The sequence below is a fragment of the Dongia sp. genome, assembly GCF_041910485.1.
GTDB lineage: Bacteria > Pseudomonadota > Alphaproteobacteria > Dongiales > Dongiaceae > Dongia.
The window spans coordinates 55,128-170,470 of record NZ_JAYRQR010000042.1 but is presented as its reverse complement, the minus strand read 5'-3'; the positions used below and the strand labels follow the sequence as shown (position 1 = coordinate 170,470).

Genomic DNA, 115,343 nt, shown 5'->3' with positions numbered 1-115,343 from the left:
GTTTCCGCCCCACCGGGGTCCAGCCGACCATTGTGCGCCAAGACACAGGCTTACCTGCACGCATGCACGTCTACGATGTTGAAGCGTGAGTAAGCTCGCCCGCTTAACGAACTCATCTGCTGGTGACAGCATCGCATAATGGTGACGCCCATATGGAAAAACGTCCCCGTCAAATCATTGACGAGCACCTCATCGAAATCTCGATGAAAGTCATTGCCGGGATAGCTACTAAGATCGATGAAACGCGCCAACCCTATCGGCATCCGGAGCCGTTCAAGACCGACGGCGTGACTGTTCAGATGTTCCTGTCCGACGACGCCCCCGATGGAGAAGCACCAATTTATACCGTGCGTTTTGACGCAATCGAATGGCGCGCATGGGTGCGCCATTCCGGCGGGAATCTAGTTTATGGGAACAGCGTGATTTATGAGCTTCAGGATTTAGGACCGGATGTGAATATTTGTCCGTTCACGTTCGGCACTGAGTGGGTTGTCGAATTTCGGCCCACGTCGCGGTCGATCTTATCTGCCTTCGAACACGCTACCTCTTGGCTGGAAAAGCACCATATTTCTCTGAGTGATGCTTTCGCTGCCCATGAGAGTGCTCGCTGGAAGCGAGGCATAATGGGATTCTTCCGGTAGGCCCGGAACCACAGCGAGCAAACTGTTTGCACCCCTTGCTGTCAGTCCCAGATCACGTCACGTCTTCCTTCAGCCGACCAAACTCCGTCGCAGTTTCCCCATCCTGGCCCTGCAAAAATGCGGACTTGGATCGATCTTATGCTGCTGCCATTTCGGCCTGTCGGCCGGAAAGTTTTATCCCGGCATTGCCATTGTATATCAATGCATTAATGCTGGTTCTGGGGCGTTTGCGCCATAATGGCGGTAAGTTGAGTCAGCATCTGATCTATGTAAACGAGTCTTCCTGGTACGAATCGGATGGAAGTGAGAACTCTGCTGGCGGGTACTGGAAGCCATCGAGACGATGGCGCAATCTGACTCTGTGGGGGCCATACGAGTTCAACAAGGTTCTCATTTCCGGCACGAGGCGGACGGCGGCCGATATCGGGAACCACAACTATCCAGGTGGCTGGATAGGTAGAATCCGTCCCGCGTCTTCTCCAAAGGACAAATGATCAGGTCTTCGACAACTTCTCGAAACGCTGTTTGAGTTTTGCTAGGATCGTATAGGTTGGGTCCGAGGATATCTTCTGCGGTATCATATCAACGGTTCCCGCATATTGAGCTTGCTTCGCAGCCCCCTTGGCGGACTTTCCGTCTGCGTCCACTACTTCGTGAATAAAAAGCTGGGCGATCGTCTGGCCTGGATAGAGTGTTAGTGGTGTCTCGCCCAGATTTCTGAGCTCAAGCGTTAAGCTGCCAGCAAAGCCAGGATGGATACCCACGGCCGTGGCGACAATCAGCCCAAGCCGACCCCAGGTTGATCGACCGACCACATACGCCATGAGATCCGGGGGGAAGCGTAAGTACTCCAGTGTTTGGGCAAGCATGAACTGATGAGGGTGAATAGTCAGGCTAGCCCCAAATGGGACGTACTCGCGCCTATAGAGAGAAGTGAAATCGGGATGCGCTCCGTTGCTCAGTTCGTCAATGGCGCCCGTGGAAGACGGCGAGACAAGGCAAAAGTCAAACCCCAGTCGCAAATCCACAGATGCCTGACCGATCTTCACCTGAGAATCGATATCGAGAAGGGGAGAAACGACTAGGCGTCTATCCAAATCCTTCTGCTCCAGTCGATCTCTAATTGCTTGGGTGGAGAGTTCGCTCATTTTGTCTCCTCCCAAATGCGACGGGCATCCGAAAGCTCCGTTGCTTTCAAGAGCAATTCATGGAGGCGTTCAAGCTTATTCGCGGTTTCATCTCCACTCTTGCCGACCGGAGCGGAAATCTTGTCTGTACGTGTAAGAAGGGCTGCCCATCCGACGTTCAAAATGGTGCTCAGGGAAGTTGGTTCTGGACCATTAGGTCCCGGAGATTCGATTGGCGGAATAAGATTGCAGAGGGCTTCAAGATGTGTCGAAAGATCGACCTGTAATTGAGTGGGTGAGTAAAGAAGATCCGGGCAATGAGCTATGATGTAGTCCCTTGCCGCATCGAAGATCGCTGGGCCAATTACTGCGATCGCTGGCGCCAACTCAGTGCAGATCGCGGCGGCTTCTCGGCCAAACAGAGGCACAATATCGGCATAAAGTTGATCAGGAGGAGGGCAAGATGGGACGCCTGGACTATTAATCGTCTCGGTGATCTCCATGCCTGTTTCGGCCTTGAAAACTGCGAGAAAAGACGGATTCTCCTTGCTCATCTCCCTGAAGATGAGGCTGCGCCTGATGTCAGTCGGAGGATGTGTGGGAGCAATCCCATACGATTTTCCAGATAGCTGAATGAAGCCACAGAAAGCGAAGAAGAAGCTGGGGCCGCTAAGTGCGTAGGCGACAGCATCAGCCCTGATTTCGTTTAGCCATCTATTATAGATTGCTTGAATTAACGAGCTCGCCTTAGCCGACCAATTGATACTTTCCTTTTGAACCCTGGCACCGAGCCGCTGGCCAAATTGCTGCAGATCATGCTGAAAGGGAGCTTCATCGAACTGGATGCGGCCTTGAATTGCATGACCGAGCTCGTGATTGACCACAGCGAAGTGGGGCAACATGCCCATAGCATGGCCAGGAACGGTGACACGGAGAATGGGCCAGTTGATTTCACCGATTGCCTTCTTGAGCGTGGGCGCCAGGTACGTAAGAGTTTGGTAGTTCTTGCCAGAGTCATCTGGGCCTAATTCATAGTTAGGCAGATGCTCTGATCGAAAGAAGATGTCGTTGGTTATGCCAAGCTTCTTAACGATGTGTTGGAACGGGCCAACAATCTGATGAGGGATCTGACTGGCGTCGGCCCCGGCAACCCACTGCATGAGCGTGTATGAGGCCTCGCCCAATCGCTCCGCCTCAGTGATTAGCTCTAACTCCTTGTCTGGAGTGAGCCCAGGTCTCATCGACTCCTGAAGATAGAGTCGGGCGGAATCGGCTATCCCTTCAACGTAGTTCAACCATTTCCGGGGGCCAGTATGATGACCAGGAAACGGCTGCGCACGAAGTCGAGCGACCTCAATGCTGAGTCTGGCAAGGAAGAATGAGCAGGATTCCCGAGCTGACCGTGGGTGCATCCACTATTAGTAGCTAAAATCCTTTATGGGCACCAGTGGTTCTGTTTGAGCAGCTTTGCGGAACTCAGCAAGCATTGCTTCGAGGACTTCTCGAATTCTACCCACCCGGTCGGGCGCGACTTGGCCGCCTGCCTGCAATTCTTTAAGTGAGCTATGAGCTTCGCTTAGACGGGCTGGAAGTTCAGCGCCTATCGGGTCAGCCAAATACTCCAGGAACAACGAATAGCGCTCAATGGCATCCGCATCGCCGGAAACCGCCAACATGTTCTGACCGGAAACAGTACTGGCGCCGCGGTCGGCATCCGAGAACATGGAAGTCAAGCAATCTAGAATGATTGCACGACGCGCAGCCTCCATCTCCTCACCATTCAAAACGGCGAGACCATTCTGGAGGACACTCCAAAGACCAGGATCGCGAAATGGAGCGATTTGCGTCCTCATTTGAACCTCCCCGCTGTACATAGAAAAACCCAGGTTCTTACTAGAAGAAGAAATCGACAAGACCTATTTGATGGTCGGTCTTGGTCGGCAGCCCCGCTCCGATGACCCGTTCTCACAACGAAAGAGCGAGGGAACAAAAATAGCAATACCACAATATATGGTAGGTTAGCAATCCGCCTCGGCAATATATCCGGTCTGCGACAATTTTTGCGGCTTCTAACTTATTTTACGTGCCATTGACAAGGTTTTGGCTGCCATGACGTACTTGGGAGCCCCTTGGAAAAAGAATTACCCATTTCAGCCCAATGTCGAAAACGAAACCCAGCGCCAACCCAATCCTGCATCCCAAGGACGCTCGCCTACTCCTGGAAATCGTTGAAATCGATCAGCGGGGCCGGGTGTTGTTTTTTGCTCGTTGGGGCGAAACAGCGACCTGGTTGAAAAACCTGGAAGTGCCAGTCGACAACGCTCTGGTCGTGCTGGAGGCCCCCGGTCGCCTTTCCATTAGAAGCTGGCTCCCGGACGGTCCGCGGGTGCTTGAGCGCTACCAGGAGCTTCTCAGTCAAGAAGGCGATCCGGAGCTCCTACGGCGAATCCTTGATCGCTATCAAAAGATCGTCATTCGGTCCGACCGGAGGCCTTACCTGGGGGACATTGCCCTTACACATCTTGGGCTCCCGATTCGGCGACAAGAGCCAACTGCGCTCTACGCGGCGATCTTCCCTGACAGGATTGATCTGCTAAGCGTCGCATATCGCAATCAGGAACTCCTCGTTGGAGACGCACAGCTCGACGACCTGCCATAGGCAGGACTTAGAGCGGGCCATCCTAGTTGCTCTTATTTGTTGCTTGGCTATGATTCGGTCTCAACCGAATCAGAGACTCGTCAGTGAAACTAATTGCACATTTTGGCAAGTTCCTTGCCGATGAGGTCAACCTCAACCCGGATCGGATTAAAACCCTGACCAACAGGGTGGAGACGATCGAGGAGTTTCTGCGGAATAGCGACTTCAAGCCCAAGATTAGGCGCTTCAGCGCGCAGGGCTCTTGGTCCCATGGCACAATCATTAAGCCGCCAGGAAAAGCAGGCTTCGATGCCGATCTGCTCATGTTTGTGGACCCAGTTCCGGGTTGGACAGCAAAGCAGTACATCCTCGAACTCAACAGGGTGTTTCTGGCTTCTGGCGTCTACAAGGAGATGTCGGGGTTAGGAAATCGCTGCGTCACTATCGACTACGCCAACGACTTTAGCCTCGATGTGGTGCCATCCGTCGTCAATCGGCCTGGAGGGGCACATCAGTTTGAGGTCTGTTGCCGCAGCGATGATGTCTTCGAGCCAACGGACTCCGAGAGGTTTACTCGATGGGTTCAGCAACAAGCGGAGACCGTTGGCGACGATCGGCTCAGAGAGTCCATTCGCCTTATCAAGTATCTGCGCGACATCAAACAAACGTTCAGTTGCAAGTCAGTCTTGCTGACTACCCTGATTGCCGAGCGGATCACGCCCCTCGATCGTCAGCAACCTCACCTATTTGCGGATACTCCTACCACCCTTCGGACCCTCATTCAGCGACTGGATGAGTATCTTCAGGCGCGCCCAGATCTGCATCCGGTCCGGAATCCTATCCTTCCTATCGAACACTTCACTCGGCATTGGGATAAGGACAAGTACGCAAACTTCCGCGACATGGTCCACAAGTATCGCCAGTGGATCGATGACGCTTTCCAGGAAGGAAACGAGGAAGAAAGCATTAGCAAGTGGCAGCGTGTTTTCGGTGACGAGTTTGCCAAGGGAAAGACGGCAATTACCGCTATAGTTCAGGCAGCCCTGGTTCCTATAAATTTCGCCAACCATGCGTTCCGCGATGCTGTTGACGCTGTTTCCAGCCTAGGCGCTTCGGCGCTCGATCATGTGCGCAATACCGTGCCATGGATGAAGCCAATCCCATGGCGAATTGCGGGTAACCAAGTAGTACCGACGATAAAGGCGACGATGCATACGTCGCGGCACGCTCAAGCCCAGCGCGCTCTCAATTCCAGGGATATTGTGCCGAAGGGCGTGGAACTGCGATTTGAAGCCTACGACCGTAATGGCATGACGTTTGCTGGTCAGAAATCATTCAACATCCAGTGGCAGGTCGTTAACACTGATCAGGAAGCGGCTAATGCCCATAAATCTGGTGGTGAGGGCGCGGGTCTGCGAGGCGGCTTTTATCCGTCGACATCCCGAGGGGTCCGCTGGGAGCCTACAGGATATCGCGGCGTCCATTGGATCACAGCCTTTGTTATTCGCAAGCGTGACAAAGTCTGCGTTGGGCAGAGCGAGCGCTTCCTTGTCGTAGTCGAGTAGGATTAATGTTGTCTCCGAAAACTCGCGCAATTGTCTGGGCCAGAGCTGCGGGACGCTGTCAGTTCCCCGGATGCAACAAACACCTTATCGGTGATCTTGTTAGCAACAATGAAGATGGGAACTTCGGGTTCATCGCTCACATCGTGGCGGAGAAACCGGGTGGGCCGCGAGGTGATTTAATCCGATCTCCAAAGCTCGTGGACGAGCCAACGAACCTGATGCTGCTGTGTCACATCCATCACAAGCTAATAGACGTGGACGAAGTGGATAACTATCCAGAACAGCGTTTGCTGGATATAAAAGCAGCTCACGAGCAGCGCATTGAAATAGTTTCGGGCATCACAGCGGATCGCGCTACGCACATTCTTCGCTATGGAGCGAGAATCGGTGATCATCAATCACCAGTCTCTAGCTCGAAGGTGATGAATGCTATCATTCCCCATCGCCATCCAGCCGACAGAGGTACAATCGGCATAGAGATCCTGGGCAATGCCCAAACCGACGCCGAAGACACCTTCTGGCCGAACGAAGTGGCGAACCTACGACGCCAGTTCGCAAATAAAGTTCATGCCGAGATCGAGGGGCGGAGGATCGATCATCTTTCGGTCTTCGGCTTGGCTCCCATGCCATTACTCGTGGAGTTGGGTTCCCTGCTTGGCGACATCACGCCTGCAGACGTTTATCAGCTTCATCGTGAGCCCAGCGGATGGCAATGGGCCGAAGATGGCCCTCGCATGTCGTTCAAGATAGAGGAACCGCGGAACAAGACCGGAGCTGTCGCTCTCAAGCTGGGTATAAGTGCCACGATCACTGATGATCGAATCTTCAATGTCTTGGGGAGAGAAGCGGCGATCTGGTCCGTTTCAGTTGAAAATCCCGGAAACGATGTCATGCGCTTCAAAGCTGACCTGCAAGAGTGGCGCCGCTTGCTACGTGGCCTTTTAGAGAGGATCAAGGCGAGTTCGCCGCCCGATTCCACAATTCACGTCTTCCCTGCGATACCAGTATCAACGGCGATCGAACTTGGGCGAGTTCGTATGCCGAAAGCCGATTTGCCGTTCCTAGTCTACGACCAAGTGAAAGATCGCGGTTTCGTTCCGAGGTTGGAAATCAAGTAGTTCATCATCCAAAAGCTTTCCGCGTCTATGAGGATTTCTTAGATGCAGTATATCCATCATGACCTAGGTCACGTCAGCGGCGGCAGCATCGTTGAAGTAAATCTCTCGGCGGCTGCTAACGTCCGTCTATTGGACGCTTCGAACTACAATAGCTACCGGGCGGGGCGCCGTCACGATTACCAGGGCGGCCTGGCTCGACAAACTCCTGTTCGCTTGCAAATCCCACATACCGGAACCTGGTATGTCGTTGTTGACATGCAAGGCCTCCGTGGATCGGTGAGATCTTCAGCGAGAGTGATCCCGGCACAAGCGCTTCGCCCGTTACCAGAGATCAATCAAGCGCCGCTACGCAGTGTGCCGAGCCTGGTACATGAGGTTGATGACAATCAACCTCCGCCTAGTGGAAATGAAACGGCCGCATCGACCTATGATGTCTTCATCTCTCATGCTTCAGAGGACAAAGAAGAAGTGGTTCGTCCACTAGCTGTCGCTCTTCAGGCGGCTGGGTTGGCAGTTTGGTACGATGACTTCGAACTCAGGATTGGTGATAGCTTGCGCCGCAAGATAGACCAGGGTATCGCGCATAGTCGCTTCGGCGTTGTGGTCCTGTCCCAGGCATTTTTCGGGAAGGGGTGGCCCGAATACGAGCTGGATGGCCTTGTAACAAGAACTGTATCAGGCGAACAGAACCTCCTCCCCATCTGGCACAAAGTAACCAAAAAGGAGGTCATTGGCTATTCGCCGTCACTTGCAGATAGGCTCGCTCGAAATACGGCAACGCATACCGTCGAAGAGATCGCTGGCGAAGTCGCTGACGTTATTCGAAATCCTCCTCGCTAAAGCTGTCAGATGGAAAAGTATCAAGTCGCAGTATCTTTCGCAGGAGAGCAGCGAGTCTATGTCGAACAGGTCGTCCGCTCCCTTCAGTCGTTTGGCATTCCGGTTTTCTATGATGGCGACAACCAGGTCCTGCTATGGGGCAAAGACGGCATTGAGTTCTTCCATCAGCTATTCTCCGCCGAAACCTCTTACGTCGTGATGTTCATCTCCAAGGAATATGTGGAGAAACCCTGGTGCCGTCACGAACGTCGGTCAGCGCTTAGCAGAGCTCTTGTGGAGAAGGCTGAGTACGTTCTGCCAGTTCGGTTCGATGACACTCCCGTGCCGGGGATGCCGTCGAGCGTCCAGTATCTCGATGCGAACAAGCTCACGCCTTATGCCTTGGCGACCCAGATAGTTCAAAAGCTGGGAATCAACCCATTCGCGACCAAAGCGTCAGCCGTTCCCCCGCCACATGTCACGTCGACCAGGGGAACGATCACGTTCGACTACTCGTCTTACAACGGCGTCTATGTCCTCGGAAAAGATCCGTATTTGTTTGAAACCGCCTGGAGCAAATCCAGCGACATCAGCATTATTGCGTACAATGACAAGCCGAGCATCCATGGTATCGCTATAGCGACAGGAATGGCCGAGATTGGCGAAATCTCAGATGCCACTCTCTTTGACTACACCTCAAGAACCCGACGGCCAAGTATAGGACAGATACTCGTCCTTAAAAACACACATGGCTTCTACGCCGCGATCAAAATCTTAGCGGTTTCGGATAATACTCGTGGCGCGGACAAAGATGAGATGTCCTTTGAGTATGTAATTCAAACGGACGGCAGTTCGTCGTTCACTAGCGCCCCTAATTTTAGGGCCGCTCGCACCTCCGAAGCCCCACCGGGAGCACAGTGATCCTGGCGGCCTAAGCCTCGCCATTATCAAACAACTGTCGTTTCTTGCAACGCATTGCCGTCAACTGGGGATTCAACCTCAGGAGAGCGCCATGCTGGAATGGATCGACAAACCCGATCATCGGTGGAAGATGAGCGAGCTAGAAAGCGGCGGACTTCTCGTAGGAATCGAAGGCCCTGACAATTCGCAAGCAGTCGTCATGTTGCTGGGCGATGTTGCTGATCACTTGGACCGACCAGTGCAGCTCGAAATCAAAGATGACGAGTCCTTCCTGCATTGGAAGTCAGGAAAGGTTCAGTGCGTCGGCTGCTTTAGCCACATGTTCAATCGTGCAGCCAAGAACACCGGGCGCGCCAATGTCAGATGGAGAGATCGCGACCAGGCGCCGATTCATGAAGGAATCATTGAGATTCGATAGAATTTTAAGCGATAGATTTCTGGACTAAACTGCTCCTCGACGTATTTTTTCCCGACGCAATTGTCGGGAGTGAGTATGCCAAATGGCGTCAGTATGGATCGTGCTTTCGATCCCAGCAGTGGTTCTACTAGATTTGCAAATCACGTGAGCCAAGCCGAACGCGGTTTTCTCTGCGTTGGATGCCGCGTTCCAGTTGTTCACGTCTCGTCGTTCGTCATGAATGGACAAGACATTGACCTCAAAACGCAAATCCCAGCCCGTTTCCGTCTAGCAAGTCATCAACTCCATCAGGTCGACTGCGAATTCACTGCGCGTGGCCAGATTCGATTGATCGTCGATGAGGCGATCGCGGTCGAAGATGCTGCGAATCCCTTCGATAAGATCGGGAACCAATATTCCTTCCGCCTGAATGTTCCAAAGGAAGAGTTCAAAGCAGGTGCTGCTGCGGAAGGCATGGCAGGGCGGCTTGGCCCCGTCGATTTCAAGGAGCGAATGGAGCGGATTTGGAGTGGTCACAGAATCGCTTCATACTGCAGGTCAGCGCTTGGTTTGGCAAAAATATGGCTGTTTGTCGAAAGCAGCGCAGTGCGAAAAGGGTGCAGAGCTAGCGTCAAGATCAACGTCGATAGCCAAGAAATTGATTGGGATGACTTCGCATTTTCGCCAACTCGCTTCGATGCCGCGTTCCATCGTCTTGAATCTGAAGCGATCAGACATCCCATCGTGCTCCTAGTAAATATCCGGGCGCCGTCTTCGAGTCAGCAAGCCAAAGGACTCCTCCCATGTGTGCCATCGAAGGCTGCCAGGTCCGGAAATGATGCCAGAATCTCTCCAACACTCGCGGTGGCTCAGAACCTACTTGGGGACTTCAGGGTAGGCGGCTGGTATTTGGTCGTCGGTGACTGGTACGCGAAGAAGGGCAAAACTCATTTTGAAGGCCCCAATGGACCTATCGAGTATCGAAATATCCAGGTGAATGTTCGCCAAAGAGCTCAATTCATTGAGGTCAATCTGGGACAAGCATTCAATGGAGAACAGGATGCCGCTTGATTCGACCACTATCAGCCCTGTGCAGACGGCGTCCATATCATTGCAACTACGCGTCAGCGCTATTACCCACCGGGGAACTACCCGCACAGAGAACCAAGATCGGGTCTGCGTGAATGGCTGGACTATGGCCAGTTCAATGGATGCTGCCTTTGAGACTGTCATTTGCCCAGATGAAAAATGTGTCGTCATGGTGGCCGACGGCATGGGCGGCCGAAATGGGGGAGAGATTGCAAGCCAGACCGCCATTCAGTTCCTGAGCGCAAGGGTGCCGGATGCCGCAAACCTCGCCGAACTCAATCAGGTTATCATTGACGCCAACAAGCACCTTTACGACCAGATGACCGGCGCTACAAAGGGCATGGGCACGACGATTGTTGGGCTCTGGTTCCACGAAGGAACTGCACGATATTTCAACGTTGGAGATTCTAGAGTCTATCGCTTTGATCAGAGCGGTATCTATCAACTATCCAAAGACGACACGATGGCAGCGTACCTTGGAGCCAAGAAGAGCAGCTCGGCGCTTCTTCAAGTTCTTGGTGGCTCCAATCCGGAACGCGAAATCGAACCACATATCGGAAGTCTTCTGCTGAAGGCAGAAACGGGATTCTTTCTCTGCAGTGATGGCATCAGCGATTTGATCGCGGACGATGAGATCCTCGATATGCTCCGGAACCACGGGAATGGCGCAGCCGATGAGTTGGCGAGCCTAGCTTTTGAACGAGGTGGTCATGATAACCTGACAGCCATCGTTGTCAGTGTGGACTGACGCAAACCGTCCATCGTATTCGTCTAAAATCGAAGGAAATCGTAACATTTAATTGATAACTGCTTGGCAAATTCCATGGATGGCATGGACAACAACTTCGATCCCAAGCAAACCAATAATGACAATGAAGCAGTACCCAATTCGCCCTGAAGCATTAGAGGGTGAGAGCATTCTCGGCTACCTTAAACGAACGGCGAAGATCCTTGGCTCTGAAAACGTGGGAAATTTGATCCCAGAATTTCGCACCCCTGACCGTATATGGAGATTGCCCTTTGCCTGGAGCTTGGATCAACTTGCCGAGGCCTTAGGAGACCAATGGGAGGTCCTTCAAGACGGATTGTTGGGCGCCGACAAACCTGGCCTGGCGCACTTTCGTGGACAAGTGATCCTTCGGGATTGGGTCCGAACTAGTAAGATGTGGATCTGCCCGGAATGCTTGGTGGAGAGCCCTTACCACAGGCATATCTGGTATTTAGGACCGCTGAGTGCTTGCCATATTCACGGCCGAACCCTGATCAATGCCTGCCCCTCCTGTCCCGGACATGAATTTCAGTGGTCGTTGTCTGGAATAGAGGCCTGTCCGCGTTGTCAGATGCCGTTGACCTCGATGCAGGGTCGTAGCGTGGATCAGCGAACGCTAGACGCGATGAAGGTGCTTCATCTGATTGCGACTGGCGGAACTCACCCGCCAGGGTCGGTCTTGTCCGGATTGTCGATGGGTGATCAGTTCAATCTGCTGTTAAACCTGGGTCGTGTCGTTGCTGCCGTCGAAGGTAAAGCAATGCGCCCTGGGGAAAAGAAGGCGACGGTATCCCAATCTAGCCTGATTGCCCGCGGTGTCGCTCTGCTGGATGACTGGCCGATGAAGTTTACCCACTACCTTGAGCTGCTGATGGAGAAAAATGCTCGGGAGGCCAGGGACTCGATCATGCGACTGCGTCCCGTCCAAACCATGATCGAGATGCGGCCGGACGAAGGTTGGCGGCAAATCATCAACGATGTGTTCCGGGAATTCTTGCCACCCAAGAAGCTCAAGAGGCCTGGAACTGGACGGCTACGGCACGCTCCCCGATCACTGTTTGCCTAGCGTGGAATGTGCTGAACTTAATGTCTCTAGGGGAAGAACGGACTGATCCAGTCTACATTCGTCCCAATAGTGACTTTTCCTTCGGCTATTCGGGAGAATAGTGACCTATCGTTCGGGCTATTAATGGAACACTCCTGAGCTAACCCATTGATATTCTGTCGAGCCATTCTCTTTCTTAGGAATGTTTCAGATGTTCCTGTCGCTCAGGAAGATCGATAGGCCGAAGAAGGGGCGCTTGACCTATGCACGGTCCTTGTTCGTCTAGATCGGGGCGGCTCGGAAGCCAAGTATCCGCTTGCGATGGCTTTGGTTGAGATCAGAAGCTCCCGGATCTGAAGGCGCCTTGCTAACACCCGCCCGATAGCAGCTCGTCCACAGATCGAAGACACGTCTCAGGCCCGCAAGAAAGGGCACTGAATTCATCCCACTGACATACTGGTGCAGCCTCGCTCCTTTCACTTAATTCCTGCGCTAGCTGTGATTCGCGCGACTTTGGACCAGCCGCCGTGACGAGTTGCGGAGATCGGCGCGGCACCAAGTTGACGTTGCGACATTGCGAGATCTTAGGTACATTTTCATACGCGACTTATGGTGGTATGAACGCTCACGAGAACTCTGAAAGATGTACTTTCAGGCATCCCTGGTCAGCGGACACGCGAATGGCCCGACGGTGAGCCTTTCGCAGATGCACTGAAGCATGGGACCATGTCGGTCGAGGTGTTTGCACCCCGAGGGTCCGACAATCAAACACCGCATGATCAGGATGAGCTTTACATCATCGTGACGGGTCGGGCGCGATTTGAATGCTCGGGTGAAGCCAAAGCCGTTTCGGCTGGAGAGGTTGTGTTTGTTCCAGCTTTCGCCGAGCACCGCTTCCATGACATGTCCCCAGATTTCGTTACGTGGGTGATCTTCTGGGGCCCCTCCGGGGGCGAGAAGTAGTCGTGCGAGTGCATTTTTAACCAGAGCTAAACTACACCTGGCTTGAGAGAAAGCATGTCGCAAGAGAGGCTGTCATCGCAGATCATCGGACAGATCGCAATCTCGATACTATTCGTAACTCTAGTCGGCATGGGCTTCACCCTGCTCACGCCGATATTGTCCACGAAGATAGAGGCGGCGCTCGCAGGGACCTTGATTCTGCCTATTCCCTTCCTCGGCATCCAAATTGATCTGACCGACGCACGATCAACGGTACTGGGAGTCAATCTGGCACTTGGTGGAATAGCGAACCTCGTTGCAATACCGCTTGTACCCCGTTTTGTGGCTCGCTTTGGAGCCAAGAGTGCTGCTGCCTTCTGCTCATTGGGCATGAGCGCCTGCATGGTCGGCTTTTCCATGTCAGATTTCTGGGCATGGTTCCCACTTAGATTCGCATTCCATAGCCTCAGTCTATCGGCTCTTGAAGGCCCATGACCTCATCACCAGCCCGGCCTTCATCGTCATGAAGGCCGCCGACAGCTTCCATGACCAGACCACGGCCCCGAACCAACTCTGGCAGACCGACTTCACCTATCTGAAGGTGATCGGCTGGGGCTGGTACTATCTCTCGACCGTGCTCGATGACTATTCCCGCTACATCATCGCCTGGAAGCTTTGCACCACCATGAAAGCCGAGGATGTCACCGACACCCTTAACCTGGCGCTCACCGCCTCGGGCTGTGACCGGGCCAGGGTCAAGCACCAGCCGCGGCTGCTGTCGGACAACCGATCGAGCTACATCTCGGCCGATCTCGCCACCTGGCTGGAACGCAAGGGCATGCAGCATACGCGCGGCGCACCTTATCACCCGCAGACCCAGGGCAAGATCGAGCGCTGGCACCAGACACTCAAGAACCGCATCCTGCTGGAGAACTATTACCTGCCGGGGGCGCTCGAAGCCCGGATCGACGCCTTCGTCGATCACTACAATCACCAGCGCTATCACGAGAGCATCAACAACCTGACACCCGCCGATGTCTACTTCGGCCGTGGCCAAGCCATCATTGAACAACGGGAAAGGATCAAACGCGACACCATCACCCAACGACGCTTGCAACACCTGAACGCCGCTGCTTAAACTCAATAACCGATGAGCGATATCCTCCGTTAAATCACGGCCTCTCGTGTCTCAAATATTCTGCCGACGGACACCTCCGTTGAGCCATTAGGAAGGGCTAAAATGCTGATTGCTGCACGCAAGCTAGCCGTTCGATCAGAAGGCCTTGAGCTCACACTTGAAGTTCGTTTGTTCAAGCCGGTTTCTGAGGATGGAGCATGGTCGTGCCAATACGAAATCGACTGGCCTGACGGTACGAAGAAGGGGCGAGCGGTGGGAGTCGACGGCATTCAAGCCATTCTCGTGACCCTGCAGAAGATAGGCATCTTGCTATACACGAGCAAATATCACGAGAACGCGCAGCTCGTGTGGCCAGCAGCTGAAAGTGGGTACGGGTTTCCAGTGCCAAGCAACACCCGAGATCTTCTGATGGGAGAGGATGTCGAAATGTGAGGGGAGTGCCATGGCCTATCCCGGTGCAGTCAGGCGTATCGGCTGGCGGCGAACGTATGTGGCCGAGAGAGATCGCAAGATAAAAGCAGTATCTCGTTGATCACTACAATCACCAGCGCTATCACGAGAGCATCAACAACCTGACGCCCGCGATGTCTACTGCGGCCGTGGCCAAGCCATCATTGAACAACGGGAAAGGATCAAACGCGACACCATCACCCAACGACGCCTGCAACACCTGAACGCCGCTGCTTAAACTCAATAACCGATGAGCGATATCCTCCGTTAAATCACGGCCTCTCGTGTCTCAAATATTCTGCCGACGGACAAGACAATAAGCTACCTGTTGTCGAAGAGGTGTTTACGCCTGACCTGCTTGACAGCAGCGAATACCAATGCCTCCAAGAAGGGCGGTGGCTGAGCGGGCGTTATGAGAAAAACATCCGAGTTGACCAGCCCAACTATGGAGCAGGTCAGACTCATGCACACGTGTACGGCCGCAATAAAAGTCAGGAAATCGGGGTAATCAATCTCGATGGCTCTTCAAGCCATGGCACAAGAATGCGACTGCACAAAGACGACATCAATGCACTCAAGAGCAGAGGATTTTCCGTTCCCGACGATGGTATCGTCGAATGGATCGCCTGCTCCGGGAGTCTTCGCCTTCTCGTGGAATAATCAGTTCGTATCGTTTGGACGGCTGAGATCATTATCTGCATTTTGAGGGCAGGCTCGATCGAGCGGCCATGTGGGGTATCGCAGAGTGCTCTTGCGTACTCAATCACTGGTCGTTGACGTTGTCCGGCTGACACTTTGGCCTATTCCCGCGAACGTTCGCCCTAATAGCGGCTTCTGCAGGGGACATTCGACGAAATAGCGACCCGCCGATCGGGGTGATTGTGAAACACTCGTGAGCTAAGCTATTGTTTCTGTGTCTGGCTATTCGTGTCCGTAGGGACGTTTAAGAGTGGGCAAACACGTCAAAATCGCATTGCCTGATTTCGCGGCTTTCTTCCGCGTGCATTCGCCTTTCTTCACGCGGCGCGCTCTTAGGAACATAGGCTGATTGCGCCGTCTTTCCGCTTAAGTGGTGTTTAAGACCATTTATCTAAAATCATCGCTGATTGAAGGCCGGGACGGAGTGTCCGGACGTCGAATGGGGATGAAGATCATGGGTCTTTGGAATCGCCTGTCTCTGGCGACCAAGCTGCTGCTCCCGATTTGTCTCGCTCTGATCGTGGGCCTTGGTCTGCTTGCCTATGTCGTGCGCGACAAGTCAGCGGCCGAGATGCAGGCGCTTTCGCTCGATCTCGGCCGCGCGACGGCCGGCGTGGCGGCCAAGGATGTGCAATTGCGCTTCAACACCGGTTTCGAAGTCGCCCGCGTGCTGGCGCAAGCGACGGTGTCCGCCAAGAAGGCTGCTGCCCCGCGCGCCGCTTTGGTCGAGGCCTGCGCGGCGGCGACGCGCGCCAATCCCGACGTGGTCGGTTCGTGGATTGAGATCACAGGCCAGGAATATGACGGCGACAATGCCGGTCATGTCGGCGAGCCGGGCATGACCAAGGACGGCCGCATCTCGATCTATGTGACGCACAGCGGCACCGACGTCGCGGTGCAGCCCTCGGCCGAAGGCGAAAACGAAGCGATCACCCAGGAATATTTCAAAGGTGCCTTCGAGTCCGGACGCGAGTATGTGAGCGCCCCCTACATTTATCCGGTCGATGGCGTCGACGTGCTGATGACGTCGATCACCACGCCCATCATCGTCGACGGCAAGACGATCGGCGTTGCCGGTGTCGATATCCCGCTCGACGATCTCAACAAGCAGCTCGCGGAGAACAAGCCGCTCGGCGATGGCGGTCTCTATCTGCTGTCGTCCGGCGGCCTGTGGGTGGCGCACCCGAAGGCCGACTTCATCGCCAAGCCGCTGGCCGATACCGAGCCGCACTTCAACGATTGGTTCGCCAAGGCCGTCGGGGGCGAGAAAGTCGAAGTGGTCGATTTTTCGCAATCGCTCGGCTCCGATGTCTATCGCCTGTTCACGCCGATTCAATTGGGAGAATCCGAAAAACCCTGGGTCGTCGTCACCAATCTCATCGCAACGACGATCGGAAAGCCGGCGGCGATCATCACCAACATCATTCTCATGGCGTCCGTCGCCGTGATCATCGTGCTCTCCATCGTCATGATGCTGTTGGTGCGGCGCGTCGCGGCACGGCCGGTCGGGCAATTGACCGGAATCGTCGAACAAATGGGCGCCGGCAACACGAATGTCACCGTCCCCGGCACCGGTCGCGGCGACGAACTTGGCGTCATGGCAAAGACCATCGAATTCTTCCGTCAGAAGCTCATCGAGATCGAGGAGCTGCGCCGCAAGACCGAGATGGCGGAACAGGAAGCGACAGCGGCCCGCCGGCGCGGCATGCTGGAACTGGCGGACACGTTCGAAGCGTCGGTCAAGGGTGTCGTTCAGGCCGTCTCCGCTTCGGCGGTGGAGCTTGAAGCCAATGCCCAATCCATGTCGAACGTCGCAGCTTCGGCCACGCAGCAGGTGCAGATGGTGGCGGCCGCCACCACCGAAGCCTCGTCGAGCGTCACCACGGTCGCGGCGGCGTCCGAGGAGCTTTCCGCCTCGATCTCGGAAATCAGCCGGCAGGTGAGCGATTCCTCGCGCGCCGCGGGCGATGCAGTGGGCGAGGTCGAACGCACCGGCGACACGATGAACGAGCTTGCGGCCGCCGCCGAGGAAATCGGCGGTATCGTGCGCCTCATCGGCGAGATCGCCAGCCAGACCAATCTGCTGGCCCTCAACGCGACCATCGAGGCGGCCCGCGCGGGCGATGCCGGCAAGGGCTTCGCCGTCGTGGCGTCGGAAGTGAAGAACCTCGCCAACCAGACCGGTCGCGCCGCCGAGGACATCACCGGCCGCATCGCCAAGATCCAGGCGACCAGCAATGCGGCGGTTCAGGCGATGACCAGCGTGCGCACGACCATCGCGCGGGTGAGCGAGATTTCGGCCGCCATCGCCGCCGCCGTCGAAGAACAGACCGCCGCCACCAAGGAAATCTCCGGCAATGCGACCCAGGCGGCGACGGGGACCGAGGAAGTGGCCCGCAACATCGAGGGCGTCTCGCGCACGGCCGATGATGCCGGCACCGCCGCCGCCCAGGTGCGCGAGGCATCGGGCGAGCTCGCCAAGCAGGCCGAGGCGCTGCGGCGCGAGGTCGATTCCTTCATCGCCCGCGTCCGCAGCGAGTAATCCCGCGACAAGACCAACGCAGGGCGGGAGCCGATTGAGGCTCCCGCACATGCGAACCGATCTCGCACCTGCGAATTATCATATAGTATGATAATATCCCTTCCCAAGATGGCGAGCCTATGCCATTGAATCGGCGACCGCCGATCTCAAAAAGGGGCCCGCATGAGGTCCCCAAATCGGCGGCTTCATTAGGGAGAGACGCCATGAAGATTGTGAAGTCGTTGCGGCAGATCCTCGCCGCGACCGTGTTTTCGACCATCGCCCTTTCCATGCAGGCGGCCTCGGCCGACAGCCTGGTCGTGGGCTTTTCGCAGATCGGTTCGGAATCCGGCTGGCGCGCCGCCGAAACCAAAGTCTCGAAGATCGAAGCGGAAAAGCGCGGGGTCGATCTCAAGATCGCCGACGCGCAGCAAAAGCAGGAAAACCAGATCAAGGCGATCCGTTCGTTCATCGCGCAAGGCGTCGATGCGATCTTCCTCGCCCCCGTCGTCGCCACCGGCTGGGACGCCGTGCTGGAAGAAGCGAAGGCCGCCGAAATTCCGGTCGTCCTTCTCGACCGCACCGTCGACACCAAGGATGATTCGCTCTACCTGACCGCCGTCACCTCCGACACCGTCTATGAAGGCAAGGTCGCCGGCGAATGGCTGGCCAAGGAAACGAACGGCAAATGCAACATCGTCGAATTGCAGGGGACGGTCGGCTCCAGCCCGGCCATCAACCGCAAGAAGGGCTTCGACGAGGCTATTGCCGCCCATCCCGACATGAAGATCATCCGCACCCAGTCGGGCGACTTCACCCGGGCCAAGGGCAAGGAAGTGATGGAAAGCTTCCTCAAGGCGGAAAATGGCGGCAAGAACATCTGCGCCGTCTATGCCCACAATGACGACATGATGATCGGTGCCATCCAGGCCATCAAGGAAGCGGGCCTGAAGCCGGGCAAGGACATCCTCACCATCTCGATCGATTCCGTGCCCGACATCTTCAAGGCGATGGCCGATGGCGAAGCCAATGCGACGGTCGAACTGACGCCGAACATGGCCGGTCCCGCCCTCGATGCCATCATCGCGTTCAAGAAGGACGGCACCATGCCGAAGAAATGGATCCAGACCGAATCGAAGCTCTATCTGCCGGATACGGCAGCGGCGGAGTATGAGAAGCGCAAGGATCTGTACTGATGTGAGCGCGGCGGCCGGCCATTGCGCCGGCCGCCGGTTCCTGTTGCGACCGGCCCTGCATGACCGACGTTTCTTCCAGCACGCTTCTCGATCTCAGCGGCGTTTCCAAGACCTTCCCCGGTGTGGTGGCACTGGACGGGGTGGATTTCACGCTGCGCGCGGGCGAAGTCCATGCCCTGCTGGGTGAAAACGGCGCCGGCAAATCGACCCTCATCAAGGTGCTGACCGGCATCCATCGGCGCGATGCCGGGACGATCCGTCTCGACGGCGTCGATATCGACGCCCGCAGTTCGGCCGAGGCGCAAGCCCTGGGTATCGGCACGGTCTATCAGGAGGTCAATCTCCTCCCCAATCTTTCGGTCGCCGAAAATCTCTATCTTGGCCGCCAGCCGACCCGCTTCGGTCTGGTCGACCGCCGCCGTTTGCAGCGGGCCGCGCGCGAACTCCTCACCGGCTATGGGCTCGACATCGATGTCGCGGCGGCATTGGGCGATTATTCGGTGGCCGTCCAGCAGCTCGTCGCCATCGCCCGCGCGGTCGATCTCTCGGCCCGCGTCCTCATCCTCGACGAACCGACGGCAAGTCTCGACCGGCAGGAGGTCGACATGCTCTTTGCTGCCGTGCGCGGCCTGAAGGCGCGCGGCATGGGCATCATTTTTGTCACGCATTTCCTCGACCAGGTCTATGAAATCTCGGACCGGATCACGGTGCTGCGCAACGGCCGGCTGGTCGGTGAAAGACTGACGCGCGATCTGCCGCGTCTTGAACTGGTGCGCATGATGCTGGGCAAGGAGCTGGCCGAGGCGGAGCATCTCAGGCCCCTCGGCCATGCCGACAGCGCGCCGCCCAAGGCCGTCTACCGCGCCTTCGGCAAGCAGCGATATCTGGCGCCATTCGATCTCGACATCCGCCCCGGCGAGGTCATCGGCATTGCCGGCCTGTTGGGGTCGGGCCGCACGGAAACAGCCAAGCTCATCTTCGGTATCGAAGCGGCGGATCAGGGTTCGGTCGAAGTGGACGGCAAGTCACTCCGTTTGCGCCAGCCGCGCGATGCCATTGCGGCGGGTTTCGGTTTCTGTCCCGAGGATCGCAAGATCGAAGGCATCGTCGGCGCGCTCTCGGTCCGCGAGAACATCATCCTGGCGCTGCAGGCGCGCCGTGGCTGGCTGAAGCCGCTCACGCATGCCGAACAGGAAAGGATCGCCGATCATTTCGTCCGGGCGCTCGACATCCGCACCACCGACATCGAAAAGCCCATTCAGCTTCTCTCCGGCGGCAACCAGCAGAAGGCGCTGCTCGCGCGCTGGCTGGCGACCGAACCCACGATCCTCATCCTCGACGAACCGACGCGCGGCATCGATGTGGGTGCCCACGCCGAAATCATCCGGCTCATCCGCGATCTGTGCGGCAAGGGCATGGCGCTCGTCGTCATCTCCTCCGAACTTGACGAGATCGTCGCCTACAGCGACCGCGTCGCCGTTCTGGTCGATCGCAGCCATGTCGGCATGCTGGAACGGGCCGAGGTCAGCGTCGCCAACATTCTGGCGCGGATCGCCCACGACAAAGTGGGGGTGGCACCATGAACGGTATCGCCCGGCATCTGCGCGCCGCCGCGCCGCAACTGGCGGCCCTTGCCATCGTGCTTCTGGCCGACTGGGCGGTCTTTCCCGACTTCTTCTCCATCCGGATCCAGGATGGGCGCCTCTTCGGCAGCCTTGTCGATGTCTTCAATCGTGGCGCGCCGGTGGCGCTTCTGGCCATCGGCATGACGCTGGTCATCGCCACCAAGGGCATCGATCTCTCCGTGGGGGCGATCATGGCCATTGCCGGTGCCGTCGCCGCGACTCTGGTCAATGCCGGTCATTCCGCCGAGATGGCGCTTCTTGCGGCCCTGGCGACGGGCCTTGCCTGCGGTATCTGGAACGGGTTGCTGGTGGCGCTGCTCGATATCCAGCCGATCATCGCGACGCTGATCCTGATGGTGGCGGGGCGCGGCATCGCCCAGCTCATCACCGAGGGGCAGATCGTCACCTTCGTCGATCCGGCGCTCATCGCGCTGGGGTCGGGCAGTTTTCTCGGCCTGCCGATGCCGGTCGTCATCACCTGCGTGGCGCTCGCTGTCACCGTGGCGCTGTTTCGCCTCACCGCCCTTGGCCTCCTGGTTGAAGCGGTGGGCATCAACCGCCGGGCCAGTGTCTATGCGGGCGTGCGCGCACCCTTCCTGCTGTTCGTTGCCTATGCCTGGTGCGGGCTTCTGGCGGCGATGGCGGGAATCATCGCCGCTGCCGACATCAAAGGCGCCGACGCCAACAATGCCGGCCTGTGGCTGGAACTCGATGCCATCCTGGCGGTGGTGATCGGCGGCACCTCGCTCTTCGGCGGCCGCTTCCGCCTCGTCATGTCCTTTGTCGGCGCGCTCATCATCCAGGCGATGAATACCGGTATCCTGCTGTCGGGCTTCAAGCCGGAATTCAACCTCATCGTCAAGGCGCTGGTGATTCTTGCCATCCTGATCATGCAATCGGGTGCCTTGGCTGGCGCCTTCGACCGGCTGAGCCTCATGAAGGTGCGGCGATGAACCGGCGTCATCTGCCCCTCATCGCGACGATCCTCGTCTTCCTGCTGGTCTATGCGCTCTGTACCGCGCAATACCCGAAGATGCTGTCGTTCCGGGTGGTCGGCAATCTGCTCACCGACAATGCCTTTCTCGGCATCGTCGCCGTTGGCATGACTTTCGTCATCATATCGGGCGGCATCGATCTGTCGGTGGGTGCCGTCATCGCTTTCGCCACCGTGTTCCTGGCCATCGCCATCGGCAGCTGGGGTATGCCGCCGCTGCTCGCCTTCGGACTCGTCATCCTCATTGCCGTCCTGTTCGGGGCGGCGATGGGGGCGGTGATTCATTTCCTGAAGACGCCGCCTTTCATCGTGACGTTGGCCGGCATGTTCCTGGCGCGCGGGGCCTGCTTCTTGCTGACGACCGATTCTATTCCCGTGGATCACGAAATTTATACGGCACTCAACAGCTTCTACGTGAAGCTGCCGCATGGCGGGCGTTTGTCATTCATTGCCATGATCATGCTGGGCGTGGTCGCGGCGGGCATCGTGCTGCTGCACTTCACGCGCTTCGGAGCAAATGTCTTCGCTTTGGGCGGAAACTCGCTGGCGGCGCAGATGATGGGCGTTCGCAGCGGCCGCAGCACGATTCTGGTCTATGCCCTGTCGGCCGGCCTCTCTGGTCTTGCGGGCATTGTCTTCTCGCTCTACACCTCGGCCGGCTATTCCCTGGCGGCCATCGGCGTCGAGCTCGACACGATCGCCGCCGTGGTCATCGGTGGCACCTTGCTGTCAGGCGGCCAGGGATTCGTGCTCGGTACCTTCGTCGGTGTGCTCATTCAGGGGCTGATCCAGACCTACATCACCTTCGATGGAACGCTCTCCAGCTGGTGGACCAAAATTGTGGTCGGCCTGCTCTTGTTCGCCTTCATCCTGCTGCATAGAATTCTGGTTTATCTGTCGGCACGCCGTGCTGCAGGTGCGAGGGGGAGCAAGTGATGATTGTGGCGCCGAACAAACACCGATCGATCCGCGCGAGTGCGACGCGGATGGGCGGTGCCCGCATGGGTCAGGAACAGATTGTGCGGGCGATGGGCACGGCGATTCTGCGCGGCGATTACCCGGAAGGTGGCTTGCTGCCCGCCGAAGGCGATCTGATGGCCCAGTTCGGTATATCGCGCACCGTGCTGCGCGAAGTGATGAAGACGTTGGCGGCCAAGGGGCTCGTGGTGTCGAAGACGCGCGTCGGCACAAAGGTGCGCGCGCAGGTCGATTGGAACATGTTCGATACCGATCTCCTTGGCTGGCGTCTCGATCTCGGCATGGACATCCGCTTTCTCAACAGCCTCTACGAGATCCGCTTGGCTGTGGAACCCGCCGCAACGGCGCTGGCGGCCTTGCGCCGGAGCGAGGAATCGCTTGCCCGCATGCGCGCTCTTATCGACGAGTTCCGCCAGCCCGGCCATACGCGCTTGAGCTTCGCTGAAATCGACCTGGCGCTGCATCTCGAAATCGCCGCTGCTTCCGGCAATCCCTTCATGCGCGCGATCGGCGCCATCATCGAAGCGGCGCTGATGGCAACCTTTGTCGACAGCGCCCCTGTGGCCGACCAAGATCGGCTGCACCATTCGACCGAGGATCATGCCGAGATCGTCGAAGCCATCGCTGCCGGCGATGCAACGCGTGCCGCCCAGGCGATGACCCAGGTCATCGAAGACGGGCGGCGCAACCGGACCAAGCTGCTGGGCCAAGCCCAGCCGGCGCATAACTGATTTTGCAAGCTTCAAGGAGTAGCATCTGATGCCATCCAGAGATCACACCACAGGGCAGGGACATTTGCCCCCCAGTTCAGGCGATGGCCGCAAGATGCGCTCCCGTGCCTGGTTCGACAATCCCGAGAATGCCGACATGACGGCGCTCTATCTCGAGCGCTATCTGAATTACGGCTTCACGCGTGAGGAACTGCAGTCGGGCAAGCCGATCATCGGCATTGCCCAGACCGGCTCCGACCTCTCGCCCTGCAACCGTCATCATCTGGTGCTGGCCGAGCGTTTGCGCGACGGCATCCGCACGGCGGGCGGCATTGCCATCGAATTTCCGGTGCATCCGATCCAGGAAACCGGCAAGCGGCCGACCGCTTCGCTCGACAGGAACCTTGCCTATCTCGGTCTCGTCGAAGTCCTCTATGGCTATCCGCTCGACGGTGTCGTGCTCACCATCGGCTGCGACAAGACGACACCGGCCTGTCTGATGGCCGCTGCCACCGTGAATCTGCCGGCGATCGCCCTCTCCGTCGGCCCCATGCTCAATGGCTGGTACAAGGGCGAACGCACCGGGTCGGGCACCATCGTCTGGAAGGCGCGCCAGTTGCTCGCCGCGGGCGAGATCGACTATCAGGGCTTCATCGAACTGGTGGCCTCGTCGGCCCCTTCGACCGGCTATTGCAACACGATGGGCACGGCGACGACGATGAACTCGCTCGCTGAAGCGCTCGGCATGCAGCTCCCGGGGTCGGCCGCCATTCCGGCCCCCTATCGCGAACGCCAGCAGATGGCTTACGAGACGGGGAAGCGGATCGTCGAAATGGTGCGCGAGGATCTGAAGCCCTCCGACATTCTCACCAAGAAGGCTTTCCGCAACGCCATCCGCGTCAATTCGGCGATCGGCGGCTCGACCAACGCCCCCATCCACATCAACGCCATCGCCAAGCATATGGGCGTCGAGGTGACGATGCAGGATTGGCAGGATCTGGGGCGCGATATTCCGCTGCTCGTCAACCTGCAGCCCGCCGGCGAATATCTGGGCGAGGATTATCACCATGCCGGCGGCGTGCCTGCCGTGGTGAAGCAGTTGATGAACGAAGGTCTCATCGACGAGGACGCGCTCACCGTCAACGGCCGGACCATCGGCGACAATTGCCGCAATGCCACCATCGAGGACGACAAGGTCATCAAGACCTTCAAGAATCCGATGGTCGACAAGGCCGGTTTCGTTGTCTTGAAGGGTAACATCTTTGACAGCGCTATCATGAAGATCAGCGTGATCTCGAAGGAATTCCGCGACCGCTATCTGTCCGACGCCAAGGACAAGAACGCCTTCGTCGGCACGGCCATCGTGTTCGACGGGCCGGAAGATTACCACCACCGCATCGACGATCCGGCTCTCGCCATCGACGCGCATTCGGTGCTGGTCATTCGCGGCGTGGGCCCCGTCGGCTATCCGGGTGCGGCCGAGGTCGTGAACATGCGCCCGCCCGCTTATCTCATCAAACAGGGCATCTCATCGCTGCCTTGCATCGGCGACGGGCGCCAGTCCGGCACGTCGGGCTCGCCCTCGATCCTCAATGCGGCGCCCGAAGCGGCGGTCGGCGGCGGTCTCGCCATCCTGAAGAGCGGCGACAAGATCCGCGTCGACCTCAATACGGGCGAGGTTAACATGCTGGTCGATCCGGCCGAACTGCAGGCGCGCCGCGAGGCGCTGAAGAAAGCGGGCGGCTACAAATACCCCGAGCATCAGACGCCGTGGCAGGAGATCCAGCGCGGGATCGTCGATCAGCTCAACGAAGGCATGGTGCTGAAACCGGCGGTGAAGTACCAGCGCATCGCCCAGGAAAAGGGCCTGCCGCGCGACAATCACTGAATGGGGAGTGAGGCCGACGCTTGTTTGAAGGCGTCGGCCAATGCCTTGGCGGCCACGGCCATATCTTCCATCCTCATGCCGGGCTTGTAGACGGATGTGCCGATGCCGAACCCATCGGCACCGGCCTTGAGATAGGCGCCAATATTCCCGGGACTGACCCCGCCCACGGGCAGCAGCAATGTCTGCGGCGGCAGCACCGCACGCCAGGCCTTGACCGCGGGCGGCGGCAGCAATTCGCCCGGAAACATCTTCAAGGCATCGGCGCCAGCCTCGAGTGCCGCGAAGGCCTCGGTCGGTGTTGCGACACCGGGTGCCGTCAGAAGGCCGCGTGCCTTGGCGGCCCGGATGACATCGGGTGCGCAATTGGGCGCCACCATCAGGCGGGCGCCCGCATCGGCGATCGCATTGACTTCATAGACCGTCAGTACCGTCCCGGCGCCAATCAGCAGCCGCTCGCCGCCGCGCTTTACCATGCGCCGCAGGGTTTCCAGTGCTTCGGGTGAATTGAGCGGCACCTCGATCACGCGCCAGCCGGCAGTCCCCAGCGTATCGACGGCGCCTTCCGCATCCTTCGGCGTAATGCCGCGCAGAATGGCGATGAGCGGCAAGGGGTTGAGCCAGGGGCGAAGGTCATTCATCTCAAATCTCCAAGCCCAGCGGCCCGTGCGATGGAGAACAAGGCCGGGGGCAGAATGTCATCGCTTTCCAGCCGTTCCAACGGGATACCGGCAATGCGGGCGGCGCGGTCATAGGTTTCGAGTAGCTTCGCCGAGCCGATCGCCGTCACCGTCTCATGGCCTTTGAGCCAGGAGAGCGCATCCTTCATCTCGGCACCGATCAGGAGCCCCGAAAGATAGCTCGGCGCCTCATCCGGGGTGAGGCGCCCGAACAGCGACAGGCTGCGCACGGTGAAGAGAAGATGCGTGATGCCGGGCGAATCGCCAGCAAAGGCAGCGGTGAAGCCGCGATCGAACGCATCGCCGTCGAACAAATCCGGCGCATCGGCGGGCGGCATCAGCTGGGCAAGGCTGCTGCCCTTGCGGAGTTGGGCGAACAACTCGCCGGTCATGTAGGTGCGGAAGTCGGTGAGCACCCCCGCCTCGAGCCGCGCCCATTTGGCGTGGGTCCCGGGCAGGAGGAAGATGCCGTCGCGCTTCCCCTGGGTGAGGAGGGCGCCCAGCATCTGGCATTCCTCACCGCGCATCACATCGGCGCCGGCCGCATCAAAACGGGCGATTCCGGGTACGATATAGGGCGTTTCCGGTAGGGAATCGGATGTCGTTTTCAGACCATTTCCGAGCTCGGCGAGGGAAACGGGGGCGTTGAGGTAGGGGACCTCGACCCAGCCCAGGCGGCTCCCCACCATCCCGCACATGATGATCGGCGCCCCCTCATCCATCCAGTCTCCCAGCAGGGTCTGGAGCGAGGCGGCGAATGCCCGGTCCTTGATCGCCAGCAGCCCCTGATCGTCGGCGCGTCTGGCGATGACACGGCCGGCGCCATCCAGCGCCCAGGCGCGCCGGTTGCTGGTGCCCCAATCGACGGCGATGCAGCGAATTGTCAAAGCGTCTTCACGCCGCCCAGCCGGAACTCGTCATTGGCACGGGCGCCGAGCGGGTTGCGCAAGGCGGCGCCGAAGACCGGTGCCTCGATCTCGAACACATCGCCGGCTTGCGTCACGATGCCATCGCCGACCGAGAGGGTGGCGGTGCCGAAGAAATGGATGTGGAGATCGCCGGGTCGGCGGAACTGGCGGTATTTGAAATGGTGGTATTCGAGATTGCCGATCGTGTGCGACATGTTCTTCTCGCCGCTGACGAAGGCTTTCTTCCACAGCAACTTGCCGTCGCGGAAGATGCGGCTTTCGCCCTCGACATGGTCGGGGAGATCGCCCACCAGCAGTTCCGGCCCGATGGCGCAGGCCCGGAGCTTGGAATGGGCGAGATAGAGGTAGTTCTGCCGTTCCATCACATGATCGGAATATTCATTGCCGATGGCAAAGCCGAGGCGCCAGGGCTCGCCATTGGGAGCGATGAGATAGATGCCGGCCACTTCCGGTTCCTCGCCGCCATCAAGCGCGAAGGCGGGAAGATCGAGCGCACCGCCGGGGCGCACGACGCAGTCACCGTCGCCCTTGTAGAACCATTCCGGTTGCACGCCGGGCTTGTCGCCGGTGGGCTTGCCGCCTTCCAGCCCCATCTTGAACATCTTCATGGAATCGGTGAGGGCCTCGACGTCGCCGGCGACCTTCTGGTGCATCTTGTCGCGCGTGTCGGCCGAGCCGAGATGGGTGAGGCCCGTCCCCGTCACCAGGCAATGCGCGGGATCGGGATGATCGACGGGGGCGAGTACGCTGTTGCTGGCGAGGAGCTCGGCATAGTCGAGCGCATCGCCGGACCCACGCCCCTCGATATCCTTGGCAAGGCTCTTCAAATTGCCGACCAGGGCCGATTGGGCGATGTCGAGGATACTGGCGGCACCCGGCACGGTGATCGCCTGCGCACCTTCGATGCGGGCAACGCCGCGCTGGCCGTTCTTGCTGAACTGGATAAGACGCATGATCTGACTTTCCTCAGGATTTCTTCTTGCAATAGACGTCGATGCAGACGGCGGCGAGGAGCACCAGCCCCTTGATGACCTGCTGCAGGTCGATGCCGATGCCGAGGATCGACATGCCGTTGTTCATGACGCCCATGATGAAGGCACCGATGACGGCGCCGATGATCTTGCCGACACCGCCCGAGGCCGAAGCGCCGCCGATGAAGACGGCGGCGATGACGTCGAGCTCAAAGCCGAGGCCGGCCTTGGGCGTCGCCGTGTTGAGGCGCGCGGCGAAGATGAGGCCCGCGAGACCGGCGAGGACACCCATATTGGTGAAGGTGAGGAAGGTGAGACGTTCGGTGCGGATGCCGGAAAGCCGCGCCGCCTTCTCGTTGCCGCCCAGCGCATAGATACGCCGGCCGATCGTCGTCGAGGAGGTGACGAAGGCATAGAGCACGATGAGGGCGAACATGACGATGAGCACGTTCGGCAGACCCTTATAGGAGGCGAGGAGATAGGAGAAGAGCACGAAGCCGGCGGCGACAAGGATGTTGCGGCCGATGAAGAACAGGGTCGGCTCTTCAGCTGTGCCGTGCTTCGACTGGTTCTGCCGGTCGCGGACGTTGAAATAGATCACCAAGGCCGTAACGATGATGCCGATCAGCAGCGAGGCGGTATTGAAGCCGTCTGGGGCGAAGCTCGGCAGGAAGCCGGAACTGAGCAGCTGGAATTCCTTGGGGAAGGGGCCGACCGACTGGCCGTGGAGGATATAGAGCGCCAGACCCTTGAAGACGAGCATGCCCGCGAGCGTCACGATGAAGGACGGGATCTTCAGATAGGCGATGAAATAGCCCTGACCCGCGCCGATCGCCCCCGCCAAGGCGAGACAGAGAATCGCGGTGATGAGGAAATGGACGTGGAACTGCACCATCAGCACGGCCGCGACGGCGCCGATGAAGCCCACAACCGATCCCACCGAGAGGTCGATATGGCCGGCGACGATCACCAGCAGCATGCCCAGCGCCATGATGACGATGTAGCTGTTCTGCAGGATGAGGTTGGTGAGGTTGACCGGCTTGAACAGGATGCCGCCGGTCGCGACCTGAAAGAACACCATGATCAGGATCAGCGACAGCAGCATGCCGTATTCGCGGATGTTGCTTTTGATGAAGCGCGACAGGCTGGTCGTCGCATGCATCTCGTCGGTGGCGCTTGCTTGGCTCATCTCAATCTTCCCATGACTTCATGATGGCGCGCATGATCTTCTCCTGCGACGCCTCCTTGGCCGGCATTTCGCCCACCATGCGACCTTCGTTCATCACATAGATACGGTCCGAGATGCCGAGGAGTTCCGGCATTTCCGAGGAAATGACGATGACGCCCTTGCCGGCATCGGCGAGGCTGTTGATGATCGAATAGATTTCGTATTTGGCGCCCACGTCGATGCCGCGGGTCGGCTCGTCGAGGATCAGGATTTCGGGCTCGGTGAAGAGCCATTTGCTCAGCACCACTTTCTGCTGGTTGCCGCCGGAGAGATTGACGGTCTGCTGGAAGACGCTGGAGCAGCGGATGTTGAGATCTTTCCTGAACTTGTTGGCGATGGCGAGTTCCTTGCCATCGTCGATGACGGCGTTCCTGGCAACGCCGTTGAGGTTGGCCAGCGTCACGTTGCGCTTGATGTCGTCGATGAGGACCAGGCCGTAATTCTTGCGGTCCTCTGTCACATAGGCGATGCCGTTATCCATCGCCTTCTGGATGGTGCTGACATCGACCGTCTTGCCGTGAAGCTTCACCTCGCCGCTGATATTCTGCCCGTAGGCCCTGCCGAAGATGCTCATGGCAAGCTCGGTGCGGCCGGCGCCCATCAGGCCGGCGATGCCCACGACTTCGCCCTTTTTCACATGGATGTCGACGCCCTTGATCTTTTCCTTGTCGGCGTGGACGGCGTCGAAGACGCGCCAGTTCTTCACCTCGAAGATCGGCTCGCCGATATTGGGGGTCCGTTTCGGATAGCGGTCTTTGAGCTCACGGCCGACCATCGCGCGGATGATGCGATCCTCGCTGATCGCCTCGTTCTGGCAATCCAGGTGATCGACCGTGGTGCCGTCACGCAGGACCGTGATGCGGTCGGCGACCTTCAGGATTTCGTTGAGCTTGTGGGAAATGAGAATTGAGGTGATGCCCTGGCGGCGGAATTCCATCAGCAGGTTGAGGAGGGCGTCGCTGTCACTTTCATTGAGGCTCGCCGTCGGCTCGTCGAGGATGAGGAGCTTCACTTCCTTCGACAGCGCCTTGGCGATTTCCACCAGCTGCTGCTTGCCGACACCCAGATTGGTGATGAGGGTGTTGGGGCTTTCCTTGAGGCCGACCTTTTCCAGCAGCGCCTTGGTGCGCGCGAAGGATTCGCCCCAATTGATGATGCCGTTCTTGGCGGGTTCGTTGCCGAGGAAGATGTTTTCGGCAATGGAGAGGAGCGGCACCAGCGCCAGCTCCTGATGGATGATGATGATGCCGAGCTTTTCGCTGTCGGCGATGTCGCGGAAGCGGCGCTCCTCGCCCTTGAAGTGGATCTCGCCGGAATAGCTGCCGTGCGGATAGACACCGGACAGCACCTTCATCAAGGTCGATTTGCCGGCCCCGTTCTCGCCGACGATGGCGTGGATCTCGCCTTCCCGCACCGTCAGGTTGACATTGTCGAGCGCGTTCACGCCGGGAAAGGTTTTGACGATCCCCCGCATTTCCAGAATGGGCATCGCGAGCGTGATATCCATGACGCATCCTCAAACTCGCCCCGGATGTCGATCAGATTGCAGGAAAGCGGCAATCCGGGGAACAAAAAAAGCCGGCCAAGATGCTGGTCGGCCTTCGCAATTTTCCGGGACAAAAGCCCGGCTTCTTATCCGAAAGCCAGATTCGCAGATATGGAACGGGCCCCGCGTCTCAGAAACGCGGGGCCCGTCTCGACCGGCGAACCGGTTATTGGGTGATCTGATCCTTGGTGTAATAGCCGCTGCCGACCAGGATTTCTTCCCAGTTCTTGGCATCGACCGCCACGGGCTTCAGCAGATAGGCCGGAACGACCTTGACGCCGTTGTCATAGGTCTTGGTGTCGTTGACTTCCGGTTCCTTGCCGCTGGCCATCGCGTCCACCATGTTCGCGGTCACTTTGGCAAGCTCGCGGGTGTCCTTGAAGATGGTCGAATATTGTTCGCCGGCGATGATCGACTTCACCGACGGAACCTCGGCATCCTGGCCGGAAACGAACGGCATCTTCATGTCGCCGCTGCCATAGCCCACACCCTTGAGCGAGGAGAGGATGCCGATCGAAAGGCCGTCATAGGGCGAGAGCACCGCATCGACGCGCTTGTCGGTGTAGTAGGCGGAGAGCAGGTTGTCCATGCGGGCCTGAGCGACCGCGCCGTCCCAGCGCAGCGTGCCGACCTTGTCCATGCCCATCTGCCCCGACTGCACGACCAGCTTGCCGCTGTCGATATAGGGCTGCAGGACCGACATGGCGCCGTTGTAGAAGAAGAAGGCGTTGTTGTCGTCCGGCGAACCGCCGAACAGTTCGATGTTGAACGGGCCCTTGCCGTCGTTCAGGCCCAGCGCGTCGGTCAGCGTCGTCGCCTGCAGCACGCCCACCTGGAAATTGTCGAAAGTGGCGTAGTAATCGACATTGGCGGATTCACGGATCAGGCGGTCATAGGCGATGACCTTGATGCCCGCATCGTGCGCCTTTTGCAGAATGTCGGAGAGCGTCGTGCCGTCGATCGCGGCGATGACCAGGACTTTGACGCCCTTGGTCACCATGTTCTCGATCTGGGCGAGCTGGTTGGGGATATCGTCATCGGCATATTGCAGATCGGTCGAATAGCCCTTTTCGGTGAACACTTTCACCATGTTGTCGCCGTCGGCGATCCAGCGCGCGGAGGATTTGGTCGGCATCGAGATGCCGATGAGGCCCTTGTCCTCGGCAAAGCTTTGCGTCGTCAGCGCAAAGAGGCCGAGCGCTGCTGCTGCCAGCATCGTCTTGAATGATTTCACTTGCTTCCTCCCAAAAAGGTTATCGATCGGTTTGCGTTGTGCGGCCGCGATCTCGGCCGGTTTCTCCGAAGAGACAGAGAAACGGTGAAAAGGTTCCGGGAGGTTTGGTGGCAGATGGGGCGGGCATCCGCATCGGGATTGCCGCCGATCATTCCCGCTCCTCCCAGAGCGATGTGCCGACGGTTTATTCCGCCGGTTATTATGCCTTGGCTTTTATCATACAAAATATCACGCTTCAATTGTCGTTTGTATGATAAATAGGGGCAACGGAACCGGTGACGAAAGCCTGAGGGGTTTTACCTCAGCGCTTGAGTTGCGCGTCCTGAAGAGGCAAAAAGCCCGATAAAATTTGGGGAGAAACGACCTGATGAAGGCGAAGAAGAGCGGGCACGGCCCAACTGCAGGTCGGCCTGAGAAAATGGTCGCGCCGCAACTGGGCGGCAAGGGCCGGTCGGTAGCCAAACCGACACGCGCCGTCCGCGGCAGTCTGCATCATTCGGTGGCGCAGGATATCGGCGCGCGGATCCTGAGCGGCGAATTCGCGCCGGGCACCTTGCTGCCCAATGAAGCGGAATGGTGCGCCACCTTCGGCGTCAGCCGCACCGCCGTGCGTGAGGCGATCAAGATGCTGATGGCCAAGGGCCTGATCCTGTCGCGCCCCAAGATCGGTTCGCGCGTGCAACCGCGCGCCGCCTGGAACCTGCTCGACCGCGATGTGCTGGCCTGGTATTGCGCGGCGGCCAACCCGACCCATTTCCTGGCGCACATGCAGCAGGTCCGCGAGATCCTGGAGCCCGAAACGGCGGCCCTGGCGGCAGCCAATCGGACGGATGCGCAGATGGAAGAGATCGAAGCGGCCTATGTCGCCATGAGTCAGGCGAAGACCCTCGCCGCCTGGAATGCGGCGGATGTGGAGTTCCATCAGGCGGTGCTGCTGGCCGCCGGCAATGAATTGCTGGTGCCGCTGGGGCTGGTGATCGAATCGGCGCTGGGCAACATGTTCAACTATACGGCCAGCCAGCGCGGCGATATCGGCCGCACCTTGCCCGGCCATGAGCGTATCCTGTCGGCGATCCGCGGGAAGAAGCCGAATGCGGCGCGGCTGGCGGCGCGGGACCTGCTGCGCGATACCGCCATCGTGGTGACGCAGGTGATCAGTGCAGATACGCGCCGGGCAGAAACGCGCCGGGCGGATACGCGACGGGTGGAAAAACCGCGCCGGCGCGCGCGGGGCTAGAACGCGATAGCGCACGGCATCAACAATCAGACCAAATCATTCAACACGAGACAACAGGTGTATTCATGGATCTTTCCAACCTTGCCCGCTACCCGTCCCTGAAGGACAAGGTGGTCTTTATCACCGGCGGCGGCACCGGCATCGGTGCCGCCATCGTCGAATCCTTCGTCGATCAGGGAAGCCGCGTCGCCTTCGTCGATATCGATGTCGCCGGCAGCAGCAAGCTGGTCGATGCGCTGCAGGCGCAATATGGCCGCAAGCCCTTGTTCATTCCCTGCGACCTCAAGGATATCGGTGCCCTGCGCGAAGCGGTGGGGCAGGTGACGCGCGAGCTTGGCGATGTCGACGTGCTGGTCAACAATGCCGCCAACGATACGCGCCACAAATGGCAGGACGTGACGCCGGAATATTGGGACGAGCGGCAGGCCATCAACATCCGGCCGATGTTCTTTGCCATCCAGGCCGTGGCGCCGCGCATGGTGGAGCGCCGCGCGGGCTCGATCATCAATCTGGGCTCGGTCAGCTGGAAGAACGCCAATGGCGGCATGCCTGCCTATACGACGGCGAAGTCGGCGGTCAACGGCCTGACGCGCGGTATGGCGCGCGACCTCGGCCAGCACCATATCCGCGTCAACACCGTCGTTCCCGGCTGGGTGATGACCGAGCGGCAGCTGAACCTGTGGGTCGATGCCAAGGGCGAGCGGGAGATGGACGAACGGCAATGCCTGGCCGGCCGCGTCAAGCCGATCGATATCGCCCGCATGGTGCTCTATCTCGGCTCGGACGATGCGAAGATGTGCAGTGCCCAGGAATTCGTGGTCGATGCCGGCTGGGCTTGAAGCGCGTGCGATCGATCAAGCCGGATAGCTGATCGACAGGATTTCCAACGTCTCCGGACCCGCTGGCGTGCGCAGGGTGACAAGGTCGCCGATGGCGGCCTTCATCAGCGCGCGCGCCACGGGCGAGACCCAACTGATATGGTTCTTTTCGGCATCGATCTCGTCGATGCCGACGATGGTCACCGTGACCTCGCTGTCATCCTCACGCGCATAGGTGACGGTGGCGCCGAAATAGACGCGGTCGCGCCGCGTCTGCTTGGCCGGGTCGACCGCCTCGGCCGCCGCCATGCGCTTGTCGAGGAAGCGCAGCCGCCGGTCGATCTCGCGCAGGCGGCGCTTGCCGTAGATATAGTCGCCATTCTCGGACCGGTCGCCATTGCCGGCCGCCCATTCCACGACGCGCACGATCTCGGGCCGTTCGACACGCCACAGATGGCGCCGCTCATCCTGCAGGCGCTGCAGGCCGGCCGGGGTGATGTAGTTCTTGGATCCTGCCGGGATCGGCTGGGTGTCCTCGTCCGCATCGCCGTCGTTCTGAAAGCTGAGATCGTCAGCCGCCGCCATTTACCTCTCCCTCGATCGATCCGGACGCCTGCCGGACCCTGTTGGGTCGGGGCCATTTCGCGGCGGATCGGCGCGGCTCGTCTAGCCCAAATGGACGGCGCACCCAAGGGGCGATCGGCAACTATTTTATTCCGCGCAGCCGCGGAAGCCGCCCCACGGCGGTGGAAGGACTACAGTCTTATTTCCTGACAGGGATTCAGACGCTTCATCTGGGATCGATACAAGGAAATGTGCGATCAGATACATTATCGTATGATGTGACATGGTCTGAAACATCCGATTTTTCCCTACCAAACGCAACTTTAGGTCGATCGGGAAAGTCACCCTAAAAGAATAGTAAAAAACACACACTATTTTATCAAAAGTGCGTCTATGCGCCCCGAGACTCCTATTCCGGCCATAGGCAAAATGCCGACGATTTATTTTCTGTACTCCGCCCGGAACAGGTCTAACCGCAACACGCGAAGATTATCTTGGGCGGCACTCACACGGCCTCGCGGCCGATCGGGTCATCTTGGGGAGCGACGTCATGGCCACCGACACCACCAACATCTCCGGCAATATCTCTGGCAGCAACACCGTCCATGAGGGCGATGTCGAGCAAGGGCACCCGACGCAATCGAACGGCGCGCCGGTCCAGGTGCAGGTGCCCCAGGGGCAGAATATCGTGCGCATCCAGGTGACGCCCGGCGAAACGGTCGAGTTGCCCTTCCCGACGGATGGGCTGGTGGCGCGCCTCGGCGACAATGGCAACCTCGCCGTGAAGGTTGGCGACGTCACCGTCATCCTCCTCGGCTATGCCGAAGCGGTCGGCCAGGGCGAGATCAGCATCGTCGGCAATGACGGCAAGCCGGTCGACGTCGCGGCCGTGCTCGCTGCGACCGATCCCAACATCGACATCCAGACCGCGGCGGGCCCCGGCGCCGGCGACCAGGGTGCCGGTCCCGACAACAATGGCGGCCTCTTCTCGCCTTTCGACCCGCTGGCCGGCATCGGCGGCCTCAATGCGGTGGGCGGCCTCGACCCCACCGCCCTCAACTACAATCTCATCCGCAACGAATATCGCGAGATCATCGAGAACGACGAGGTTGATACGGCCCCGCAGATCATCAGCATCAAGGCCGGCAACCCGCTCAACGAAGACGATCTGGGCGGCGGCGAAGGCAATGACTCGCTGCAGAGCTTCAAGGCGCTCGAGGATCATCCGGGGCACGTGCTCTATGATCTTGCCGACCATCTGGGCGGCCAGACCGGCGTCTATTGGTCCAATCCGCTCGAAAATGGCAACGATCCCTTTGACACGGGCGACCATGAAGACGGCTCGCAGAACGTGCCGAACCTTCCCGACAACAATGGCGGGATCGATCAGGACCGCGAACCGCTGACCACAACCGCCGTCGTCAGCGTCGATTTCTTCGGCGACGTTCCGGGTCATCTTTCCTTCGCCAACGGCGGGACGACGCCGATTGTCGATCAGCTTACCGCGCTCAATCTCACGTCGCATGGCTTCGCGCTGCAGTATGTCGTGCTGCCTGGCGCGCCCGACAGCGATCCGGATCCCTTGGTCGACAACAGCTATGGCGAAACGCTGGTCGCCTATATCGTGCGGGGCGAGGGCGACTACACCTATGCCCAGGTGGTCTTCACCATCGGCATCCGTGAGTTCGACGGCTCGGTCAATCCGGTCGATTTCGACGTCGATTTCACGATCTATGGCGTCATCGACAACGTTCCCGGCATCGCCGACGCCAATGGCGACATCAGCGATATCTTCGACATCAACGTGCCCTTCTTCGCCGTGGATTCGGACGGCTCGGTGACGGCGGCGCCGGACGGCGCGCTGGTCTTCCAGGACATCGACGATGTGCCCGCTCTCGGCTCGCTCAGCTACGAATGGACCTATCTCGGCGGTGAAGGTGAAGACGGGTCCTGGGCCTATATCCCGGTCAAGATGCACCCGACCGACACCGGCATCGTCCACGACGAAACCAACGGTGTGCAGGACGGTGTCGGCAACCAGGCGGGCGATCCGGATTCGTCGAGCGAAACGACGGCCGAAGACGATGTGCCGCTGAGCTACGATTACCCGTGGGGCAGCTATCCCAATTCCGGTGTCGAATCCGCCATGGATGCGGCCCACTGGTCGGGCCTGCAGCCGATCGGCGCCGCGCAGACCTATCTCAATGTGAGCTTCGGCGCCGACGGCAGGGCCGGCCAGTGGCAGCAAACCGAAGGCGGCTGGCAATTTGTCGGCAACAAGGAAGCCGGCGAGACCGTCTTCACCGGTGACGGTGCCGCCAATGCGACCGCGTACCAGCTCTATATCGGTTCGTCCGCTGCGCCGCTGACCGCGGGCGCCACCAATTGGACCGTGATGATCGACGGCGTCGAAGTGACCGTGCGCGCGATCCAGATCGACGCGAACACCGTCATCGGCGTTGCCGACAAGAACGATGTCGATGGCAATGGCGTGCCCGACATCGTGGGCGAAGGTTCGGAAGGCCTGGTCAGCGATGCGGTGCCGGACAGCACGGTTCCTGTCTTCGTGCTGCATCTCGATCCGCAATCGGGCGAGCTGACGATGGTTCAGCTGCATCAGATCAATCAGGGCGACCCGACCAATGCCGACGACATGACCCCGCCGCTGGTCATCTTCGGTGAGGGCGGCGCCTCGGGCGTCGTTCTCGAAGACAATTTCGATACGCTCGACGCGTGGCAGACCATCAGCGGCGGCAATGCGCATATCGTCGGCGATATCGGGACCACGGCCGGTCAGCCGGACCCGGACAATCAGGCGCTTCTCCTCGGCGCCGGCGAGGGTGGCGAAAACGGCGCCTCGGCCGACAGCATCGAGAGCTTCTTCGGCCTTGCCGCCGGCAAGATTGCCGCGGCGGCCAATGATGGCGACGCGACAAATGGCGCCGAAGTGCCGACCGACGGTACCGCCATCCGCCAGGTGGTGAATGTGACGGCGGGCGACACGCTGACCGTGGCATTCAATTTTCTGGAGAATGAATCAGACTCGGGTGAAGGCGGCGCTTCGAATCCGGATTGGCAGGATTTCGCCTTCATCGTCATCGGCGACCAGGTCTTCAAGCTGAGCGATGTCGCTTCGGCCGACAACGGCTCGAGCGCCGCCAACGGCTCCATTTCCTGGAGCGAGGAATCCGGCTACCTGACCTTCACCTTTACCTTCACGACAGATGGCCCGGTCCAGATCGGCTTCGCGGTCATGAACGAGGGTCACCAGTCGGTCGATCCGGGTCTGCTGATCGATCATCTGACCATCGTCCACCAGGACACCAGCGCGCAGCCGATCAACTTCCGCGCGACCGATTATGACGGCGACCATGTCGATGCGCCGCTCACCGTCCGCGTTCAGGATGACGGCCCGACCGTCACCTTCGCCGATATGCGGGCTGATACCTTCCTCCTCGACGAAACCCGCCGCCAGGGCGGCGACGGCATCGCCTCGGTCACCCACGATTTCGCCGACAATTTCAATTCGGGCAGCGGTTTCGATTTCGGCACTGACGGTCCGGGCAGCGTCGCCTATGCCCTGTCGCTCAACGGCAGCAATGTCGGGTCCGGTCTCTTCGCGGTCGATGCGAGCCTGCCGGACGGCAAGGGCGCCGAGATCATCCTAAACAAGGTCGGCGGCGATATCGTCGGCCAGATCGGCAGTGTCGAGTATTTCCGCATCAGCGTGGATGCCGACGGCAAGGTCACTTTCTCGCAGACGACCAATGTCTGGCATGGCACCAACCCGGACAATGACGACAGCCAGACTCTGAATCTGTCCTCGGCGGATATGATCAAGCTGGTCCAGACACTGACCGATGCCGATGGCGACAGCGCCAGCGGTGCGATCAACCTTGGCCAGGGCATCTTCTCGATCGAGGATGACGGGCCCAAGGTCATCAGTGTTTCGGAATTCCATTCGGATGTCCCGGTCGACCAATTCCTGCTCGACGAAGACAATGCCTCCCACGGCATCCAGGGCGGCCCCGGCGACGATGATGGCTGGGGTGCCGTCATGTACAAGGTCAACGCCGATTTCGGCGCCGACGGCAATGGCGGCTTCAAATTCACCGGCAACAATACGGTGACGATGGCCGACGGCACGCCGGTGGCGTTGAAGATAGCCTCCGGCGCCGACGTGCATATCGTCGTGCTGGGTGCGGACGTTCATGGTTACCCGGCCGGCACGATCGTCGGCTATTACGGCGCCAGCGCCGGCGACTGGACCAAGTGGGCCTTCACCGCGACGCTCGACGACCAGGGCGGCGGCGGTCAATTCAACTTGCTGCAGCCGCTTTACCACCCGCTGGTCAACGACCCGACCACCGAGCAGGTCGAGCTGTCCTATGAGGACAATCTCATCCTCAACTTCCAGGTCCGCGTCACCGACGGCGACGGCGACTATGTCGACACCAACTTGGTCTTCAATGTCGACGATGACAGCCCCGACGGCAGCCTGGCGCACATCACGCTCGCTGGCGACAACAAGCTGATCCATGACGAGACGCCCGGCATCGACGCCGGCTCGGACGATGTCGGCAGCGCCCCGGCCATCTTCGACCAGCTGAAGCTGGTCGATCCGGCGCTTGGCGCGCCGATCGGGCAAGCGCAAACCCAGATCAATCTCGACCTCAGTGGCGGCAGCCAGTACACCCCGAACGCCGCCTACGGCGCTGACGGTCCCGGCTATGCCCAGGTGTCGCTTGGCGATTCCAACGGTGCCAATTTCAATGGCGACGCCACGAATCTGTTCGATACGCAGACCGATGCCCAGATCTTCCTCTTTACCGAGGTCTTCGGTGTCAACGGCACGACCTATGAAATCGTGGTCGGCAAGCTCGGCAAGCTTGAGAACGGCGTCTGGGTCGCTGATGTCAATGGGACCATTGCCTTCGGTCTCAATCTCGACGGCAACGACCTGTCGCTGGTGCAATACCGGGCGCTCGACCACGGCAGCGACCAGCCCAATTCCTATCCGGATGAGGCGCTCAATCTGCTCGGCGCCAACGGCCAGGCCCTCGTCTATTTCGGCACGATGATCGTGGATGCCGACGGGGACAAGGTCTTCACCTATCAAGCGATCGACGGCCAGAACGGCAACCCGGCCATCGTCTTCGAGGATGACGGACCGGCGGTCAGCGCCGGCACGGGCCACATCTCCCTGGCGGTGGATGAAACCGTTACCGGTGAGGGCGGCTACGACGACGACGCCTTTGGCGAGAACGGCACATCGCAGGACGGCTCGGCCAATGAAGGCGACGAGCAAGCGGCGCTGCCGGCCTTCCTCAACGGTATCGGCGTGACGATCGGGGAGGCCAAGCAATCGGCCGCCTCGCTCTTCTCGATCAATTGGGGTGCCGACGGCCAGGGCTCGAAGAGCTTCAGCCTCAACGTCAATCCGGCCAACAGTGATTCCGGCTTCATCGACACGGCGACGGGGCACCATGTCCTGCTGTCGAAGGAAATCGTCAACGACAACGGCACGCCGCGCGAAGTGATCGTCGGCCGCGCCGATGACGGCGACCCGATGACGGTCGACCCGATTGTGCTGACTTTCTATATCGATCCGGCAACCGGTGAATTGAGCATGGCGCAGTATCGCGCCGTCAATCACGGCTCCGACCTGCCGGACGCTTCCTATCCGGACGAGGTTGCGAACCTTGCCGGGAACGTGCTCTCGGTCAAGTTGACCGCTGTCGATGGCGACGGCGATTCCAGTAGCTACAGCGTCGATCTCGGCTACAACGCCGAGACCGGCAAGAGCATCGTCAGCATCGACGATGACGGTCCGCGCAACTACGCCGTTTATGGTTCAGCGGCAGTCACGCTCGATGAAACCGTTCGCGCCAACAGCGTCGATGACCCGAACGCCCAGAGCGACCAGCCCGCGACCGCCGGCTGGCTAGGCAAGGCGACGGTGGCCACGTCCAGCCTGTTCACCCCGGCACAGTACGGCACCGACGGCAAGGGTGCGGACCCCGTCTACAAGCTGGTCCTGCGCGGTGCGGGCGACACGGAAACGGCCCTGGGCACGACCAATGTCGCCACGAATCTGTCCGTGACGGACACGGCCAACGTTTTTGCAAATGATCATATCGTCCTGGTGTCCATCTCGGACTATCAGGTCAACGGCTATGTCGGAACCTACGATCCGCAGCATGCGGGCGATGCCGTTCTTGCTTTCATCGCCTACATCGATCCGGCAACCGGCGTCGTCACGGTCGAACAGCGCCTGCCGATTGCGCATGACGTCGACGGCAGTTCGGCTGCGGCTCATGACGATCTGGCCTCGCTGATCGTTTCGGGTGCGGCTGGTGGCGGCATCTACGTCACCCAGACGGTGACCGATGGCGATGGCGATCAATCGACCGCGCGCTCCTATGTTTCGATCGGGATCGGCTTTGAAGATGACGGGCCGAAGGTTGTCAGTGTCTCCGATACCCTGCCCATCGATGAGGATGCGCTGAGCAAGGGCAATGCCGGTGGTCCGGACGACGATGCCGGCACGGCCAGCGCGAATTTCGCGGTCAATGTCGATTTCGGTTCCGATGGCAAGGCTGCCGCGGCCTTTGTTCTTTCGGATATCGTCACCGGGACCGTGAACGGCCAGCTGGTGGCGCTTACATCCGGCGCGCAACCGCTGCATTTCGGCGTTCTTGCCCAGGCGGAGAATAACTATCCCGCCGGAACGCTGGTCGCCTATACCGGTGCGACACTCGCCGACCATGCCTCTTGGGTCTTCACGGCCACGATCGACGCGCAGACGGGCAATGGCAGCTTCAACCTGCTGAAGCCGCTCGACCATCCGATTGCCGGCACCGAGGACAATATCGTCCTGTCGATTGGCGTGCGTGCGACCGACGGCGATGGCGACTATGTCGACGCCACTGTGAAAATCAGCGTCGACGACGATACACCGGTTGCCACCGGCGAGGGTGTACTGGCGACTCTGGACGACAACGCTGCCGGAATCGTCATCGGCACCGTCGAAGGGCTGCTGGCGAACGATCAATTCGGCGCCGACGGCCGAGCCGCCGTCAATCCGCTGACCATCGGCACGGGCAGCCTGGGCGGCACCGTGGCGATCATCAATGGCGAGCTGGTCTATACGTCGCACCACAATGTGACACCGGGCAGCGACGAAACGGAAACCTTCACCTACACCATCACGGATGCCGATGGTGACAAAACAACGGCGACCTTCTCGGTCAAGCTGACCGATACCAAGGCGACCTTCACCGCCGATCCGACGGATTCGGCCGTCGATGAGGAAGGGCTCAGCGGCAATGCCGGCGACACCTATCTCACCGGCGATCTGCCAGGTGAAGCGACCAGCGTCACCAATCAGCCGCTCCACATCAATTACGGCACTGATGTTCCGGGTACGGTCGCTTTCGATCTGACGCAGCCGGGCCTTGCTGGTCTTCAGACGACAGCCGGCGCTCCGGTGAATTTCGTTATTCTGGCGAACGGCACATTGGTCGGCTACACAGGCGGCGTCGCCCCAGTTGCGACCAACGATCCCAACGTCGTGTTCTATGCTTCGTTGAATGCGGCCGGTTCGGGCAGCTACGACTTCACTTTGAAGCAGCCCTTGCATCACGCTGGCGCCGACGCCGAGGACAATGTCGATTTGACCTTCTCCATCACGGCGCTGGATTCCGAAGGCGAAGGCAGCAGTGCGACCTTCACGGTTTCGGTCAATGACGACGCGCCGATCGCGCGTGACGATTCCGACAGCGTTGCCAATCTCCAATCGACCGACGGCAATGTCATTACCGGCTTGGGCACGAATGGCGGCTTGGGTGGTGTCGGTGCCGACGGCAAGGGCGCCGACGGCGCTTCTGTAAGCGGCGTCCGCCAGGCGCCGGCCGACGGCAACAGCTTCGACAATGATGGCAGCAACGGCTTCACCGTGACCGGCAAGTACGGCACGCTGACGATGAATGCCACCGGCGACTATACCTACACCCGGTTCGGCACCGGTCCGCTCGATGCAGTCGATCATTTCGAATACACGTTGAAGGATGGCGACGGCGACACCAGCACGGCCAAGCTCGACATCACCATCAGCGACAAGGACAGCTCGCTCGATGTTCCGACGACCGGCGAAGCCGGCACCAAGGTATTTGAATCCGGCCTGCCGGCAGGTTCCGGCGAGACGGCGGACGGCATTCCGGATAACGACAATTCGGAGAAGACGAGCGGCACGATCAATTTCGCGACGCCCGATGGCTTCGGCTCATTGACGATCAAGGGTGCCAATGCCGTGGTCGGCGCCAATATTGTCGGCTCCTACGGCACGTTGCATATCGACAGCATCAATACAGCAACGGGCGTTCTGACTTATACCTATACCCTCACGACCAACACTGCCGGGGATGTCACGCATGACGATTTCCCGGTCGTGGTGACGGACATCGACGGCGATCCGAAATCGCTGACGCTGGTGGTCGACATCGTCGACGACGTGCCGACGGCGCGTGACGATGCCGACAGCGTTGCTGAAGGCCTGGGCAACCAGGCCACCGGCAATGTCATCACCGGCCTCGACACCACGAATCCGTCTGCCGGCGCCGATACCAAGGGTGCCGACAATGCCGCGGTCAGCGGTGTCACGGGTCCCAATGGCAGCGACAATGATGCCGCTGGCGGCGGGTTTACGGTCACCGGCCTCTACGGCACGCTCACCCTGCAGACCAATGGCAGCTATGTCTACACGCTCACGGCAGCTTCGGTGCCGGCGGGCGCCACGGAAACCTTCACCTATACGCTGACCGATGGTGACGGTGATTCCGATCCGGCGACGCTCACCATCAATATCGACCAAGACACCCGGATTCCGACCGTCACGAACAGCGAGGTCCTGGTGGATGAGGAGGGCCTGCCTGACGGTACTTTGGCGCCGACCAATGCGGAAAGGGGTTCCAGCAGCTTCTTCGTCGATACGCATGGCGAAGGCCTGTCGGCCCTGACCATCGGCGGTGTCACCGTCAATCTCAATGCTCCCTACCCCCAAACGCTCGTTGATGACAGCCAGGGCAAGTTGATCGTCATGGCCGTTATTCCGAGCGGCGGCGGCTTTGTCGTCCACTACGATTATGTTCTGGCGGACAATGTCCTGACCCACAGCGTGCAGGGCAACACCGACACGGTGAACGGCCCGACCTTCGCCGTCGTCGCAACCGACGCTACCGGCGACAGCAACGTGACCGGCAATGTTCAGGTCATCATCAGCGACGATGCGCCCCTCGGCAAAAATGATGTCGACGGCACGCTGAACCAGCTCTCCACCGACGGCAACGTGATCACCGGCGCGGGCACCTTTACCGGTGCGGCCGGTGCCGATACGCCGGGCGCCGACGGCGCTTCCATCGCGGGCATCGCGGCGATTGGCAATCCCAATGCCGGGACGCCGGTTGACGCCAGCCCCGTTCACGGCGCTGGCTTCAGCGTCCAGGGTGTCTATGGCACCTTGGTCATCTATGCCGACGGCTATTATGTCTATACGCGCACCAATGGGGACCCGGTCCATGACGGCGTGGATTCGTTCATCTACACGCTGAAGGATGGCGACGGCGATGTTGCGACGCCCGGGCTGGTCATCCATATCGACGATGCCGGTATCACCGTCTCGGTGCCACCGGCAGGTGCCGCCGGTGCGCTGGTCGACGAGAAGGGCCTGCCCGATGGGTCGGGCGAAATTGTCAACCCGCTGCCGGACACCGACCAGTCAGAAGTGACCAGCGGTCAGATCACGATCAATGCGCCGGACGGCTTGGCGTCGGTCAAGATTGGCAACACGGTTCTGACCTTGGCGCAGCTGCAAACCACGGGCACCTTCCCGATCACGGTGACCGATGCGGCCGCCCATGTCGGCACCCTGGTGCTGACCGGCTTTGCCGGCAACCAGATCAGCTATACCTATACGCTCAATGACAATACGTCGGGCGACAACACGCACGACGATTTCGCCATCCAGGTCAAAGACAGCGACGGCGACACCGGCAGCACGACACTGGTCGTCAAGATCATCGACGATGTGCCGGATGCGAAGAACGATGCCGATACCGTCACCGAAGGTGCCGGCAATCAGGCGACCGGCAATGTCATCACCGGCGCAGACACCACGAATCCGGCCGCCGGCAAGGACGTGCAGGGTGCCGACGGTGCCCAGGTCACGCATCTGGTGGGCTATAACGGCAGCCAGGACGGCGACGCCACCGGCGACTTCGTGGTCAACGGCCAGTACGGCACGTTGGTCATGAAGGCCGACGGCAGCTACGTCTACACCGTCACTGCGGCTTCGGTGCCCGAGGGCGCCCAGGAAGACTTCCTCTACACCCTGACCGATGGCGATACTGACGCCGACACCGCGCATCTGATCATCTCGATCGATCAGGATAAGCGCGTTCCCTCGGTCGGCAATTCGCAGGTCCTGGTCGACGAAGAAGGTTTGCCCGCCCGCGGCGGCGAACCGGCCGGCAGCAACGCGGCCGGCAATTCGGAAATCGCCAGCAACAGCTTCTTCATCAACACCAGCGGCGAGACGATGACCGCGTTGTTGATTGCCGGTATCCCCGTCAATCTCGGCGCCGGTTTCCCGCAGACACTGGTCGATAATGGCCTCGGCAAGCTGGTGATCGACGGCGTCACTTCCGGCGCCGGCGGCTATACCGTCGACTACACCTACACGCTGAAGGATAACGTCAATCACTTGCCGACCGTGCAGGGCAAGAACGACCAGATCGACGGGCCGATCTTCTCTGTCGCGGCGACCGATGCCACCGGCGATACCGGCTATGGCCAGCTCAAGGTGATCATCAGCGATGATGGTCCGACTGCGACGGTGACGGTGAACAACGAATCCGTTGTTCAGATGGTCACCAGGGATGCCTTTACCGAAGGTTCGGCGTCGGATTCTTCGACCAGCGTCATTCTGCTCGGCAATCTGTTCAGCACCAGCGCGGCGGAAGGTGCCGACGATGCCGGCCAACCGGCCAGCTTCGGCTACAAGCTCGACATCATCGGCGTTCCCGTGGCCGGTCTGGTGAATTCCGGTCTCACCAGCAACGGCGCCACGATCTATCTCTATGACGTCGGCGGCGTGATTGTCGGTTCTACCTCAACTTCGGCGCCGGTCACGGCCGACGCGCCCAGCGTTGTTTTCAGCATCAGCCTCAGTGCACCGACCGGCAACAATGTCACGGCGACCCTGACCCAGTATCAAGAAGTCGATCACGACGCGCCCGGGAGCAACAGCAACTACGACAGCCAGATCGAATGGCTGCCGAACGGCCTCGTTGCGCTGACCGGTACGCTCACCATCGTTGATGGCGACGGCGATATCGCCTCCGACAGCAAGACCATCGACCTTGGCGGCAATGTTGGCTTCAAGGATGATGGTCCCTCGCTCTCCGCGATCGGCAACGAGCCGACGCTGATGGTCGATGAAAGCGATCTCGGCACCGACGACAAGCAGAGCTTCGCTGGCGTGTTCGTGCCGGATTACGGCGCGGACGGTGCCGGCAGCGTCGGTAATTATGTGCTCGGCATCAAAGAGCCGGGCGCGGTGTCCGGCCTCGTCGACACGGCGACCGGCAATTCGGTCTTCCTGTTCCTGATCGGCGGCCAAGTGGTCGGCAAGGCCGGCGCCGATGCGGCGGCCGCGCTCGCCAGCGGCCCGGTTGTGTTCACCGTCTCGGTCGACAGCGCCGGCAATGTGACCCTGGATCAACAGCGCGCCGTGGTGCATCCCACCGCAGATGCGAATGAATCGACGCAGCTTTCGGCTGACGATCTCATCACGCTGACAGCCACGGTCACCGACGGCGATCTCGACACCAGCACGGCGACGGCCAATATCGGCCGGAACCTGGTGTTCAAGGATGACGGCCCCATTGCCAGCAACGATCCGACCCTCGACATCACGACTCTCGGCGTGGCGATTTCAGGCATCAATCTGCTCGCCAACGACAATGCCGGTGCGGATGGTGGAAAGACGGTGATCGGAATTCGTCTTGGCGACGAATCCGGCGGCTACACGGCGGTCGGTGCCGGTGGCACGGACATCCAGATCGATGCCAATGGCAATGTGGGCACGCCGGCGATCGGCACGCTGCATGTGAACCAGGACGGCTCGTGGACGTTCAGCCAGACGGTTGGCTCGCAGCTGCCGAACCTGACCTTCTCCTACCAGGTTAAGGATGCGGACGGCGACATCGACACGGCGAGCTTCCAGGTCAATCTGGACAGCGTGCCGACGATCATCGTGACGAACAGCACGCCGGCGCTTGGCACGGGCGAGGCGCTGGTTGACGAAGACTGGATCACGAACGGCAACCAGGACGTTCCGGTGTCGTCGGGTGACGAGGGCTTCGGCGCGGCGGGCGGCACGAACGTGGCGAGCGGCACCTATGTGGTGTCGAACGGCGATCCGGCGGTGACGGTTGCCTATAGCGGCATCAGCAGCGGCGTGACGCAGACGGGTGCCCAGGCGCTCTCGGGCGCCAACATCCTGTGGTTCGTGGATGGCAGCAATGCCAACCTGCTGCACGGCAAGACGACGGCCGGCGGTGCGGACTACTTCACGCTGCAGCTCAACAACGGGACGTGGACGTTCACGCTGTTGCAGCCGGTGAAGCAGCTCGACGGCAACGGCGAGAACAACGTGATCCTCAACGGCGTGACGCTGCTGGCGACGGATGCGGACGGCGACACGTCGACGGCGGTGATCAAGCTTGCCATCGACGACGACATGCCGGTGGCGGCCGCTGACAGTGGAACCGTCAACGAGGGTGCGCTGCTGACCGTGGATGCGGCCAATGGCGTGCTGAAGAACGATCATGCCGGCGCAGACGGATATGATGCCACGGGCAGCGTGATCGGCGTTCGCGCCGCAGGCGTTGACACGACCTCGCCGGTCTCGAGCGGTGTCGGCGGTGCGATCGCGGGCACGTACGGCACACTGACGCTGCTGGCGGACGGGTCCTATAGCTACAAATCGAACCCGAACGCGATCAGCGGCAACCAGACCGACGTCTTCGTCTATTCGATCAAGGACAAGGACGGCGATATCGCGACGACGACGCTCACCGTCAACCTCAATAACGGCACCGTTCTGGCGCCCGATGACAATGATGCGTTGGTCTATGAGAGCGCGCTCGACCAGGTGAAGAACGGCAACGATCTCGTGGCCGGCACCGTCACCGGTTCGCTGGGCGAATCGAGCCCGCTGGAGACGGATGACAGCAACCAGCTCAATGGTTCGGGTGGTTTCGGCGCCTTGACTTACAGCCTGGTCGGCCCCGCCACGGGCACCTACGGCACGATCCAGATCAACAGCGACGGAACCTACACGTATACGCTGACCAAGAACTATGACAGCCAGCCGGATGCCGATGACGGCTATAATGTCGAGGAGAACAAGGACCACTTCACCTATCAGGTGACCGACGCCAACGGCAACACGGCCACCGGTACGATCACTGTCGACATCGTCGACGACGTGCCGATCCTGACTTGGCGCGGTTCCACCGAGGGCGCGATGCATGGGGGCGCCGTTGCGCCCAGCGGCTATCTCGCCATCGATGAGGATTGGCTCACCAACGGCAACCAGGATGCGGGCAGCAGCCCGGGCGACGCCCAGGGCGACAAGTGGGCGCTCAACACCTATCAGGTGACGGGTGCGGACGGCTTTGCCAATGCGGTCATCTCCGGCATCAGTGTCGACGGTGCCGTGGGCGATGCGCTACGCCGCTCCAGCGACGGGGCGAAGATCATCTTCGTCACGTCGGCCGACGGCAAGACGGTCACCGGCTATGCCGATGTCGACAATAGCGGCAGCATCGAGACCGGCGAAAAGACGACCGCCAACAAGGTGCTCGAGGCGACGGTTCTGCCGTCCGGCCTCCTGGTCGATGTCAGGCTCGACGTCTATCAGGCGCTGCAGAACGACAGCACGCCCGCCAACGTCAACAGCGGCGACGGCAGTGTCGAGAGCAACATCAACCTGCACGTGACACTGCAGGTGACGGATGGCGACGGCGACAAGAACAGCATCGTCTCGCACTTCCAGATCAACGACGACATGCCGATTGCGGTCGCGGATTCGAACTCCGTCAACGAGGGCGCGCTCCTCACCGTCAACGCGGCCAATGGCGTGCTGAAGAACGACACTTCCGGCGCCGACGGGTATGACGCCGCGGGCGGCGTGATCGGTGTTCGAGCGGCAAGCGGCGACACGACATCACCGGTCTCGAGCGGTGTCGGCGGTGCGATCGCGGGCACGTACGGCACGCTGACGCTGCTGGCGGACGGGTCCTATAGCTACAAGTCGAACCCGAACGCGATCAGCGGAAACCAGACCGACGTCTTCGTCTATTCGATCAAGGACAAGGACGGCGATATCGCGACCACCACGCTCACCATCAACCTGGTGAACGGAACGGTCGCGGCGGCGCCGAGCTCGGTCACGGTCTATGAAAAGGCGCTCGACACGGCGCAGGACGGCAACGATCTGGCGCCGGGCACGGTCACGGGCTCGCTCGGCACGTCGAGCAATCTCGAAACGGCCGGCAATACGCTTTCCGGCAGCGGCGGCTTCGGTGCGCTGACCTACAGCCTCGTTGGCTCGGCCGACGGCAATTTCGGCAAGATCCAGATCAACAGCAATGGCAGCTACACCTACACGCTGACCAAGCCCTATGACACCAACCCCGACAACAATAACGGTGTCACCACCGAAACCGGCAAGGACACGTTCACCTACAAGGTGACTGATGCCAACGGCAACACGACGACAAGCACCATCACAGTCGACATCGTCGACGATGTGCCGAGTGCGACGGACGAGGCCTCGCAGAACGTGGCCGAAGGTGCCACGAAGACGGGCAACTTCGACTTCGTGGCCGGCGCCGACGGTGCCACGGTCACCCATGTCGGTGGTACGGCCCTGGTGTTCGGCCCGGATGGCTGGTCGCAATCGCTGGTCATCGGCGACGGCACGATCAAGGTGAAGGCGGACGGTTCCTACAGCTTCACCGCCGCCACCTCGGTGATCGGCACGGGTGCGGCGTCCAGCACCTTCACGGTGACGGACGGCGACGGCGATCAGGTGACCAAGGCGGTCTCCTTCGTCATCACCGATGCCAATGTGCCGACGGGCGGCAGCGCCAGCGCCTCGGTCGACGACGACGGGCTGACCGGCGGCAACGCAGCCAGCACGACCGGCGACCTCGCGGTCGACAATACCGGCATCAACAACGACAACAACGAAGCGACGTTCAAGGGCACGCTGACGCACACGATCGGCGGCGACGGTTACGGCTCGGTGGATTTCGCCTCGCTCAACGGCACGACCGGAACGGTCGGCACCGAGACGGTGACCTATAGCTGGAATGCCGGCAGCAACACGCTGACGGCGACGGGTCCGCGCGGAATCCTGTTCGACATCGTGGTGATGCCGACGACCGGCGCCTACACGTTGACGCTGAAGGACAACGTGCTCCATGCCGATGGCGGCAACGAAAACGACGCGCCAGTCGCGCTCACCTACACGGTGAAGGACGCCGACAACAGCACGGCCACCGGCACGCTCAACATCACCTTCGATGACGACGCGCCGACGGCCTATGACGATGCCTTCGGCCAGAAGGATGCGGTCGTCGCCTCGGCGGTGAGCCTCGGCAACCTCTTTGCCAACAATGGCTCGGGTGCCGATGCGGCGGGTGCCGATGGTTATGCCGCCAGCGGCGCCATCACCGGCGTTGCGGCCGGCACCGGCGGCGGCACCGTCACCGGTTCGGCGGCCGCCGGCTGGGATATCACGATCGCCAACAAGGGCGTCGTCCATATCGACACCGCCGGCAATGCTACCTTCACCGCCTCGTCCGGCAATACGATCAGCAATGCGGGTGAGAATTTCAGCTTCACCTACACGATCAAGGATGCCGACGGCGACACGTCGACGGCGACGGCGACCTACAGCATGAAGGGATCGGTCCCCGATTCCTTCGTGGTGGGCGAGAATATCAGCGATACGCCCTCGACCCAGGGCACGCCGACCACCACCGACAATCACCGCATCGACGACTCGCCCAACGCACCGGACGGATCGATCGACGGTGCCGGCGGCAACGATCTGCTGATCGGCGATGTCGGCGGCAAGACGACGATCGTAACGCCGGGCAAGAACTATTCGATCGCGCTCATCTGCGATATGTCGCAGAGCATGGTCAGCAACAACCAGGGCATCGACCGCGTCGCGCTGCTGAAGAACGCCGTGACAAGCTTCGTCAACGGCCTGGTGCCGTTCAGCGGCCAGATCAACCTAGCCTTGATCGCCTTTGGCTCGACGGCCAATCTGGAGCTGCAGATCAACAATCTGACGGCCGCCAACAAGCAGCAGATGATTGACGAGATCGCCACCCTGGCAGCCAGCATGCAGGGCTCGTACACGAACTACGAGGCGGCGTTCAACACGACCAAAGCCTGGTTCGACAGCCAGAATGCGAGCTACGCATCCTACGAAAAGCTTGCCTATTTCATGACTGACGGCGATCCGACCACCTATAACGGCGGTTCTCAGGATACCAGCACGGACTATCAGGACATGGCGCGTGGCAACACGGCCTTCAACAACCTGCTGGCCGCTTACAGCACGGTCCAGGTCCACGGGATTGGCATCGGCAACGGCGTCAACACCAACCAGCTCCGCTTCTTCGACAATACGTCGGTGACGGGCACGGCAACCTACAGCAACGGCGGCAGCTCGTTTACGGACGATATCGGCCAGCCGCTGGTGATCCAGACCGCGGGCGAACTGACGGCGGCCCTTCAGGGCGGCTCCAATTCGACCCAGGTCGCGCCGGTCGGCAACGATATCGTCAATGGCGCTGCCGGCAATGACATCATGCTGGGCGACAGCATCTACTACGGTTCGGCAGATGCCGGCTGGGATGCCTTCAAGGCCGCCAATCCGAGCCTCACCGACGCTCAGCTCAAGGCCCTTATCATTGCCAATATCGACGCTTTCGCTCAGGAAGGTACCGTTGGCGGCAACGATACGATGAATGGCGGCGCCGGCAACGACGTCATCTTTGGACAGGGTGGCAATGACGATATCACCGGCGGGACGGGCACCGACCGTCTGGTCGGCGGGACCGGCAACGACACCTATCGTTTCGGGGCCGGCGACGGCAACGATACGATCGAGGAGGCCAAGGGTTCGGCCGACACGGTGGTCATCACCGACGCCGACGGTCCGGCTCCGACCCTGGCCAAGGTCGGCAACGACCTCGTCATCACCTATAACGGCGGCGAGACGATCACGGTCAAGAACCACTTCCTCAACGACGTGGACGCGACCAACAACCAGAAGATCGAGTTCGTCAATTATAACGGCACCCTTTACACCATTACCGGCGGTGCCACGCCGGTCCTGACACTACCAACACTGTCGGTTGCCGATGTCGCTGTCACCGAAGGCGGCACTGCTACCATCACGGTCTCGCTCTCGGCGGTTGCCGCAACCGATGTGACGGTGAAGCTTTACACCACGGTTGGAACCGCCGCTTCGGGTGACTTCGATCAGACTTACAATACCGTCAACAACGCCATCACCGTCACCATCCCGCAAGGTTCGACCTCGGTCACAGTGCCGATCGGGACCACGCAGGATACGACGGTGGAGGGAAACGAGACCTTTACGGTGACACTGACCACGCCGACCGGTGCGCCGATTGGTGACGGCAGCGCCGCGGTCACGATCAACAATGACGATCTACCGTCGTTCCCGACGAACTCGTTCACCTCTATCCCGGCTGATCCGACGATGCCGGCGGCGGCGAGCGCGACGGCTCCCACGCCAACTGTCGACAACACCCCTGATGGAGGGGATGATTGGTGGACGGGTACCGCCAGCGGCAACACTATCGACGGTCAGGGTGGCAACGATCGATTGGATGGCCTCGGCGGCATTGACAATCTGACCGGCGGGTCGGGAGATGACTATATTGATGGCGGCGCGGGTGCCGACATTATGAATGGTGGCACCGGTAACGACAGGTTCGTGGTCGATGATGCCGGCGACTCGGTGAATGAGAACGCTGGCGAGGGCACTGATACGGTCTTTGCCAGTGTGACCTATACGATCAGCGACACCGACGTTGAGGATCTCGTCCTGACGGGCACGAGCGACATCAACGGTACCGGCAACAGCTCGGCCAATGATCTCTACGGTAACAGCGGCGCCAACACGCTGACCGGTGGCGATGGTGCCGACAATATCGACGGTGGGTCAGGTCACGACACGCTCAACGGTGATGCCGGCAATGACAACCTGTTCGGCGGCCTAGGCAACGATACGCTCAATGGCGGTAACGACCAGGATACGCTGCTGGGTGGTGACGGCAACGACATCCTCAATGGTGGCGCCGGGAACGATGTGCTGAGCGGAGGCATCGGCGCTGACAAGTTCGACGGCGGTGCCGGCAACGACATTATCAAGGGAGTCGATAGCGACGATCTTACTATGTCGGGTGGCCTCATCGATGGCGGTGCCGACACGGACTTGGTCCAACTTTCCAGTCTGGCAACCTTCAATTCTACCCATGCGGCGAACATCAAGAACGTCGAAGTGCTCGATTTTGAAGGCGGTAGCGGGACGAACATCACGCTCAGCTACAATGACGTGATCGGCATGACCGACAGCGACCATGTCGTGGCGATCCGGGGCGATGCCTCGGACAATTTCGACACGACCGGCTGGACCCAGGTTGCAACCGGTGTTGCCGGCGATGGCGGCCGCACCTACATCGCCTATCAGCAGGATGGCGCCAGCGGTGTTGCCACGGTCTATGTGGAGAACGTCATCTAAATCCTCCGATAGACTTTTGAATGCCAAGGGCGGCCCTCGGGCCGCCCTTTTTTCTTTCGTGCGCAGGACGCAAGCTTTGCTGGGATTGCCAGCGGGCGAATCCGTGCGCATGATGTTTTGGGGACGGATTGGTCTTAATTTGCCGCTGTCGGCTGTTGGGGGCTGGCGCGGCTGCTCATGTGGTGATCATGCCGGACGCAGTTCCCAATCCCCTTCTCATTCTCGAACCGGAGACGGCGGCGCTTTTGGCGGCGGCGCCGCAATCGCGCTGGGCGCAGCTGTTGCGCTATTGGCAGGGTGTTGCCGAGCGCCTCGGCCGGTTGCCGGGACGGGCTGACATTGACCCGGTAGAGATGGGGCCGCGCTTGCTCGGCAGCATCTTCATGGTGGATATCGAGTCTGCCGATACGAATTCAGCCGATCCCAAATCATCTGGCCCCAAATCATCTCACCCGGCCGCTGCGGGCAACCGTTACCGCTTCCGCCTGATCGGCGGGCGCATCGCCGACCGCGAGATTGTGCGGCCCGGCCAATATCTCAGCGATATCGCCCATACGCCGGATGTTGCGGGGATCGAGCAGCATTATCTCGATGCGATCGCCGGCCGGGTGCGGCTGCGGGAGACGAACCTGCGCTGGGAATCGCCGGACAAGGATCATGTCCGCTACCGCTCCCTGGTCCTGCCGCTGGCGGCGGAGGAGGGTCCGGCGCGGGTCGGCCACCTCATCGGTTGCGCCGTCTACGACAATGAGGATTGAGCGGCCGGGCGAACCGGCCGCGTGGACGCCCTATTCCGCCGCGACGGTCCGCACGATGCCCTGGCGTTCGGCCGCGTCCAGCAGATCTTCCGGCCGGTCGCGGTCGCGCAGGGTGACGATGCGGTCATCCGTGCCGATCATCACCGCCTTCGCCCGCTGGCGGCCGCAATATTGGAACATCTCTTCCAGCGTATAGGCGCCGGTATCGAGAAGGGCGATGGTGTCGCCGGGTCCCGTCGCCGCCGGCAGGCTGCGCGTTTCGGGGAGGCGCACCACCTTGGCCTTGAGGGCGGCCAGAATCTCGGGCGTCACCCCGGCCACGCCCGTGAGGGTCGCCTGCAGATCGGCCCACAGATATTCGCCCTCGACATCGAAATAGCAATCGGCGGAATCGCACAAGGGACCGACCATGCGGAACTCGGTGTCGGGTGCCGCGTCGATGCGGCTCGCATTCACCATGTGATAGTACCAGCGCACCGCCGCCGCATCGATGAGGAGGTTATAGCCCGCATCGAGGAACAGCCATTGCAGGGCGCCGCGCCGCTTCACATTCTCGATGCGGCTGAGGAGCAGCGCGCAATCGGCCACCACCGCGCGGCCGGGTTCGAAGAAAATCTCGGCGTCGGGGCCCAGCGCCTTGGCCGCGGCCCCGGCGACCTCGCCCAGCATGGCGGCCGCCGATTGCGTGGCGGTATAGGGTGTGTAGTCGAACTCGCGCCCCGCATTGGCGCCCGGATTGTGGTGCACATAATTGATCGGATAGCCGCCGCCGAGGTTGAGATGCTGCAGGGGCTTTCCCAGTTCGCCGCCGATCGCCTTGGCCTGTTCGGCCGTGAAGCGCACGCTTTCCAGGAAGTCCGGCAGGTCCAGCACCTGGCTGCCGATATGAAGATGCATGCCGGCGACATCGAGATGGGCGGCGTTCGCCTTGGCGGTCGCCAGCGCCTCCTTGAGTTCCGCCTGGCCCATGCCGAACTTGCTCTTTTCCGACCCGGTCTGGATGCCGGCGGTGGCACCGCCGCCGATCCCCGGAACAAGGCGCAGGGTGACGCGGGCGCGCTTGCCCATGCCGGCCGCCACTTGCGCGATGCGGGAAAGCTCGAAGGCGGAATCGACATTGATCGACTGGATGCCGTGGCCGAGTGCCAGCTCGATCTCGGGCACCGATTTCGCGACCCCGTTGAAGACGATCTCACCCGGCGCGAAGCCTGCCGAGAGGGCCTTCCACAATTCGCCGCCGGAATTCACCTCGATATTGAGGCCCTCTTCGCGCAAGGCCTTGATGACATGCAGATTGGAGCAGGCCTTGCTCGCAAAGAAGATGCGGGCCCGGGCATGGCCGCCCTTGGCCGCATCGCGCAAGGCGCGCGCATTCCCACGCAGGCGCCGTTCCGAAAAGACGAAGAGCGGCGAGCCGTGTTCCTCTGTCATCCGCACCAGATCATGCCCGTCGAGGGCGAGGGTCGCGCCCTTTCCGGTGAGACTAGGTGGCAGATTGTGCTGGCTGTGCGCGCTCATCGAATCATCTCACGATCGAGCGGGTAAATCGGCCGGGGCACATTCTGATAAGGCAGTCGATCGTAATAGGTGGTGCAGAGCGCGCCGCTGTCGCAGACGATGACCTTGCCGGCGATGGGTTCGAAAGCGGCGCGGAAATGCTGCATGGATTTGAGGCCGACGACGGATTTGGCGGCGGGATCGATGCCGAAAGCCTTGAATTGCTGCAGGTCCAGCATCTGGGCGGGCTCGGTCACGACCAGGATCTCGATGCCGCCGACCTCGATGACGGCCGATGGGCCGAAGGAGAGGCGCAGGCCGCCGATCATCGGGCCGTCGCCGGTATAGGTGCCGTCGCTGACATGCTTCAGGGTCGCGGTCAGTTCCAGCGGCTCGCCGCCGAAGCGGGCATCAGTCTTGCCGCCAAGGCGCACCTTCACCTTGTCGCCGACCTTCTGCTTGTGGAGCTGGAGGGCGGTTTCATTGTCGACCATCGGGCCGAAGGCTGCATCAGTGATGCCGGCATCGAGCATGGCTTTGAGCAGATTGGTCGAATCGCCATAGCCGCCGCCACCGGGATTGTCGGCATAATCGGCGACGATGATCGGGCCGCCGGTCCGCGTATAGGCCTTGGCAATCGCCGCCGCTTCCTCGACCGGCATGTAGTAGTTGAGGACGTCGAAGCGCTTTTCCCAGATATCGTCGGAAATGGCCTCGGCGAAGGCTTGGTGCTTGGCATCATTGCCTTGTTTGGCGTCGTAGGTGACGAGGACGGTGGGACCGACATCCTGAATATCGGCATTGCCGAAGCCGGCATTGATGCTGACCGCCAGCACGCCCGGCTCCTTCTCATAGGCGACGCATTTTTCCAGGCGTTCGATCATCGGGCCGATATCGGTGCGCCCACCATTGGCTTCGTCCAGCATGGGCCGGTGGGCGCGCAGGGTCTTCGGCACCACTTCACCGCGCATCGCCTTTTCCATGATCTCGCCCGCCTGCACCGCGCGATCGCGCATGTCGATATGCGGATAGGTCTTGTAGGAGACGATGATGTTGGCGAGCCGGCACATTTTCGGCGTCACATTGGCGTGGAGGTCGAGCGTGATGCCGATCGGGATATCCGGCCCCACCACGGCACGCAGGCGTTCCAGCAGCACGCCTTCGCCATCCTCGTCGAACTCCGTCACCATCGCGCCGTGGAGACCCAGCAGGATGCCGTCGAACTTGCCGTCCTTCGCCGCCTCGACGATGGCGCCGCCCAGCCGGTCGAAGGCGTCACGCGTCACATTGCCGGCGGGCTGCGCCGAGGCGGAGAGGACATGCACGATCTCCCAGCCGAACTTCTTGCCGCAATCGAGGAAGCCGGCGATCTCGGTATTGGCATCGCCCCGTTCCTTGATGGCGTCCGCGCCGAAATAGGCGTTACGGTCGACGAAGGCCGCATAGTCGGTGAGGTTCTTGTTGAACGTGTTGGTTTCGTGCGCGAATTCGGCGGTGAGAACCCGGAAGGTCATGGGCGTCGGCTCCAGTCAAATCAAAGGGGGTGATGGCAGGCATGGGCATGGCCTGCGGCATCGGTCGAAAGGTCGGGCCGCACGCTGCGGCAGGTCTCGCTCGCAAAGGCGCAGCGTGCCGCGAAGGCGCAGCCCTTGGGGAGGTCGAAGGCGGACGGAATTTCGCCGGTCAGCCGCTTGATCTGGCGCCGCTGGGTGGGATCGGGCGCGAAATTGCTCTCCAGCAAGGTCCGCGTGTAAGGGTGCCGCGGCTTGGCCCTGGGCTCGGGCAGGATTTCGACGATGCGGCCCAGATACATCACCACGATGCGGTCGCAGAAATAGCGCACCAGCCCCAGATCGTGGCTGATGAAAAGATAGGTAAGGCCCAGTTCCGCCTGCAGCTTCTCAAGGAGGGCCACGATCTGCGCCTGAATGGAAACGTCGAGCGAGGCCGTGGGCTCATCGAGCACCAGGAAATCGGGCTTCAGGGCCAGTGCCCGGGCGATGCCGATGCGCTGGCGCTGGCCGCCCGACAGCTGGTGGGGATACGAACCCGCCATCTGGCTCCCAAGCCCCACTTGGCCGAGAAGGTCGGCGACCTTCGCGCGGGCTTCGGCGGCGCCAAGGCGAATGCCCTGGATCTGGAACGGTTCGGTGAGCGCCTCGGCCATCGAATAGCGCGGGTCGATCGCCGAATAGGGATCCTGGAAGACCATCTGCATGCGGCGGCGCAGCTTGCGCAGATCGCTCGGCGACAGCGACCCCAGTTCGGTACCGTCGAAGCGGATTTCGCCGGCGCTGGGTTTCAACAGGCGCAGGACGAGGCGGGCGAGTGTCGACTTGCCGCAACCGGATTCGCCGACCACACCCGTTACCTGGCCGCGCGGCACGTCGAGATCGACGCCGCTCACCGCCATCATCGACCGCACCTTGCCAAAGAGGCCCTTGCGGCTTTCGAAGCGCTTGTCGAGGCCCCGCAATTCCAGAAGGTTGCTCATTGGGCACCCTCCGGCGCATGGCAGGCAAGCTCGCCACCGCTGGGCGGCTGGATGAGGGGCGGCACGATGCTGCTGCATTGCGCGTTGCTGCGGGCGCAGCGCGGGTGGAAGCGGCAGCCGGCCGGATAATGCGCGACACTCGGCACCGCGCCTGGAATGCCGATCAGGCTCCCCGGCGCCGTGTCCTCGCGCGGGATGCAGCGGATGAGGGCGCTGGTATAGGGGTGGCGGGGCGCAGCGAAAATCGCCTCCACCTTGTTGCTCTCGGCGATGCGGCCGGCATAGAGCACGACGACGCGGTCGCAGATCTGCGCCACCACACCCATGTCGTGGGTGATGAGGATGAGGGCGACGCCCCGCTCGCGCACCATTTCCGCCATCAGATCGACGATCTGCGCCTGGATGGTGACATCAAGTGCCGTGGTGGGCTCATCGGCGATGATGAGGTCCGGGTCCGCCGCCAGCGCCATCGCGATGACGATGCGCTGCTTCATGCCGCCGGACAGCTGGTGCGGATAATGGTGATAGATGGTGGCGGCTTCCGGAATACGCAGCTTTTCCATGATCTCGATGCTGCGTGCCTGGGCGTCTTTGGGGCCGAGGCCCAGATGCAGCGTCGCCATCTGGTCGATCTGGGCGCCGACGCGCATCACCGGATCGAGCGAGGTCATCGGGTTTTGGGTGATGAAGGCGATGCGCTTGCCGCGCAGCTTGCGGAACTGCGCCTCGGGGAGGTTGGTGAGGTCTCCGCCGTCGAAGGTCACGCGCCCGCGCTCGATCCTGCCGCCGATGAGGGGGAGGAGCCCCATCACCGACAGGGCGGTCAAGGATTTGCCGGAACCGGATTCGCCGACGATCCCCAAGATCTCGCCCTTGTCGACCGAGAAGGAAATGCCGTCGAGCGGGCGGATGCCGTGGATGTTGATGGAAAGGTCGGTGACGTCGAGAAGGGCCATGATCTCTTCAGCCCTCCCGGAGCTTGGCGCGGATATCGAGCGCGCGGATGAGGGCGTCGCCGAACAGGTTGATCATCACGACGGTGATGGCGACGGCAAGGCCCGGGAAGATGATGACCCAGGGCGCCTTGAAGATGAGGGCGGAACCCGAGCTCATCATGGCGCCCCAGGAGGGCACCGGCGGCTGCGCGCCGAGGCCGAAGAAGCCCAGCGTCGCCTCGAGGATGATCGCATCGCCGGTTGCCAGCATGCCGCAGATGATGACGGGAGCCAGCGCGTTGGGCATCAGATGCCGGAAGATCACATGGGTGTGCCCGGCGCCGAGGTTGAGCGTCGCCTCGATATAGGTCTCGTTCTTCAAGCTGAGGATCTGCGAGCGGGTGAGGCGGGTGAACTGGGCAAGATACGCAACACCGATCGCCAGCATGGTCGAGGTGAGGCCCGGCCCGATGATCGCCACCAGGATGAGGGCGATGAGGATTTCCGGGAACGACCAGGAAAGGTCGACCGAGGCCGTCGTCAGGCGGTCGAAAACGCCGCCGAAATAGCCCGCGGAAGCCCCCAAAATCATCCCGAAAAGCACCGAAACGCTGATCGCCGTGATGCTGACCGAGAGCGACGTGCGTGCCCCGTACATGATGCGCGAGAGCACGTCGCGGCCGAACTCGTCGGTCCCCAGCCAGTGGGCGGCACTGGGTCCTTGCGCCGCGATGGAGAGTTCCTGGACGTCGTAAGGATAGGGCGTGATCCAGGGGGCGAGCAGGGCGACGAGGACGAGGATGATGAGGTAAGTGCCTGCAATCCCACCCTTTGGGGTGAGCAGCACCTTGCCGGCGGTGGAGCGGCGGAAGCTGTTCATGGCAATGGCGTTCATGTGAGGGCGTGCCTCACGCGCGGGTCCATCGCCGCCTGGACGAGATCGCCGATGAGAGTTCCCAGCATCACCGCCATCGCCAGCATCAGCAGACAGCCCTGCATCACAGGATAATCATGCTGGTTCAACGCCTTGATGAGGAGCGTGCCAAGGCCCGGCCGAGCGAAGACGAATTCCACCGTGACCGCCCCGCCCAGCACCCAGCCGATGCGCAGGCCCAGGATAGTGACGACCGGCATCAGCGCATGGCGCAGCACATGCCGGAGCTGGATGCGCCGCGCCGGCAGGCCCTTGGCATGGAGCAGCATGACGAAATCCTTCTGCATCGTCTCCAGCATGGCGACGCGCGTCACGCGCGCGACCAGCGCCGTGCCGCCGAGACCGATGGTGAGGACGGGCAGGATGATCGCCTGCCAGCTGCGTGCGCCCGAAACGGGGAGCCAGCCCAATTCGACCGAGAACAGCAGGATGAGCAGCAGGCCCAGCCAGAAACTGGGCAAGGTGGACCCCAGCAGGATGCCCGACATGACGCTCCGGTCGAGGCGCGTATCCTTGTAGATCGCGGCGAGTGTTCCGGCGGTGATACCGAGGAGGGTCGAGAAGAGCAGGGCCGCACCCCCGAGGCGCAGGCTGAAGGGAATGTTCTGCGCCAGGAGATCGGCGACCGGCCGGCGCATGACGATGGCGTCGCCGAGATCGCCGCGCGCGAGCTGCGCGAGCCAGATGAAATATTGCTGATAGAGCGGCTTGTCGAGCCCGTAGCGGGCGGCGATCACCGCCTTCTGCTCGGGGCTTGACCCGATTTTCACCAGATTGTCGATGGGGTCGCCCGGCACCAGATGGATGATGCCGAAGATGATGATGGAAACGGTGAAGAAGACCGGGATCAGCAGCAATAGCCGCCGGACAATATAACTCAACATCCCGGTCTTCTCCCGCTCACTCAGTCAATTCTACTCGATCACTTCCATGTCCATGATGGACGGCGAAGCGATCTGGGTGCCGCGAATGGCTTCGGGCAACTTCAGGCGTTCCTTGTTGTAGCCGATGTTCTGGACCGGCTGGTAGATCGGGGCGAAGGGGAACTGCGACAGGACGTATTCATGATACGCCTTGAAGTTGGCGACCCGCTCTTCGACGGTCTTCGACTCCGTCATCGCCTTCTTGTTCAGCTCCTCGGCTTTCGGATCGTTGAACATTGAGATGTTCGGATAGCCGAGACGCTGGCCGCTGAAGAACCAGTCGATGATGTCGGCATTGTTCCAATTGTAGGAACGCACCGCCAGCTGATGCTCGTTCTTCTTGTACTGGTCCTTGATGGCGCTGGAATCGAAGACGGTGATTTCGGCATCCATGCCGACGGCCTTCAATTGCGCCTGCACGGCTTCGGTCAGCCGCTTGAATTCGCTGTCGGACTGGGTCCACAGCTTCACCTTCAAGGGCTTGCCATCCTTTTCACGGATGCCGTTCGCGCCCATCTTCCAACCGGCTTCGTCGAAGAGTTTGGCCGAACGATCCGGGTCGTAGGAGATCTCCAGCTTCGGATCGACCTTCGATTCCGGCAGGGCGCTGATCAGGAAGTTGTGCGCTTCCGAGCCGACGCCGCCATAGATATTGGCGAGGATTTCCTTCTGGTTGATGGCAAAGGCCGTCGCTTCACGCACCTTGATGTCGTCGAAGGGCGCGCTGGTCACGTTGATCGGCATGTAGGCGACATCGAGGCCCGGCAGAGTGAGAACCGCGACATTCGGTTCCTTCTTCAACTCGCCGATGAAGTCGGTCGGCACGCCAAGCAGCATATCGACGCCGCCCGTCTTCAGTTCGAGGAACGCCGTCGATTCTTCCGGGATTTCGCGGAAGGTGATCTTTTCGATCTTGGCCGGGCCTTTGTTCTCAGAGAGGTCGGAGCCCCAGGTGTAATCGTCATTGCGGACGAGTACGGTTTCCTGGCCGACGGCGAAGCTTTCCAGTTTGAAGGGACCGGTGCCGATCGCCTGCGTGACGCCGAAATTATCGCCGAGATCCTTGTAGGCCTTGGGCGCCGGAATGCCCATGAAGGTGCTGGAGAGGTTGAAGAGCAGATTGGGTTCCGGGTGCTTCATGACGAACTTGGCGGTCAGGTCGTCCACCGCTTCGACCTTCTCGATCGCATCGACCATGTACTGATTGTCGGTGCCGATATAGGTTTGGATCCAGTCGGCGACGGCTTGCGCATTGAAGGGCTCACCGTCGTGGAATTTGACGCCCTTTTTCAGGTGGAACACCCATTGCATACCGTCCGGTGCTTCGTCCCAGGAGGCAGCGAGGCTCGGATGGAAGCTCTGATCGGCGTCCTGTACGACCAAAGTGTCGTAAATCAGCCCGGTTGCCGCATTGAGCATGCTGGCCTTGACCGGGTTGTAGGTCGGTGCGCCCACTTCGTTGGTGTTGAAGACGAAGGTCGCTTCCTGCGACCAGGCCGAGCCGGCGGCGCCGAAAGCGGCCCCGGCCAGCGTCATCAGGGCCGTGCCGCTGATGAGAAATGCCTTGCGTAACTGGTACTTCACGTAAGCCTCCGTTGGTTTGTTAAGTCGTTATGGTTGCTGGGTGATGATGTCGTTGATCAGGAAAGCGGCCCCGACGCGTCGCCGACATAGCCGGTGAAGCGGCTATAGAGCGCCGAGACCTGGTTCATGCGGGTTTCGACCGACGGCCCAAGCTCGTTGAAGATGCTGTTGATGAAGAGGGCGATGAGGCTTGCGACCGGCGCCGTCGAATCCCAGAATTGGTTGATGTCGGTCTGGACCACGAACATCTCGTCGACGAGGTCGCGGCCCCAATCGCAATAGGCATCGGTGATGAGTGTCGTGGGGATGCCGGCGGCGCGGGCTTCGCTGGCCAGGACCTTGGCCAAGCGCGAATAGCGCCGCCCTTCGATGAGGACGAGGCCGGATTTCTTCGGCTCACCCAACAACAATTCGGAAAAATTGCCGCCGGCGAGGTCGAGAAGGTGCACGCCCGGACGCAGGTAATGCAGCTGGTTGACGAGATATTGCGCCAAACCCCGCTCGGTCTGGAAGCCGGCCACGTAGATGTTGGGCAGGCGTGCCAGGCGCTTGACCGCGCGCTTCCATTCCTTGGAATGGGCGAGTTCGTAATTGCTGACGAGGGCGGCGATTTCCATCTCGAGTCCGCGCGCCAATTCGTCATCGCCCTTGCGGCTGCGGTCGCGGTAATCCTTGAGGCGGTCGCCGATCAGCCACGGCTTGTCGCCGATATCGCCCTTGAGATCGGCCTTGAGATCCTTGAAATGCCGATAGCCGATGGCACGGCAGAAGCGGCCGACGGAAGGTTCGGATACGCCGACCTTCTCGGCCAAAGTCGCCGCCGTCTCGAACGGCAACCCGTTGAGGTTGGCCAACATGTAGCTGGCGATGGCCTTTTCGGTCTTGGTTGCCTGGCTGAGTGCGGCACCCAAGCGCTCTCGCACGGAACTGCGGTCCGATTCGCCCATCTCACCTGCCCCATCCTGATCCCATATCTCGTCGCGGCCATCGCGGCCGCCGGCATGGGCTTTCGTTCATTTCGCTAGTTTTCTTTCAAACTGTCAACGATATTTTGTTTTCTGTCATTTTTCGCAATGGATCGAAATGGGGGGTGCGGTCTTGCGGGCGGCCTTGCCCGACCGCTAGAAAGGCGCGCAGCAAGTCGATCCGGCAAATCGGGAGTGTTTCCGCAGATGGCAAAGAGCGTGGCGACCGCAGGTCCTGGTGCAGCGATGCGCGCATTCGCCGCGCGGTCATGGCCGTGGCTGTTGCTGCTTGCCGCCGCCATCGGCTTTGGCCTTTACGTGCGCTATGGCCTCATCCAGTCGACACCGATCGGCCTCATGTGCCAGAGCGCCGAACCGGCCTGGTATTGCGCGCCCCGCCACCTGCTGTGGCAGATCGGCAATGCTGGTGGCTGGAGCTGGGCGGCGATGGCCGGTGGTTTCCTGGCTCTTCTATTCGGCTGGCGCGCCGCAATCGTGCTTGCCATCGTGGCGGGCGGCGCCGGTCTTGCCCTCTACAATGCCGGCCCGGCCGCCTTCGGCCTCATCCTCGCCCTTATGCGGCTGGTACGACGCTGAGACCACGCACCGGCCGCCGCCAGGCGCCGATCATATTGAAGGCGAAGATCAGCAGCAGGGCGCAGAAAGCCAATGCCTGCCAGTTGAGGGGGCCCTCGAACCAGGCGATGAAGAGGGCGCAGCCGATCAGGATAAGTGAAAGAATGCGTTCCTCGCGCCCATCGACGATGGGGCGCAGGATGGCGCCCGTCTGCCATTGCAATAGCAGGAAAGACGCCGCCGGCACCGCATAAGTGGCGATGGGAAAGCCGCGATAGCGGCTGTCGAAGGCGAGCGCCACGGCGACCGTCGCCGCGCCGACCAGGATGGTGAGCCGCAGCAGGGTGGCGACCGGCACCGGCCGGGTATCGAGGGCAATCAGCCAACGCGTGGCGGCGGCGAGCGGTGCTGTGCCGAGGTCGGTCTGGCCGCGCAGGGTGAAAAGCAGCACGGCAAAGGATTGCGCCAGCAAGCCCAATTCGACGGCCAAATCGGTGGGCGTCACATAGATGAGATAGGCCCGTTCGGCCTGCAGCATCATGAGGAAGCCACCGGCCATCGCGACAATGGTTGGGGCGACGGCAGCCCGCCAATCGCCCACCGCCGGCCGCGCCACGGCAAGGGTCGCAAGGCCGAGGAGGATGGAGAGGGCCGCCAGGAGCGGCCAGTCGGGATGATTGCTGACTGGCTTGAACCAGTCGAACTTGGCGTGCCGGTTGCCGTCGAAAAGGCCCCAATAGCCGCCGACGGCCCCTTCCTGGGCGCGCTTCCAGGGCTGGTCGAACGCCTCGATGAAATTGTAGTCGAGCGCGTGCGCCTTGGCGTAGACGAGGAAGTCGCGCAGGTAGCGCGCCTGGTCGACGATCGAGGGGATGGCGTCTTCGCGCGCGCGACCGGCCGAGGGCCAGCCGGTTTCACCGATCATCAGGCGCTTACCCGGAAATTGGCGGCCCATTTCGCCCAGCACATATTCGAGATGCGGGACCGTCATGGTGGATGGGGCGGGATCGTCCTCCCAATAGGGAAGGATGTGGATGGTCATGAAATCGACCGCGTCGACCAGGGATTGCGGCGCCTTCTGCCAGAAACCCCAGACGTCGGCATAGGTGACGGGAAGGCCGGTCGCTTCCCGGACGCGGGTGACAAGGGCCGCCAGCGTCTCGCCGCTCTGCTCGCCGCGCAGGAGCACCTCGTTGCCGACGATGATGGCCTTGATGGCCTGCGGGTAAGCCTTGGCGAGCGCGATTGCCTTGACGATCTGCGGTTCGAAGATCGCAGGTTCCGAGCCGATCCAGATGCCGAGCAGCACCTGCATGCCGCGATCGGCGGCGAGCGGCACGACCTGGTCGAGGCCCTGGTCAGTCGCATAGATGCGGACGCAATCGGTGATGGGCTTCAGGAGATCCAGATCCTCGGCGATCTGGGCCGCCGGGATGACGAGGCTGCGGTCATAGGGCGTCTGGTCCCCACGAAAGGGCGTGTAGCTGACGCAGTGGAGCTTGGGCTCGGGTGCCGGCGGCAGGTCGATGGGTCGACCGAGAAAGGCCCACAGGCCGATGACCGCCATGCCCGCCAGGATCAGCGGCAATCCCCACCGTTTCAGCATCAATCTTCCCTCAGATCGTCGCCTGCCCGCCTTGGGGTCAGGCGGCCTTCTTGGCTTCGGTCGTGTTCTCGGCCGGCACGTCCTTGCCACTGGCGACCGCCAGGGCCTGGGTGAGCGACGGTTCGGCGCCGCCGCGATGCTGGCCAAGGCGAAGCGCATTGATCATCGAGAGCAGCAGGGCTGAGAAGAAGGGCAGCGCCTGCACGAACAGCAGCACAGCCCAAAGGAAGGCCGCCGGTTCCATGCTGCGCTCTTCCAGGGTCCACACGCCGCACCCGACCAGGGCGAGGAAGATCGCCGTCTCTTCGCGCGCCGACACCAAGCCGCGCAAGGCTGCCGGTGCGTTTTCCATCTTCGGTGTGCGGTGGAAGGGCAGGTTCGAGGTGAAGATGCCGCGCCAGACCGCCTTGCCCACCGAATAAGAGAGCGCAAGGCCCGCAAGGCTCGCCCCGATATTGTCCCAGACACTGCACGGCACCTTCTGGGCGTAGAGCCAGAAGGATTTGCCGACCTTGAAGAGGAACATGCCGATGGTGACGAAGAGATAGACCGTGAGCGGCGGGGCGATGTATTGCGGCCAGACGATCATGCCCACCGTCCAGGCGATGGCCAGCGCAATGAAGGAAAGCTGCAGGCCGTCGGCGATCCAGGGCAGCCAGCCGGCGAGGAACTGGTAACGCTGCGCCGGTTCGAGCCGCTTGCCCATAAAGGGCATCAGGTCGCGCCAATGGGTCTTGAGGATCTGCATCGCGCCATAGGCCCAGCGATAACGCTGCTTCCGGAAGGCGTCGAAACTGTCCGGCATCAGGCCGCGGCCATAGCTCTTCTCGGTATAGACGGCCTTGTGCCCGGCCTCGAAAAGGCGCAAGCCAAGCTCGGCATCCTCGGTGATGCACCATTCGGCCCAGCCACCGGCCTGCGTCAGGGCCGAGCGGCGGATGAGCGCCATCGTGCCGTGCTGGATGATCGCGTTCTTCTCATCGCGCGTCTTCATGCCGAGATAGAAGAAGCCGGCATATTCCCAGAAGCACATGCGCTTGAAGAGGTCTTCGTGCCCGTCGCGGTAATCCTGCGGCGCCTGGACAAGGGCCACCTGCGGATTGGAGAAATGGGGCACGAGATCGGAAAGCCAGCGCGCACGGACGATATAGTCGCTGTCGATAGTGGCGATGATCTCAGCCTCGGGGTGGGTCTCGGTCAATGCGTAATTGAGCGCACCGGCCTTGAAGCCCGGCCATTTCGGCAGATGGAAGAAGCGGAAGTTCGGTCGGTTCAAGGATTTGATATAGGCCTCGACCGGCTGCCAGACCGCATCATCCTTGGTGTTGTTGTCGATGATGAGGACTTCGAAATTCGGATAGTCGAGCCGCTCCAGCGCCTGGATGGTCTCGATCATCATATCGGGCGGTTCGTTGTAGCAGGGGACGTGCACCGAAACCTTGGGCAGCTTCCACGAGGAATGGATGGGTGGCGGCACCAGGCTGCGCTTCGACTGGCCGAGCCACAGATTGACCGCCATCTCGAGCCCCTCGATGAGGAAGATGGCGAGCAGCAGCAGCACGGCAGGCGCCACGGCGACCATCGCGATGACATCGTAGAGCGTCAGGTAGAGCTGGCTGTACTGGGCGTAGATGAGGACGGCAGTGATGACGCCGCCATACCCCAGAAGCGCCACGAAGAAACGGCCGCGCCGCTTCATGCCGAGTTCAGTCCGCATCAGGAAAAGAACGAAAGGCAGGCCGATGACGATCGAGGCGATGGCGAAGGCCGGCCAGTTGGCGAAGTTAATGAGGTTGCCCTGAAGGGCGGGCTTGGGCAGGCGGTCGGCGTTCCACAGGCCCCAATAGGCGCCCACGCCACCTTCGACCGCGATCTTCCAGGGCTGATCGAACGCTTCGATGATGTTGTAGTCGATGTCGGCCTTCTTCGCTTCGACCAGAAAGCGGCGCAGGAACAGGCCCTGATTGATCGGCGAGGCGACGGCGCCGCCCTTGTCCTGATATTCCGGCCCTTCCTCGGGCAGGGTCGAGCGGGTGAGGCCCTCGCTCGGCCAGCCGACTTCGGCGATGAGGATGCGCTTTTCCGGATAAGCCTTCTGCACGGCGTGATAGCGATCGAGCGTCCATTTCAGCGCCTGATCGATGTTGATGCCGTTCCAGAAGGGCAGGATGTGGATGGCGATATAGTCGGTCTCGGCGACGAGCTCGGGGTTGTTGAGCCAGATGTCGAACGGCTCGGCGGTCGAGACGGGCAGGTCGCTCGCGGCCTTCACGCGCCGGATGTAGCCGATGAGCTCATCGCGGAGTTCCGGATCGACGAAGCCCGCCTTGAGGCCCTTCGATCCGTCGGGGTCCAGCTCCTGCACGCGCTCCGGCGACATGCGATAGCGGTGCAGGAATTCGTTGCCGACGATGAGCTGGTTCACGCTGCCGACATCGTGGGCGATGTTGACGATGCTGGCGACTTCTTCCTCGTTCTTCTTTTTGTCGACATCGATCCAGGCGCCGGCCGTGACGTTGAGGCCCATCTCGGCGGCGATTTCGGGGATGCGCGCCGAAATGCCGGTCGCCTCGTAGGTGCGGACCGAGCGGGCCTGACCGGCGATGAGCTGCAGGTCCTGGCGGATTTCCTCGACAGTGGGTTCGCGCTTGTTGAGCGAGGTCGAATCCTGTCGCCACGCCGTGTAGGAGACGCCGCGCAGATCGCCCTGGAAGGGGTCGACCTCGACGGTCGGATTCAGCAGGAACCAGGCAGCCGCCACCAGGGCCGCGAGAGCAAGGCCGATGAGCCAGTTACTGAAACGCATGTCTATCCCGAACCCGAACGCGACACCCGTCGTCGCAGGCCCATTGCCCCCGATCCCGGTTCGCCTGAATTGATTGTGCTGCGCCGGTCCGTCCCGACATTCCGGTCCACGCAGCTACCGCAACGCAAAATCGCCATTTTCCCATACTTTGGCAAGAGCCGGCCCGACTTTGCCGGTAACAACATCACGTGATCGCCGTGACCATCACGGCGCCGGAGCCGGTCATGGTTAACCAGCTAGGGTTAACCGGCTAGATGGAGCCAAGTTCCGCAGACGGGTGGCAGGGGAGGCTTCAACCCAGTTCCTTGAACCGTTCCATGCCCTGGACCAGGGCGGCCCGGGTTCCCACCTCCATCGCCGAATGGCCGGCGTCGGGGATGATCTGATAGCGGGCTTCGGGCCAGGCGCGGGCGAGATCGTCGGCCGAGCGGATCGGGCACACCAGATCGTAGCGGCCCTGGACGATGAAGGCCGGGATCTTGCGGATACGGCCGACATTCTCCAGCAGGAAATTCTCCGGCAGGAAGATCGCGTTGCTGAAGTAATGCGCTTCCATGCGCGCAAGGCCCAAGGCGAGCGTCTCGCCGGAGAAAGCCTGGACGGTCTCGGGGCTGGGGAGGAGGGTCGAGCAGCTCCCCTCATAGATGCTCCAGGCCCGGGCAGCGGGCATGTGCACCTTCGGGTCGGTGTGCATCAGGCGCTTCATATAGGCACCGAGCAAATCGTGCCGCTCGCTTTCCGGGATGAAGCCGGAAAAGGCGCGCCAGGCCTCCGGCGCCAGTTCCTTGAGGCCATAGAGGAACCAGTCGATCTCGGACTTGCGGCACAGGAAGATGCCGCGCAAGGCCAGGCCCCTGACCCGGTCGGGATGGAATTCGGCGTAAGCCAGAGCCAGGGTGGACCCCCATGAGCCGCCGAAGACGAACCAGGTCTCGATCTCGAGATGCCGGCGCAGCTTCTCCATATCGTCGATGAGGAGGGGCGTCGTGTTCTGGCGCGTTTCGCCGAGCGGCTTCGAACGCCCGCTGCCGCGCTGGTCGAAGATGATGATGCGGTAATGCCGGGGATCGAAAAAGCGGCGGTGGCTGTGATTGGCGCCGGCACCGGGACCACCATGCAGGAAGACGACGGGCACGCCGGTCGGATTGCCGCTTTCCTCGAAATACATCGTATGAATGTCGTCGAGCGGAAGCTCCCCGGTGCGATATGGCGCGATATCGGGGTAAAGGTCCTTCTGCGGCGGCATCTGGTCGGGTTTCCCTTGAGGATGGCGATTGGGCGGGCAGGCGAAAGGGGGCAGGCGAAAGGGGGCTGGCGAATGGACGGACCGTTATAGCACGGTGCCAGCCGGTTCCGGCAACGCGGGAAAGGCGCCCCCCGATGCCGGCGCGGGAACCAATCGCGCGATCGTGACGTTGCTGAAGCCCTGAAGGTGCCAAAAAAACTGGCGATGCCACAAGCGGGTCGGGCTATGATTGCGGCAAAACGCGATCATTCAAGACCTCGGAGCGAGATCATGCGTCTCAAACATTCTTTTGCCGTCCTGTTGCTGGCCGGAACGTCTCTTATAGCCACCGGCTGCATGCAGGCGACCAGCCCGGCGACGGGCCGCACTTTCTCGACCAGCGTCACCGAGGCGCAGGAAAACAAGATCGGTGCGGATGAACACCCGAAGATACTGGCCGAGTTCGGCGGCGCCTACAGCGAGAAGCCGGCGCTCAACACCTATATCGACAGTGTGGGCCAGTTCGTGGCGGCGACGGCCGAGCGCCAGGACGTCAAATATACCTTCACGGTGCTGAATTCCTCGGACATCAACGCCTTTGCCTTGCCCGGCGGCTATGTCTATGTGACGCGCGGGCTTTTGGGGCTGGCCGTCAACGAGGCGGAAGTGGCCGGCGTGCTCGGCCACGAGATCGGCCATGTGAACGCCCGCCATACCGCCGAGCGTATGGGCCAGCAGCAGAAGGCGCAGATCGGCGCCACGCTGGGCACGCTCCTCGGCGCGGTGCTGGGTGGCGAGCAGGGCGCACAGATGATGGGCGCCCTCTCGACCGAAGTGGCGCAGAACTATCTCGGCAAATATTCGCAGGAACAGGAATTCGAAGCCGATTCGCTCGGCGTGCGTTACCTGAAGCGCGCCACCTACGACCCGCAGGCGATGGCGACCTTCCTCGGCGCTCTCAATGCCGACACGCATCTCGAGGCGCGGCTCGCCGGCAATGAAGCGGCAGCGGACGCCTACAGCATGAAGCAGAGCCACCCCCGGACCGCCGATCGCGTGCAGCAGGCGATCAATCAGGCCGGCCCGGCAGCGCCCGGCGCCATGATTGCGCGCAACGAATACCTCACCAAGATCGACGGCATGCTGTGGGGCGACGATCCCAATGACGGCGTGGTCAAGGGGCGCGAGTTCATCCATCCGGGCCTGCGCTTCACCTTCACCGCCCCGCCGGGCTTCAAGCTCCAGAACCAGCCGAGCCAGGTGGTGGGCCAGGGCGATAATGCGGCCATGATCTTCGATCTGGCGCCGGACAATGTCGGCGACCTTGCGACCTACGTGCAAAGCCAGTGGAATCCGAAAGCGAAGATCGCCGACGTGCAGCGCACTACCGTCAACGGCATGGATGCGGCAACCGGCACCGCGCAGGGGAAGGTCGGCAACAGTGCCGCCACGTTCCGCCTGATCGCCGTCCGCTTCCCGGACAATCACGTCTATCGCTTCCTGTTCGCAGCGCCGGTCAATACGTTCGGCGGCATGGATCAGGCCTTCTGGAACTCGGCCAACACGTTCCGCCAGCTCGCGGCCAATGAAGCAACCGGCTACAAGCCGATGCGCATCCGCCTGGTCGAAGTGAAGCAAGGCGACACGATCGAGGGGCTGGCTTCGCGCATGGTCGTCCCGGAAGCCAAGGTCGACTGGTTCAAGGTCCTCAACCGCCTCGACCAGGGCCAGCCTCTGCAGGCCGGACAATTGGTGAAGATCGTTTCTTATTGATCGCAGCGACGGCCGGCGTCATGCCGTCACCAACCAAGGAAAAGTCGCGCTATCCGATCTGGCTGGTGCTGGCCGCCACATTCGGCGGCCTCGCCGCGCTGGCGATTGCGCTGGTGGCGATCGTCATCAACATCATCGCCGTCAGGAATACGACGGATCTTCTCAACACGTTTGCCGACCGGGAAATCACCAATCTCGAACAGGCGCTGGAAACGGAGCTTGATCCGGCCCTCGAACAGGTGCGATTCCTGTCCGGATATTTGGCCAGCGGCAAGGTCGAGGTCAGCGATGATGCGCGCCTCGGCGACCTGCTGATGGGATCGCTTGCCGCCTCGCCGCAGCTGAGCGCGGTGAGCTTCATCCGCAACGATCTTACCGTCGTCATCGCCACGCGCCAGCTGGACGGCAAGCTCTATGTCAATCTGGTCACGGACGGGTTGCGCAACGCGCATTTCCGCAGGGCCTATCGCACGGGCGTGGACGCGCGGGAACCGGTCTGGGACGTTCCGATTTTTCTCAAAGATCTCGACCGACCTGTGATGTCCGCCTTGGCGCCGAGCTATCGGCGGGGCGAAGTGCAGGGCGTCTTTGCAGCCGTCGTTTCATTGCCGGATATATCGGCGCAATTGAATGTGCGGAGCGGCCCCAATGCGACGCCCTTCGTGCTTGGGGCTGACGGGTATGTCTTTGCCCATCACAATCTCTTCAGCGACGATTTCCATCTCAGCGCGGAGCGGCCGCTCCCGCGCTTCGATGAGATCAATGATCCGGTCCTGGCGCAATTCGACCCGCGCTTGGCGCAGCGTGAGATGCCGCAAGGTGCCGGCGGCATGCCGTTCCAGCAGCAGGAGGTCAATGTCGGCAACGCCCACTATCTTCTCATCTACAAGGATGTGCCCGATCTTCTGAAGCAGCCGTTGACCGTCGGCGTCTATTTGCGCTCGTCGATCGTCGACAGCGTCTTCGAAGCCTTGTGGCAGACGCTCTATGGCGCGGGCCTGGTCATCGTGATTGCGGTGGTTCTCTCGCTGGTTCTCGGTCGCCGTATCGGCCAGCCGATGCGTGCCTTGGCCGATGCCACACGGCATCTGGCGGCCCTCGATTTTGCCGGTGCACCGCTATTGAGCGGCAGCCGGTTCGAGGAGATCGACGTCGCCAATCGCGCCTACAACATGATGCACACGGGGCTTGGCTGGTTTTCGACCTATGTGCCGGGATCGCTGGTGCCGCATCTGATGCGTCCCGGCAGCAATGACATTCTGGCCTCGCGCGAGGTCGAGGTGACGGTACTCTTTACCGATATCGTCGGCTTCTCCGGCATTGCACAGCGCCTCAGCCCCCGTCGCTTGGCGGCTTTCCTCAACCGGCACTTCACATTGCTCGGTCAGCGGATCGTGGCCGAAGGCGGCAGCATCGACAAATATATCGGCGATTCCATCATGGCTTTCTGGGGTGCGCCGGAAGAGCAAGCGGACCACGCCATTCGCGCCATCCATGCCGCGCAAGCGATCGCAGCGCGACTTGAGGCCGACAATGCACGCCGAGCGCGGAAAGGGCTGGCGCCTGTGCGCATCCGCATCGGCATCCATAGCGGGCGCGCCATCGCGGGTAACATTGGCGCGCCCGGCCGCATCAATTACACGCTGGTCGGCGACACAGTGAATATTGCGCAGCGGCTGGAACAGTATGGCAAAGAAATCGACGACGGAAAGCGCTCGGCGATCGTCAGCATCAGCGCCGACACGGCCAAACTTCTGACGGCGGAATTCAAGCTGGTGCCGAAGGGCTCCGACGTGCTGACCGGCCGCCGCGAAGCGACGGAAATTTACAGTCTGGCTTAAGCGGCAGCCCGGTCAGGGCCACAGAACCTCCGGCGGCATCGACATCAGGATCGCTTCCGTATTGCCGCCGGTCTTCAGGCCGAAGGTCGTGCCGCGATCATAAAGCAGGTTGAATTCGACATAGCGGCCGCGGCGTACCAGCTGGCGGTGCCTGTCTTCCGGCGTCCAGCCTGCCGCCATGTTCCGCCGCACGATTTGGGGATAGACGTCGCGGAAGGCGCGGCCGACATCCTGCGTGAAGGCAAAATCCTGTGCCCAATCGCCTGAATTGAGCTGGTCGTAGAAAATTCCGCCAAGGCCCCGCGGTTCGTTCCGGTGCGGCAGATAGAAGTACTCGTCGCACCATTTCTTGAAGCGCGGATAATAGTCGGCATTCTGCTTGTCGCAGGCATCCTTGAGAGCGGCGTGGAAGGCCGCTGAATCACCAGCGTGGTTTTCCGGGAACATTGGGGTAAGGTCGGCGCCGCCACCGAACCAGGCCTTCGACGTCACGATGAGGCGCGTGTTCATATGAACCGCCGGGACGTGCGGCGAACACATATGAGCAACGAGGCTGATGCCGCTGGCCCAGAATTGCCCGTCACCGGTGGCACCCGGAATCTGCTGGCGGAATTCCGGCGAGAAGGTGCCGAAGACGGTCGAGATATTGACGCCCACCTTTTCGAAGAGGCGTCCCCGCATGACCGACATGGTGCCACCACCACCCGCGCCGCCGATACCTGAGCCACCGTCACGTTCCCAGATGGTGCGCTCAAACCGTCCCGGTTGCTTGCCTGGGGCAAGATTCGGGTGGTCGGAAAATTCGTCTTCGAGCGCCTCGAAGCTGGCGCAGATTTCGTCCCGAAGCGTTTGGAACCAGCGCCGCGCCTGCTCCTGGTAATCGTCGGGAAAGGGGGCGGTGCTGCTGTAGGCGATCATTCAGAGACCCGGGAAATCGTTTTGACGGAGGGCTTCGGCGGTGACGACCGCGGCGGCGATGGCGACATTGAGCGATCTCATCCCCGAGCGCAATGGAATGACCAGCCGATGATCGGCCGCTTCATGGACGCTTTCCGGAACGCCGCTCGATTCGCGCCCCACCATGATGCTGTCGTCCGGGCGGAAGGCGAAATTCTGATAGGGCTCTGCCGCCTTGGTCGACAGCAGCAAAAGCCGCCCGGCCGTAGCTGGGTTGGCCGCGCGCCACGTTTGATAGGCGGTCCAGGAGGTGTGCCGCACAAGATCGACCGCATCCAGGTAATCCATGCCGGCGCGGCGCATGCGGGCATCGTCGAAAATGAAGCCGCAGGGGAAAATGATGTCGACGGCGATGTTCCAGCAGGCGGCCAGGCGCAGGAGGGTGCCGGTATTCTGCGGGATATCGGGCTCGAACAGGACCAAACGCATGATTTAACTATACTTTCGAGGGGCCAAGGGCGCTCTGCCCTCACCTTGCAAATCATTCGGAATTGTTTATACCGTTGCTCCGGTTGAGGGGGAATGCCGGGACCCGAGTTGGTCTGCGGCCGGATGGGGACGGATTCTTGTCCTTAGTGCGGCGTTCTGTCGCGCCTCTGGCTTGCGGTCCGAATTGGCTGACATGGTATAAACCCCCGGAATTTTTGAGTATTCAGGCCAGTCCGCGACCCCAGAACCACGGCAGCGACGTGGTGATAGGCGTGGGCCGGTTTCTCTTGCCGGAGGGACAACATAGATGGCGGACCACGCGCAGTCGCCCCAGCATGCGGGCGCAGAAGGCACGCGGCGCGACTTTCTTTTTCTGACAGCAGCCTCGGTGACCGCGTTTGGCGCGGCGTCGGCGGTGTGGCCGTTCGTCAGTTCCATGAACCCGTCGAAGGACGTGCTCGCTTTGTCGTCGATCGAGGTCGATGTCGGCCAGGTGGCCGAAGGCCAGGCGATCACCGTGAAGTGGCGCGGCAAGCCGGTTTTCATCCGCCATCGCACGGCCGCCGAAATCGAGCAGGCCAAGAAGGACGATGCGGCCGAGATGAAGGATCCGCAGCCCGACGAGAAGCGGGCGATCAAGCCGGAATACCTGGTCCTGGTCGGTGTTTGCACCCATCTCGGCTGCGTGCCGCTGGGGCAGAAGGATTCCGAGCCCAAGGGTGAATTCGGCGGCTGGTACTGCCCTTGCCACGGGTCGCAGTACGACACGTCCGGCCGTATCCGCAAAGGCCCGGCGCCGCTCAATCTGGAGGTTCCGACCTACCAGTATGCGAGCGACACCGTGGTGAAGATCGGCTGAGGGAGCGGGGAAAATGAGCGCGAAATTCAAGAACCCGATCGTTCGCTGGATCGACCACCGCCTGCCGGTCTTCAGCTTCCTCGATCACGAAGCCAACGAATATCCGACCCCGAAGAACCTCAGCTACTGGTGGAACTTCGGCAGCCTCGCCGGCTTCATGCTGGTGGTGATGATGGCGTCGGGCATCTTCCTTGCCATGCAGTACACGCCGCATGTCGATTACGCCTTCAATTCCGTCGAGCGCATCATGCGCGACGTCAATTACGGCTGGCTCATCCGCTACATCCACATGAACGGCGCGTCGATGTTCTTCATCGTCGTCTACGTTCACATGTTCCGCGGCCTCTATTTCGGATCCTACAAGGCGCCGCGCGAACTGCTGTGGCAGATCGGCGTGGTGATCCTGCTCCTCATGATGGCGACCGCGTTCATGGGCTATGTGCTGCCCTGGGGCCAGATGAGCTTCTGGGGTGCCACCGTCATCACCAACCTGTTCTCGGCCCTGCCGGTGGTCGGCAAGTCGATCGTGACCCTCCTCTGGGGTGGTTTCTCGGTCGATAACCCGACGCTCAACCGCTTCTTCTCGCTGCACTACCTGCTGCCCTTCGTTCTGCTGGGCGTCGTGGTTCTGCACGTGGTCGCGCTGCACCGCTTTGGCTCGAACAACCCCATCGGCATCGACACCAAGGGCCCGCAGGACACGATCCCCTTCCATCCGTACTACACGGTGAAGGACATGTTCGGTCTCGGCGTGTTCATGATCTTCTATGCCTACTGGATCTTCTACGCGCCGGTGACACTGGGCGACCCGGACAATTTCATCCCGGCCAACCCGCTGTCGACCCCGCAGCACATCGTTCCGGAATGGTACTTCCTGCCGTTCTACGCGATCCTGCGCTCGATCCCGGACAAGCTGCTTGGCGTCATCGCCATGTTCGCTTCGATCCTGGTGCTTCTCGTCCTGCCCTGGCTCGACCGCTCGCCGGTCCGCTCGGGCCGCTATCGGCCGGTCTTCAAGTGGTTCTTCTGGATGCTGGCTTTCGATTGCGCGATCCTCACCATCTGCGGCAAGAACCCGCCGGATTGGATCTGGTCGCCGCTGTCGTTCTCGATCGCGCCGGATGAAGGCCAGGCTGGCATCAGCATCATCGCCATGGGCCAGCTCGCGACCACCTACTATTTCGGCTACTTCCTGGTGATCCTGCCGCTGCTCTCGATCTTCGAGAAGGCGCTGCCGGTTCCGCTTTCGATTTCCCGTCCGGTTCTCGGGGGTGGCGGTTCGCATGCCGCGATCGCCCAGGCTCCTGCCAAGAACTTGGCCAAGACGATGGAGAAGCTCTGATGGGCGCCAAGACTCTGCTCCTCAAGGGCATCACCGCGCTGGTCGGTGTCGCGGCCGTCCTCTTTGTCGCGGCGTCGCCGAAGCATGAAGTGCATGTCGAAAAGGAAGCCTGGTCGTTCCAGGGCTTCTTCGGCAAGTTCGACCAGGCCCAGCTGCATCGTGGCTTCCAGGTCTATAAGGACGTCTGCTCCGCCTGCCATTCGATGAACCTGCTCTCCTACCGCAGTCTGCAGGAGATCGGCTTCTCGGAAGCGCAGGTGAAGGAAATCGCCGCCAGCGTCACCGTCATGGACGGCCCGAACGACGAAGGCGAGATGTTCGAGCGTCCGGGCAAGCCGTCCGACCGCTTCAAGGCGCCCTTCGCCAACGAGCAGGCGGCGCGTGCCGGCAACAACGGCGCCTTGCCGCCGGATCTGTCGCTCATCGCCCGCAGCCGCGCCGGCAAGGGTTTCGGTGCCTATGAAGGCGCCGACTATATCCACGGCGTGCTGACCGGTTACAAGGAGCCGCCCGCCGGTTTCCATGTGAACGACGGCATGAACTATAACGAGGGCTTTGCCGGCCATCAGATCGCGATGCCGGCCCCGCTCTCGGAAGGTGCCGTGACGTATGAGGACGGCACGCAGGCCACTGTCGACCAGATGGCGCGGGACGTTTCGGCGTTCCTCACCTGGGCCGGCGAGCCGAACTATGAGAGCCGCATCCGCACGGGTCTCAAGGCGATGCTGTTCTTGGTTGCCTTCACGCTCATCGCCTATGCGGCGAAGCGCAAGATCTGGGCCCGCGTGCACTAAGCACGGTGGGACCATAGATCGGTTTGACCGCCGCTCCGGGAGCACCGGGGCGGCGGTTTTCTTTTGGGCACTGATGATAGGCAGTGGACTCCATTCCTGTCGGCGTTTACCGCCCGCTCAAACTGCGATACACAGAAGAGGCCGATTCGGACGGATTGCCCAGGCAGCCGACCGCGGCAGCGGAAACGCATGGGGATAGGATGCCGCCAGCCCTGGATACGACATCGCCAATCCCGGCCGTCACCGGCATCGACCATGTTCTCATCGGCGTGCGCGACCTTGAAGCTGCTGCCGAACGCTGGCGGCGCCTGGGTTTCCACCTGACGCCGCGCGGTCGGCATATCGGCTGGGGCACCGGCAATTACTGCATCATGTTCCCGCATGATTACATCGAACTGCTGGGCATCATCGATCCCGCCCAGTTCACCAACAATCTCGACCGCTTCCTCGCGGGTCGCGAAGGGCTCATGGGTCTCGCCTTTGCCGGCGACGATGAAAGCGTCTGCGCCGAGCAGGTGAAGGCTGCCGGCATTCCCTTCGACGGTCCCAAGGTGCTGAAGCGTGAGCTGGAATTGCCGGAAGGGACGGTTCTGCCCGAATTCGGCCTGGTGATGCTGAAGCCCGAGGCAACGCCGGCACTCTCCGCCTTTGTCTGTGTTCACAAGACGCCGGGCCTGCTGCGCCAGCCGGAATGGCTGCGCCATGCCAATCGCGCGACGGGCCTCGTCTCGCTCACGATCGTGGTGGATGACCCGGTCGAAACCGTCTTCGGCTGGTTGCCGCTCTTTGGACCGGCGCGCATCTCGACGGCCAATCTCATGACGGTCCTTGATACGGGGCACGGCCACATCCGCTTCACCACGCGCGAGGGGCTGGCCCAGCTCTATCCCACGATGGTACCGCTTCCCGATATCAAGGCGCCCTGGATCGCCGCTATGAAGATTGCGGTCGCGGACAAGGCGCGCTGCCGCGACCATCTCCATTTCGCCAACATTCTTTCCTTCAAGACCGGCAAGGGCTGCATCGTGCCGCCCGAGGAAGCGAATGGCGTCATCATCGAATTCGTCGAAGAGAAATGACTCACTCCACGCCCGATCTCCTCTACCAGGATCCGCGCTTCGCCGATTTCTACGATATCGACAATGGTTGGTACGATGACACGCGGACGTGCCTGAAGCTCGCCGCAGGTGCTGCTACCGTTCTCGACCTGGGCTGTGGCACCGGATTGCTGGCAAGCGCCATTGCCGCACAGGGGGCCGCGATGGGTGCCGAGGTGACGGGTGTGGATCCGGCCGCCGCCATGTTGGATATCGCCCGCCAGCGGGATGGTGGTGCGCGTGTGACCTGGGTTCATGGCGACGGACGCAGCGTGCGCCTCGGGCGCCGCTTCGACTTCATCTGCATGACCGGGCATGCCTTCCAATGCCTGCTTACCGACGATGACCAGCTGGCCCTGCTGAAGACCATCGCCGCGCATCTTGCGCCGCAGGGTCGCTTCATCTTCGACAGCCGGAATCCTGTGAAGCGCGAATGGGAAGAATGGGGCGAGGCCGATTCGCACCGTTTCATCGAGCATCCGAAGCACGGCAAGGTCGAATCCTGGAACGATTATGCCTTTGATGAAGCGACCGGCATCGTCACCTACGGCACCTATTACCGGCTGGCGAACGGCGATCTCCTCGCCGCGAAATCGCAGATCCGTTTTTCGCCACAGGAAAGCCTTGCCCGGTTGATGGCGGAAGCGGGCCTTGCCGTCGACCGGTGGATGGGCGACTGGCTGGGCGGCGATTATCGGCCGGACGCCAAGGAAATCATCCCCCTCGGGCGATTGGCTTAGTGACCTTTCAGCGCCCGGCGCAGGCGTTTGACGCCGAGCCAGACGGCACCGAGCACAATGGGAACGGCGATGGCGGCGAGCAGCTTGTGGGCGTGCTCGTTCTCGACCGGAAAGAGCCCGTCGGTCACGACCTTCAACAGGCCGATGAGATAATAGCTGATGGCGAAGACCGAGAGGCCCTCGACGGCCTCTTGAATCCGGAGCTGCGTGCGGCTGCGGCTCTCCATGTCCTTGAGCAGCGCACTGTTCTGCGCCTGCAGGTTGACGTCGACCCGGGTCCTGAGCATGTCGCTCGCGCGGTCGATGCCGGTCTCCAGCTGATCGAGCCTGCGGACGAAGGCCTCGCAGGTGCGCATCGCCGGGGTGAAGCGCCGGTCCAGGAAGCTCGATAGCCGTGACAAGCCATCGACCCGACCTTCGCGAATGTCCGAGAGGCGCCGCATGACCAGTTCGGCATAGGCAGCCCCAGCACTCAGGCGGTAGCGTGTGGCGGTGCCGAGGCTGGCCGTTTCGGCGGCAAGACGCGTCAGCGCATCGAGCAATTGCCGATCCCCCTCATCGCGCTGCGCATCGGGTGCGGCCGTCCGCTCGATGAGCGATTTGAGGCGCGCTTCGAGATCGGCGAGTGTCGCGTTGGCGCGCCTTGCCAATGCCAGGCTCAGCAGCGCCATCAAGCGATAGGTTTCGATCTCCAACAGGCGCTGCACCATGCGCCCGGCGCGGCCGGCCGACAGCGAGCGGTTAATCAGCAGCATGCGGCCAAAACCCGTGGGGCCCAGGCGGAAATCGGTCCAGACCTCGGCGGCCTTGTCGCCGACGCTCGACGCTACCGTATCGCCGGACGGGAACAGGGCGCCGATCAATTCGGCCGTCTGCTGCATGCCGGGGCCGGAGCGGATCTCCAAAAGCTGCGCCGCGACGACCTGGCCCGGAACCTGGGTGGCCAGCATCCGCGCATCGGCCGGGAGGTCCGCCCAACCGAGACCCTCCGCCTTGATGTCGGGCCGCGGCATGACCAGCGTGTAGCTGGTGAACTCGGTATGGAGCTCCCATTTCAGCTGCGTCTCACCGCGCGGCAGAATGCCGTAACGGCTGCCCGGGTCAGGTGCGGCGGCGCCGTGATGCTGTGCAAGGTCCGCGATGAAGTGAAGATCGGCGGCACCCGCCGCATCGCCCGGGGCGCGGAGGCAGGCCAAGTGCAGCACCAGGGCCGGACCGTCGATGCGCAGGGGCGGGCGCGCATGCACCTCGTCATTCAATTCCCGGCGCAAGGGATGTTCGGTGAACATCTGGTATCGGCTCCATGTCGGCGCTTGACGAAAATAGGCGCCAACATAGCAGGTCGACTGTCAGCGTGCGCGGGTTTCCTTGATTTCGGCGGCGGCCGCCACCTGCCGGACATTGCCGCTGACATTGGCGCCGGCATCGCGGGCAAGCCCCAGAAAGAACAGGCTCGACGCCATGACGATGCCGCCGATGACGAGATAGGCCGGCTGGAAATCACTGGCGATCAGCGACAATCCGTCGCGCGCATTCATGGTGATATGGAGGGAGAGGGCAGCGGTTCCGGCGCCGATGGAGAGCGACAATTGCTGCATCATGGCGGAGAAGGTCGAGGCGCTGCTCATCGCGCCCTCGCCGATATCGGCATAGGAGAGCGCGTTGAGCCCGGTAAATTGCAGCGAGCGGATGAAGCCGCCGGCGAGGAGTGCCAGGAAGATGATGCTGTGCGGGACGGCAGGGGTGAAAAGCGCATAGCCCATCATCACGACGCCGCAGAAGAGTGCGTTGATGATGAGGACGCGGCGAAAGCCGAACGCCCTGAGGACGGATTGCGTCGCCCCTTTCATCACGAGGGCGCCGGCGGCGCTGGAAAAGGTGAGAAGCCCGGAGGCGAAGGCCGAGAGGCCGAACCCCAGCTGCAGCATGAGCGGGAGCAGCACGGGAAGGGCGCCGATGCCGATCCTGAAGACGCTGCCGCCGACGATGGCGCGGCGAAAGGTGCTGATCCGCATCAGCTTCAGATTGACGATGGGATCCTCCGTCCGCCGTGCGCGCGACCAGTAAGTGACAAGGCACAGCGCCCCGAAACCCGCCATGCTGCCAAGGATCCACAAGGGCAACGAAAAGCGCCCCATCGCCTCGAAGACGAAAACGAGAGAGGCCAGGCCGAGCCCGGTGAGGACGAAGCCGACCCAGTCGAGCTTGGGTACTTTCGGCGCTTTGATGTGCGGCACGTAGAGAAGGCTCAGAATGATGCCGAGGATCGCCACCGGAATATTGAGAAGAAAGATCCAGCGCCAGGAAGAATAAGTGACGATGAAACCGCCGATGGGCGGTCCCAGCACCGGCCCCAGCAGCCCCGGGATGGTGAGATAGGTCATTGCCTTGATGAGTTCGCCCTTGGGCACGGCGCGCAGGATGACGAGGCGACCGACCGGCACCATCATGGCGCCGCCGAACCCTTGCAGGATGCGGGCGAGAACGAGGGCGGTGAGGGAATCGGATGCGGCGCAGGCGATCGACCCCGCCATGAAAATCGCGATCGCCAGACTGAAGACGCGCTGCGCGCCGAACCGGTCGGCGACCCAGCCGCTCAACGGGATGAAGATGGAGAGGCTGAGAAGATAGGACGTGATCGCGAGGTTGACCTGGAGTGGCGCCGCCCCGATCTCGCGCGCGATCTGCGGCAGCGCCGTCGCGATGATCGTAGTGTCGAGGTTTTCCATGAAAAGGGCCGAGGCCACGATGAGGGCCAGGGTGCGATAGGAAGCAATGCGGACGGGCATGAAGGGCGAGGCCTTGGGGGCGGCAATGGGCAGAGGATAGGCCCTGCAACTCATTCTCACCACGCCCGATCCGGGATCGCTGCTATGCGCTTGCCGCGAACGTTGCCACGCGCAGGGTTTGGGCGTCTGTCCCGTGCCTGCGGCCCGTTTGAGCCATTATAGAATCCGGCTTTTCACCCTGAACCGCTTCGATTAAGCTTTTGTGATGGAAACGAAACGCCCTTTTACCTCCATCCTCGGCAAGCTCAAGGATGCGGGCCTGCGCCCGACACGCCAGCGCCTGTCTCTGGCCAAGCTGCTCTTTGAAGGCGGCGACCGCCATGTCTCGGCCGAGGATCTCCATGCCGAGGCCGTGGCCAACCGGATCCAGGTCTCGCTGGCGACGATCTACAACACGCTGCATCAATTCACAGCGGCCGGCCTGCTGCGCGAAGTGGTGGTCGAGCCGGGCCGTTCCTATTTCGACAACAACATGATTCCGCATCACCATTTCTTCGTCGAAGGCGAGGGGAAGCTGATGGATATTCCAGCTAACCAGGTCTCGCTGGGGCAGTTGCCGGAAGCGCCGAAGGGCATGAAAGTGGCCCGTGTCGACGTCATCGTCCGGCTTGCGAATGACTATTAATTCGCTAATTCTATCAAACACTAATCTCCTTTCTTAAAACCATTCCAGTTTGTTGACAGGCTTCGCTTGCGGGGCCTAGAGTTCGTTCACCGACAAGCTTGTCGCGGCGTACCCGGCTCAATCCGGCACGCTCCGGATTGAATGAGAGAAGGTCGGACCACCGCCCCAAGACCCCCACGCAACCCATTTTGATAGGGAGACGAAAATGGCTTTGAAGGGCTCCAAGACCGAAGGCAATTTGAAGGCCGCTTTTGCCGGCGAAAGCCAGGCGAACCGCCGCTACCTCTATTTCGCACAGAAGGCCGACGTCGAAGGCTATAACGATGTCGCCGCCGTGTTCCGCTCGACCGCGGAAGGCGAAACCGGCCATGCGCACGGCCATCTCGAATTCCTCGAGGAAGTGGGCGATCCCGCGACGGGTCTTCCCATCGGCTCGACCGCGCCGAACCTCAAGGCTTCGATCGCCGGCGAAACGCACGAATACACCGACATGTATCCGGGCATGGCGCGCACCGCGCGCGAGGAAGGCTTCGACGAGATCGCCGACTGGTTCGAGACGCTGGCCAAGGCTGAAAAATCCCATGCCGGCCGCTTCCAGAAGGCGCTCGACACGCTGGGCTGATCGCCCGTTTCAGCTAAGATCGCTACCGCCATCCTGTCCTTGACGGCGGGGTGGCGGTGTCGATTTCCACATTGCTCCTGCAACCGCACGTGCGAGGGATGGGTCCATGCGCGAAGGCAGCCTGGAGGCCCCGGTTCGCCACAAGATCGATTGGCAGAACCCCGATTTCTACGACATGGACAAGATCAATGCGGAGATGCATCGCGTCTTCGATATCTGTCATGGTTGTCGGCGTTGTTTCAATCTGTGCGATTCCTTCCCGCGGCTCTTCGATTTGGTCGATGAGAGTCCCGATGAAATGGCGGGGGTGAAGGTCGAGGACTATAAGAAAGTCGTCGACGCCTGCACGCTGTGCGATCTCTGTTTCATGACCAAATGCCCCTACGTGCCGCCGCATGAATGGGCGCTCGATTTCCCACATTTGATGCTGCGCTATCGCGCCGCCGAGTTGCGCCAAGGCAAGAACGACAAAATCTATGCCGAGCTCACCGAGACCGACCGCAACGGCAAGGCTGCCGGCGTCGTAGCTCCCCTCGCCAACGCTGTCGCCGGGAACGGGGCGGCACGCCAGGTGATGGAAAAGGTGGCGGGCATCGACCACCGCGCACATCTGCCGAAGTTCCACGGCCGCACGCTGGTGCTGCGCGCGATGGAAGAAAAGCCTGCAGTCAACGCAGAAGCGCCGGCCTTTGGCCGCAAGGCTGTGCTCTATGCGACCTGCTTTGCCAATTACAACAATCCTAATATCGGCATGGCGGCGCTCAATGTGCTGGCCAAGAACGGTGTTGCCGCCGAAGTGGTTTATCCGCGCTGCTGCGGCATGCCGCAATTGGAGCAGGGCAATGTCGCGCGCGTCGCCGAACATGCACACAGTGTCGCCGATGCGCTGCTGCCCTATGTCGAAGATGGCTATGACGTGGTGGCATTGGTGCCTTCCTGCGCCCTGATGCTGAAATTCGAATGGCCCCTGATCCTGCCCGGTGAGGAAAAGATCAAGCGTCTTGCCAACGCGACCTTCGACGTTTCCGAATATGTGGTCGACATCGCCAAGCGCGAAGGGCTCGCCCCCGGGCTGCAGCCGCTTGACGGCGGTGTTGCTCTCCACATCGCCTGTCATGCCCGTGCCCAGAACATGGGGCAGAAGGCGACCGAAATGCTGAAGCTCATTCCGGACGCGGATGTGGCGGTGATGGAACGCTGCTCCGGCCATGGTGGGGCCTGGGGTGTCCTGGCCGAGAATTTCGAAATCGCGCTCAAGGTCGGCAAACCGGTGGCACGCCAGGTAATGAATGCGGCAAAGAAGCATGTCGCCTCGGAATGCCCGCTCGCCGGTGCCCATATCCTGCAAGGTATCGGCGCACTGAAGCCCGGCGAACAACCGGCTAAAGAAGCCCCGCACCCGATCGAACTCTTCGCGCGGGCCTATGGGTTGATGTGAAATTCGGCTGCCGCTCCCGCCGGACGGCAGTGCAAGTGGTTATGTGACCGAGGATCAGCATGAGTGCGACGCGCAAGAAGGAAATCACCAAGGCCGACATCCTTCCGGCCGATATCTATGCCAGCCAGCGCGGCGAGAAGCGCAAAGCCGTCGTTGCCATGAAGAAAAAGCGCCGGATCGAGGTCGGGCCGGTTGCCACTTTCTATTTCGAGAATTTCGATACGATGCTGCAGCAGGTTCAGGAAATGCTGCATATCGAGAAGGGCGGCGACGAGCAGCTGGCCGATGAACTGCGCGCCTACAATCCGCTCATCCCGCAGGGGCGCGAACTGGTGGCGACGGTGATGTTCGAGATTGACGATCCCGTGCGCCGGGCGAATTTCCTCGGCCGCCTTGGCGGCGTCGAACACACGGCCTTCCTGAAGTTCGGCAATGAACTGGTGAAGGGCGTTCCGGAGGACGACCAGGAACGGACCAACGAAGACGGCAAGGCCTCGTCGGTGCAGTTCGTCCATTTTCCCATGACCGATGCCCAGGCGTCCCTCCTGAAGCAGCCGGGAACGCAAATCATCATCGGCTTCGAGCACCCCGCCTACGGCCACATGGCCGTGATATCGGAAGATTCCCGCGCCGCCCTGGCGCTCGATCTCGACTGAGGGCAGCCCTATTTCCGGTGCGTCTCGTCGCCATCGGTCAGTTCATAGCTGGTGCTGCGACCGCCCGCATCGTTCTTGCGCAAGGCGCCTTTAGCGATCAGGTCCTGGATGTCGCGCGTTGCCGTATCCTGCGAGCATTTCGCGATGATGGCCCATTTTGACGTCGTGAGCTTGCCGTCGAATCCGTCGAGCAGGCGGTTCAATACCTTGATCTGACGATTATTGAGCGCGATGCGGCCAAAGCGTTCCCAGAATTTTGCCTTCAGCATGATGCCGGTCAGCGACGTGTCGGCATTGGCCACGGCGCGGCCAAGACAGCCGAGGAACCAATCCATCCAGGCCGTAATATCGACGCTGCTTTTCTGGCTACGCTCCAAGATCTCGTAATAGGCTTTGCGTTCCTGCCGAATCTGGTTCGACATGCTGTAGAAGCGCTGTCGGCTTTTTTCCGATCGCGCCAGGGCCATATCGGCTATGGCGCGGGCCATGCGGCCATTGCCATCCTCGAAGGGGTGGATGGTGACGAACCAGAAATGTGCCTGGGCCGATTTCAGAACGGGGTCCGTCTTGGGGGGCGCATTGAACCATGTCACGAACCTCTCCATCTCGAAGGCGACCTTGTCGGCCGGCGGCGCCACATAGTGGATGCGTTCGCGCCCGATCGGACCCGAGACGACGCGCATCGGGCCATCGGAATCATCGCGCCAGCCGGCGACTTTTATCTTCACCAGGCCGCTATAGCCGGTCGGAAACAAGGCGGCATGCCAGGCGAACAATCTCTCGGTCGTGAGCGCCTGATCAAAATTCTGGGTGGCGTCGAGCATCATCTCGACCACGCCATCCACATTGCGGTCGGCCGGTACCAGGCCGGCGATGTCGAGCCCCAATCGACGCGCGATCGACGAACGTACTTGCTCGATATCAAGGTGCTCGCCCTCGATTTCGCTCGACTTGACCACGTCCTGGGTCAGCGTCTGCAGCATGGCCTCTTCGCGCAGTCGGAAGCCCAGCCCCTCCATCCGGCCCAGCAGCCGACCCTGGGCATGGCGGACGTCGCTCAGCTTCTCCATCAGCCCGTCCGACCGCCAGGTCAGTTGCGGCCATTGCGGATCGTCCCAGATATACATGTCATTCTCCGCAGAAGGTGCGGAGAATGTAACTGCTAATCTCCGCAGGCGGAAGCGTTATTCTCCGCATATTCTGCGGAGAATAACGGGTCTAATCTCCGCAGGCTGCCATCGCCATCAGGAAATCATATCTATATCAAATAGATAGATGAGGGGCCGGAGCAGGCTCACCCTTCGCTCAGCTCCAGCCAGGTTTCCTCGGCTTCGGCGAGCTTCTTCTTCACCTCGGCATGCTTGGTCTGCCAGGTTTGGAGGGTCGCCGTGCCGCCGTCATTGTAAAGGGATGGATCGGAGAGCTTGGCTTCGATGAGGTCGAGGGCCTGGGTCAGTTTGTTGACCGCGAGCTCCGCGTTGTTGAGAGCCTTCTTCTTCTCCGGCGAGATCGCGACCACTTTCTTTGATGTGGCAGCCGGTTTGGGTGCGGACTTGGCCGCTGCCGGGCCGCCATGCGCCGCGGCAAGCTTCGGGGCTGAGGCTTTTTCGGGCAACGCCCCCTTCTTCTCGCTACGATTTCTCTCGCGCCGCTCGTTGACGATCTGGCGGCGATAATCGTCCATGTCGCCGTCAAAGGCTTTGACGCCGCCATCCTTCACCAGCCACAGCCGGTCGGCCGAAAGCTCGATGAGATTGGGATCGTGGCTGATGATGATCACGGCGCCCTCGAACTCGTTGATCGCCTCGACCAGCGCCTGGCGACTGTCGATGTCGAGATGGTTCGACGGTTCGTCGAGCAGCAGGATGTTGGGCGCCTGCCGGCTCATCAGAGCCAGCAGCAGGCGCGCCTTCTCGCCACCCGAGAGCTGCGCAACCTTCGTGTTCGCCTGATCCTGTCCCAAGCCGAAACGGCCGAGATGCGCCCGGCGCTTGTCGGGCAGCAGATCGGGGGCGGCGCGTGCCATCACTTCGATCGGCGTTGCGTCGAGATCGAGCTCGTCGGTCTGGTGCTGCGCGAAATAGCCGACGCGCATCTTCTGCGACTTACGTACCTGGCCGCTCATGGCTTCGAGACGACCGGCGAGCAACTTGATGAAAGTCGATTTGCCGTTGCCGTTTGAGCCCAACAGCGCGATGCGGTCATCGGGATCGAGGCGGAGATCGAGATTCTTGAGGATCGGCTTGCCCGGCTCGTAACCCACCGAGACATGATCGAGGGTGATGAGGGGCGGCGCCAGGGCTTCCGGCTGCGGGAAGGAAATGTTGACCCCCTTCTCGTCGGCCACCAACGCAATCGGCTGCAGTTTGGCGATCATCTTCAGGCGCGACTGTGCCTGCCGCGCCTTCGATGCCTTGTAGCGGAAACGGTCGACGAAAGCCTGCATGTGCTTGCGCTGGGCATCGACCTTGGCGGCCATCGCCATGTCCTGCTCCATGCGCAGGCGCCGCATGTTCTCGAAATCGTCATAGCCGCCGGCATAGGAGATCATGCCGCCACGCGAAAGATGGATGGTGCGGTTCACCACCTTGTTGAGAAGGTCGCGGTCATGGCTCACCAGCAGGATCGTGCCGGGATAGTTCTTCAAATAGCTCTCAAGCCACAGCGTCGCTTCGAGATCGAGATGGTTGGTGGGTTCGTCGAGCAGCATCAGGTCGGGTGCCGAGAAGAGCTGGGCCGCGAGTGCCACGCGCATCTGCCAGCCGCCCGAGAAGTCGCTCAAAGGGCGCAGCTGCGCCGTGCCATCGAAACCGAGACCGGCCAGAATTTCCGCCGCGCGAGACTCGGCGCTGTGCGCCTGGATGTCGGCAAGACGCGCATGAATCTCGGCGATGCGGTTGGGGTCGGTCGCATGATCGGCTTCTGCCATCAGGGACGTACGCTCGGTATCCGCCGCCAGCACGCAATCGATCAGACTGCGGCTTTGATCCTTCATTTCCTGTTCCAAGCGCCCGACGCGCCAGGCCTTCGGCACGTCGATCGTCCCTGAATCGGCATGGAGATCGCCCGAGATGAGCTTCAGCAAAGTCGACTTGCCAGCGCCGTTGCGCCCGACCAAACCGGCATGGTGACCGGCCGAAACGGAGACACTGGCGTTCGACAGGATCTCGCGGCCGGCGATGCGATATGTCAGGTTGTTGATCGTTAACATATTGTTCTAACGTTATTTATTGAGAATCTGGGCGCTTCGGCGCAAGCGTCATCCGGGTTCGGTTGTGCGCTGCGGAGGAGTTGTATATAAGCCAGCCCGAATTCCGCCAAGGGGCGCCGGCGATTTTAAGCCCGCTGCCCGCAACTCCAGACATGAGGAAAATCATGGCCATCGAACGTACTTTCTCGATCATTAAGCCGGACGCCACCCGTCGCAACCTCACGGGCAAGATCAACGCCAAGTTCGAGGAAGCCGGCCTCAAGATCGTCGCCCAGCGCCGCATCCAGATGTCGGAAGCCCAGGCCAAGAAGTTCTACGAAGTGCACGCCGCGCGTCCCTTCTACGCCGACCTCGTCAAGTTCATGACCTCCGGTCCGGTCGTCGTCCAGGTGCTGGAAGGCGAGGGCGCGGTCCTCAAGAACCGCGACATCATGGGCGCCACCAACCCGGCCAATGCCGCCCCGGGCACCATCCGCAAGGAATTCGCTGAATCGATCGAAGCCAACTCGGTCCACGGTTCAGACAGCCCGGAGAACGCCGCGATCGAGATCGCCTACTTCTTCGCCGGTTCCGACATCGTCGGCTGATATCGGAAAGATCAAACGGAAACGGCGCCGCTGGATACCCCAGCGGCGCCGTTTTTGTTTGTCCGGTTCGGAAAGCGGCTACTTCCGGCTCACCGCTGCAACGACGACGATGAAGCCGCCGACCACGCCGAGGAACGAGAAGATGCCAAGGCCGACCGACGGGCCATTCACCACGTGGAGCGTCGTCACCAAAGCGAGGACCAGGGCATAGATGGTGCCCCAGAAGAGCAGGCGGCCGAGGCCGTTCCAGGTCTGCTGGCGGTTGGCGAGGATCTGATCGTTGAGCGAGCCGGACGGCGTAGCCATGGTTAATCTCCGAAAATGAGCCGTTGGATTGGCCCCTTTTTACCGAAAACGGGGCCAGAGGGCAATTGCATGCCGCATGGGCAGGCAGCCAGCCAGCCTATTCCGGCAAGGGCGGGATGATGACTGTGGGCTCGGTGTCCATGGGTTGTGGCTTGGTCGGGTCGACCTTCTTCGGTGCCGTAATCTCGGGCACGGATATGGTCGGCTGCTCAACCGCCGGGACGACCGGTGAAGGGACATCCGGCATCTGCGGGATATCGACGGTGCCGGGCGGCTTCGGTTTGGCAACCGCATCGGGTACCGGTTGACCTGCCTCGGGGATCAATATCTCCTCCGGGCAGCGGTGGCGCTGGGCACTGCCGCTTTCCTGCCACAAGCTTTCCTTCGTCAGCGAGCGCATGGTGCCCAGCTGGTTGAGCTTGACGCGCACCTCGGTCAGGACAGATTGCAGCTTCTTCTTCGAGCGGCCGCAGACGAGCTGCAGCGCTGCCGCATTCTCTTCGCCGAATTGCTGGGTGAAGGCCGCGACCAGCGCGTCGCGCTTGACGCGGCTGCCGATGCTGCTGGCGATGGTGACGTTGAGCAGGCTCTTCTGCAGATCCTTGGCGCGCCCCACGGCCCGTTCGAAATACATCTCCTCGGACAGCATCGAACAGGCGCCGTAGCGCGACCAGAAACGCCGCTCGGCGCATTGGGCGACACTCGGCATCACCTCTTTCAAGGCCCTGGCAAGATCGTCACTGAGCTTGAGCGGCGGCATGGCGCAGGATTCGCTGCCCGGCGTTTCGACATCGCCATCCATGAGGGGCGTTGAAAAGGCACCGGCCATTGGATCGCAATCGCGTAACGGAACCGAACCGCTCCTGGGATCGGGCCTAAGGCCGATGAGGGTGAGGTTGCGTGCCGCGGGGTCCTTGAGCGTCAAGCCCTCGCACAGCGGCAGTTCCGGCTTTACCAGGCACTGCCCCGGCAGGAAGGCCATCAGCAGCGAATAGTGATCCATCGTCTGCGCTGATGCGGCATGCGGCGCGCCAGCGAGCATGAGGAGCGGCAGCAGCCAATATCGCCGGGCTGCACGCCGCTCAGGCATCAGGCGCCCAGCGGATTGAAAAGCGCGCTGCCGGCAAAAGCCGCATCATGGATGACGGCGCGCTCGCCCTCGACCGTCACTTTTCCCTCGGCGATGAGGCGGAGTGCCAGCGGGAACAGGCGATGTTCGGCGGCGAGCACGCGGCCGCCCAGGCTGTTTTCGTCATCTTCCGGGCGGACGGGCACGGCCGCCTGGGCAATGATCGGGCCGGTATCCATTTCTGGCCGCACAAAATGCACCGTGCAGCCGTGGAAACGCACACCTGCCTCAAGCGCGCGGGCATGGGTCTTCAGCCCTTTGAAGGCGGGCAGCAGGGCCGGGTGGATGTTGACTAGTCTGTCGTGCCAGCCGGCAATGAAGCCATCGGTCAAAAGGCGCAGGAAACCGGCAAGGACCACGAGTTCGGCCCCATGCGCACGGATTTCCTGGTCCATCGCCGCATCGAAGCTCGTGCGGTCGGCAAACGCTTTGTGGTCGACGATCGTGGTGGCAATGCCGGCGCGCGCCGCGCGCGTCAGGCCGAAAGCATCCGGCCGGTTGGAGAGGACCAGAACGATCTCGATCGGCGAATTGGCGACCGCCGGGCCGAAATTGTCGATCAGCGCCTGCAGGTTGCTGCCGCGACCCGAAATCAGGACCGCGATCTTCAGCTTCGCCATTTACCAGTGACCGGTATTGCGGACGACACAGCCCGCCTCGCCCTCGGCCCGCGCCACGATGCGGCCGATTTCGTTGACCGTCTCGCCCTGATCGCGCAGCACCTTGGCAATGCCGGCGGCATCGTCGCGCGCCACCACCAGCACCATGCCGATCCCGCAATTGAAGGTGCGTGCCATTTCCTGGGCATCCGTGCCGGCCACTTTCCGCATCCAGCCGAAGACCGGCGGCAGGGTCCAGGTCGCGGCGTCGATATCGCAGGAGAGGTTCTTGGGCAGTACGCGCGGGATATTCTCAAGAAGGCCGCCGCCGGTGATATGAGCCAAGGCTTTCACCCCGCCCAGCTTCGAGCCTTCGCGGCGAATGGCGGCAAGGCACGAGCGGACATAGATCTTGGTGGGGGTGAGGAGGGCGTTGCCCAGGCGCTCGCCCTTTTGGAAGGGGGCGTCCGAATCGTAATTGAGGCCGCTCACTTCGACGATCTTGCGGACCAGCGAATAGCCGTTGGAATGGACGCCGCTGGAACCCAGGCCCAGCACGATATCGCCTTCCCCGACATTGGCGCCGGTGATCGCCGCATCGCGTTCGACGGCCCCCACCGAGAAGCCCGCGAGGTCGTAATCGCCCTTGGCATACATGCCGGGCATTTCCGCCGTCTCACCGCCGATCAAGGCACAGCCAGCCTGTTTGCACCCTTCGGCGATGCCGGCGATGATCTTGCGGCCCGTCTCGACATCGAGCTTGCCGGTCGCGAAATAGTCGAGGAAGAAAAGCGGCTCGGCCCCTTGCACCACCAGATCGTTGACGCACATGGCGACAAGGTCGATGCCGATCGTGTCATGGCAGCCAGCCTCGATCGCGATCTTCAGCTTCGTGCCGACGCCATCCGTGGTGGCGACCAGGATCGGATCCCGGAAACCGGCGCGTTTCGGGTCGAAAAAGGCGCCAAATCCACCCAATCCGGCATCTGCGCCGGCACGTGCCGTGGCCTTGGCCAAGGGTTTGATCGCTTCGACCAGGGCATTGCCGGCATCGATATCGACACCGGCATCGCGATAGGTGATGCCATTGCCCATGCTATTCGTTAAGTCCTTGTGATTGCTGGTGCCCGGCGGAAAGAAGCGACCCGGCGCTACTGGCTTCCTTGGACACAGATTTGCTATAAGCTCGGTCGGACAATACGCATTTCAGGGTGGTTTGCAATGGCCCCAGCGGGCGTCTCGATTCGCAATTTTCTGGCCCTCCTCGGCCTCCTTTCGGGCCTCATTCTGACCGTTCCGGCAGCCATCAACCCGGCTGTGGCGCAGAATGTCTATGTGGCATCCGGGGTGCCGGTCGACGTGACGGGCGACGCTGCGACCTTGCGCGATCAGGCGGTGCTGATGGCCCAGCGCGAGGCGCTGAAAAAGATCCTGGCCGAGATCGCACCTGCCGACCAGGTGGCGGGGCTGCAGCTTCCGAGCGATGACGAGATCGGCGGCTGGGTTGCCGATGTCGAGATCGAGGAAGAAAAGATGGCGGCGACCCATTATGTCGGCCGCTACACGATCCGTTTTGCCGCCGCCCCGGTGCAGGAATTCCTGAGCGGCCAGGGCGTGGCCTTTGCCGAGACCCGCTCCAAGCAGATGCTGGTGATCCCCGTCTATACCGACGAGACCGGGACGACTGGCCTCTGGGGGCCGACCAATCAATGGCTGGCCGCCTGGACGACGCGTCCCGCCGGCAATGCGCTGGTGCCGATCGTCGTCCCGCGCGGCGATCTTGACGACCAGAACACGCTCTCCGCCACAGAGGCTCTGGGCGGCAACGAGCCCAAGCTCGAATTCATGGGCGAGCGGTACCAGGCGGGGGATGTCGCGGTCGCCGAGGCGCAGATGAGTGCTCCCGGTGCCGACGGCCAGCGCACCCTGACGCTCAACGTGACGCGCTACAGCGCCGAAGGGCCGCAGGCCTTCAAGGATACGCTGACCGGACCGGCGGCGGATCCGGACGGGCTGATGGCCCAGGGTGTTGCCACCGTGCAAGCGATGCTGGAAGGCGCCTGGAAGAGTGCCAATCTGGTCGACCCCAACCAGCGCACGACCCTGTCGGTCCATGTGCCGCTGACCGGGATCGAACAATGGATCGCGATCAAGCGGCATCTGGCGCAGGTGAGCCTCATCAAGGGCGTCAACCTCAAGGAACTCGCCAAGAGCGGCGCCGATCTCGAAATTTCCTATGCGGGTGCGGAAGACCAGTTCATTCGTGCTCTCGCCCAAGCCGATCTCAATCTGGTGCCGAGCGGCGAGGGCGTCGCCACGCTGACGCTCGCCGGCAGCGGCGGCACGCCGACACCATGAACCGAGCGATATGACCGACATTCGCGACATCAGCATCGAGTTCGACGAACCGCCGCCGCCCCGCCTGCGGCGTTGGCCCAGCTATCTGGCGGCGCTCATCGTCTTCCTGATCCTGGTCTATCTGCTGCGCACCGTGCTGCTGCCTTTCGTCGCCGGCATGGGGGTCGCCTATTTCCTCGACCCCGTTTGCGACCGCCTTGAGGAATGGGGCTGTTCGCGCGCGCTGGCGACGACGCTCGTCACCATTGCCTTCGCCCTCATCGTCATCCTGGCGTTCCTGCTGATCGTGCCGCTGCTGATCGATCAGCTGACTTCTTTCATCACCAGCCTGCCCGACCTGGTCAGCCGCGCGCATCAGCGCCTGCTGCCGCTCTATGAAAACTTCCGCGTGCGCTTCGATCTGCCGGCGATGGACGATCTGGGCTCGCTGCTGAAGAACCGGCTCGGCACCGTCTTCAGCTTCGTGACGCAGACCGTGCAGGGAGTCGTCTCCGGCGGCGCGGCATTCGCCAACCTGCTGTCGCTCATCTTCATCACGCCGGTCGTCACCTTCTATCTGCTGCGCGACTGGGATCTCATCATCGCCCGCATCGATCATCTGCTGCCGCGCGACCATGCCGCAACGATCCGCAGCCAGATGGCGGCGATCGACACGACCTTGGCCGGTTTCGTGCGCGGGCAGGCCAGTGTCTGCCTGGTGCTGGGAATCTATTATGCGAGCGCGCTGATGCTGGTGGGCCTGCCTTTCGGCCTCGTCATCGGCATGACGGCCGGCATCCTCACCTTCATCCCCTATGTCGGATCGCTTTCCGGTTTCGTGACGGCGATGGCGATTGCGCTTGCCAGTTTCGACGGCTGGCACAGCCCGGCCATCGTTGCCGGCATCTTCTTCGTCGGGCAGGTGCTGGAAGGCAATTTCCTGACACCCAAGCTGGTGGGCGACCGCGTCGGGCTGCACCCGGTCTGGATCATCTTCGCGCTGCTCTCGGGCGGGGCGCTCTTCGGCTTCGTCGGCCTGCTGCTCGCGGTGCCGGTTGCCGCGTCGATCGGCGTCCTGGTGCGCTTCGGCATCGGTCGCTATCTGGTAAGCCCGCTCTATCACGGCCATCACGACCTACCGCCAGAGATGGCTGAACAACCGGGCGATTCGGAAAAGAAATGAGCGGCACGCAACTGCCCTTCGACCTGCCGCCGCGCAACGCGATGGGGGCGGCGGATTTCGTCGCCTCGCGCAGCAACGAAGCGGCGCTCACCCTCATCGATTCCTGGCCCAATTGGCCGGCGCCGGCGCTGGCTGTGCATGGGCCCGCCGGCTGCGGCAAGACGCATCTCGGCCACGTCTTTCAGGAGAAAGTGGGCGACACGGCGCTGTTTCTTACCGCGCCGACACGTCTGCCCGACCTCCCTGAGAGGCCGGTGCTGATCCTCGACGAGCCGCGTCTTGATGAGACGGATTTCTTTCACCTCCTCAACCGCATCAAGAGCGACGGCGGCGCGCTGCTGATCCTGAGCCGCGAGGCGCCGGCGCGATGGGATGTGAAGCTGCCGGACCTGGCGTCGCGATTGAAGGCCATCCCCACCGTCGAGGTCTCGCCACCGGATGATGCACTGCTCGCCGCCGTGCTGGTGAAGCATTTCGCCGACCGACAGATCCATGTGGCGCCGGACGTGATCGACTATCTGCTGAAGCATACCGAGCGCAGCTTCGCCGCCGCTGCCGAGACGGCAGCCAAACTCGACCGCGCCGCGCTGGCGGAAGGCCGCGCCATCACCATTCCACTGGTAAAGCGCACGCTGGCGTGACGCGCGTCAGCGTTTTGTCAGCTTCGTAAACGCGCCGATTTCCGACGGTTCGACCCTTGCGGTCGTGCGTCCGCGGGACCATCTCATGCGGACAGAAACGACCCGCCAGCGAGAGGGAGAATGCGTCGATGAAATGCCCGGTCTGCAATCAGGATCTGGTGATGAGCGATCGCCAGGGAATCGAGATCGACTATTGCAGCAAATGCCGCGGCGTATGGCTCGATCGCGGCGAACTGGACAAGATCATCGAACGCAGTGTTCGCGAGGTGCCACAACCGACCCCACAGGCGCAGCCCTATCGCGAGGATCGCGGGCATCAACGCCGTGACCATGACGAATATCATCACCAGAAGCACTACAAGCAGAAATCCTGGCTGAGCGAGTTGTTTGATTGATCGAATTGTCTGTGCGAGGTCCGGGCATTCGCGATCACCCGCTATGATGGGTCGACCGGGCCGAGCTTTTGGACCTCGTCAGAGACGGTCTGCGCAATCCGCAGCAGCTCATCCAGCAGTCTACTATCGACATTGAAGTATCCCTCATACTCAGCACTGTTTCGCTCATTATGGGCCTTGTCGAGGACGCGCCATTGGGCGGCAGCAAGCTTGAGAGTATGCTGAAGGGCCGGGAATACGATGTACCGCTTGTCGGGTCTGTATCCATGCCATCGCAGCGCCGCAAGCGAGAGAGCATGCGCGGCATTATATGCGAGATCGAAACGCCCCTCGGCAGAGAGGTTCTTGTTGCTTGCATCTTTCAGCCGGTTCATCCCGGATCTCAGCAGGCCGTCGAACTCCGCCTGATCCGGCGGCTCTTGCTTCAGTTGCCCAGTTTTCACCAGATTATCTAAGGGCTCTAAGCTCATCTTCCGTTCCGAATACAAAGAGCTTGGGCTGTCTCAGTACTTTGGCGATGAAAGAGTTGCGGACATTTGCCTTGCTCTTCCAGGCTTCAACCGACATCAGATTTGGATTGATCGGACGAGCGAGAGTGGTTTCTGCTGCCTGAAGCGCGGAGAAGGTGTCGGCGTAGCTCAAGTCATCAGCAAGGATCATCAAATCTATGTCGCTTTTGGCCGTATCGATTCCCTTCGCCACCGATCCGTAGACGAAGGCAGATTTAATCGCTGGTTGGTAAGGTGCCAGCGCGATACGAATGGGTTCGATGACGCCGACGGTCTTCAAGACCAATTGGTGCAGGTCCGTGAAAATCGCCGATTGCTTGTTGGCATGATAGAAGCGACGGCTGCCTTGAATTCTGGCGCTGACGATGCCGGAACTGGCGAGCTTCTCCAGTTCGCGCTGAACCGCCCCTCTGCCCGAATCCGCGCGCGAGATAATCTCGGTAATGGAGAAATCGCGCTCCGGCTCACCGAATAGAATGCCCAGAACGCGCGCCTGCACGCGCGAGAACAACGCGTCAGATAGGCTGGATGGTGCTAAGTTTGTACCCATAATGGGTATATTTGTACCCAGTCTGGGTATCGTGGTCAAGCTGGCTAGGTGGGCGAAGCTCGACCGCAGCGCCTACTCCTGAAACGCCGGGTCCTTGGCGATCTCGGCCACCAGCCAATCGCGGAAATGTTGCGTGCTGGGTTCCTTGACCCGCTCCTCGAGGCAGGCGAGGTACCAGCTGGCGCCGTGGCGGACGTCGATTTCGGGGAAGGGCTTCACCAGGCGCCCGATCTTCAAGTCGGGCGCAACCATGAACTCCGGTACGACCGCAACGCCCTGGCCCTCGATCGCCGCTTCGATCGCCAGCAGATAGGAATCGAATTTCGGCGCCGCGCGGCCTTTCAGGGTCGGGATGCCGGCGGCTTCCAGCCAATCGTGCCAATCCTCGGCAGCCGTATAGACCTGCAGCATGGCGTGATTGACGATGTCGGCCGGCTGCCGCAGGCCCATGCCGGCACGTTGCACGATGGGCGAGCAGACAGCCACCAGCTTGGCATCGAAGAGATGCGTGTAATGGATGCCCGGTCCGTGCGGCTTGCGGGTACAGATGAGGCCGAGATCGCTCGTCATCGGGTCGAATTCCCAATCGAGCTGGCTGGTCGAGAGACGGACCAGGATATCGGGATGCGCCGCCTGGAATTGATGGAGGCGCGGCAGCAGCCAGCGGACGGCGACCGTGACATAGACCTGCACCACCAAATCGCCCGAGATGCGGACCCGGTCGACGAGGCCGACACCCTGGGCCAGCCGGTCGAACCCGTCGCGCAAGTAGGGATAGAGCTGCGCCCCGGCCTCGGTCAGCTCGACCCGGCGGGCGGCCCGGCGGAAGAGGGAGGTGCCCAGCCGCTCCTCAAGCCCCGCCACCTGGTGGCTGATGGCCGATTGCGTGAGGCTGAGCTCCTCGGCCGCCACCCGGAACGACAAATGCCGGGCCGCAGCTTCGAAAGCCTGAAGGGATTTCAGCGATGGAAGATTTCTTTTCGCCATGCAGCATGATTTACCGAATTTTTTCCAGGATACACATGAAATGAATTCATGAAAAGCTGAAGAACGGTCGCTTGCCGGGAAGGGGGCGGGAAGGCGAATATCCGCCGGAAAACAACCGCTAAAACAAGGGCTAAGGCCTGGCTGGCGAGGAGATCAACATGAGCACGACTTTGGATACCACAGTTCGGCGCGGCGGGCGCGAGGCGCGGCGCGCGGCCCGCGCGGCCCCTCTGCCCGAGAATCAGCAGCCGGTGCGCCCCGGTCTTGAGGGTGGCCGCTACAAACCGCTGACCGACGCCGAGGTGCTGAAGATCCACAATGCCGCCCTAGACGTGCTGGAGCAGATCGGCATGGCCGATGCGATCCCCAGCGGTATCGAGGTGATGACCAAGGCCGGCGCCATCCTCAACAGCAACGGTCGCCTCACCTTCCCGCGCGCGGTGGTCGAAGACGCACTCGCCAAGGCGGCGCGACGCTTCCCGCTTTATGCGCAGGACCCGCGTCACGATCTGCATCCGTGGGACAAAAAGGTCTATTTCGGCACGGCGGGTGCCGCCGTGCACATGGTCGATCCGCTGACCGGCGACTACCGTGATTCGGTTACCAAGGACCAGTACGACATCTCGCGCATCGTCGACACGCTGGACCATATCCATTTCTACCAGCGCTCGGTCGTCTGCCGCGATTTGCCTGACCCATATGAAATGGATTTCAACACCTGCTACGCCGCCGTCTCTGGCACGACCAAGCATGTGGGGTCCAGCTGGGTCGATCCCAAACATCTCGAGGCAAGCCTTGAGATGCTGCACATGATCGCAGGCGGCGAGGACAAGTGGCGCGAGCGCCCCTTCGTCAGCCAGTCGAACTGCTTCGTGGTGCCTCCGCTGAAGTTCGCGCAGGATGCCTGCCGCTGCCTGGAAGTCGCCGTGCGTGGCGGCATGCCGGTGCTGCTGCTTTCAGCGGGCCAAGCGGGTGCCACGGCTCCGGCGGCGCTCGCCGGCGCCATCGTGCAGGAAGTGGCGGAATGCTTGGCCGGCCTCGTCTATGTGAACGCGATCAAGCCGGGGGCGCCGGCGATCTTCGGCACCTGGTGCTTCGTCTCGGATTTGCGCACAGGCGCGATGTCGGGCGGCTCGCCTGAACAGGCGTTGCTCTCGGCCGCGTCCGCGCAGATGGCGCAGTTCTACGACCTCACCGGTGGTACCGCCTCCGGCATGACGGATTCAAAGACGCCGGATGCGCAGGCGGGCTACGAGAAGGCCTATAACCACGCCCTCGTCGGCAATGCCGGCGCCAACATGATCTATGAATCGGCCGGCATGCACGCAAGCTTGCTCGGCTTCTGCCTGGAAAGCCTCCTCATCGACAATGACATCATCGGCGCCACCCAGCGCACGATCAAAGGCATCGATGTCAGTGACGAGCATCTTTCGATCGAGACCATCCGCAAGACGTGCCTGGAAGGGCCCGGCCATTATCTGGGTTCTGAGCAGACGCTGCAGCTGATGCAGACGGAATATGTCTATCCGATGATCGGCGACCGCTCGAACCCCAAGGAATGGGTCGAGCAGGGCCGGCCCGATTCGATCGCGCGCGCGCAGAAGAAGCTCAAATCGATCATGAACAACCATTTCCCGGCGCATATCCCGCAACATGTCGACGACGCCATCCGCGCCAAATTCCCGGTGCGGCTCGATCGGGCGCATATGCGCAAGGGGTGATTTCTTAGTCTGTCATCCCCCGCGAAGGCGGGGGATCCACGAGTTGCTTTCGTCGCGTGAGGGAAACTCGTGGATGACCCGCCTGCGCGGGCCATGACAGTTTATAGGTATTATCAAGACCAGACTTTCTAGGGGACTTAAATGACGCAGCATGCGCGCGTAGTAGTGATCGGCGGCGGGGTCGTCGGGACATCGGCGCTTTATCATCTGGCGAAGCTCGGTTGGAAGGATTGCATCCTCATCGAGCGCGACGAGCTGGCTTCCGGCTCCACCTGGCATGCGGCCGGCAACGTGCCGACCTTCTCCGGTTCCTGGAACGTCATGAAGATGCAGGCCTATTCGGCCAAGCTCTACAAGACGCTGGGTGAGGAAGTCGATTACCCGATGAACTATCACATCACCGGGTCGATCCGCTTGGCGCACAACAAATCGCGCATGGAGGAATTCGCCCATTCCTGCGCGATGGCGAAGGCGCAGGGGCTTGATTACGCGCTGCTGACGCCGTCCGAGATCAAGGACAAATATCCGATCATGGAGATGGACGATATCGTCGGTGGCCTGTGGGACGCCCATGACGGCGATATCGACCCCTCGCAGCTGACGCAGGCGCTGGCCAAGGGCGCCAAGGATCTGGGCGCCAAGGTGCTGCGCTTCAACGGCGTCACGGCGATCAAGCAGCTTCCCTCGGGTGAATGGAAGATCACCACCAAGGATGGTTCGGAATTCGTGGCCGAGAAGGTCATCAACGCTGCTGGCTATCGCGCGGGTGAGGTGGCGGCCCTGGTCGGGCAGTATCTCCCCATCATTGCCATGCAGCACCAGTATCTGATTACGGAAATGATCCCGGAACTGGCGGCGCGCAAAGAGAAGCTGCCGCTGGTGCGCGATCCGGACGTTTCCTATTACCTGCGCCAGGAACGCGACGGCCTCATTCTCGGGCCCTATGAGTGGAATTGCAAATCCGACTGGCACAATGGCATCCCGGAAGAATTCGCCTTCCAGCTCTGGCCCGATGATCTCGACCGGTTGGAAAGCTATATCGAGCAGGCGGTGGCCCGCGTGCCGGTGCTGGGCACCGTCGGCGTGCAGAAGGTCATCAACGGCCCCATCCCCTACTCGCCGGACGGCAATCCCTATATCGGGCCGCAGCATGGCCTCACCAACTTCTACAACGCCAATTGCTTCAGCTTCGGCATCTGCCAGGGTGGCGGCGCCGGCAAGACCATTGCCGAATACATTATTCACGGCGAACCGGAATGGGACCTCTGGGGCCTCGATCATCGCCGCTACACGGTCTTCGCCGATCAGAAATACACGATCGAAAAGGCCGAGGAGCTTTATCAGAACGAATACGCCATCGGCTTCCCGAACGAGGAGCGCCCGGCGGGGCGGCCCCGTTTGAAGACGCCGCTCTTTGACAAGCTCACCAAGAAAGGTGCCGTGATGGGCGCCCGCGGCGGCTGGGAGCGTGCGGCCTACTTCCCGCGCAACGCGGAAGAGGCCAAGACGAAGCTCTCCTTCCACCGCGCTGAGCAAGCCTGGTTCGAGCCGGTGCGCGAGGAATGCAAGGCGGTCTCTGAGGCCGTCGGCATCATGGATCTCGGCGGCTTCTCGAAATTCATCGTCGAGGGGAAGGGGGCAGAGGCGTGGCTCGATCATTTGATCTGCGGCGCGCTGCCGAAATCGAACCGGGTGACGCTCGCCTACACGCTGACGCCGAAAGGTTCGATCCTCTCCGAATTCACCATGACGCGGTTGGCGCCGGACAAGTTCTACCTGATGTCGGCGGGTTCCGGCCTGTGGCACGATATGGATTGGTTGACCCAGCACCTGCCCAACGATGGTTCGGTGAAACTGACTGAGGTCAGCCAGTCGGCTTCCTCGCTGGTGCTGGCGGGCCCGCGCTCCCGCGACCTCCTCAAAAAGATCACCGACGCCGATCTTTCCAACAACGCTTTCCCCTGGCCGAGTTGTCAGGAGATTGTTGTGGCGGGTAAGAAGGTTACGGCGCTCCGCGTCAACTATGTGGGCGAACTGGGGTGGGAACTCCATGTGCCGATGGGCGATCTCGTTCATGTTTATGACGCGATCGCGGAGGCGGGGAAGGATCTCGGCCTCAAGGATTTCGGCATGTATGCGATGGATTGCCTGCGCCTCGAGAAGGGCTACCGCTCGTGGAAGCAGGACATCACCCATGAGTACACGCCCTTCGATGCCGGTCTCGAGCGCTTCGTGAAGCTCTCGAAGGGCGATTTCATCGGCCGCGACGCGCTGATCAAGCGCCATGAGGCGGGCGAGAAGGAACGCTTCGTGCCGCTCATCGTCGAAGGCAATACGGCCGATGCGCCGACCTGCTCGATCGTCTTCAAGGATGGAAAGAAGGTCGGCATCGTCGGCTCCGGCGGCTGGGGCTTCCGCATCGGGAAATCCATCGCGCTTTCCTATGTGCGGCTCGACCTTGCCGCCGTGGGGACGAAACTCGAGATCGAGATTCTGGGCAAGCGCTTCCCGGCCGTGGTTGCGGAAGAGCCGATCTTCGATCCGAAGAATGAACGGTTGAAGGCGTGATGATGGGCGCGAGACTTCAGTCGCTCCCCCTCTCCCCGACCCTCCCCCACGTTGGGGGGAGGGAGCTCAGCCGGTGTGCCGAGAGGTTGATGTCAGACTGGCTCCAGTCCCCTCCCCCCAACGTGGGGGAGGGTTAGGGAGAGGGGGGCGTTCCAGCCAGCCTCAATACCGCCCATCGACACGACCTATTTGCCGACTTGACCAACCACAGCCATAATCCGCCACCCTCAAACCAGCGAAGAAAACGATCCCCATGTCACTCCCGAAGGAAGCCCGTGTCGTCATTATCGGTGGCGGTATTCTTGGTTGCTCGATCGCCTACCATCTGGGAAAGCTCGGCTGGGGCAAGGACACGGTTCTGCTGGAGCGGAAGAAGCTCACCTCCGGCACCACTTGGCATGCGGCGGGTCTGGTGCGCGCCTCGCTCTATAGCGAGAGCCTGACCAAGCTCGCGAAATACACGACCGATCTCTATACGACGCTGGAAAAGGAAACTGAGCAGGCGACGGGTTTCGTGCAGCCGGGCTCGCTCTCGGTCGCGACGTCAGAGGCACGCTGGGAGGAATTCCGCCGTGGCGCCGACATGTTGCAGAGCTTCGAGGTGGAGTGCATCGAGCTCGACCGCGCTGGCGTCCAGGAGAAGTGGCCGCTGCTCAACACCGATGACGTGATCGGCGGCATCTTTTATCCCAAAGACGGCAAGTGCAACCCGGCCGACACGACGATGGCGCTGGCCAAGGGCGCCCGGATGAAGGGTGCCAAGATCTTCGAGGACACGAAGGTCGAGGAAGTGCTGGTCGAAAATGGCCGCGCCGTGGGTGTGCGCACATCCGAAGGCACGATCAAGGCGCAATATGTCGTCTGCGCCGCCGGCATGTGGTCGCGCGAGATCGGTGAGAAGCTCGGCGTCAACATCCCGCTCCATGCCTGCGAGCATTTCTACATCGTGACGGAGCCGATGGAAGGCATGACGCCGGACTTGCCCGTCATGCGCGACATGGATCAATGCGCCTATTACAAGGAAGATGCGGGAAAGCTGCTGCTGGGTGCGTTCGAGCCGAAAGCAAAGCCCTGGGGCATGAACGGCATCCGCGAGGATTTCTGCTTCGACGAGCTGCCGGAGGATTTCGATCATTTCGCGCCGATCCTGGAAGGCGCCATGCACCGCGTGCCGTCTTTGCAGAAGGTCGGCATCCGCAAATTCTTCAACGGGCCGGAAAGCTTCACCGCCGATCAGCGCTATATCCTGGGGCCTGCGCCGGAGCTGAAGAACTTCTTCGTGGCGGCCGGTTTCAACTCGATCGGTATTCAATCGGGCGGCGGTGCCGGTATGGCGCTCGCCCACTGGATCGTCGACGGCGAGCCGCCGCACGACCTGTGGGAAGTCGATATCCGGCGCCTGATGCCGCATATGAGCCGCAAGAGCTTCCTCGTCCCCCGCGTCTCGGAAGCGCTGGGCCTTCTCTATGCGATGCACTGGCCGTACCGCCAGTTTGAAAGCTCACGCAATGTGCGCCAGACGGCGTTCTATGAGGATTGGAAAGCACTCGGCGCATGCTTCGGCGAAGTGGCCGGTTGGGAACGCCCGAACTGGTATGCGCCGAAGGGTGTCAAAGCCGAATACGAATATTCATACGGCCGCCAGAACTGGTTCCCCTATGCCGCTGCCGATGTGAAGGCGACGCGTGAGGGCGTGGCGCTCTACGATCTATCAACCTTCGCCAAGTTCCTGGTCGTGGGCAAGCATGCCGAGACGCTGCTGCAGCGGATTTCCACCGCTGACATCGCGCAGCCGGGCAAGGCCGTCTACACGCAATGGCTCAACGCGAAGGGTGGCATCGAGGCGGATTTGACCGTGTTCCGCATCACCGACACCAAGTTCATGGTGGTGACGGCGGCGGCGACCGCAATCCGCGATTGGCATTACATGAAGGATCATGTCCAGCCGGGCGAGGATGTGGAACTGGTCGACATGACCGTTTCCTATGCGACGCTTGGCGTCATGGGGCCGAAGAGCCGCGACCTGCTCCAGCGCATCACCGATGCCGATCTCACCAATGCGGGCTTCCCCTTTGGCACCACCAAGCATATCGAAATCGGCAATGCCAAAGTGCGGGCGACCCGCATCTCTTACGTGGGCGAGCTGGGCTGGGAGCTCTACATCCCGGCGGAATTCGCGCGCGGCGTCTTGAATTCCGTGCTCGAAGCCGGTGCCGATCTCGGGGTGCGCCCGGCGGGCATGCATGCGATGGATGCCTGCCGCATCGAGAAGGCGTTCCGCCATTGGGGCCACGATATCGGGATCAAGGACACGATCCTCGAAGCGGGCCTCGGCTTCACCTGCGCCTTCGACAAGAAGGTGCCCTTCATCGGTCGCGACGCGGTCTTGAAGCAGAAAGAAGGCAAGCTTGGCCGCCGCATGGTGCAGTTCAAGCTGACCGATCCGGAGAAACTGCTCTATCACAACGAGCCGATCTATCGGAACGGCCAGCTTGTGGGGCTCGTGACCTCAGCCAATTACGGCCACCATCTGGGGGGTGCCATCGGCATGGGCTATGTCCACAACAAGGACGGCGTGGACGCGGCCTTCATCGCCGAGGGCAAGTTCGAGATCGGCGTGGCGCTCACTCGTTGCAAGGCGGAAGCAAGCCTCGCCCCGATGTACGATCCGAAATCGGCGCGGATGCGGGCGTAAGGGTAGGCTTACCCCGCGCTCGGGACCTGCTGGACGATGACGCCGTACCAGCCCAACCCCCGGTAGGTTTCGTAGCCGGGGGTGAGGGCATAGCCGATCATGCGTCCATTGTCGGCGAAGTAGCCGCTCTTCTCGCGGGCGGCGAGGGCAACCGTTTCGCTGAGGAGTCCCTTGCCGTCCGAAGCGGCGATCACCCGATGCTGTGCGTCGAGGAGCAGGCAGCGGGTGAAGCTGCGTTCCTCGGCACTGAGCTGGCTTCCCGCCACCACGGCCGCCGCTTGCGGCTGCCAGTCGAAAAAGATGCCGAGCGCACCCAGGGGCTTGCCGTCGGCGGCTCCGCCCGCGCGGATGGCCGTCGTGTAGGTCGCGACCTGGGCATTGTCGAGGAGCGGCGTCGACTCGATGTCGAAGGCGGCATAATCGTCACCGCTCGATGTCGCCATCGCCGCTTTGAACCAGGAGGTATGGGCGACGTTGCTGCCGATCACCTTGGGATATTTCTGCGGCCGGCCGTTGGCGATGACGCGGCCGTCGGCATCGGCGATCCAGAGGTCGAGATAGACGGTATAGGCGTTGAGGATCACGCCGAGGCGCTGGGCTGCGTGTGCGGCGCTCTCGGCGCTGGGATTGGCAAGCGCATCCACCGCCGCGGCATCGGTCGCCCACCAGCGCACGTCGCAGGAGCGCTCATAGAGGTTGCGGTCGATGATCTCGATCATGTTGAAGGCAAGGTCCGCGAGGCGCTGCCCGCGCACCTGATGGACCAGGCCCTCGCCCAGCGATACCAGCTCGGAAATGGCGCCTGCCAGTTCGGACGACAGCTGGTGCGAAATCTCGGTGATGCGGTCGGAGATCGTCTTCACCTCGTTGGCGACGACGCGAAGCCGCGCCCGCTCTCGCCGGCACGGGCCGATTCGATGAGGGCATTCAACGCCAGGATGCGCGTCTCGCGGGTGATGGTGTTGATGAGGGCGATCTTGCCTTCCGCCACGCTGCTGACTTGGCGGGAGAGTTCGATGATGCGTTCTGGCTGGGTCATGATCCGTACTGCAAATGGGCTGGCATGAAAAAACGCGCCACCACCCTTCAGAAGAAGGGGCGCAGCACGACCAGCGGCAGTCGGTTCGTCATTTTTGTATGACTTTTTCTTTTTCTAACATCTTTGTGCGCTGCCGCAAAGGTTCTTTTGCAATGCAAAATACCCGCGCCGCATCAATCGCATGGCAGAGCGCCCCCAACCTGCCGTAAGCTCCGGCGCAGTCTGCCGATGAGATCCGCGCGTGGCGTTGCAAACCGATTCCGCAATCGATCCTTCCGCCCCTGAGGTTCCGGGGCGCACCGCCCTATGGACACGGCTGTTCGGTGCCCTTCGCGGTTCGCTGCGCAGTGCCGGCCCGATCATCCGCTGCGGCCATTCCCCGGCGCTCCACACGCCGCTTGAGCTTCTTGAGGCGCTGGTGCTGGATACCGAGACGACTGGCCTCAATGTCCGCAGCGACCGCATCATCTCCGCCGCCGGTTTCAGTCTTTCCGCCGGCAGCCTAAGCGAGGCGCCGCTTTTCGACCGGCTGGTCGATCCCGGCCGGCCCATCCCGGCCGCCTCCAGCGCCTTTCACGGCATTGTCGACGAGATGGTGCGCGAGGCGGGTGATTTCGCCGAGCATTGGCCGGAAATCCTGCGCCATCTGGAAATAGGTCTCGTCATCGGCCACCAGATTTTCTTCGATCTTGCCATCCTGGGGCGCGAGGTGCGGCGCCTGGGCGCGCGTCTGCAGCCGCCGGTCGCCCTCGATACGGCGCTCCTTTATGCGGGCCTCCACCCGGGGGAGCGCCACCGCGATCTCACCCCTTGCTGCGCCGCCTTCGGGATCGAGATCGTCGGCCGCCACACGGCCAAGGGCGATGCCGCCGCCACCGGCGCCTTGTTCCTGGAGCTGGTGCCGCTCTTGAAGGCGCACGGCATCCGCACCCTGGGCGAGGCGCTGGCCTTCGAGCGGGCAGCGATCCTCCACCATCCGCGCCGTTGGCGCTGGTAGGGGGGCGGCCGATGAATCACGAGATCCTGCAGCGCATCGATGCCTTCGCCTATCGCAACCGCCTTGCCGAGGTGATGCGGGCACCCGTTTCCACCATTGATGCGCGGGCGCCGCTGACGGCTGCGGCGGCCTTGATGGCGGAAAAGCGCATCGGTGCCCTGGCGATCGTCGATGCCGACCAGCGGCCCCTCGGCCTCATCACCGACCGCGATATCGCCCATCAGGCGGCGATGCCGGAAAGCCTGGGGCAACCCGTCCACCAGGCGATGGCGCAGGATGTCGCGACCCTGCCGCCCGATGCCTTCATCTTCGAGGCGCTGACGGAGTTGCGCCGTCACCAGACGCGCCATCTGGTGGTGACGGACCGGGCAACCGGTGCCGCCATCGGCATCGTCAGCATGAGCGCGCTGCTGAAACTGCGCGCCGACGATGCGCTGCTGCTCTCGACCGATGCCGAGGAGGCGCCGGATGCGCAGAGTCTCAAGGACGTGGTCGCGACCCTGCCGCGCCTCGCCAAGTCGCTGATGGCTGAAGGCGTCCCGCCGCGCCAGGTTGCGGGCGCCATCGCCGCCGTCATCCGCGATGTCTATGCGCGGGTGGCGCAGTTGGCCGAAGCCCTGACCTTGCAAAGCCACGGTCCGGCGCCGGCCAAATGGTGCTTCCTGGTCCTGGGGTCGGCTGGGCGCGGCGAAAGCCTCCTCGCGGCCGATCAGGACCATGCGCTGGTGCACGATGGCAGCGAGGATGATTATCCCTGGTTCGAGAAACTGGGCCTGCATTGTTCGGCCATTCTCGACCAGATCGGCATTCCCTATTGTCGCGGCGATGTCATGGCCAGCAACCGTGAATGCCGCCACAACCTCGCTGGCTGGAAGAAGCGCATCGGCCTCTGGGTCGCAAGCGACGATGAAGTAGCGCTGCTCAATGCCGACATCTTCTTCGATTTCCGCCCGGTCTATGGCGAGATGAAACTCGCTGCGGATCTGCGCGCGCTGGCCAGCGAGATCGGCAAGCAACGCACCTTCCTGAAGCGCCTTGCCAGCTCGATCGGCCAGATCGAGCCGCAGCTCAATTTCTTCGGCGGCATGAAGACCAAGGCCGGCCGTGTCAACGTGAAGCGCGGGGCTCTTCTCCCCATCGTTTCCGGGGCGCGCGTGCTGGCCTTGAGCCTCGGCGTTACCGCGCTGGAGACCGAGGCCCGCTGGGAAGCGGCACGCAAGGCCGGGCGCGTCCGTCCCGACGATCTGGTTCGCATCGCCGATTGCCATGACATGGCGCTGCGCCTGATGCTGGCCCAGCAGCTGGCCGATATCGAGAAAGGCCGCGCCCCCGGCCAATATGTCGAGGTGAAGCGCCTCCTCGACTTCGACCAGGAACGGCTGAAAAGCGGGCTCAAGATCGCCGCCGTCATCGATCTCATCGTCCGCTACGCCCTCGACTGACCCTTGAGACTCGACTGGCCCGAGAACGGGCGTGAGCGCGGTCACAAGCCGGCGCGGCGCGATGCTGGCAACCGGCTAGGCATAGTCTCCGCTTTTCCGCGACAAGCCCCTGATTTTGCCACAATTCGGACCCGCCTTCGCCACCCCTTGGCGCGAAGAAATGGCTGCCGGCCGCGACGAACACCCACGTGAGCCCGATCACTGCGCAAACGCCGCGAGAGGGCCAGTTTAGGGGCAAGTCGTTTCCATCAACCGGCACGCAACCGCCAAACGCCAGACCGCCTAAGGGGATCCATCATGTTCGACAGCTTCGTCACCGTCAGCGCCCGCCTCACTTTGTTCTCGCTCTTCGTGCTCATGCTGGCCCTGGCCGGCGCCGGCGCCTGAAGAAACGCGACACCGACGAAACGGGATTTTCCGGGATGGAGATGGATATGACGGGACGAGTCTTCCTGAAGCTGACATTCGCCGCTGAATCGCTGATTGTGATCTGCGTTCTCTGGCTGGCGCTGACATCCGACCTCATCGGCTGAGGCTTGCCCTCAAGCCTCGGCCCGGGTTCTAATCTCCGAAACGGAGGACGGGCCCGGCCGATGTCGACAGAATCCACACATGACGATCCGCTGCGCAGCTTCGGCTTGGCGCCGAGTGCCGGCGAGATCGAGGAAATGGGCCGCCGTGTGCTGGCGACCCTGCCGCCCGCATTTCTCGCCCAATGTGGCAACGTCGCTCTCCGCGTCGAGGAATTCGCCGACGAAGAAACGCTCGCTGAAATGGATATCGACGATCCTTTCGAGCTCGCGGGCCTTTATCGCGGTGTTCCGCTGACCGAACGCGGCGCCGACGATCCGACCGGCCTCGACGTGGTTTTCCTCTATCGCCGACCGATCCTCGATTGGTGGGCGGAAGGTGAAGATTCGCTCGAGCATCTCATTCGCCACCTCGTCGTCCACGAAATCGGCCATCATTTCGGATTTTCCGACGAGGCGATGGAAGCGGTCGAGAACATGGAAGGCGCCTAGCGCCCTAAAAAGTGCAGCGCGGATTTCCGCCAATCCGACCTCGAAAACGTCGCTTATGGTGATATGTCGGCAAAGTTGTGCCGACCTTCATCTTGTCGCGGAAAATTCCGTTGGTGCCTCTCTTCACGCTGGCTAGGGTTTAGGCGTCGAAGCGGAGGGACATCATGGATATCGTCGGGACGCCGGGTGACGACACGCTGGATGGCACGGTCAATGCGGATATCCTTCGCGGCGGTGCCGGCAATGACACGCTGAACGGATTGGGTGGCAATGACCAGCTTTGGGGTGGCCTCGGCGCCGACCTCCTTAATGGGGGCCTCGGGCGCGACGTCGCCGTCTATCTCAATTCGTCGAGCGGCGTCACGGTCGATCTTTCCAGCGGCGGCCCGCAATCGGGTGGCGAGGCGGAAGGCGACCGGCTGAGCGGTATCGAGAATCTGACCGGTTCGCATTTCGACGATCGGCTGACCGGCGACGCAGGCGCCAATCTGCTGCGCGGCGGTGCCGGTGCCGACATCATCGATGGTGGCGGGGGCCGGGATCGCGCCAGCTACGCCTATTCGGCCGAAGGCGTCGATATCGATCTTACCCGCACAGGCGCGCAATCGGGCGGCGATGCCGCGGGCGACATTCTCATCAGCATCGAAAACGTGACCGGCTCGGACCATGACGACCGCATCACGGGCGATGCCGCCAACAACGAGATTTCAGGCGGTGCCGGTGCCGACATCATCGACGGTGGTGCCGGCTCGGATACGGTCGATTATCGCGGCGGTGCCGGTGTCGATGTCGATCTCACCCGCGCCGTGCAGATCGGCGGCCACGCCGAGGGCGACCAATTGAGCCATATCGAAAATCTGACCGGCTCCAGCTTCAACGACCGGCTGCTGGGCGACGGCAGCCGCAACTATATCAGCGGCGATGCCGGTGACGATTATATCGACGGGCAGGGTGGCTTCGACGATCTCAGCGGCGGCGCCGGCAACGACACCATCGTGGCACATCATGGCACGCGCGCGGTCGGTGGCGCCGGCACGGATACCTTGATCCTGCGCCTTGACGATGCGTTCGCCAATCGCGGCTATATCGTCGGTACCGACCGCTACAGCGGTGACTATGTGGCCGACAATACCGTCTGGAATTACCAGTTCGTGCGCGCCGACGGTATCACGGCGCAGGGTTTCGAGCGGGTCGAAGTCTATGGCAGCCAGTGGGACGACGACATCCGCGGCACGACCGGCGCCGACATCATCTATGGCGGCGGCGGCGCCGACACCATCACGGCAAGCCAGGGACGCGACTATCTCGACGGCGGCGAAGGCCGCGACCGGGTCATCATCAATTACGGCAATACGACCCGGGATATCACGGTCGATCTGATGGCGGGCAAGGCCTATGGCTATGCCGGCATCGTCAATTTCGAGATCGCCGAAATTCACACGGGTTCCGGCAACGATCACGTCATCGGCGTATCAGGAATCGATCCGATCCCCGGCGGCAACATGATCTATACCGGCGCTGGCGATGATGTGGTCGATCTCTCGCAGACGATCGGCGACAGCATCGTCGAGCTTGGCACGGGTCAAGACCAGTTCATCGGCGGCAGCGGCTTCGACCAGGTCTATGCGTCGGGCACCGGCAGTTTCGATGGCGGCAGTGGCTATGACACGATCGATCTGACGCTCTCCGATCCAAATTCCATCGATCTCGATCTCCTGGCGACGACCGGATCCATCGTGGTCAGGAATTTCGATACCGTATTGATCAACCGGTCGGATGTCGCCACCGGCGACGATGTCATCCGTTTGACCGATGGTGCCGACTATGTCTCCAGCGGCGGCGGGAACGACCATCTGATGGGGCGCGGCGGCAATGATACGCTGGTGGGTGGCGCCGGCGACGATTGGCTGGAAGGCGGCAGCGGCAACGATATCTTGAGCGGCCATGCCGGGACCAATCTGATGACCGGTGGCGAGGGCGCCGACCAATTCCATTTCGATCTCAGCGCCCACACGATCGTCACCGACTTCAACGGTGCCGAAGGCGATACGATCCTCTGGGTGCGGCCCTCATCGATGCCGAAGCCGGATTTCGGCACGATCATGAGCTATGTCACCGACACCGAAGATGGGGCGCTCCTGACCCTTGGGCCGGAGCGCTCCCTGCTTCTCGAAGGCATTTCGAAAGCCGACCTCAGCGCCACCAATTTCGTGTGACGCAGCGCTACTTCAACAAGGCGACGGAAGCGGTGGAGGATATGGGGGAGTAGACACCCGTCACTGGCGGCCCCCCACCCTAACCCTCCCCCTGAAGGGAGAGGGAATGAGAGCGAGATGATTGGTGCGAACACGACTGGAAGCCCTCTCCCTTCAGGGGGAGGGTTGGGGTGGGGGTGCCACCGATCACTCAGGCCAGCCGAAGCGCCAACTTACCCCAGAATCCGGGCGTGATGCCGCAGATGATCCTCGACGAAGGTCGAGATGAAGTAATAGCCGTGGTCATAGCCTTCATGCCGGCGCAGGGTCAACTGCTGGCCTGACACCTTGGCTGCCGCCTCAAGCGCATGGGGGTGCAGCTGCGTTCCCAGGAATTGGTCGGCTTCGCCCTGGTCGACCAGGATCCCTGCTGGATGCGGCTGCGTCTTCATCAGCTCGGAAGCGTCATGCGCCGCCCAGACCTGCCGGTCCGACCCCAGATAGCCCGTGAAGGCTTTCTCGCCCCAGGGGCAGTTGATGGGGTTCGAGATCGGGGCGAAGGCCGAGATGGATTTGAAGAGATCGGGATTCTTCAAGCCCAGCGTCAGCGCCCCATGCCCGCCCATCGAATGGCCGAAGAGACCCAGCCGCTTCATATCCACCGGATAGTTGGCAGCGATGAGGGCCGGCAACTCCTTGGTCACATATGAATACATGCGCCAATTCTGCTTCCACGGCGCTTGCGTGGCATCGACATAGAAACCGGCGCCCACACCGAAATCCCAACTGTCCGCCTGGCCGGGGAAATCGGTGCCGCGCGGCGACGTATCGGGCGTCACCAGCGCGAGACCCAATTCGGCGGCGACGCGCTGCGCCCCCGCCTTGATCACGAAGGTCTCTTCCGTGCAGGTGAGCCCGGCAAGGTAGATGAGCCACGGCACCGGCCCCTTGGCGGCAGCCGGCGGCAGATAGACGGCGAATTTGGCCGGCAAGCCGATCTCGGCACTGTCATGCTTGGCGAAGATCTGCCAGCCGCCGAAACAATGGTGGCGGCTGGTTTCGGTCACAACACTCATCAGTACATCACCACGCCGCGGATAGACGAGCCGGCCTTCATCAAATCGAAGCCCTTGTTGATGTCGGAGAGCGGCATCGTGTGGGTGATGAGATCGTCGATGTTGATCTTGCCGTCCATGTACCAGTCGACGATCTTCGGCACATCCGTGCGGCCGCGCGCGCCGCCGAAGGCCGTGCCTTTCCAGACGCGGCCCGTGACCAGCTGGAACGGCCGGGTCGAGATTTCCTGCCCCGCGCCGGCAACGCCGATGATGACCGAAACGCCCCAGCCCTTGTGGCAGCATTCCAGCGCCTGGCGCATGACCTGCGTGTTGCCGATGCACTCGAACGAATAATCGGCACCACCCTTGGTCAGATTGACCAGATAGGGGACCAGATCGCCCTCGACTTCCTTGGGATTGACGAAATGGGTCATGCCGAACTTCTCGGCAATGGCCTTGCGGCCGGGATTGAGATCGACGCCGACGATCATGTTGGCGCCCGCCATGCGCGCACCCTGGATGACGTTGAGGCCGATGCCACCCAAGCCAAAGACGACGACATTGGCGCCGGGCTCGACGCGGGCGGTGTTGATGACGGCGCCGATGCCGGTCGTGACACCGCAGCCGATATAGCAGACCTTGTCGAAGGGCGCGTCCTCACGGATCTTGGCCAGGGCGATCTCCGGCACGACGGTGAAGTTGGCGAAGGTCGAGGTGCCCATGTAATGGTGAACCTTCTTCCCGCCGAAGCTGAAGCGGCTGCTGCCGTCCGGCATCAAACCCTGCCCCTGTGTCGTGCGGATGGCCTGGCAAAGATTGGTCTTCTGGCTGAGGCAGTACTCGCACTGGCGGCATTCCGGCGTGTAGAGCGGAATGACATGGTCGCCCTTTTTGAGAGACGTCACATTGGGACCGACATCGACGACGATGCCCGCACCCTCATGCCCCAGGATCGCGGGGAACAGACCTTCGGGATCGGCGCCAGAGAGCGTGAAGTAATCCGTGTGACAGAGGCCCGTCGCCTTGATCTCGACCAGCACCTCGCCCGATTTCGGACCTTCGAGTTGCACGGTTTCGATGACCAGGGGTTTGCCGGCTTCAATGGCCAGGGCAGCGCGCACGTCCATGGGGGATCCTCCGTCGGAAAGGGTATTTTATAGCATTGCAGAAACCGGCGCCGATCATGGTTGAAAGCCCATAGGTTCTCAATGGGTTGATCGGGGTGGGCCGATCGGTCGCAAGCGCCAATCGCGCCTTGGTAATATCGTAACATCGGGCTTGCATGCTAGCGTCGATTTCATGACCCAAGCATCGAATCCTTCCCTTAAATCCCATGATTTCCGCGGGCGCGACCATGCCCGCAACGCGCGGCGCGTGAAGATCGTCCTCGCCTTCTCCTTCGTGATGATGGTGGGCGAGATCGCGGCCGGCCATTTCTTCGGCTCGATGGCCCTTCTGGCCGATGGCTGGCACATGGCGACCCATCTTGCCGCCCTCGGCATTTCGCTTGCCGCCTACATCTTTGCCGAAAGCCATGCCGAAAATGCGCGCTTCAGTTTCGGTACGGGGAAATTCGGCGATCTCGGCGCCTATACCAGCGCCGTCGTGCTCGCCATTGTGGCGCTCGGCATCGGCTATGAGGCGATCGACCGGTTCTTCAACCCGACGGCGATGCAATATTCGCAAGCGATGGGCGTGGCGGCCCTCGGCCTCGTTGTCAACATCGTCGCCGCCCTGCTGCTGCAGGATGGACATGGCCATGATCATGGGCACGGCCACGATCACGCCGGCCACGACCATGCAGGCCACGACCATGCAGGCCACGATCATGCCGGTCATGACCACGCTGGGCACGACCACGCGCAGGGCGATCATGGCCACGATCATCACAAGGATCTCAATCTGAAATCGGCCTATGTGCACATGCTGGCCGATGCCGCGACCTCGGTCCTCGCTATGCTCGCTATCGGCTGCGCCTGGGCTTTCGGCTGGCAGATCCTCGATCCCATCGTCGGCCTGGTGGGCGCCGTGGTGATCCTGCGCTGGGCCTATGGCCTCATGCGCTCGGCCGGTGCTGTGCTGCTCGACGTCGAACCCAATGCGGCCCTGACCGACGCCATCCGGGCCGAGATCGAGGCCCTGGGCGATGCCGTCACCGATCTCCATGTCTGGCGCGTCGGTCCCGGTCATCTCGCCGGCATCGTCTCCATCGCCACGGCCGAACCCAGAAACGTCGATTTCTACCGCGCGGCCCTCACCGGCATATCCAAACTCTCCCACCTCACCATCGAGGTCGAAGTAAAGGCGGCGTGAGCCGCTAGCAGCGCGCGCGGTGATTCGCCTTGGTCGCGAAAATGTCCTGAAAAAGCCTGAATCGGCGGATAGTCATGCTAATGCGCCGGCGAGACATTTCTTTCGCTAAGCGGTTCGACAAGTCTTTTTTGGGGAAGGGCATTGGGAATGGATCGCTTCTTCCTATTCATCAGCCGGATGAATAGCGTCATTCTATTGCTG

89 protein-coding genes and 3 pseudogenes (1 of these 92 only partly in view) are annotated in these 115,343 nt (G+C 61.5%); 54 read left to right on the top strand and 38 right to left on the bottom strand.

The window, feature by feature from the left end:
- Positions 1–152 precede the first annotated feature (152 nt).
- Positions 153–641, top strand: a complete 489-nt coding sequence (locus ACE3PP_RS13570; RefSeq protein ID WP_374383142.1) for a hypothetical protein — start codon at positions 153–155, stop codon at positions 639–641.
- 494 nt (positions 642–1,135) lie between these two features.
- Here ACE3PP_RS13570 and dcd read toward each other — a convergent pair whose 3' ends face one another.
- The 3 genes from dcd to ACE3PP_RS13555 all read right to left on the bottom strand — a co-directional run bounded on the left by dcd (position 1,136) and on the right by ACE3PP_RS13555 (position 3,621).
- The gene (gene dcd / locus ACE3PP_RS13565) at positions 1,136–1,789 is read right to left on the bottom strand and encodes a dCTP deaminase (RefSeq protein WP_374383141.1); all 654 of its coding nucleotides are present in this window, start codon (positions 1,787–1,789) and stop codon (positions 1,136–1,138) included.
- Positions 1,786–3,063, bottom strand: a complete 1,278-nt coding sequence (locus ACE3PP_RS13560; protein WP_374383139.1) for a hypothetical protein — start codon at positions 3,061–3,063, stop codon at positions 1,786–1,788. Before ACE3PP_RS13560 ends, dcd begins: the two co-directional genes overlap by 4 nt.
- Before the next feature lie 123 nt (positions 3,064–3,186).
- Complete coding sequence (locus ACE3PP_RS13555) at positions 3,187–3,621, bottom strand: hypothetical protein (protein WP_374383137.1); 435 nt, start codon at positions 3,619–3,621, stop codon at positions 3,187–3,189.
- A 305-nt stretch (positions 3,622–3,926) separates the two neighbouring features.
- On the opposite strand from ACE3PP_RS13555, the gene ACE3PP_RS13550 reads away from it, so the two are divergent.
- From ACE3PP_RS13550 to ACE3PP_RS13445, 22 genes and pseudogenes are all read left to right on the top strand, one after another.
- Positions 3,927–4,427, top strand: a complete 501-nt coding sequence (locus ACE3PP_RS13550; RefSeq protein WP_374383135.1) for a hypothetical protein — start codon at positions 3,927–3,929, stop codon at positions 4,425–4,427.
- 83 nt (positions 4,428–4,510) lie between these two features.
- Positions 4,511–5,971 carry a hypothetical protein gene (locus ACE3PP_RS13545; RefSeq protein ID WP_374383133.1) on the top strand — a complete coding sequence of 487 codons (1,461 nt, stop codon included), beginning with the start codon at positions 4,511–4,513 and terminating at the stop codon, positions 5,969–5,971.
- A 197-nt stretch (positions 5,972–6,168) separates the two neighbouring features.
- Positions 6,169–7,089, top strand: a complete 921-nt coding sequence (locus ACE3PP_RS13540; protein ID WP_374383131.1) for an SAVED domain-containing protein — start codon at positions 6,169–6,171, stop codon at positions 7,087–7,089.
- Between the two features lie 42 nt (positions 7,090–7,131).
- Positions 7,132–7,929, top strand: a complete 798-nt coding sequence (locus ACE3PP_RS13535) for a DUF1883 domain-containing protein (RefSeq protein ID WP_374383130.1) — start codon at positions 7,132–7,134, stop codon at positions 7,927–7,929.
- A 9-nt stretch (positions 7,930–7,938) separates the two neighbouring features.
- Positions 7,939–8,829 (top strand): TIR domain-containing protein, encoded by an 891-nt coding sequence (locus tag ACE3PP_RS13530; RefSeq protein WP_374383128.1) that lies wholly within the window; start codon positions 7,939–7,941, stop codon positions 8,827–8,829.
- A 91-nt stretch (positions 8,830–8,920) separates the two neighbouring features.
- Entirely contained in the window at positions 8,921–9,247 is a 327-nt protein-coding gene (locus ACE3PP_RS13525; RefSeq protein ID WP_374383127.1) for a hypothetical protein, read from the top strand.
- Between the two features lie 144 nt (positions 9,248–9,391).
- Entirely contained in the window at positions 9,392–10,297 is a 906-nt protein-coding gene (locus ACE3PP_RS13520) for a hypothetical protein (protein WP_374383125.1), read from the top strand.
- A complete protein-coding gene (locus ACE3PP_RS13515; RefSeq protein ID WP_374383122.1) occupies positions 10,287–11,063 on the top strand; it encodes a PP2C family serine/threonine-protein phosphatase in 777 nt (258 codons plus the stop codon). Before ACE3PP_RS13520 ends, ACE3PP_RS13515 begins: the two co-directional genes overlap by 11 nt.
- A 79-nt stretch (positions 11,064–11,142) precedes the next feature.
- Positions 11,143–11,565, top strand: a pseudogene (locus ACE3PP_RS13510) (TniQ family protein); the annotation flags it as partial.
- A gap of 213 nt (positions 11,566–11,778) precedes the next feature.
- Positions 11,779–12,150 carry a hypothetical protein gene (locus ACE3PP_RS13505; protein ID WP_374383154.1) on the top strand — a complete coding sequence of 124 codons (372 nt, stop codon included), beginning with the start codon at positions 11,779–11,781 and terminating at the stop codon, positions 12,148–12,150.
- A 705-nt stretch (positions 12,151–12,855) separates the two neighbouring features.
- Positions 12,856–13,092: a cupin domain-containing protein gene (locus ACE3PP_RS13500; RefSeq protein WP_374383120.1), complete on the top strand. Its 237-nt coding sequence runs from the start codon at positions 12,856–12,858 to the stop codon at positions 13,090–13,092.
- 54 nt (positions 13,093–13,146) lie between these two features.
- Positions 13,147–13,566: a hypothetical protein gene (locus ACE3PP_RS13495; RefSeq protein ID WP_374383118.1), complete on the top strand. Its 420-nt coding sequence runs from the start codon at positions 13,147–13,149 to the stop codon at positions 13,564–13,566.
- Positions 13,529–14,209 (top strand): annotated as a pseudogene (locus tag ACE3PP_RS13490) (transposase); the annotation flags it as partial. The gene ACE3PP_RS13495 and the pseudogene ACE3PP_RS13490, both read left to right, overlap by 38 nt.
- A 102-nt stretch (positions 14,210–14,311) precedes the next feature.
- Positions 14,312–14,641: a hypothetical protein gene (locus ACE3PP_RS13485; protein WP_374383116.1), complete on the top strand. Its 330-nt coding sequence runs from the start codon at positions 14,312–14,314 to the stop codon at positions 14,639–14,641.
- 95 nt (positions 14,642–14,736) lie between these two features.
- A pseudogene (locus tag ACE3PP_RS13480) lies at positions 14,737–14,897 on the top strand (IS3 family transposase); the annotation flags it as partial.
- A gap of 915 nt (positions 14,898–15,812) precedes the next feature.
- Positions 15,813–17,900 (top strand): methyl-accepting chemotaxis protein, encoded by a 2,088-nt coding sequence (locus ACE3PP_RS13475; protein ID WP_374383114.1) that lies wholly within the window; start codon positions 15,813–15,815, stop codon positions 17,898–17,900.
- 203 nt (positions 17,901–18,103) lie between these two features.
- Positions 18,104–19,075 (top strand): galactofuranose ABC transporter, galactofuranose-binding protein YtfQ, encoded by a 972-nt coding sequence (gene ytfQ / locus ACE3PP_RS13470; RefSeq protein ID WP_374383112.1) that lies wholly within the window; start codon positions 18,104–18,106, stop codon positions 19,073–19,075.
- Positions 19,076–19,134: 59 nt separating this feature from the next.
- On the top strand, positions 19,135–20,658 hold the full coding sequence (locus tag ACE3PP_RS13465; protein ID WP_374383110.1) for a sugar ABC transporter ATP-binding protein: 1,524 nt from the start codon (positions 19,135–19,137) through the stop codon (positions 20,656–20,658).
- A complete protein-coding gene (locus ACE3PP_RS13460; protein ID WP_374383108.1) occupies positions 20,655–21,653 on the top strand; it encodes an ABC transporter permease in 999 nt (332 codons plus the stop codon). The genes ACE3PP_RS13465 and ACE3PP_RS13460 overlap by 4 nt, the downstream gene beginning before the upstream one ends.
- Positions 21,650–22,630, top strand: coding sequence for a galactofuranose ABC transporter, permease protein YjfF (yjfF, locus tag ACE3PP_RS13455; protein WP_374383106.1), 981 nt, complete (start codon positions 21,650–21,652; stop codon positions 22,628–22,630). Before ACE3PP_RS13460 ends, yjfF begins: the two co-directional genes overlap by 4 nt.
- Entirely contained in the window at positions 22,630–23,403 is a 774-nt protein-coding gene (locus tag ACE3PP_RS13450) for a FadR/GntR family transcriptional regulator (RefSeq protein WP_374383104.1), read from the top strand. The genes yjfF and ACE3PP_RS13450 overlap by 1 nt, the downstream gene beginning before the upstream one ends.
- Positions 23,404–23,497: 94 nt before the next feature.
- Entirely contained in the window at positions 23,498–25,270 is a 1,773-nt protein-coding gene (locus tag ACE3PP_RS13445; protein WP_374383102.1) for an IlvD/Edd family dehydratase, read from the top strand.
- Here the strand turns inward: ACE3PP_RS13445 and ACE3PP_RS13440 are convergent.
- From ACE3PP_RS13440 to chvE, 6 genes are all read right to left on the bottom strand, one after another.
- Entirely contained in the window at positions 25,264–25,908 is a 645-nt protein-coding gene (locus ACE3PP_RS13440) for a 2-dehydro-3-deoxy-6-phosphogalactonate aldolase (RefSeq protein ID WP_374383100.1), read from the bottom strand. The genes ACE3PP_RS13445 and ACE3PP_RS13440 overlap by 7 nt on opposite strands.
- Positions 25,905–26,834, bottom strand: coding sequence for a 2-dehydro-3-deoxygalactonokinase (locus tag ACE3PP_RS13435; protein ID WP_374383098.1), 930 nt, complete (start codon positions 26,832–26,834; stop codon positions 25,905–25,907). The genes ACE3PP_RS13440 and ACE3PP_RS13435 overlap by 4 nt, the downstream gene beginning before the upstream one ends.
- The gene (gene araD1 / locus ACE3PP_RS13430; protein ID WP_374383096.1) at positions 26,831–27,829 is read right to left on the bottom strand and encodes an AraD1 family protein; all 999 of its coding nucleotides are present in this window, start codon (positions 27,827–27,829) and stop codon (positions 26,831–26,833) included. Before araD1 ends, ACE3PP_RS13435 begins: the two co-directional genes overlap by 4 nt.
- 13 nt (positions 27,830–27,842) lie before the next feature.
- Positions 27,843–29,036, bottom strand: a complete 1,194-nt coding sequence (gene mmsB, locus ACE3PP_RS13425; RefSeq protein WP_374383094.1) for a multiple monosaccharide ABC transporter permease — start codon at positions 29,034–29,036, stop codon at positions 27,843–27,845.
- Between the two features lies 1 nt (position 29,037).
- Positions 29,038–30,582: a multiple monosaccharide ABC transporter ATP-binding protein gene (gene mmsA / locus ACE3PP_RS13420; protein ID WP_374383092.1), complete on the bottom strand. Its 1,545-nt coding sequence runs from the start codon at positions 30,580–30,582 to the stop codon at positions 29,038–29,040.
- Positions 30,583–30,787: 205 nt separating this feature from the next.
- The gene (chvE, locus tag ACE3PP_RS13415; RefSeq protein ID WP_374383152.1) at positions 30,788–31,837 is read right to left on the bottom strand and encodes a multiple monosaccharide ABC transporter substrate-binding protein; all 1,050 of its coding nucleotides are present in this window, start codon (positions 31,835–31,837) and stop codon (positions 30,788–30,790) included.
- A gap of 385 nt (positions 31,838–32,222) precedes the next feature.
- Between chvE and ACE3PP_RS13410 the strand changes: the two genes are divergently transcribed.
- Together ACE3PP_RS13410 and ACE3PP_RS13405 are read left to right on the top strand one after the other, a co-directional pair.
- Positions 32,223–33,092 carry a FadR/GntR family transcriptional regulator gene (locus ACE3PP_RS13410; RefSeq protein ID WP_374383090.1) on the top strand — a complete coding sequence of 290 codons (870 nt, stop codon included), beginning with the start codon at positions 32,223–32,225 and terminating at the stop codon, positions 33,090–33,092.
- A gap of 65 nt (positions 33,093–33,157) precedes the next feature.
- On the top strand, positions 33,158–33,931 hold the full coding sequence (locus tag ACE3PP_RS13405; protein WP_374383088.1) for an SDR family NAD(P)-dependent oxidoreductase: 774 nt from the start codon (positions 33,158–33,160) through the stop codon (positions 33,929–33,931).
- A 15-nt stretch (positions 33,932–33,946) separates the two neighbouring features.
- Here ACE3PP_RS13405 and greB read toward each other — a convergent pair whose 3' ends face one another.
- On the bottom strand, positions 33,947–34,495 hold the full coding sequence (gene greB, locus ACE3PP_RS13400; protein ID WP_374383086.1) for a transcription elongation factor GreB: 549 nt from the start codon (positions 34,493–34,495) through the stop codon (positions 33,947–33,949).
- 529 nt (positions 34,496–35,024) lie between these two features.
- Here greB and ACE3PP_RS13395 point away from each other — a divergent pair.
- Positions 35,025–53,393: a DUF5801 repeats-in-toxin domain-containing protein gene (locus tag ACE3PP_RS13395; protein WP_374383083.1), complete on the top strand. Its 18,369-nt coding sequence runs from the start codon at positions 35,025–35,027 to the stop codon at positions 53,391–53,393.
- A 188-nt stretch (positions 53,394–53,581) separates the two neighbouring features.
- On the top strand, positions 53,582–54,151 hold the full coding sequence (locus ACE3PP_RS13390) for a hypothetical protein (protein WP_374383081.1): 570 nt from the start codon (positions 53,582–53,584) through the stop codon (positions 54,149–54,151).
- A 30-nt stretch (positions 54,152–54,181) separates the two neighbouring features.
- On the opposite strand, the gene ACE3PP_RS13385 is transcribed toward ACE3PP_RS13390, so the two are convergent.
- From ACE3PP_RS13385 to ACE3PP_RS13350, 8 genes are read right to left on the bottom strand one after another with little or no spacing between them, the layout of a single operon-like run.
- A complete protein-coding gene (locus ACE3PP_RS13385) occupies positions 54,182–55,669 on the bottom strand; it encodes a hypothetical protein (protein WP_374383079.1) in 1,488 nt (495 codons plus the stop codon).
- On the bottom strand, positions 55,666–57,162 hold the full coding sequence (locus tag ACE3PP_RS13380) for a M81 family metallopeptidase (RefSeq protein WP_374383077.1): 1,497 nt from the start codon (positions 57,160–57,162) through the stop codon (positions 55,666–55,668). The genes ACE3PP_RS13385 and ACE3PP_RS13380 overlap by 4 nt, the downstream gene beginning before the upstream one ends.
- A gap of 20 nt (positions 57,163–57,182) precedes the next feature.
- Entirely contained in the window at positions 57,183–58,142 is a 960-nt protein-coding gene (locus ACE3PP_RS13375; protein ID WP_374383075.1) for an ABC transporter ATP-binding protein, read from the bottom strand.
- Positions 58,139–59,098: an ABC transporter ATP-binding protein gene (locus tag ACE3PP_RS13370; protein WP_374383073.1), complete on the bottom strand. Its 960-nt coding sequence runs from the start codon at positions 59,096–59,098 to the stop codon at positions 58,139–58,141. The genes ACE3PP_RS13375 and ACE3PP_RS13370 overlap by 4 nt, the downstream gene beginning before the upstream one ends.
- A 7-nt stretch (positions 59,099–59,105) precedes the next feature.
- Positions 59,106–59,972, bottom strand: a complete 867-nt coding sequence (locus ACE3PP_RS13365) for an ABC transporter permease (RefSeq protein WP_374383071.1) — start codon at positions 59,970–59,972, stop codon at positions 59,106–59,108.
- Complete coding sequence (locus ACE3PP_RS13360) at positions 59,969–60,895, bottom strand: ABC transporter permease (RefSeq protein WP_374383069.1); 927 nt, start codon at positions 60,893–60,895, stop codon at positions 59,969–59,971. The genes ACE3PP_RS13365 and ACE3PP_RS13360 overlap by 4 nt, the downstream gene beginning before the upstream one ends.
- Positions 60,896–60,925: 30 nt before the next feature.
- Entirely contained in the window at positions 60,926–62,518 is a 1,593-nt protein-coding gene (locus tag ACE3PP_RS13355; RefSeq protein ID WP_374383067.1) for an ABC transporter substrate-binding protein, read from the bottom strand.
- 56 nt (positions 62,519–62,574) lie between these two features.
- The gene (locus ACE3PP_RS13350) at positions 62,575–63,465 is read right to left on the bottom strand and encodes a MurR/RpiR family transcriptional regulator (RefSeq protein ID WP_374383065.1); all 891 of its coding nucleotides are present in this window, start codon (positions 63,463–63,465) and stop codon (positions 62,575–62,577) included.
- Between the two features lie 225 nt (positions 63,466–63,690).
- Here ACE3PP_RS13350 and ACE3PP_RS13345 point away from each other — a divergent pair, with 225 nt between their 5' ends.
- Entirely contained in the window at positions 63,691–64,080 is a 390-nt protein-coding gene (locus ACE3PP_RS13345) for a hypothetical protein (RefSeq protein WP_374383063.1), read from the top strand.
- On the opposite strand, the gene ACE3PP_RS13340 is transcribed toward ACE3PP_RS13345, so the two are convergent.
- The 3 genes from ACE3PP_RS13340 to pip form a co-directional block, all read right to left on the bottom strand.
- On the bottom strand, positions 64,058–65,665 hold the full coding sequence (locus ACE3PP_RS13340) for a hypothetical protein (protein WP_374383061.1): 1,608 nt from the start codon (positions 65,663–65,665) through the stop codon (positions 64,058–64,060). The genes ACE3PP_RS13345 and ACE3PP_RS13340 overlap by 23 nt on opposite strands.
- Positions 65,666–65,702: 37 nt before the next feature.
- On the bottom strand, positions 65,703–68,471 hold the full coding sequence (locus ACE3PP_RS13335; protein WP_374383059.1) for a glycosyltransferase: 2,769 nt from the start codon (positions 68,469–68,471) through the stop codon (positions 65,703–65,705).
- Between the two features lie 292 nt (positions 68,472–68,763).
- Positions 68,764–69,717 carry a prolyl aminopeptidase gene (gene pip / locus ACE3PP_RS13330; RefSeq protein WP_374383057.1) on the bottom strand — a complete coding sequence of 318 codons (954 nt, stop codon included), beginning with the start codon at positions 69,715–69,717 and terminating at the stop codon, positions 68,764–68,766.
- A gap of 270 nt (positions 69,718–69,987) precedes the next feature.
- Here pip and ACE3PP_RS13325 point away from each other — a divergent pair, with 270 nt between their 5' ends.
- Both ACE3PP_RS13325 and ACE3PP_RS13320 read left to right on the top strand, forming a co-directional pair.
- Positions 69,988–71,469, top strand: a complete 1,482-nt coding sequence (locus ACE3PP_RS13325) for a M48 family metalloprotease (protein ID WP_374383055.1) — start codon at positions 69,988–69,990, stop codon at positions 71,467–71,469.
- Entirely contained in the window at positions 71,466–73,310 is a 1,845-nt protein-coding gene (locus tag ACE3PP_RS13320) for an adenylate/guanylate cyclase domain-containing protein (RefSeq protein ID WP_374383053.1), read from the top strand. The genes ACE3PP_RS13325 and ACE3PP_RS13320 overlap by 4 nt, the downstream gene beginning before the upstream one ends.
- Before the next feature lie 12 nt (positions 73,311–73,322).
- On the opposite strand, the gene hemF is transcribed toward ACE3PP_RS13320, so the two are convergent.
- Entirely contained in the window at positions 73,323–74,228 is a 906-nt protein-coding gene (hemF, locus tag ACE3PP_RS13315; protein WP_374383051.1) for an oxygen-dependent coproporphyrinogen oxidase, read from the bottom strand.
- Positions 74,229–74,696 (bottom strand): tRNA (cytidine(34)-2'-O)-methyltransferase, encoded by a 468-nt coding sequence (locus ACE3PP_RS13310; RefSeq protein ID WP_374383049.1) that lies wholly within the window; start codon positions 74,694–74,696, stop codon positions 74,229–74,231. It lies immediately after the preceding gene.
- 307 nt (positions 74,697–75,003) lie between these two features.
- Between ACE3PP_RS13310 and petA the strand changes: the two genes are divergently transcribed.
- The 5 genes from petA to ACE3PP_RS13285 all read left to right on the top strand — a co-directional run bounded on the left by petA (position 75,004) and on the right by ACE3PP_RS13285 (position 79,528).
- Entirely contained in the window at positions 75,004–75,555 is a 552-nt protein-coding gene (gene petA / locus ACE3PP_RS13305; protein ID WP_374383047.1) for a ubiquinol-cytochrome c reductase iron-sulfur subunit, read from the top strand.
- Between the two features lie 13 nt (positions 75,556–75,568).
- Positions 75,569–76,897 (top strand): cytochrome bc complex cytochrome b subunit, encoded by a 1,329-nt coding sequence (locus tag ACE3PP_RS13300; protein WP_374383046.1) that lies wholly within the window; start codon positions 75,569–75,571, stop codon positions 76,895–76,897.
- Positions 76,897–77,691 carry a cytochrome c1 gene (locus tag ACE3PP_RS13295; protein WP_374383044.1) on the top strand — a complete coding sequence of 265 codons (795 nt, stop codon included), beginning with the start codon at positions 76,897–76,899 and terminating at the stop codon, positions 77,689–77,691. The genes ACE3PP_RS13300 and ACE3PP_RS13295 overlap by 1 nt, the downstream gene beginning before the upstream one ends.
- Before the next feature lie 200 nt (positions 77,692–77,891).
- A complete protein-coding gene (locus ACE3PP_RS13290; protein WP_374383042.1) occupies positions 77,892–78,770 on the top strand; it encodes a VOC family protein in 879 nt (292 codons plus the stop codon).
- The gene (locus ACE3PP_RS13285; RefSeq protein ID WP_374383040.1) at positions 78,767–79,528 is read left to right on the top strand and encodes a trans-aconitate 2-methyltransferase; all 762 of its coding nucleotides are present in this window, start codon (positions 78,767–78,769) and stop codon (positions 79,526–79,528) included. Before ACE3PP_RS13290 ends, ACE3PP_RS13285 begins: the two co-directional genes overlap by 4 nt.
- Here the strand turns inward: ACE3PP_RS13285 and ACE3PP_RS13280 are convergent.
- Positions 79,525–80,817, bottom strand: a complete 1,293-nt coding sequence (locus tag ACE3PP_RS13280; RefSeq protein ID WP_374383038.1) for a DUF3422 family protein — start codon at positions 80,815–80,817, stop codon at positions 79,525–79,527. The genes ACE3PP_RS13285 and ACE3PP_RS13280 overlap by 4 nt on opposite strands.
- A gap of 60 nt (positions 80,818–80,877) precedes the next feature.
- Positions 80,878–82,371 (bottom strand): MFS transporter, encoded by a 1,494-nt coding sequence (locus ACE3PP_RS13275; RefSeq protein ID WP_374383036.1) that lies wholly within the window; start codon positions 82,369–82,371, stop codon positions 80,878–80,880.
- 151 nt (positions 82,372–82,522) lie between these two features.
- Between ACE3PP_RS13275 and irrA the strand changes: the two genes are divergently transcribed.
- The 4 genes from irrA (at position 82,523) to ACE3PP_RS13255 (ending at position 85,658) form a co-directional block, all read left to right on the top strand.
- Positions 82,523–82,942, top strand: a complete 420-nt coding sequence (gene irrA / locus ACE3PP_RS13270; RefSeq protein WP_374383034.1) for an iron response transcriptional regulator IrrA — start codon at positions 82,523–82,525, stop codon at positions 82,940–82,942.
- Between the two features lie 205 nt (positions 82,943–83,147).
- The gene (locus ACE3PP_RS13265; RefSeq protein ID WP_374383032.1) at positions 83,148–83,564 is read left to right on the top strand and encodes a rubrerythrin family protein; all 417 of its coding nucleotides are present in this window, start codon (positions 83,148–83,150) and stop codon (positions 83,562–83,564) included.
- A gap of 106 nt (positions 83,565–83,670) precedes the next feature.
- On the top strand, positions 83,671–85,002 hold the full coding sequence (locus tag ACE3PP_RS13260) for a (Fe-S)-binding protein (RefSeq protein WP_374383030.1): 1,332 nt from the start codon (positions 83,671–83,673) through the stop codon (positions 85,000–85,002).
- Between the two features lie 59 nt (positions 85,003–85,061).
- Positions 85,062–85,658: a DUF3501 family protein gene (locus ACE3PP_RS13255; RefSeq protein WP_374383028.1), complete on the top strand. Its 597-nt coding sequence runs from the start codon at positions 85,062–85,064 to the stop codon at positions 85,656–85,658.
- 8 nt (positions 85,659–85,666) lie between these two features.
- Here ACE3PP_RS13255 and ACE3PP_RS13250 read toward each other — a convergent pair whose 3' ends face one another.
- Positions 85,667–86,785, bottom strand: a complete 1,119-nt coding sequence (locus ACE3PP_RS13250; RefSeq protein ID WP_374383027.1) for a Fic family protein — start codon at positions 86,783–86,785, stop codon at positions 85,667–85,669.
- A 167-nt stretch (positions 86,786–86,952) separates the two neighbouring features.
- Positions 86,953–88,869, bottom strand: a complete 1,917-nt coding sequence (locus ACE3PP_RS13245) for an ABC-F family ATP-binding cassette domain-containing protein (RefSeq protein ID WP_374383025.1) — start codon at positions 88,867–88,869, stop codon at positions 86,953–86,955.
- A 164-nt stretch (positions 88,870–89,033) separates the two neighbouring features.
- Here ACE3PP_RS13245 and ndk point away from each other — a divergent pair, with 164 nt between their 5' ends.
- A complete protein-coding gene (gene ndk, locus ACE3PP_RS13240) occupies positions 89,034–89,456 on the top strand; it encodes a nucleoside-diphosphate kinase (RefSeq protein WP_374383024.1) in 423 nt (140 codons plus the stop codon).
- 78 nt (positions 89,457–89,534) lie between these two features.
- Here ndk and ACE3PP_RS13235 read toward each other — a convergent pair whose 3' ends face one another.
- The 4 genes from ACE3PP_RS13235 to purM form a co-directional block, all read right to left on the bottom strand.
- Positions 89,535–89,762 (bottom strand): hypothetical protein, encoded by a 228-nt coding sequence (locus tag ACE3PP_RS13235; protein WP_374383022.1) that lies wholly within the window; start codon positions 89,760–89,762, stop codon positions 89,535–89,537.
- 97 nt (positions 89,763–89,859) lie between these two features.
- Entirely contained in the window at positions 89,860–90,852 is a 993-nt protein-coding gene (locus tag ACE3PP_RS13230) for a hypothetical protein (RefSeq protein WP_374383021.1), read from the bottom strand.
- Positions 90,852–91,511, bottom strand: a complete 660-nt coding sequence (purN, locus tag ACE3PP_RS13225; protein ID WP_374383019.1) for a phosphoribosylglycinamide formyltransferase — start codon at positions 91,509–91,511, stop codon at positions 90,852–90,854. Before purN ends, ACE3PP_RS13230 begins: the two co-directional genes overlap by 1 nt.
- Complete coding sequence (purM, locus tag ACE3PP_RS13220) at positions 91,512–92,585, bottom strand: phosphoribosylformylglycinamidine cyclo-ligase (protein ID WP_374383017.1); 1,074 nt, start codon at positions 92,583–92,585, stop codon at positions 91,512–91,514. It lies immediately after the preceding gene.
- Positions 92,586–92,711: 126 nt separating this feature from the next.
- Between purM and ACE3PP_RS13215 the strand changes: the two genes are divergently transcribed.
- The 4 genes from ACE3PP_RS13215 (at position 92,712) to ACE3PP_RS13200 (ending at position 96,046) form a co-directional block, all read left to right on the top strand.
- Positions 92,712–93,848, top strand: coding sequence for a DUF2066 domain-containing protein (locus ACE3PP_RS13215; protein ID WP_374383015.1), 1,137 nt, complete (start codon positions 92,712–92,714; stop codon positions 93,846–93,848).
- 10 nt (positions 93,849–93,858) lie between these two features.
- Positions 93,859–95,010, top strand: coding sequence for an AI-2E family transporter (locus ACE3PP_RS13210; protein WP_374383013.1), 1,152 nt, complete (start codon positions 93,859–93,861; stop codon positions 95,008–95,010).
- On the top strand, positions 95,007–95,651 hold the full coding sequence (locus tag ACE3PP_RS13205) for a hypothetical protein (protein WP_374383011.1): 645 nt from the start codon (positions 95,007–95,009) through the stop codon (positions 95,649–95,651). The genes ACE3PP_RS13210 and ACE3PP_RS13205 overlap by 4 nt, the downstream gene beginning before the upstream one ends.
- Before the next feature lie 161 nt (positions 95,652–95,812).
- Complete coding sequence (locus ACE3PP_RS13200; RefSeq protein ID WP_374383009.1) at positions 95,813–96,046, top strand: zf-TFIIB domain-containing protein; 234 nt, start codon at positions 95,813–95,815, stop codon at positions 96,044–96,046.
- 41 nt (positions 96,047–96,087) lie between these two features.
- Here ACE3PP_RS13200 and ACE3PP_RS13195 read toward each other — a convergent pair whose 3' ends face one another.
- The 3 genes from ACE3PP_RS13195 to ACE3PP_RS13185 all read right to left on the bottom strand — a co-directional run bounded on the left by ACE3PP_RS13195 (position 96,088) and on the right by ACE3PP_RS13185 (position 98,092).
- The gene (locus tag ACE3PP_RS13195) at positions 96,088–96,516 is read right to left on the bottom strand and encodes a hypothetical protein (protein WP_374383007.1); all 429 of its coding nucleotides are present in this window, start codon (positions 96,514–96,516) and stop codon (positions 96,088–96,090) included.
- On the bottom strand, positions 96,494–97,066 hold the full coding sequence (locus ACE3PP_RS13190; protein WP_374383005.1) for a nucleotidyltransferase domain-containing protein: 573 nt from the start codon (positions 97,064–97,066) through the stop codon (positions 96,494–96,496). Before ACE3PP_RS13190 ends, ACE3PP_RS13195 begins: the two co-directional genes overlap by 23 nt.
- A gap of 111 nt (positions 97,067–97,177) precedes the next feature.
- Complete coding sequence (locus tag ACE3PP_RS13185) at positions 97,178–98,092, bottom strand: LysR substrate-binding domain-containing protein (protein WP_374383003.1); 915 nt, start codon at positions 98,090–98,092, stop codon at positions 97,178–97,180.
- Positions 98,093–98,250: 158 nt separating this feature from the next.
- Here ACE3PP_RS13185 and ACE3PP_RS13180 point away from each other — a divergent pair, with 158 nt between their 5' ends.
- From ACE3PP_RS13180 to ACE3PP_RS13170, 3 genes are all read left to right on the top strand, one after another.
- Positions 98,251–99,813 (top strand): trimethylamine methyltransferase family protein, encoded by a 1,563-nt coding sequence (locus tag ACE3PP_RS13180; RefSeq protein ID WP_374383001.1) that lies wholly within the window; start codon positions 98,251–98,253, stop codon positions 99,811–99,813.
- Positions 99,814–99,954: 141 nt separating this feature from the next.
- Positions 99,955–102,381 carry an FAD-dependent oxidoreductase gene (locus ACE3PP_RS13175; RefSeq protein WP_374382999.1) on the top strand — a complete coding sequence of 809 codons (2,427 nt, stop codon included), beginning with the start codon at positions 99,955–99,957 and terminating at the stop codon, positions 102,379–102,381.
- A gap of 253 nt (positions 102,382–102,634) precedes the next feature.
- Positions 102,635–105,076, top strand: coding sequence for an FAD-dependent oxidoreductase (locus ACE3PP_RS13170; RefSeq protein ID WP_374382997.1), 2,442 nt, complete (start codon positions 102,635–102,637; stop codon positions 105,074–105,076).
- An 8-nt stretch (positions 105,077–105,084) separates the two neighbouring features.
- Here the strand turns inward: ACE3PP_RS13170 and ACE3PP_RS13165 are convergent, their stop codons facing one another.
- The gene (locus ACE3PP_RS13165; protein WP_374382995.1) at positions 105,085–105,939 is read right to left on the bottom strand and encodes a chemotaxis protein; all 855 of its coding nucleotides are present in this window, start codon (positions 105,937–105,939) and stop codon (positions 105,085–105,087) included.
- Positions 105,936–106,115 (bottom strand): methyl-accepting chemotaxis protein, encoded by a 180-nt coding sequence (locus ACE3PP_RS13160; protein WP_374382993.1) that lies wholly within the window; start codon positions 106,113–106,115, stop codon positions 105,936–105,938. Before ACE3PP_RS13160 ends, ACE3PP_RS13165 begins: the two co-directional genes overlap by 4 nt.
- A gap of 14 nt (positions 106,116–106,129) precedes the next feature.
- Here ACE3PP_RS13160 and ACE3PP_RS13155 point away from each other — a divergent pair, with 14 nt between their 5' ends.
- The 5 genes from ACE3PP_RS13155 to ACE3PP_RS13135 all read left to right on the top strand — a co-directional run bounded on the left by ACE3PP_RS13155 (position 106,130) and on the right by ACE3PP_RS13135 (position 111,792).
- Positions 106,130–106,324 carry a hypothetical protein gene (locus tag ACE3PP_RS13155; protein WP_374382991.1) on the top strand — a complete coding sequence of 65 codons (195 nt, stop codon included), beginning with the start codon at positions 106,130–106,132 and terminating at the stop codon, positions 106,322–106,324.
- Between the two features lie 32 nt (positions 106,325–106,356).
- Complete coding sequence (locus ACE3PP_RS13150) at positions 106,357–107,112, top strand: PolC-type DNA polymerase III (RefSeq protein WP_374382989.1); 756 nt, start codon at positions 106,357–106,359, stop codon at positions 107,110–107,112.
- A gap of 11 nt (positions 107,113–107,123) precedes the next feature.
- Positions 107,124–108,554 carry a DUF294 nucleotidyltransferase-like domain-containing protein gene (locus ACE3PP_RS13145; protein ID WP_374382987.1) on the top strand — a complete coding sequence of 477 codons (1,431 nt, stop codon included), beginning with the start codon at positions 107,124–107,126 and terminating at the stop codon, positions 108,552–108,554.
- 593 nt (positions 108,555–109,147) lie between these two features.
- Positions 109,148–109,576: a metallopeptidase family protein gene (locus tag ACE3PP_RS13140; protein WP_374382985.1), complete on the top strand. Its 429-nt coding sequence runs from the start codon at positions 109,148–109,150 to the stop codon at positions 109,574–109,576.
- A gap of 164 nt (positions 109,577–109,740) precedes the next feature.
- A complete protein-coding gene (locus ACE3PP_RS13135) occupies positions 109,741–111,792 on the top strand; it encodes a calcium-binding protein (protein ID WP_374382983.1) in 2,052 nt (683 codons plus the stop codon).
- Between the two features lie 212 nt (positions 111,793–112,004).
- Here the strand turns inward: ACE3PP_RS13135 and fghA are convergent, their stop codons facing one another.
- Both fghA and ACE3PP_RS13125 read right to left on the bottom strand, forming a co-directional pair.
- The gene (gene fghA / locus ACE3PP_RS13130) at positions 112,005–112,847 is read right to left on the bottom strand and encodes an S-formylglutathione hydrolase (protein WP_374382981.1); all 843 of its coding nucleotides are present in this window, start codon (positions 112,845–112,847) and stop codon (positions 112,005–112,007) included.
- A complete protein-coding gene (locus ACE3PP_RS13125) occupies positions 112,847–113,956 on the bottom strand; it encodes an S-(hydroxymethyl)glutathione dehydrogenase/class III alcohol dehydrogenase (protein ID WP_374382979.1) in 1,110 nt (369 codons plus the stop codon). Before ACE3PP_RS13125 ends, fghA begins: the two co-directional genes overlap by 1 nt.
- 172 nt (positions 113,957–114,128) lie before the next feature.
- Between ACE3PP_RS13125 and dmeF the strand changes: the two genes are divergently transcribed.
- Complete coding sequence (gene dmeF, locus ACE3PP_RS13120) at positions 114,129–115,142, top strand: CDF family Co(II)/Ni(II) efflux transporter DmeF (protein ID WP_374382976.1); 1,014 nt, start codon at positions 114,129–114,131, stop codon at positions 115,140–115,142.
- Positions 115,143–115,289: 147 nt separating this feature from the next.
- Positions 115,290–115,343: the 5' end (the start) of a hypothetical protein gene (locus ACE3PP_RS13115; protein WP_374382974.1), read on the top strand. It continues 618 nt past the right edge of the window; only the first 54 of its 672 coding nucleotides appear in the window; the start codon lies at positions 115,290–115,292; the stop codon falls past the right edge of the window.

Excerpts from the sequence above, each read along its gene's own strand:
- ACE3PP_RS13570 (WP_374383142.1), top strand. The coding sequence starts at position 153 with ATGGAAAAACGTCCCCGTCAAATCATTGACGAGCACCTCATCGAAATC.
- dcd (WP_374383141.1), bottom strand. The coding sequence starts at position 1,789 with ATGAGCGAACTCTCCACCCAAGCAATTAGAGATCGACTGGAGCAGAAG.
- ACE3PP_RS13555 (WP_374383137.1), bottom strand. The coding sequence starts at position 3,621 with ATGAGGACGCAAATCGCTCCATTTCGCGATCCTGGTCTTTGGAGTGTC.
- ACE3PP_RS13550 (WP_374383135.1), top strand. The coding sequence starts at position 3,927 with ATGTCGAAAACGAAACCCAGCGCCAACCCAATCCTGCATCCCAAGGAC.
- ACE3PP_RS13535 (WP_374383130.1), top strand. The coding sequence starts at position 7,132 with ATGCAGTATATCCATCATGACCTAGGTCACGTCAGCGGCGGCAGCATC.
- ACE3PP_RS13530 (WP_374383128.1), top strand. The coding sequence starts at position 7,939 with ATGGAAAAGTATCAAGTCGCAGTATCTTTCGCAGGAGAGCAGCGAGTC.
- ACE3PP_RS13525 (WP_374383127.1), top strand. The coding sequence starts at position 8,921 with ATGCTGGAATGGATCGACAAACCCGATCATCGGTGGAAGATGAGCGAG.
- ACE3PP_RS13515 (WP_374383122.1), top strand. The coding sequence starts at position 10,287 with ATGCCGCTTGATTCGACCACTATCAGCCCTGTGCAGACGGCGTCCATA.
- ACE3PP_RS13505 (WP_374383154.1), top strand. The coding sequence starts at position 11,779 with ATGGGTGATCAGTTCAATCTGCTGTTAAACCTGGGTCGTGTCGTTGCT.
- ACE3PP_RS13500 (WP_374383120.1), top strand. The coding sequence starts at position 12,856 with ATGTCGGTCGAGGTGTTTGCACCCCGAGGGTCCGACAATCAAACACCG.
- ACE3PP_RS13495 (WP_374383118.1), top strand. The coding sequence starts at position 13,147 with ATGTCGCAAGAGAGGCTGTCATCGCAGATCATCGGACAGATCGCAATC.
- ACE3PP_RS13485 (WP_374383116.1), top strand. The coding sequence starts at position 14,312 with ATGCTGATTGCTGCACGCAAGCTAGCCGTTCGATCAGAAGGCCTTGAG.
- ACE3PP_RS13475 (WP_374383114.1), top strand. The coding sequence starts at position 15,813 with ATGGGTCTTTGGAATCGCCTGTCTCTGGCGACCAAGCTGCTGCTCCCG.
- ytfQ (WP_374383112.1), top strand. The coding sequence starts at position 18,104 with ATGAAGATTGTGAAGTCGTTGCGGCAGATCCTCGCCGCGACCGTGTTT.
- ACE3PP_RS13465 (WP_374383110.1), top strand. The coding sequence starts at position 19,135 with ATGACCGACGTTTCTTCCAGCACGCTTCTCGATCTCAGCGGCGTTTCC.
- ACE3PP_RS13460 (WP_374383108.1), top strand. The coding sequence starts at position 20,655 with ATGAACGGTATCGCCCGGCATCTGCGCGCCGCCGCGCCGCAACTGGCG.
- yjfF (WP_374383106.1), top strand. The coding sequence starts at position 21,650 with ATGAACCGGCGTCATCTGCCCCTCATCGCGACGATCCTCGTCTTCCTG.
- ACE3PP_RS13450 (WP_374383104.1), top strand. The coding sequence starts at position 22,630 with ATGATTGTGGCGCCGAACAAACACCGATCGATCCGCGCGAGTGCGACG.
- ACE3PP_RS13445 (WP_374383102.1), top strand. The coding sequence starts at position 23,498 with ATGCGCTCCCGTGCCTGGTTCGACAATCCCGAGAATGCCGACATGACG.
- ACE3PP_RS13440 (WP_374383100.1), bottom strand. The coding sequence starts at position 25,908 with ATGAATGACCTTCGCCCCTGGCTCAACCCCTTGCCGCTCATCGCCATT.
- araD1 (WP_374383096.1), bottom strand. The coding sequence starts at position 27,829 with ATGCGTCTTATCCAGTTCAGCAAGAACGGCCAGCGCGGCGTTGCCCGC.
- mmsB (WP_374383094.1), bottom strand. The coding sequence starts at position 29,036 with ATGAGCCAAGCAAGCGCCACCGACGAGATGCATGCGACGACCAGCCTG.
- mmsA (WP_374383092.1), bottom strand. The coding sequence starts at position 30,582 with ATGGATATCACGCTCGCGATGCCCATTCTGGAAATGCGGGGGATCGTC.
- chvE (WP_374383152.1), bottom strand. The coding sequence starts at position 31,837 with ATGCTGGCAGCAGCAGCGCTCGGCCTCTTTGCGCTGACGACGCAAAGC.
- ACE3PP_RS13410 (WP_374383090.1), top strand. The coding sequence starts at position 32,223 with ATGAAGGCGAAGAAGAGCGGGCACGGCCCAACTGCAGGTCGGCCTGAG.
- ACE3PP_RS13405 (WP_374383088.1), top strand. The coding sequence starts at position 33,158 with ATGGATCTTTCCAACCTTGCCCGCTACCCGTCCCTGAAGGACAAGGTG.
- greB (WP_374383086.1), bottom strand. The coding sequence starts at position 34,495 with ATGGCGGCGGCTGACGATCTCAGCTTTCAGAACGACGGCGATGCGGAC.
- ACE3PP_RS13395 (WP_374383083.1), top strand. The coding sequence starts at position 35,025 with ATGGCCACCGACACCACCAACATCTCCGGCAATATCTCTGGCAGCAAC.
- ACE3PP_RS13390 (WP_374383081.1), top strand. The coding sequence starts at position 53,582 with ATGCCGGACGCAGTTCCCAATCCCCTTCTCATTCTCGAACCGGAGACG.
- ACE3PP_RS13385 (WP_374383079.1), bottom strand. The coding sequence starts at position 55,669 with ATGAGCGCGCACAGCCAGCACAATCTGCCACCTAGTCTCACCGGAAAG.
- ACE3PP_RS13380 (WP_374383077.1), bottom strand. The coding sequence starts at position 57,162 with ATGACCTTCCGGGTTCTCACCGCCGAATTCGCGCACGAAACCAACACG.
- ACE3PP_RS13375 (WP_374383075.1), bottom strand. The coding sequence starts at position 58,142 with ATGAGCAACCTTCTGGAATTGCGGGGCCTCGACAAGCGCTTCGAAAGC.
- ACE3PP_RS13370 (WP_374383073.1), bottom strand. The coding sequence starts at position 59,098 with ATGGCCCTTCTCGACGTCACCGACCTTTCCATCAACATCCACGGCATC.
- ACE3PP_RS13365 (WP_374383071.1), bottom strand. The coding sequence starts at position 59,972 with ATGAACGCCATTGCCATGAACAGCTTCCGCCGCTCCACCGCCGGCAAG.
- ACE3PP_RS13360 (WP_374383069.1), bottom strand. The coding sequence starts at position 60,895 with ATGTTGAGTTATATTGTCCGGCGGCTATTGCTGCTGATCCCGGTCTTC.
- ACE3PP_RS13350 (WP_374383065.1), bottom strand. The coding sequence starts at position 63,465 with ATGGGCGAATCGGACCGCAGTTCCGTGCGAGAGCGCTTGGGTGCCGCA.
- ACE3PP_RS13345 (WP_374383063.1), top strand. The coding sequence starts at position 63,691 with ATGGCAAAGAGCGTGGCGACCGCAGGTCCTGGTGCAGCGATGCGCGCA.
- ACE3PP_RS13340 (WP_374383061.1), bottom strand. The coding sequence starts at position 65,665 with ATGCTGAAACGGTGGGGATTGCCGCTGATCCTGGCGGGCATGGCGGTC.
- ACE3PP_RS13335 (WP_374383059.1), bottom strand. The coding sequence starts at position 68,471 with ATGCGTTTCAGTAACTGGCTCATCGGCCTTGCTCTCGCGGCCCTGGTG.
- pip (WP_374383057.1), bottom strand. The coding sequence starts at position 69,717 with ATGCCGCCGCAGAAGGACCTTTACCCCGATATCGCGCCATATCGCACC.
- ACE3PP_RS13325 (WP_374383055.1), top strand. The coding sequence starts at position 69,988 with ATGCGTCTCAAACATTCTTTTGCCGTCCTGTTGCTGGCCGGAACGTCT.
- hemF (WP_374383051.1), bottom strand. The coding sequence starts at position 74,228 with ATGATCGCCTACAGCAGCACCGCCCCCTTTCCCGACGATTACCAGGAG.
- ACE3PP_RS13310 (WP_374383049.1), bottom strand. The coding sequence starts at position 74,696 with ATGCGTTTGGTCCTGTTCGAGCCCGATATCCCGCAGAATACCGGCACC.
- petA (WP_374383047.1), top strand. The coding sequence starts at position 75,004 with ATGGCGGACCACGCGCAGTCGCCCCAGCATGCGGGCGCAGAAGGCACG.
- ACE3PP_RS13300 (WP_374383046.1), top strand. The coding sequence starts at position 75,569 with ATGAGCGCGAAATTCAAGAACCCGATCGTTCGCTGGATCGACCACCGC.
- ACE3PP_RS13295 (WP_374383044.1), top strand. The coding sequence starts at position 76,897 with ATGGGCGCCAAGACTCTGCTCCTCAAGGGCATCACCGCGCTGGTCGGT.
- ACE3PP_RS13290 (WP_374383042.1), top strand. The coding sequence starts at position 77,892 with ATGCCGCCAGCCCTGGATACGACATCGCCAATCCCGGCCGTCACCGGC.
- ACE3PP_RS13285 (WP_374383040.1), top strand. The coding sequence starts at position 78,767 with ATGACTCACTCCACGCCCGATCTCCTCTACCAGGATCCGCGCTTCGCC.
- ACE3PP_RS13280 (WP_374383038.1), bottom strand. The coding sequence starts at position 80,817 with ATGTTCACCGAACATCCCTTGCGCCGGGAATTGAATGACGAGGTGCAT.
- ACE3PP_RS13275 (WP_374383036.1), bottom strand. The coding sequence starts at position 82,371 with ATGAGTTGCAGGGCCTATCCTCTGCCCATTGCCGCCCCCAAGGCCTCG.
- irrA (WP_374383034.1), top strand. The coding sequence starts at position 82,523 with ATGGAAACGAAACGCCCTTTTACCTCCATCCTCGGCAAGCTCAAGGAT.
- ACE3PP_RS13265 (WP_374383032.1), top strand. The coding sequence starts at position 83,148 with ATGGCTTTGAAGGGCTCCAAGACCGAAGGCAATTTGAAGGCCGCTTTT.
- ACE3PP_RS13260 (WP_374383030.1), top strand. The coding sequence starts at position 83,671 with ATGCGCGAAGGCAGCCTGGAGGCCCCGGTTCGCCACAAGATCGATTGG.
- ACE3PP_RS13255 (WP_374383028.1), top strand. The coding sequence starts at position 85,062 with ATGAGTGCGACGCGCAAGAAGGAAATCACCAAGGCCGACATCCTTCCG.
- ACE3PP_RS13250 (WP_374383027.1), bottom strand. The coding sequence starts at position 86,785 with ATGTATATCTGGGACGATCCGCAATGGCCGCAACTGACCTGGCGGTCG.
- ACE3PP_RS13245 (WP_374383025.1), bottom strand. The coding sequence starts at position 88,869 with ATGTTAACGATCAACAACCTGACATATCGCATCGCCGGCCGCGAGATC.
- ndk (WP_374383024.1), top strand. The coding sequence starts at position 89,034 with ATGGCCATCGAACGTACTTTCTCGATCATTAAGCCGGACGCCACCCGT.
- ACE3PP_RS13235 (WP_374383022.1), bottom strand. The coding sequence starts at position 89,762 with ATGGCTACGCCGTCCGGCTCGCTCAACGATCAGATCCTCGCCAACCGC.
- ACE3PP_RS13230 (WP_374383021.1), bottom strand. The coding sequence starts at position 90,852 with ATGCCTGAGCGGCGTGCAGCCCGGCGATATTGGCTGCTGCCGCTCCTC.
- purN (WP_374383019.1), bottom strand. The coding sequence starts at position 91,511 with ATGGCGAAGCTGAAGATCGCGGTCCTGATTTCGGGTCGCGGCAGCAAC.
- purM (WP_374383017.1), bottom strand. The coding sequence starts at position 92,585 with ATGGGCAATGGCATCACCTATCGCGATGCCGGTGTCGATATCGATGCC.
- ACE3PP_RS13215 (WP_374383015.1), top strand. The coding sequence starts at position 92,712 with ATGGCCCCAGCGGGCGTCTCGATTCGCAATTTTCTGGCCCTCCTCGGC.
- ACE3PP_RS13210 (WP_374383013.1), top strand. The coding sequence starts at position 93,859 with ATGACCGACATTCGCGACATCAGCATCGAGTTCGACGAACCGCCGCCG.
- ACE3PP_RS13205 (WP_374383011.1), top strand. The coding sequence starts at position 95,007 with ATGAGCGGCACGCAACTGCCCTTCGACCTGCCGCCGCGCAACGCGATG.
- ACE3PP_RS13200 (WP_374383009.1), top strand. The coding sequence starts at position 95,813 with ATGAGCGATCGCCAGGGAATCGAGATCGACTATTGCAGCAAATGCCGC.
- ACE3PP_RS13195 (WP_374383007.1), bottom strand. The coding sequence starts at position 96,516 with ATGAGCTTAGAGCCCTTAGATAATCTGGTGAAAACTGGGCAACTGAAG.
- ACE3PP_RS13185 (WP_374383003.1), bottom strand. The coding sequence starts at position 98,092 with ATGGCGAAAAGAAATCTTCCATCGCTGAAATCCCTTCAGGCTTTCGAA.
- ACE3PP_RS13180 (WP_374383001.1), top strand. The coding sequence starts at position 98,251 with ATGAGCACGACTTTGGATACCACAGTTCGGCGCGGCGGGCGCGAGGCG.
- ACE3PP_RS13175 (WP_374382999.1), top strand. The coding sequence starts at position 99,955 with ATGACGCAGCATGCGCGCGTAGTAGTGATCGGCGGCGGGGTCGTCGGG.
- ACE3PP_RS13170 (WP_374382997.1), top strand. The coding sequence starts at position 102,635 with ATGTCACTCCCGAAGGAAGCCCGTGTCGTCATTATCGGTGGCGGTATT.
- ACE3PP_RS13160 (WP_374382993.1), bottom strand. The coding sequence starts at position 106,115 with ATGACCCAGCCAGAACGCATCATCGAACTCTCCCGCCAAGTCAGCAGC.
- ACE3PP_RS13155 (WP_374382991.1), top strand. The coding sequence starts at position 106,130 with ATGGGCTGGCATGAAAAAACGCGCCACCACCCTTCAGAAGAAGGGGCG.
- ACE3PP_RS13145 (WP_374382987.1), top strand. The coding sequence starts at position 107,124 with ATGAATCACGAGATCCTGCAGCGCATCGATGCCTTCGCCTATCGCAAC.
- ACE3PP_RS13140 (WP_374382985.1), top strand. The coding sequence starts at position 109,148 with ATGTCGACAGAATCCACACATGACGATCCGCTGCGCAGCTTCGGCTTG.
- ACE3PP_RS13135 (WP_374382983.1), top strand. The coding sequence starts at position 109,741 with ATGGATATCGTCGGGACGCCGGGTGACGACACGCTGGATGGCACGGTC.
- fghA (WP_374382981.1), bottom strand. The coding sequence starts at position 112,847 with ATGAGTGTTGTGACCGAAACCAGCCGCCACCATTGTTTCGGCGGCTGG.
- ACE3PP_RS13125 (WP_374382979.1), bottom strand. The coding sequence starts at position 113,956 with ATGGACGTGCGCGCTGCCCTGGCCATTGAAGCCGGCAAACCCCTGGTC.
- dmeF (WP_374382976.1), top strand. The coding sequence starts at position 114,129 with ATGACCCAAGCATCGAATCCTTCCCTTAAATCCCATGATTTCCGCGGG.